Genomic DNA, 115,343 nt, shown 5'->3' on the forward strand with positions numbered 1-115,343 from the left:
ATATTGGCGCTTCAGGCGCCACTGGCTATGCAATCGAATTCGCAGGGCCGGCAATCACTGACCTTAGTGTCGAAGCTAGAATGACGATCTGCAACATGGCCGTCGAAGCGGGAGCCCGGGGCGCGTTTATGGCTCCGGATGACAAAGTGTTCGCTTATCTGCAGACCAAACCGCGTGCGCCTCAAGGCAAAATGTGGAACCAGGCAGTTGCCAAATGGAAAGAATTACACACTGACACAGGCGCCGTATTTGACCGCGAGGTCATACTCAACGTTGATGATCTGGAGCCGATGGTTACTTGGGGCACAAGCCCCGATCAAGCCTCACCGGTTGGCGGTTATGTGCCAGATCCAACGACTCAACCCGACCTCATTCTTCGCCAAGGCATGCAGCGCGCGTTGGATTACATGGGCCTGAAAGCGGGCATGCCACTGAGCGATGTAGTCATCAGTCATGCGTTTATCGGTTCCTGCACCAATGCACGAATTGAAGACTTGCGTGACGTTGCCCGTGTAGTGCGCGGCAAGCGCGTGGCAGCACATGTACGAGCAATGATCGTTCCCGGCTCAACACTGGTACGTAATCAAGCCGAACAGGAAGGCCTTGCGCAGATATTCCTGGATGCCGGCTTTGAATGGCGGCAGTCGGGATGCTCTATGTGCCTGGCCATGAATGACGATGTTCTCGCTCCAGGTGACCGCTGCGCATCAAGTACAAATCGCAATTTTGAAGGTCGCCAAGGTGCCGGCGCGCGCACCCATCTTATGAGTCCGGCGATGGTCGCAGCTGCAGCGATCACCGGACATTTGACCGACGTTCGCTCATTCGCTCTGGAGGCTTGAAGCATGCAACCTTTCAATACGGTCAGTGGCAGCGCCGCGCCACTTGTGGCTTCCAACATTGACACCGACGTGATCATGCCCAAGCAGTTTCTCAAGGGGATTGATCGCCAGGGACTGGATCGCGGTTTGTTCTTCGATTTGCGCTTTCTGGAAACAGGCGAACCCAACCCTGAGTTCATTCTCAATCAACCTGCCTGGAATGACGCAGCCTTCCTGGTGGTCGGCCCCAACTTCGGTTGTGGGTCTAGTCGAGAACATGCCGTTTGGGGTCTGAAGCAAGTAGGTATCAGAGCACTCATCGGTACCAGTTTTGCCGGTATTTTTTATGACAACTGCCAGCGCAATGGTGTGTTGGCCATACAGCTTTCTGAGGCTCAGCTAAAGCAGATTGCAAGCGTCATCAGTGACGCGTCGACAGCACGGATCGAAGTGAATTTGCCAGAGCAAACAATCGAATTGGCGGACGGCACCGTGATTCCTTTCGAGATCGACCAACTGCGCAAGCAATCCCTTTTGCTAGGGCTTGATGCGATCGGTACGACGTTGCAGCGGGCCGATCAGATTCGAAGCTTTGAATCTCAGCATCTGGCGGAAAATCCCTGGTTGGTTTGACGGGAACCATCCTGGCGGTTGATTAACCGCCAGGAGCTTCACTCAACTGACAGATCGCGAAAGTAATCTTGTAAGAACTCGACGCAAACTCGCAGCTTTGCCGATTCGCTGAGTCTCGTGGGATACACCGCCCAGACATTTGCACTCTGCGTGTAGTCGTGCAGCACTTGCACCAGTAGACCTTGCTCCAGCATAGGTTTGACGTCCCACATAGATCGCAACAGGATCCCGCCACCGCTCAAGGCCCACTTCAATACTATTTCGCCGCTATTTGAAGACAGCGGGCCACTGACACGCACCGACTCCTCATCCCCATCCTTGGTCAGGTTCCATACACCAAAGGCGTTATTGCGCTCTTTGAGAACCAGGCAATCATGGTTCTTCAAGTCATCCAGTGTAAGAGGTACACCTCGCCGCTCAAGATACTCGGGAGTCGCGCATAGCACGCGCCGATTGCTCACCAGCTTTCGACCTATATGCTGACCTGCCAAATCATCACCAACACGAATTTCCAGATCGAAGCCTTCGCCGACAATATCGACCACGCGATCAAACACATCCAAGCGAATATCGAGTTTTGGGTAGGTTTGCGACAGTTTGCAAATCGCTGGCGCGACATGGTTGCGACCAAAACCGAAGGTACTGCAAATGTGCAAAGACCCCATGGGTTGGTGCCGAGCCTCGGCTATCTCACCGACAAAATCGTCTAGATCGCCAAGCAACTTTTCGGCCCACACTCTTACTCTCTCGCCGTCATCGGTCAGGGCGATACGTCTAGTGGTGCGGTGTAAGAGGCGTGTCGAGAGAGTCGTTTCCAGCACGGAAATGCGCTTGCTGATGTAGGCCGGGGAATAACCTAGCTCCTCGGCGGCACTGGCAAAGCCATTTTTGCGAATGACAGTGAGAAAAACCTTCAGGTCATCAGGCAGCGGAAATTGATCACGATTCGTGTTCATAAGCCTCATGGTTACGTTATTTATCTCATGATTTTCAAAGCATACCATCGATCTACCGAGTGGTAGCCAATGCTTGGTTAACCGTTAATTCTTGAATCCTCGATAAAAACAAACATGAGGAAATAGCGACATGAATCAGTCCTATGAGCCGTCCCTGAAAGTCGAAGCACCTCGTGAAGGCGGATTTATGCAACGCCTACGCAACCTATGCGCCTACGAAATTGGCGTCATCCCTTTGCCAATATTCATTGGCATTGCCCTGATTGTTTACCTCTCAGCCCACCTGGGTTACCTCCCAAAAAACATGATCGGTGGCCTCGCCGTGATCATGACCATGGGTGTTTTTTTCGGCCAATTAGGCTCCCGACTGCCGATCCTGAAGGAAATCGGTGGAGGTGCCATTCTATGTCTCATGCTTCCGTCTGTGTTGGTGTTCTACGGCTTCTTCGGGCCGGCAACGATTGATGCGACCAAGATGCTGATGAAGGAGGCTAACTTTCTCTACTTCGTAATTGCTAGCCTGGTGGTTGGCAGCATTCTGGGGATGAGTCGCTTTATTCTGGTTCAGGGCATGATCCGGATGTTTATCCCCCTGCTCGTCGGCACCTTAGCCGCCGTTGGCAGCGGGCTGATTGTAGGTAAGCTAGTCGGCTACAGCTTCTACCACACCTTCTTCTTTATCATCGTGCCGATCATTGGTGGCGGGATTGGCGAAGGGATTTTGCCGTTGTCGCTAGCCTACTCGGCAATTCTTGGCGGTACGCCGGATATCTATGTTGCTCAATTGGCGCCTGCCGCAGTGGTGGGCAACATCGCTGCAATCATTTGCGCTGGTTACCTGGCACGTCTGGCACTGAAACGCCCCAATATCAATGGCGAAGGTTCTTTGATTCGCGCCAAGGATGAGAATGACAAATTCCAAGTAAAGGAAGACGCCAACACCAGCGTCGACTTCCGTGTGATGGGTGCTGGCGTGCTGATCATCTGCGCGTTCTTCGTCCTGGGCGGTCTGCTGGAAAAAGTTGCCGGCATTCCCGGCCCGGTCATGATGATCCTCGCCGCCGTACTGTTTAAGTACGTTCGCGTTCTGCCGGAAAAACTGGAAAAAGGTGCGCAATCATTCTACAAGCTGGTTTCTGCTGCCTTCATCTGGCCGGTGATGATCGGCCTGGGCATGCTCTATGTTCCGCTCGACAGCGTGGTCAAGGTGTTCTCGGTGGGCTATGTGCTGGTCTGCGTTTCGGTAGTGATATCGATGACAATCGCGGGCTTTTTCATCGGCAATCTAATGAAGATGTACCCTATCGAGTCAGCCATCGTTACGTGCTGCCACAGCGGCCTGGGTGGCACCGGCGACGTGGCAATCTTATCTGCCTCCAACCGGATGTCGCTGATGCCCTTCGCGCAAATCTCCACTCGCATCGGTGGTGCGTCAACAGTGATCTTGGCGACCATACTTTTGAAAGCTTTTGCTTGAAGCAGAACGCTTGATACATACCCATCGACGGTTCAATTAACATCTTGGTGCTCACTCTCAAGTGAGCACCTTTTTTTTGCTTAACGCGAGAGAATGCCCATCTCTGCAATGCTTTCGTTTTCTCGCCTCGTAATGCATCTGAAACCAGCGATCTTCAAGCGCCTCAATTTTTTGCATCGGCTACGCCCCGCAGATCACTCACGTTTATGAGCTGCTTTTCGCACAAAGCGTGTCTTTGCGGGATAACGCAAACACCCTGTTCTTCCAACACTGGCAATTTGTCAAAGCCTGACAATTCTGTCGGCAAACCCACGAAGGCAGGGTCGACGCTGCGATCCAGTACCGCACGTTCAAGCGCATCGTAGAGCCAGTCACCAACTCGATCACCAAATCTTCACGACCTTGCATGAATTCACCATGTCGCGAGGGAGTGATTGGTGAGTCATGCTGCTGGGAAATGCAACGCGAAATAGGGGGCGGCTTGAATGGCCAGACGCAAGTCGACAGCCATTCGATAAACCCGCTGAATGTTATCAACCAGCCCCGATACTTCCGGCAGAAATGCTTCGGCCTCTGGCGTCGGTGTCAGTCTGCCCTTCTGCCGCAGGAACCACGTAGAGCCCAGGGAGTCCTCGAGTTCCGATGAAGCGCTGCAGGAACTGGAAATCGATGTTGGCGACTCGGTGTATCAGTTAGAGGAGTTTGTCGGCAGTACGCGCTGCCTTGTCCTATCAACAAAGCCTCAAATCGCGGATGGATAGACGAACTCACTGAAGCCTGGGATAGCGGACAGCGTGGCAATGCCGAAGTGAAGAAAGCAGGCGTAATGCACTTCGCAGAAGCAGTTAAGTAAGGCCAAGAATGGCTCTTCAAGTGCACTTCACATGAAGACATGGTCTAGCCGGGCTTACGCCCGAAGGAGCGGCAGTCATCGACTCCTAATTTCCCTGCAGTAGGCCGCTTTCTACGGTGTGGAACAGTCCTGTTTTCGCCCTACACGCCAAAGTTGAGGGTGACGTACGCATAGATTCGGAGATGATCCCTGGCTGCACCTGCACGAGGCTCGCTCTCTGATCGTGGAAGACGAAAGGCAATCCTTCGCGCACTAGGTCATGAAGCCTGGTACCGCCTGGTGGCAGCCCTAAGGTCAGTTAAATGCTCTGCGGGATCTGTGGCCTTGTTTGAAATTCATTACCCATGACTCTGAATCGCCCCGGTGCACGACTGCACAACGCAGTCGATTAGGAAGGCCTTGAGCAAATTCTCAAACAGCGGTGGGCCCGACCACCTGCTCACAGCTGAGAGGTGGGGGGTGCCAACACTATTATTCTAGAAAGGATACTCTCGAGGGCTGGACTGGACAGTGATCCAATGATCCGTAGTGAACTCGTCTATAGCCCATTCACCATTGAACCTACCTAGCCCAGAATTTTTCTCAGCCCCGAAGGGGGCATTGGCATCATCGTTCACCGGAATATCGTTAATGTGCGTCATGCCTGCTTTTAGAGACCGAGCAAATCGCAGCCCTTTTTCGACATCCTTAGTGAAAACCGCACTGGACAACCCGAACTCGGAATCATTGGCTAACGCCAAAGCATGATCGTCATCTTTCGCGCGTAAAATACCTACAAGCGGCCCAAAGATTTCATCTTTTGCGATTTCCATTTCTGCAGTGACCTCAGCAAATACGTGCGGAGGCAAAACCTGCCCGACACGGTCTCCACCGACCACTAAACGCGCACCTTCTTCGATTGCTCTCGCGATTTTTCCTTCGAGTGAAACGAGCTGTTTTGCGTTGATAATTGGCCCAATGACGGTCTCAAATTTATTGGGATCACCAGCGGGAAGTGCCGCAGCCCGCGCCGAGAATTTCTGAACGAAATCGTCGTAAAGTCGCTCATGTACGATGATGCGATTTACCGCCATGCAGATCTGGCCTTGATGTAGGAATTTACCCATAACGGCAGCGGCTACCGCACGATCGAGATCTGCGTCCTCGAGTACTATAAATGGACTGTTCCCACCCAATTCCAACGCGACGTGTTTAAGATGAGCTCCACCTAATGCGAGCCGTCCGATATTACGCCCTACGGGTGTGGAGCCCGTGAAGGAGATGAGACCTGGAACAGGGTGCTCAACAAAGGCATCGCCGATATCTGCACCAGCTCCAACCAGAACACTTAAGACCCCTTTCGGTAAGCCGGCCTCTTCAAAAATCTTCGCGATCAGCAAGCCGCCAGTGACCGGAGTGTCGCTCGCAGGTTTTATAACTACAGCGTTTCCGAGTGCTAGCGCGGGCGCTACCGAGCGCTGAGTCAGATGCAACGGAAAATTCCATGGGCTAATGACCAACCACACCGATAGGCTCACGATAAACGCGACTCTCTTTGCCTTCGATATTCGAATTTAGAATCTTACCGTGCACGCGATTTGGAAAGGAGGCCGATTCAAGAGTGATCGCTCGTGCAGCTCCCCACTCGATTGTCGCTTTCAAACGTGTACTTCCAGATTCACGGATCAGCCAGTCGATAATCTCGTCCTGACGCTTATCAAAAATACTTACCGCACGCAGCAGGATCTCGGTTTTAACAGCAGGAGCAGTTTTTGCCCACGCCCTTTGGGCCGACTCTGCAGACTGCAACGCAGTATCTAGGTCAGCCTTATTCGCTTGAGAGATCTGAGCGATTTCCGAGCCATCGTAAGGATTGATCACGGACACGAGGCCCTGTGCAGCCCCGCGCTTCCACTCACCTTCAAAGTACAGCTGCTCAGAAAATTCGTACTGGGAATATTCACTCATAACCTAACCTCGACTGATATTATAAAAACAAAATAGCCATGATTTCTTATTACATCCGATCCCAACTTAGCCACGATCTTATACAAAATTCCCGTCGGAACACTTTAAAGCTGAGCGGATAAGATCAAACACAATTCTAGAGGGTTCTTGTAGAGGTAGACCTGATCGTACAAGCCCCCCTGGAACAGATTCGAGAAAACTTACGGTTGCTCCTGCCAAACGTGCTGCCTCACCCAAACTTTGCGCAACAAGTAATGGCCGCAAAACTATCTCAACTAGGTCTATGTATTCCTGCCGCTTGCCATGAACACCATCAGCCCATGCGCCATTGAGATTTTCCAGCTCCCTATTAAGTAGCTGAAAATTGCTTGGCATGGATAAGTACATTTGATATTGGAATTCGACCAGCGCACGAAGACGAACTAGGTCACTAACACGCCGACGCAACAATTTTTTCGTGTTAGCAATCAGTAGCTCAAACGGCTCTTCCAGGAAATCGACCAACAATTGATCCTTACTTTCAAAATGATGGTACATTGATCCTGGACTGATACCAATATGATGCGCCAAATCCCTCATGCTTACTTGACGAAATCCATGCTTGGCAAATAGATCCAGCGCCGCTCTTCGATAGCGCTCACTGGAACCATTAACATCAGCTGATTTTGCCTGCATATTACCTTCCGCATATTTCAGCGTTTTTGATATACTTTTTAAGCAATGACAGGAGCAGATATTTTTCATCTCCGGTCAAAGCATTGCACATTTCTGCTTCGTTGTTTATCGCCAACAACTTAAGCTCTTGCAATAAAACCTGTCCTTTTTCAGTCAAAAAAACTGACTTTGCACGGCGATCTATCGCTCCTGGCAAGCGCGTGATCCAAGCTCTCTGTTCCATCTGAAAAAGGATGTTGGTTATTTGTGACGACTTCAACAAAAGTTTCTCAGCCAAAACTACTTGTGGAGTACCAGGTAACCTTTCTATGATCTGAAAAATTGAAAAATGTGTATGTCGAACATTATGGTTCAGAAACAACTCCTCCAGCCGTCGAGACATTTCCAATTGAACCCGCCTCAACTCCAGGCTAATTATTTCATCTGCAAAGGCAAAGCTGCTTAGAGACGCTTTCAATTTTTCTGGCTTCATAATCCACTCATCAAACGTCAGCGAATTTCAACTCCTGTCACTACACAACTTACGCCAAGCCTTCAGTCAAGCTAAAAATGGTAAATTATCTGCCGAATCTGCAATCACGTTTAAATTGCGATCAAGCTCTGGCCACACATACGTGAAGTACACTTTTGCGCAATTCAGCTTTGAGACCCAAAAATCATCAGATCGTCCACGGCCAAGCTTTATTGTTTTAGCCCACGAATAACCAATGAGCAGTAATGCCAACGCGTTAAGAAACTCTTTTGCGATTCTATAAGCTCGTTCCGCATCTTTACTAGCTAACAGCAGCTCGGTAACCTTCAACAACCGCGACGCTGCCGAATTAACTAAATGGACATACCCATAAAAATCTTCGCCATTCAGTTCAGTCAATATTTCAGCTATCAGATCTTTCAGGCCTACCGCACCATCTCCATATACTTTTCTTACCAAAAGATCGTTTGCTTGAATCTCATTAGTGCCTTCATAAAGCATGACTACCCGACTGTCGCGCACGATCTGCTCAATGCCATACTCTTTTATATAACCGTAGCCACCGAACACTTGCAGCGCCTGGCTTGAAACTTTGAAACCTTGCTCACTGAAAAACGATTTAATGACTGGGGTCAGCAAACCAACACGGACTTCTAACCGTTGGCACTCGAGGGAATCAGTCGACATGCTTTTCATGTCGAGGCTATGTGCTGTCCAGTAGCCAATCGCTCTCATCCCTTCTATCAGAGCCTGCATCTCCAACAAGCTACGGCGAATAATAGGGTGGTGAACAATGACATCCGGCCCAATCCCTAATTCACCTTCCGGTTTCGTAACAGCGCGCATCTGCCTGCGTTCCATGGCGTAGGCTTTTGCCAGTTGCATCGCTCGTTGTGCATGGCCTAGCCCTTGCAGTCCGACATGGAGGCGTGCCGAGTTCATCATCACGAACATCGCAGACAAACCCGCGTGTTCTGCCCCTATCAGCCATCCTTTAGCACCTTCGAAAGAGAGACTGCAGGTTGGACTTCCATGGATACCCATTTTTTCCTCTATACCGGTGCAGACGACATTATTTTTCGTCCTGCCACTCTCGGTTTCGATAAACTTGGGTACAAGAAACAATGAAATTCCACGTGTTCCTTTCGGTGCGTCGGGTAGCCGAGCCAGCACCAAATGAACAATATTGTCAGAGAGATCGTGCTCTGCGCCAGAGATGAATATCTTGCTACCCGATAAACTATAGCTGCCATCAAGCTGAGGTTCAGCTTTTGCCCGAAGTAAGCCCACATCACTTCCAGCTTGAGGCTCGGTCAAACACATCGTCGGTAACGTAGTGCCGGAAACAATGCCAGGCAAATATATGTCTCGCAGTTCAGCACTCCCATGAGTGCGCAAACACTCATATGCGCCGTGAGCAATTCCCGTATACATTGCCCATGCATGGTTGCAACTGAAAAACATTTCGCTGACAGCCGCGCTTAACAAATGGGGAAGTCCTTGGCCCCCGTCATCGACCTCACAGGCCATCGTCGGCCAACCGCCTTCCACGTACTGACTGTAAGCTTCAGGAAAGCCTTTAGGAGCATGTACCTCACCTTCTTGAAAACTACAGCCTTCAGCATCACCAGATGCATTTAGCGGCGCTAAAACACCTGCAACGAATTTCTCGGCTTCTTCCAGAACCTGTGCCGTGATTGAAATGTCGATATCGGAGTATTCGGTAGATTTACTCCACGCAGCAGGAGCCTGCAGCCACTCTTCAATGATAAACTTCATATCTGTAAGCGGTGCGCGATAATCTTCCATCTAACTTACTCACTTTTCTTTCTGAAGAGCGCCACTCACATAATTAGCGCAAATATAATCTAGCCTGATCCGTTGATCGAAGCTTGACCCATCAAATAACGATACCGCGCTGCATTGCGTGGACACAGCGCGGCGCGTGCAAACTTATCGCTTATATGCCTCCAGACCAGGCTTGATGCTCTTCTCATCAAGGAACTGCTTCAGTCCCTGTTCACGGCCGTGTTCCGGATCACGCAACTGGGCTTGATCAAGTTTGGCGTACAGGTAGTCCTCGCTTTGTTCCCAGGTCAGTTCTCGGCAGCGTTTGAAGCCAATCTTGGCGGCGCGCAACACCACAGGGTTCTTGTCGAGCAGATTACTCGCCAAGGCAATTACTTCATCGCGAAGATTCGCCAGAGGAACACTTTTGTTAACCAAACCCATCTGAGCAGCCTTTTGACCGCTAAAGGTGTTACCCGTCATGATGTAGTAGAGAGACTCACGATGACCAACCGTGTCGGCCATGGCCTTACTTACCAAGTTTCCAGGCGGAATACCCCAGTTGATTTCCGACAGGCCGAAAGTGGCTTCGTCAGCACAGATGGCCAGATCGCAAGCTACCAGAGGACTGAAACCACCACCGAAGCACCAACCGTTGACCATGGCGATGGTCGGTTTGCTGTACATCCGCAGTAGTTTCCATTGCCACTCGGAGGCATCGCGGCGAATGCGCTCCTGAAGGATCTCAGGGCCTGCATCAATCTCACGGAAATACTCCTTGAGATCCATACCTGCCGTCCAAGCGCTGCCTTCGCCAGTAAGCACCAAAACGCGTGCATCAGCGTCCTGCTCCAATGTTTCCAATACATCTCGCATTTCACGATTGAGCGTAGGACTCATCGCATTGCGTTTTTCTGGACGATTGAGAGTTACCCAAGCAATACCACCATCAACGTCTACTTTTACGGTTTTCCAACGATCAGCATAATTGCTCATATCACACCTGCATGTTTATCAACGAGATAAACGGCCGCTCTACAACTTTAAACGGCCGATGGGAGGCCACATCCCCACGACAATTCGCAAGAACGTGAATAAAAACTTTGGTTACTACTTAGTTTATTGAAAGAGGTTTTACATCACGCCCCTTCAACCACTCAGACAGCCCTAACGAACTTAAAATTAGTTGGTCAAACACACGATCTGGCAGAAGTTTACCGGCCCACCAAAGTCCATCCAGCGGGTAACGCGATTTCGGTTGCTTCGCTGAAATAGCATGCAATACTGCCTTACATACAACATCAGGCGACTTAGCTCGCTTCTCCATACCGCGAAGGGTTTCGTTAAAAACTGCCCACGAATTTGAATATCCCGATTCTGTGTAAGACTCTGTATTGAGTGCCTTTTTCGACTTCTCGAACAACGGAGTTCGAATAAAACCAGGTTCAATTGCGGCGACGTGGATCCCCGAGGAAAGCAATTCTCGTCTGAGCCCCTGCGTCAGCGCTTCAACGGCGTGCTTGGAAGCGGCATAGGTCGCTAGGAACGGAACCGTGATCATGCCGGAAACAGAGCTGATGTTCACGATGCGTCCAGGCATCTCTGATCCTCGACCAAGCAACACGGCAAAGCTACGAGTCACTTTAAGTAAGCCGAAGACATTTACCTCGAAAGTGCTCTGAATTTCTTCCCATGGCTGCTCAAGCAAAGGCCCAGCTGCGCTTACGCCAGCATTGTTGATCAAGGCCGTAAGGTTGCTGCCAGCAAGAGCCTTCTGAACAGATGCCACAGCCGCTTCCACAGAGGCATGATCAGTGACATCCATCTCCACCGGTATAAATGAGTCTGCCCAACTGTCGATCAACCTCTGAGCATCAGCTAACTTGCGAATACTCCCAAAGACCCGATAGCCGCGTGTGAGTAGAAAATTCGCCATTGCCTCACCGATCCCTGATGACACGCCTGTTATCAATACAGCCGGTGCTAGAATGTTGATCGAAGTCATAATGGATCACTAACCTTGAGAATTAGTTTGCCAGGACGTTTACCAGTATAAAGCGTGGTAAGTAGCTCTGGGGCACGGTCAAAGCCGAAGTGAATGTCTTCTTCCACATGCACTTCTTTCTCTTTTAGAAGTCGAGTTAATCTTTCGACCCCTTCAATCATTCTGTCCCGGTAATGCATCAGATGAAGCCCTTTTACGGTAAGCATCTTGGTGCAAATTTCCATAAAATTTTCTGGGCCGCGAACCTTCAACGATCCATAACCGGAGCTGATAGCACCGGAAATCAAAACCCGGCCTTGTGGCGCCATCTTCAGAAATAGAGAATCGAGGGTTTCGCCTCCAACGTTGTCAAAATAGGCAGTCACACCTGCGGGGCAGTGAATATCCAAGGCATCAGCAACGGATTCTTTCCGATAGTCAATTGCCGCATCAAAGCCTGCTTTTTCGACTAGCCATCGGCATTTATCTGACCCACTAGCGATGCCGATAACTTTCTTTGCGCCGAGAGCTTTTGAAATTCCCCCGGCCATGGAGCCAGTTGCTCCGGACGCGGCAGAGACAACAACCACATCCGACCCGTTTATCTCGAGTAGGTCAGTCAGGCCAAAGTAAGCAGCAAGACCTGCCGTTCCTAGCGCACTCAGATTCCACGTTTCGGGATAATCGCCGAGCCTCAATGTGCGCAGAGGGATCGGTGTATCCGCACGGACAATCGAATAGTCTTCCCAAGCCATCAACCCTTCCACCCATGCCCCGATCGTGTAACGCGGATCACGGGAATCGATAACTTGGCCGATACCAATCGTCTTCATTGGCTCACCCAGGTGAATAGCAGTCATGTAACCGCCATCCTCCGTCATCCAAAGCCGCTGGCTGGCGTCGTATCCAAAGTAGAGGGTACGCACCAGAACATCACCTTCGTGCAACAAAGGAATACTAGCCTCGTGGTAGCGAAAATCCGTTTGCTCGACTGCGCCATCAGGCCTTCTAGCAAGCAACCACTGACGGTTAACAACTCCACTGTTCACCATGTAATCCCCCTACTTCAGATACGCCGATCGACACCTTGCCAATAGGCATCCCGCAGCTCTTTCTTCAGAACCTTTCCTACTGGGCTGCGTGGCAGTGTGGTCACGAAGTCAACGCTCTTTGGGGCTTTCACCGAACCCAATTTATGTTTGCAAAGGGCGATTAGCTCTTCAGACGAAACCTCTGTACCGTCTTTCAACTCGACCACCGCTTTAACGGCTTCTCCCCAGTTCTCGTCTGGTACGCCAATTACTGCGCAGTCCAACACCGATGCGTGCGTCCACAGAACTTGCTCAACTTCACTCGGATAAACGTTGAATCCACCGCTGATAATCATGTCTTTCTTGCGGTCTGTGATATGCAGGAAGCCATCACTATCCAGATGACCAATGTCACCTGTGTGCAGCCATCCATCGATGATGGCCTCGGCTGTTTTTTCGGGTTGCTTGTAATAACCCATCATCACGATGTCGCCGCGAACGCAGATTTCGCCGCTTTCTCCTTTCGAGAGAGCTCGTCCTTCTTGATCCTTGATTGCAAGGGCGTTGAGAACCGAAGGCTTGCCACAGGCAGAAAGCCGACTATCGGAAGCGACTTTGCCAGCCACAAAGTGGTCACCTGGACGCATCGCGGCGATGCCACCTGGAGCCTCAGACTGGCCATACCCCTGAAGCATGACCGGGCCGAACACCTTGATAGCCTGCTTTAGTTTCTCGACAGACATTGGTGCTGCGCCGTACATGAAGTATTTCAGAGAGGAAAAATCTCTCTCGGAAATACTTGGCATCTCAACCAGACGGTAAATGACGGTTGGAGGGAGAAAAAACTCGGTAACCCTTTGCCCTTCAATTGCGTTCAGCAGAGCTTCAGGATCAGGCTTGGCCAAAACAACAACTGAACCGCCGCGCGCACTCGCAGGTAACGACAGGAACCCGGCTGAGTGGGTCATTGGAGCAGCGGCCAAGTTAACAATCGATTCGCCGGGCTCGTAATGGTTGTTAATTATGGCGTTAGCAACGGAAGTGCCTAGGTTGCGATGCGAGAGCATGACCCCTTTTGGAAGACCTGTGGTGCCCCCCGTAGGCATAATCGCTGCCAAACTGTCCTGTGGGACTTTCAACGACGGCGCGATGCGTGGCTGGGTAGCCAGCAAACTAGAGAGCGAATCAGCAATCGATGAATTGCCATCGATGCAGATCAGTTGACGTAGATTCGGACACTGCTCTTTCAGCTGGCCGACGATATCGCTGAACCCCTGCTGAAAGAAGAGAACTTCAACATCGAATCCGTCTAGCAATTGTTGTTGCTCTTCCAGGCTGCTGCGGGGATTAACCGGAACCCAAGACAGTCCAGCCCGCCACAGCCCAAGCACGCACATCCAAGACACGGGATGATTCGCCGAAAGCACCGCTGCCTTGGTTTCAAGTGGAAATCCCAAAGCCAGGAGTGCGTTGGCAACCTGGCAGGTAATTCCATAGGATTCGTTGAATGACCAACGCTGCCCTTCCATGACGAATGCCGTTGCGTCACCATCGAGGCCGTAACCTCGGTCGAAAAAATCGAAAATAGCCATAAGATCGCTCGCGCAGACGTTACTTGTTAGCCTGGGACAGGTTTGAAATTGTTTCGGGCAGATTCAGTTCGTATTCTCGGGTCTGCCCGAGCGAACGCAGCCCCTCAACGCCTTGGGCGAATTCTTCAGTTGCCATCGCCGAGCGCAGCCCATCGTTTTCTTTGGCTAATCCCGCAAACAACGGATCGATCATCGGCGCGTACACTTCCTTAAAGACGTCCCGATGCATGCCAATAACGCCGAAGGAGCGTTGAGAGATTTGAGCCGCCAGTTCATCGACATACTGATCTAGGTCGGATGCGGGCAGTGCTCGGTTAACCAAGCCATAGCGCTCTGCTTCTAAACCTGAATAATCTCTACCGCTGAGGAGAAATTCCAAGGCGCGTGCAGGGCCTGCCGCCAAGGCAATTCTTGTGGTGCCACCACCGCAGGCCAGGAAACCGCCGCTGGCTTCGGGAGCACAAAATTTTGAGTCCTCGCTAGCAAAGCGCATGGATAGACCCATGGCAAACTCTAGCCCTGCACCACGGCACCGACCTTGAACTTTGGCAATAGTGACCTGCGGGAGTCCTTGCCAGGAGAGCGCCAGTGCCTGGAGGGCATTAATATCGGGATACTTGCTAGCCTTGGATGGATCTGCTGCAGACTTCACCAGATCGTCCAAGTCGAAATGGGCAATAAAGAATTCTGGATCCGCACTTTCCAGGATGACGACTTTCACGCTGGTATCAACGAAGAGTTGGCCGCTGAGTTGAAACAACTCCTCGGTCATTTTCAAATTCATTAAGTTGACTGGTGGATTCGACAGAGCAACGCGTAGTACCGCGCCTTCTTGCTTGAGACTAAAGGTTGTATAACTCACGACTATATCCTTTCGAAGTATGAACGACGATGCGAATTAGGAAACTTGCTCAACCTTAATGGAGGCATAACCGTAACTCTGCAGTGTTCCCATCAGTTCGCGGTGACCAAATACTTCGCTAGGCGATCGCAAGCCCGCGACCCGTGGTGTTTCAGAAACTAGGCGACTCGCCGCATAGGCTTGAAGCAGGCCAGTAGTCAAATATCCACCCGTGCTGAAGATTGTGCTTTTGACCGCAACGTTGTTGCCGGTAGCCAGACAGATATCGATCGAGCGGTGAATTTGGCGAGATTCACGAGGAGGCGTCGAAGGGGTGATTCCTGTTGCCATCTTGTCGAGAACCGTCCGCAATTGGTACTCCGGCAACCATTGCAGCTGAACCTTATACGCTCGCTCCAGCTCCAGCTCTTTCTTGTAGAGCTCTTGGTTCCAGATAGCGACGTCCATCTTGCAGTTACGTACACGGCCATCTTTACGAAACCAAATTGGATTGGATGAACCGCCCCAGTTGGAAGTCGTCAACACTTCGCCCGAAGGCGTGCAAATCTGTCCGTTCTCGATGCCCGGATAGCGAACCAATTCGCGATCTTTCAGGTAATAGCAAGGATGACGCACTGCATCGAGAATGGTTTGGGCCGAGGCAACGGTCGGCACTGCATTGCCGATGCCATGTAACCGAAGCGAATCAACGCCAGGGGTTTCAAGACAGTAACGTGCACCGATCTCACTCAACCCGTACATATAGGCGGTGGACGGCACCATGACGAGACCAGCTTTTTCGAATTCACGTCCGAAATGCTCATCAAGTTGCAAGATCGCGGACTGCTCGCCAGTGGTGTCTAGGTAGTGAACACCCGTGCGAAGGCAGGCCTCTGCAACCTCAAGGTTGTAGCGCATGAACGGGCCGACGGTGTTACACACCACCTTACGCCCCTTGAACAACTCCACCAGCGCTTCTACAGAGTGCTCTACCTCCACCACTTGGTATTGAGCACTTTCGATTCCAGGCACCAGACGTAGGGCCTCTTCAATACGCGCTCGAGTACGTCCAGCGGCGATAAATGGCAGGCCTAATTCACGCAGGTGCTCTGCTACTAGGCGACCGGTATAGCCGCTCGCGCCGTAGATAACAACGGGATAATCAGATCTCAAAGGTAAATCCTCTTTCCGAATTTGTTTTTATAGGGAAACGAATTAGAACCGACCCCAGCCTTCCTGCTGATGCAGTTGACTTAGCAGGTAGCCGTAGTGCATCTGCAAAATATTGTTCTCACCGTCTTCGATCTGCATTGCTCGCGCATCGCGGAACAATTTTTCAATCGGATATTCTTTGGTTAGCCCTGCCCCACCGAAGAGTTGCAGTGCTTCGTTGACGACATTCATCAACTCGCTGCAGCAAAAAGCTTTGCCAGCGGCAGTGAAATAAGGGTGGGGACGAGGGGAACACTTAGTGTAATGAGCCACATGCCTAGCCATGGCGCGTATGGCTTCAACCTTGGTTCCCATACCGCCTAATCTGAATTGGGTGAGCTGGTGCTTCGCCAGCAATGCGCCGCCTTGCTTGCGCTCATGGATATATCCCAACGCAAGTTCAAAGGCTGCTCTGGAGAGGCCAGTAGCAATATGACTCATTGCAGTGCCAGCTTGCGCCCATGCATACGCATGCTTGAGCTCATAATCGTCGCGCGTGGCAACCGCGAAACGACGAGGAATACGCACGTTGTCAAAGTAAATTTCACCTTGAGGCAATGAGCGTTTACCTAGTTTCTCAAGAGGCTTTCCGCGTGATACCCCTTTGATGTCGAGGGGAACAACGATATTGCAGCCATAGGTACTACCGTCTTCATCGAAGAAACCATCACCATAGTCAGCGACGATGTCCATCAAGGCGACTTCGGCTACCGCGCCGTTGGAAACCCAGGCAGAAGATTGGCCATTGATGATGATTTCATCACCCTTGAAAACAGCTTGAAGATTGCCTTTATTACCTTTTGATCCAGGGTGCCGTTCTTCGGAGTAAAGGGTAAGGCCATCAGATCCACGATCTGGTTGGGTGGCAACCCAACAGCCAAGCTTACCCTCGCAAAGATCGATCAGCTCTTGGCTCCCGCTCGCTTTCGCGAGAGTAATCGGCATGGCACCTGCACCACTGGACACAGTCAACCCAGCATCGCCCCAAGCCATTTCTTCCACTACCAAACCTTCAAGCTTCGCCGCCTGATCTGCTGGCAAGTCAGTCATCGCATCGGGAGAAAAACCGAGCTTTTGAAACTCCAAGTGGTAGTCCCAGAAAGGAGAACCAGGCAGGTACGCTTGCTCAGCAGGAAGGCGGTCAATTTCTTGACCCAGTGGTCGCATCACCTCCCGTGCAAAGCGATGCATGGCGTGTTGAATACTTTGCTCTTCCTCGGTCAGACCAACATCAAAACCAGTCATTCCAACCAACGGCAACGGAACCGCCTGATGCGTGCTCATAGAGACTCCTTATTATTATTAGTCTGTAATTTTTGGTGCTGGTCGAACCGCAGGTTGCGGGGAAGCTGGCTATTGCTCTAAGACCGCAAACTGAAGATAAATCCAAGTGACGTAACACTCCCCCCCAACTAAGGGTGGGAACGGGGGGAGCAGCTCAGAAAGCCGCCCCTCCCAAGTCCATGACACTAGCGCCTCCCTCCTTGGCAACCAGAGCAAGACCGGCGGCCTGAGGCAGAATGTGGGCTGCGTAAAACTGCGCACTATGGATTTTGCGTCGAGCAAATTCGGAATCACCAGGCTTCTCGGATACGATCAATGCCGCACGCGCCATCTGCCATCCGCCAGCAATGACACCGCACAAACGCAAGAACGAAACAGAGCCACCAAGCATTTCTGCGGGATTGTCTGGATAACGAGCGAGTATCCACTCCGAGGCCCCTTGCAGAGCCTCGACCGCCACACGCAGGTTTCGCTCGATAACCCGCAGGCGTTCGTCGTTCCGGCTGTTGAGTTGACTCAAAGTAAGATGGATTAAGGACAACCAGGAACGCAGTGCAGCCCCGCCATCACGAACCAATTTACGCTCGACAAGATCATGGGCCTGAATAGACGTCGTACCCTCGTAGATTGCCGATACCCTGACATCGCGTAGAGGTTGCGAAACACCGCTTTCCTCGATGTAGCCCAATCCACCGTGCACTTGGATGGACATGGAGGTCACCTCGATTCCGGTCTCGGATGCCCAACCTTTGAAAATTGGGATCATCAGATCTACAAAGGACTGACTTGCGCGACGAGTAGATGAATCGGGGTGTCTGGATGCGATGTCTCGCTCAGCTGCAAGAACATACGCAACGGCCCTCATCGCCTCAGTTTGGGATCGCATCGATAACAACATCCTTCTCACATCTGGATGCTGGATTATCGGAACCGATTCCTTGCCGCCATTGACTGCGCGACCTTGAACCCGCTCCTGGGCATAAATCAACGATTGCTGATAGGCGCGCTCGCTGAGCGCTACCCCTTCCAATCCAACGTTGTATCGAGCGGAGTTGACCATTACGAACATTGCCTGCAGGCCTTTATTTTCCTCGCCCACAAGCCAACCCTTAGCACCTTCTCCGCTTCCTCCATACACCAAAGTGCATGTCGGACTGGCATGGTTTCCAAGCTTGTGCTCAATACCACTGCAATAGACGTCGTTCCGGATCAGCGAATGCTCTTCCTCTTTTGCCGGAAGAAATTTCGGAACGAGAAATAGAGAGACACCTTTCGAGCCTTCTGGGGCGCCTGGAATTCTGGCCAAAACCAGGTGAACAATATTGTCCGTGAGATCGTGTTCGCCGTAGCTGATGAAAATCTTCTGCCCAAAGACACGGAATGCCCCGTCAGACTCGCGTATAGCCCGAGTTCTCAGAGCTCCGACGTCAGAACCCGCCTGTGGCTCGGTGAGATTCATGGTCGCCGTCCATTCACCGCTCACAAGCTTCGGGATGTATTCATTTTTCAACGACTCATTGGCAGCACTCGCAAGAGCCTTCACACCGAACGCCGTCAACTCCGGGCAAAAGCAGAAGGCCTTGTTCGCAGAAACGAACATTTCCTGAAGAGCAGCACTGATCAGGTTAGGCAGGCCTTGTCCGCCATACTCTGCCGAAATCGAAACATTATTCCAGCCAGACTCTATGAATTTGGCGTACGCCTCAGAAAAACCAGGGGCAGTCTCAACGCTTCCCTCACTCCATCGCGCACCTTCGCGGTCGCCCACGCTATCGATCGGAGCCAAGACCTCTCGGGCAAAGCGTGCGCCTTCACTGAGAATGGCGTCGACCAACTCTGAGTCGGCCATAGATTCAGCGTCGTCCAACTCCGCCACTCTTTCTAAGCCAGCAAGCTCATGCAAGACGAAGCGAATCTCATCCAAGGGTGCTGTGTACGGGTTCATTGTTGTTTTTCCTGCGCCTAATGACGTGTGTCAGTGTAAGTTCACGAGCGATCATTGGTGGCAGCGATAAGGGGGGTTACTACCACCCACAAAGAGGGGGAAAGCTTTTTTGGAGTAGTCATACAGAATTTCAATTCTTACACTCGGGTCAGCGACATCAATCCACCTACTACATCTATGTTTCGAAATTAATTCGAGGCAGTTACGTGCAGGTCAATTAATTGTTTTCACAACAATTAATTAAAAAATAATCCTATGCAACTCAACCGCCTGAGGTAACCATGGTTCGTTATCATATAAATGACGGGGTCGCAGTCATCGCGCTAGATAATCCACCTGTCAATGCGTTGGGGATTTCACTTCGCCTTCAGCTGTTTGAAGAGTTCGGCCACGCCCTGAACAATCCAGAAGTCGTAGCTATTGTGATTACTGGAGCAGGTCGCGGCTTCAGCGGCGGCGGGGACATTAACGAATTCGACACACCCGCCCTAGCTCAAGCTCCAACATTGATGACCGTCTTCAATCAGATCGAGAGAAGTCATAAGCCTGTTGTAGCGGCGGTGCATGGCAACGCTTTAGGTGGAGGTCTCGAATTGGCCCTCGCGTGTCATGCTCGCGTGTGCCATACAAAAACATTGGTAGGTCTTCCCGAAGTTCATCTTGGCCTGGTACCAGGTGCCGGGGGGACTCAGCGTCTGCCCCGCTTAGTCGGAGCAGAGCTAGCGCTCAATCTTGTTGTGCAAGGGAAGATTGTTCCGGCATCGAGTTTGGCCGAAAGCGGATTATTCGACCATCTGACTGAGGGGTCACCCGTCGAAGACGCTATCGCATTGGCGCATCAACTTTCAAAAGATGTTCGTGATGGGCAACCTCTCAAACGAACTGGTGAACGCTCAGTTTCATTGCCCAATGCGCAGGCTTTCTTTGCCTTTGCTCGTGCGACTGTCCAGGTTCAAACACGGGGAGCGACTGCCCCACAGGCCTGCGTGGACTGCCTTGAGTATTCCGTTACGCTCCCATTCCAGCAAGCGCTAGAGAAAGAGTTTTCAACCTTTTGGCGTCTTCAAGGTACGCATGAGTTCAACGCCTTGCGTCATGCATTTCTAGCCGAAAAGAAGTGCTTGGAGATTGAGAACATTGATTCCGCCGCGCTTCCAAAAGAGATCAACGATGTAGTCGTGGTTGGTGCGGGAACAATGGGCTCCGGCATTGCCATGAGCTTGGCTAACGCAGGACTTCAGGTGACTCTGGTAGAGCGCGAGCAATCTGCGTTGGATCGTGGATTGACATCGATTTCTAGTACCTATGAATCGTCGCTGAAAAAAGGACGACTCTCAGTCGATCAGATTGCGAAGAGGAAGTCTCTGATCAAAGGTTCGACCAACTTCGATGCAGTGGCATCTGCGGATGCGGTTATTGAAGCTGTTTTTGAAGACATAAATGTAAAACGCGAGGTTTTCAACGCGGTTGGGAAATTCGCCCGTCCGGGCACCCTACTCGCTACCAATACCTCAATGTTGGACGTTGATGAAATTGCTCAAAGCTGCTCCGAAATTGAAAACTTCTTAGGCCTGCACTTCTTCAGTCCAGCACACGTCATGAAGCTTCTTGAAATCGTCAAAGGTGAAAAGACCTCTTCCCAAAGCCTCGCCACTGCGATGAGTCTTGCTCGTCGACTGGGAAAAACAGCCGTCGTTTCAGGTGTGTGTGAAGGCTTCATTGGTAACCGGATGCTCCAACCGTATTTGATGCAAGCCGGACTTCTGCTTGATGAGGGCGCCCTGCCTCATCAAGTGGATGCTGCCATAGAGAAATGGGGATTCGCGATGGGGCCATTCCGGGTCAGCGACATGGCTGGGAATGATCTAGGCGCAAAAATTCGCCATGATCGCCTAGGGAAGAATCCCAATCTTGTCTATTCCCGCACATTCGATGCAATCGTCGAGATGGGACGCGTCGGCCAGAAATGTGGTCGCGGGTGGTATGACTACGTACCCGGCCAAAGGGCACCACAAGTCAGCCAAGAGGTTACTGATGCAGTTCTAGCCGAGTCGCAACGTCTAGGTCTGCAACGACGAAAAATTAGCGATGAAGAGATTGTTGATCGCTTGCTACTGGCCCTGGTTAACGAGGGCGCCAAGATTCTGGAGGAAGGAATTGCGCAGCGGGCGTCCGACATCGATGTGGTCTACCTAGCTGGATACGGTTTCCCCAGGTGGCGCGGAGGCCCGATGTTCAGTGCGGATCAACGAGGGCTAAAGGATGTAGTGGCCACAATGCAGCGATTTGCACGGGCTCCGATATATCAAAACGCTCAGGTGTTTTGGCGGCCAGCCAACCTCCTGGTTTCCCTGGCAGATAAAAACCTCACTTTCAGTGCCTTCCAAAAATCGGAGCTGTCATGACTGAAGCCGTCATTGTCTCCACCGCTCGGACAGCTCTCGCCAAGTCCTTCAAGGGTGGATTTAACCTTACTCATCCCGCGACCCTCGGTGGCCATGTTGTATCGCATGCCATACAACGTGCGGGGATAGACTCCGCCGAAGTCGACGATGTCGTATTTGGAAGTGCCTTTTTAGAAGGCGCTGGTGGAGTTAACCTAGCCCGCGTGGTTGCGCTACGTGCAGGCTGCCCTGTATCTACTAGCGGCCTTACCATTAACCGCTTTTGCGCTACAGGTCTGCAGTCCATTGCTCTATCAGCGCAAAGGGTCATAGCTGGGGAAGGCGATATATTTGTAGCCGGTGGTGTTGAGTCCATTACGCTTGTGCAATCACAGGCCAATAGCTTCAACGAAAAAGAAGCTTGGGTTCAAGAAAACTATCCAGCAGTGTATTGGGGAATGCTCCAAACCGCTGAAGTCGTTGCCAAGCGATACGGCATATCTCGGGAACAACAGGATTTATACGGGCTGAAGAGCCAAATTCTGGCAGCTCAGGCACAGTCTAAAGGTCTATTCGATGAGGAAATCGTTCCCCTCGCCACAACCATGGCGGTCGTAGGGGCCGATGGAAGTATTGGCACTGCATGCGTAACGGTCGACCGAGACGAAGGGGTCAGGGGCGATTCTTCAATCGAGGGCCTGTCGAAAATCCGTTCTGCGATTCCAGGAGGTGTTGTAAGTGCGGGCAACGCCAGTCAGTTGTCGGACGGTGCCTCAGCATGTGTTGTTATGAACGCCAGCTTGGCATCCCAAAAAGGCCTCTCTCCATTAGGTGTATTTAGGGGTTTCCAGGTTGCTGGATGTGAACCCGACGAAATGGGAATTGGCCCAGTCTTCGCAGTGCCTAAGCTACTAAAAAAGGCGGGGCTGAAGGTAGAAGACGTTGGACTATGGGAGCTCAACGAAGCCTTCGCCGTTCAAGTGCTCTATTGCAAAGAGAAATTGGGCATCCCGGACGATCGACTTAACGTTAATGGTGGAGCTATTGCGTTTGGGCATCCGTTCGGCATGACGGGGGCGCGACAGGTTGGGCATGCACTGATCGAAGGACGCCGGCGCGGCGTACGTTATGTGGTTGTAACGATGTGCATCGGCGGCGGTATGGGTGCTGCTGGTCTGTTTGAAGTCCTTCACTAGCTACTAACCCGGGCCGGTACTTCCGGCCCGGTGTTTGCTCTACCTCCTTAACTGCTCCTCCTTCCCCTCTGCCTCCGATGTCATAGCTAGCAAACGATCGCTTACGGCCAGCCTGGTTATGCCAATGTCACACTAATATGGACATATAGCGTCAAGTCCGAAGATGGCCGACCGAGGAGGTTAGCTCTTTACCAACCTGCTGCAACGCGCGTGTCGAATCGTGCAACAGATGGCTTTCGCCCGCCGTTACTTCGGCAATTGAACGCAACCGATCCATGCTTCCGCTGATAGCCTCGGCAGCGAAACTCTGCTGTTGCGCCGCTACAGATATCTGCTGATTCATCTGCTCAATCCTGGAAACAGCTCGGGTGATACTCGCCAACGCCTCTGAAGCTTGGCCGACCAACTGCACAGTTTCATCAGTCAAGCCATGACTACCCTGCAGACGCTCAGCAGTCCGCTCCGCCCCCTGTTGCAGGCGCGCAATCAGTGCTTCTATTTCCACCGTGGAGGATTGGGTACGGAGGGCCAGACCACGCACTTCGTCAGCCACGACGGCAAACCCACGACCATGCTCTCCCGCTCGCGCCGCTTCGATTGCTGCATTTAGCGCCAGCAGGTTGGTTTGCTTGGCCACGGCGTTGATCACATCCAGCACACTACCGATCGCCCGGCTTTCCAGTAATAACGACTGCATTGCTCCGGCACAATCGGTCATCTCCTCGGCCAGACGATCAACCCGAACGCCAGCCAGTCGGACTAATTCATCACCCTCGCGGGCTTGACCGTCAGCCTCAGACACCGCAGCACTGGCTTCGCAAACGTTGCGAGTGACCTCTTGAGAAGTCGCAGCCATCTGTTGCATTGCCGTAGCAGCCTGCTCCGTCTCCTGCCGCTGCTGTTCCACCCCGCGACTGTAGCGTTCTATCACTGCCACGAGACTGTCAGCAGTGCCATTTAGCTCGCTGATGCCAGAACCAATTCGGCTGACTAAGCCCCGCAGGCTCTCGAGCATGCCACTAACCGTTGCGAGGAGCTGCCCCAATTCGTCGCGCCGCTCCATAAGAACCGGTGGGGCACTGAGATCGCCAGCCGCCACCCGCTTTGCCAGTACCACAGTCTGTCTCAGCGGTTGAAGAATTAGCTGACGGATCAAGAGTCCGGCACCGATACCCAGTCCCAATGCCAGCAAAGTGATCAGACCGAGCTGTTTGTAGGCATGATGACTGTCAGCCAAAATGTTCTCAGCTTGAGCCAGCTCGGAATCTGCAAGAAGAGCCGTGAGCCGTTCACTTTCCACATTCATTTCTTGGCTTCCGCGTGCCGCCTGCTCACGACTTGCGGCAAACTGCTCGAACGCCTGCCGGTAGTCCGCCAGTGAAGTCTGGGCTGATTGCAGTGACGCTTCGCTTTGGTTTCCTAGGCGAAGGGACAGATTTCCTATGGCTGAAAGGACATCGCTCATGTTCGTTTCCCAGTCGCTGCGACGTTGCTCCTCATTTTCTATGCTGTAATACAGTTCGCTGTCGCGCACCCGCGCCAGTTTGTCACGCAAGGCCGCAGCTTGTTCTAGCAACTCCAGTTGCCCAGCCTCAAGTGTCTGTCCCTGATCAAGCGCCACGGCCAAGCTGTCTATCTGGTCGAGGATCACAGCCGAAAAACTGTCCCCTGCTGCAGCCGCCCGGCTTTGCATTCGCAATCGGGCGTCGCGAGACAAACGCAGGGCGTCAGCGTAGTGCAGAAATTGCTGCAGGTAGGCGGAGCTAGCCTGGCGCAAATTGGACGTCAAAGGAGCACCATTGGAATCCAGTTGAAGGCCCAATAGATCGATCGCTTGGCGCACCATATCGGCAGTTGCAGGTGCCAGGTCTTGTGCAAATGTTTTTTCAGCGATACGGGCTTTCAAGACGTGCGCTTGAGTGGCCGACTCTGACCGCAAAATCTCACTGCGCTTCTGCAGTAAATTGAGGGAGTTAAACGCTGTAGCTGCCACCCCCAAGGTCAAAAGAAGAACTATTCCAAAACCCAACGATAGCTTGCAGCCTACAGACAAATTGCCAAACATAGACATGCGTTTCTCCCAAGCACAGCCGCAACGCCTGCATGGATTGATCGGTACGTATCTGCTCATTAACCGTGTGCTTCAACAACCAACACTGCTCTAGGCGAATGGAGCCGTAGTCCGCAGTCTTATCCAATTTAGCGGCCAGGAACGTTGCTAAGCTACGAACTCTTTTTAGATAAGCGCACATAGACGGAAGCTCGAGAATCTCGAGCCACCGGTGTACACAAAAATTAAGTATCAGTTAGTATTGTAAGGCTGGCGGGGCAATTATTAACCGTGACTACTACCGGTAGTTACAGGCAAGGAAAAGAAGATTTTCTTAGGAAACTCAGTAACCCAGTTTCTTTTTCATTATCGTTCCATATTTAGTGGGGAACAATCTCGAGAGGCGATGCAACGCACGCGCCCCATTGCCAACAAGAAGACGTTTTTCACCAGCAACCAAACCGTTGATAATTTGACGAGCGCAGTCCTCAGGCGTCGTAATCATCTGTGAAATCATCGCTTCGTGCGCCCTACGCTCGAAATCACTCTTGTACTCAGCCACCAGTGAGTTCTTGCTGATGCTAGTGTTAATACCACCAGGATGCACAAGAATCGCATCGACTCCTGTCCCCTCAAGCTCTTGCCACAAGGTTTCCGTTAATGCACGCACAGCGAATTTGGACATGGCGTAGGCACCTTGACAAGGTGTTGCAACCAAACCGAAAACACTAGATATGTTGATTATCATGCCATTCTTTTTTTCAAGAAAAATTGGCAGAAACGCTTTAGTACCGTAGATAACTCCCCATAGATTAATTGCAAAAACCTTTTCAATCTCTTCGAAGGTCAGGTGTTCCACAGATGCTATAACAGACGTCCCAGCATTGTTCACTATTACATCGACAGTTCCGAAGTCACGATAAACCTCGTCAGCGAATCGACACACCGCATTTCGATCTGAAACATCGACCGCGTAACACTTTACCTCAACATTCTGATCTAGCATGGAGGCTGTTTCATTAACGGCGATTTTATTTACATCTGACAGTGCCAAGCGAGCGCCAAGGCGAGCGAATTCGTTTGCAAGCGCTCTGCCGATTCCAGAACCAGCCCCAGTCAGGGCGACAACACGACCTTTAAACATCAATTGCTCCTCAATTATTTACAAAGTCTTACGGAGAGTACATTCCCTACACCGTTAACCGACCATGTTCTTGGTAGCTGGTTTGAGGAGGAAATGCGCGAGCGCAGGAAGAAGTACTAAAGCACCCACCATATTGCCAACAAACATGAATGCGAGAAGAATCCCCATATCAGCCTGAAATTTGATAGGTGACCAGGCCCAGACGGCGACACCTAGAGCAAGTGTCAATGCGGTTAGCATTACTGTCCGCCCAGTGAGCAACAGTGAAATCTCGTATGACCTCGTTAACGAATCACCATTACGAAGACGCTGTAACAAAATACTCATAACGTAAAGTGCGTAATCCACCCCTATACCTACGCCCAGAGCAATGACGGGTAACGTGGCCACCTTTACACCCATACCCAGCATTACCATGAGCGCTTCACAAAGCAGCGAGGTGACTGCGAGAGGGATCAGCGTACAGACAACCGCCCGCCACGACCTGAACGTTATGAAACAAAGGATCATAACTGCGCCATAGACCCACAGAAGCATCTCTCGATTGGCCTGACGAACGACTATATTCGTGGCCGCTTCAATGCCCGAATTGCCAGCAGCGAGCAGGAACTGTACAGACTCACTGGTATTGTCTTCTGCAAACTTAGAAGCCCGATTAACTACCGCGTCCAAGGTCTCAGCACGGTGATCACGTAAATAAGCAGTGAGTGGGAGAACGGAGCACGTATCATTATAAAGGCCTCGCGGTGAATTCGAGGTTATAGTGTTCGACATATCTCTATTCAGTGGTAGATCACTCCACTTCGGATGCCCCTCGTTGTAGCCGCTAAACAACAGCCGCTGTTGGCTCGCAAGTGACCTAGTCGCCACTACGACATCAAGCGATCGCAGCTCCCATTCCAAGGCGTCGATTTTCATCAGCGTGTCATAGGCTGTACACTCGCCTTCAGGAGTTCGAACCATCACTGTAAATGTGTCAGCACTTGCACCGTATGAGGTTTCGATAAAAGCGTTGTCTTTATTGTATCTAGAGTCTGCCCTAAGCTCGGGAGCACCTGGATCAAGATCACCGATCTTAAGATTGCTACTTATCCAGAATGCGCCTAGCACGACAAAGACATGCGCAAAAATTACAGCTTTCGCAAACCTGCGTTCAGTCAACCGACCAAGGAAATGCCAGACTTTATGAGCACCACCGCGCTCCGCGCGCAGACTTCTCTCCGCAGCAACTGGGCTTACACCGATGTAACTCAACAATACCGGGAGCAATATCAGGTTCGTGAAAATAAGAATTGCAACACCTAAGCTGGCAATCAGTGCCAACTCTCGGATCACCTCAATCTGGATTACTAATAGAACGCCGAACCCAACTGCGTCACACAAAAGAGCGCTTAAACCCGCTAAAAATAAACGGCGGAAAGTAAATCTAGCAGCAACGAGCTTTGGCATGCCACGACCAATATCCTGCATGATGCCATTCATTTTTTGGGCACCATGGCTCATACCAATCGCAAAAATCAGAAATGGTACGAGTATTGAGTACGGATTCAGATCGAACCCCAAAGAAGGCAAGGCGCTTAGCTGCCATAAAACGGCAACTAATGAGCAAGCGACTACTAACAACGTACTACGAATGCATCGAGTCTGATAAAACAATACCGCTACAGCAAGGAGTACCGAGAGTAAAAAAAATCCAGCGATCTGAGCAATCCCTGATAATAGATCGCCTACTACCTTCGCGAAACCAGTAATGAAGACATTGAAGCCTTTGGCTTCATAACGCGTTCGTATCTCCTCAAGCTTATTATCAAGAGCCCGGTAATCGATAGATACATTAGTCGACTCAACGGTCAGCAATGGCACTAACACGAGCGCAGATTTCTCATCCAGCGCAACGATCTGACCTATCTCACCAGAACGTTGGACATTGGTACGCAGGTTAACCATGTCACCCGAACGCCCCTGATAGTCATCCGGAATCAAAGCTCCGCCATCGAACCCCTCCTCGGTCACGCCTTGCCACCTAGCGTTTGGAGTCCATAAGCTTTTCAAATTGGCTCGATCCACACCTGGTAACGCAATCAGTTCATTCGTTAAAGTCCGAAGGTTCTCGAGAAATTCAGGATCGTAAATACTCTCTCCCTTTGAGGACATTACAACACGTAACACGTTCGGCGTAGGAAGATCCGACTTCATTTCCAAATAGTTAGCGATGAAAGGATGCCCAACAGGGATCGTTTTTTCAAAGCTTGCATTGGTAGTTAGGCGCCCCAACTGAGTAACTGCAACGAAAGTTACAAGAGCACAAACAATTATCACCAACAAACGATTATTGAATAACAAACGTTCGACGATTGATCCAGTTGCAGGATGGAACGATTCCAGGGCTGATGCGACGTCAGCCTCTTTCATAGATGCGGTCATGGCCTACTTACTCGACGAATATGAAGATTCAACGACACTTACGCCAGCTTGTCCTGCGGCAACCAAAGTCCCGTTGGCAAGTTCAACCAAGGCGGATGTATCAGACCCTAGCATTTGGCGAGATGTTTCGAGACGATCTCCTACTACCTTGTAAACACCACCGGTTTGATCAACTAATATCGGAGTTCCACTGCGCGTTACAAGCCCCGCCGTGATGCTAATGGGCCGTAGCAGTGAAGCTGATTTGAAGGATGCACCATGGTCATCGGAGATATACGTATTACCCCGCAGCCCTGCCACAACAAGCTTTGTATCGGCTAGGCAAACGAAGAAGTAACTCCCCTCGTAAGGCCCTTCCACACGATTGAAGGTTTCGCCTCTGTCGGTGGAGCGAAGCAGCAATCCTTGCTCGCCCCCAATAACTACCTCGTCATTCAATGTAGCAATCGAATACAGATGCAAGCCCCTTGGATTGTCGATATGGGAAGACCATGGCTCCCAATTCGTACCATCCTTGCTACGCATTAGGAGTCCGTAAGCTCCGGTGAGCCAAAGCTCACCGTTAGCGTCAACGGTTAGATCAAGCCAAGGCTTATCCGGCCCGTCTGCTTCCAACTGGCGGGCTTGTTTCACTGCCCGAAGTGAAAGCTTGTCATCCGAACCTAACTGTTGTTCGATTTGATTGGCGAAATCGGTGTACAACTTGATGACATCGTTGCCATCGAGAATCTTTTCCCAATTGGCACCGGCGTCAGTTGTTCCCAAGAGCACACCGTTATGGCCTGCTGCGAAACCTCGATGATCATCGAGAAATCGGACAACTGTGAGCGTAACGCTGACCGGAACGGAGGCTTGATTCCAGGAGGTGCCGCCGTCATCGGAATAAATTGCCATACCACGCTCGCCAACTGCGACCACTCGACTTCCAGCATTCGCGACCCCCAGCAACCGACCGTCTTTGAATTTCGGCGTCATGTATGCGTGCCGTTTGATTGGATCAACTACTACGTTCTTGCTCGCAACATCGGCTGAGGCGGTTGAGGAAATAGCCCAAATCGCCAGAAATAAGGGGGTGAGGGAGGCTCGAAATGCTTGCATCATCTTATCTCAACGAAGTTGGTCGCCAACCATGGCATCAGGTGTAAACACCTCGTTCTTCAAATTGGCGACTGGTTGCAGACCAATTGCGCTCGCCGTTTTATTTACATAGGGGCCGGCGTACCAAGCGCCTGTGACAAGGTCGTAGAAGCCATAGGTGATGTGGTCGGTAAGCTCCATTTCGGGATACGTAACAGAGAGCCCAAACAGCGTTTTCCACAAATTACCATTCACGTCCCACCGGTCAGCCAACACAGCAAGCCAAGAATCCTCATCGATGTAGTAACGTCCTTTAGGAGACGTATGTCGCTTGCCAGGTTTAAGCTGTGCATCCACTACCCAAACCCGATGGAGTTCCCATCGAACTGAGTCTGGTTTCAGATAGGAACGCTCCATCAATGCTTCAGCTGAATCGGACTGCAATGCTTTGTATGAGTTGTACGGAATCAACATCTCTTTCTTACCAACAAGCTTCCAATCAAAAAGCCCAGGCCCGCCGCCAAATACGTTGACTTCATCAAAACTCATCAGCCCAGCAGATTGTGGCGTAGGAGTGTCACCGTTAGGATTAGGAAGTTTCCGAACACGACGCTGTCCAGTGAGATAGACCCAGGTGCGAGTTTTAGTATCATCAACGTTAACTTGACCTACGATCGCTTCACCGGCACGAATTGGAGGGCCATCGCTAACAACACGAGTCAGCCAGTAAGTTCCATCAAAATTTTCTGCGGAACCACTTTTGTCGTAATACGGCATTTTGATTTCTTGGCGCCCTTGAACAGCCATAACTTTCTTTCCATCTGCAGTAACCATCCAGGTCTGCCCATTTAACGTGCGAGTAGCCGTACCTTGATAGCGAAGAAGGTGGTTCCACATCACCTCCAAGCCCGTTTTTGGAATGGGAAAAGGTATTCCTCCGAACGCTCCCGATGGGATTTGATAATCGGTACCATCAACCAACTTTGCCTTAGTAGCGTTTGCGAGAGTATTGGCATATACATAGTCAGGAGCGACCGCTGTCCGATGTGTCGGATACACGTCCATATGATAGTCGGGATAGCGCTTAAACATCGCTTTTTGACCATCGCTCAGAACATTCGAATATTGCTCTATATTTTTTGCGGTAACGCTGTAAAGAGGCTTCTCGTTTGCAAAAGGGTCAGATCGCCGTTGGTTAGGCTGATAAGATGGCTGGGGCTTAAGAACTCCGCCTTGCCACGCCGGAATGGTGCCTTCCTTGTTGCCTGCTCGCTCACCTCCTAGGGGAGTCAACACCGACTTAAGTTGTTGAGCCTCATCAGCACTCACAGCTGCGAAAGAATAACCTGGCACTGAGATAACGAGACACGCAACCGCTGCGCACGATTTAAACGCGTTCAGTTTCATGACGCCTCCAACTAAAATTAGAATGTTCTGCTTAGATAAATGGAAACATAATCCCGATCGCGGAAATATTGATCGTAGTTCCACTGTTGCGTACCGCCTACACCAACTGTACTGAATAGCACCCCTTCACCGCCAAAGTAGTGGGTAGCATTTATCCCTGCGTGCCAAGTTTCCAAGTAGGTCGCGTTCACACCGATATTAATAGAGCCCGCATCCTCAGGTAACGGAGCAACCCCGACCATATTTCTTGATCCGTTGGGTTGATAGGAAATCCCAAGCGGAACTTTGATATCGACTCCGGGTAAGACCTGATAGTAAATAGGTTCGAATAGCGCTTGCATTTTCCAGCTATCGCGAGTGCCATTAGGCTCGCATGATGCACCCGGCATGAAGCTAGGTTGACATCCGCTCAAAGTGTCAGCGTTTTTGGTAACACTCAACACACGAGTAAAAGCTACTTCACCCAGCAAGTTAGCATCGTTCCATAAAGCAGTCCGGCCGAGATTGGAACCGAAGGCAGAAACGTTCACATGGAACGTTCGTCCAACCGCATACTCTGCACCATTTCCGATGTCGTAAGCATTGGGTGAGAGCAGATCCTGGTTGTTGCGAACCGATGTCTCTACAGCAAAGTTGAAAAGTCCAAAGTTTCGGTTGGCACTAGCGCCAAAAACGTTCACGCCACTATGATAATTCTCATAGAACGTCCCGCTAACGGGGTTTACGACAAATGCACTTGACTTACTATTGAACCTCGCCATGTAGATCCCATAGTCTGTATCACCGGCGCTAATGCGTAACGCGAAGCCGCCTTGCGCGGAGTTTTTTGCATCCTGCGTCGAAGCACGAGTAAATGGGCCCTGAGGCGTATAAATCAAATTACCACCACGCTGGAAATCGAGTGGAGAAAAATAACTACCCGACCCCTGCGATCTGTTCTCTAACCAAATAGGTTGATAAAAGGCGTAAGCAGTAACTGCGTCACTTAACTGGAACTGTCCTGACACTTGAGGTACCGGACGAAGTACCTCTTGGAATCTAAGATTAGGTACTGATACGGCTTTCGCCACATCGATGGGAGACATCGCCCCAGCAATGGCGTTGTCGCCAAAAAACAAGCTCTCGCCCCACACCACGCTGTGCTGTCCGATACGAACAGTACCGACACGATCGCCGACTGAGAATTTACTCGATACAAATGCGTCAAGTAATTCTTCATCACCGCCGTGGACGCGTTTTGTGTATGAAGTGAACTCTTGAGCAGAAGAGACGTGGCTAGAGTTAACGGCGCTAGTACCGGGGCCAAAAATTCCCGCTGTATCATTATCGTTGTGATTACGATAAATAGAGTCGTACCATGCTGCACCGCTCAAACGAAAGCCAAGCCCTTGGTAGCTGCCTTCAATTTCGCTTAACAGGTCAAACCGATTTGAGATTGGGCCCTTCTTCCTGAAGTTAGTGTCCCCGTCTCCCAAGTTGATATCGCTGGAAAGCTTATCGTCAGCATCGTGCACGCGATACCCAGCGCTATACTTAAGGGTGTTGTCCCAGCGTAACCGAAGGTCATCAATACCCATTTCGATCTCAGTTGCTGATGCACTGGCACTCACAATTAGTGCCATGAGTGTAAGTAGCTGAGTTTTGGGGCGGAGTAGCACTGAGGAAGAGCTAGGCTCTCTTCGCTTCACAGAAATCTCCTTGTGCCGGGTATCCCGGCCAATCTTGTTTTTATTTTGGCACCTACGCTTTGCGGCGCGGGCAACTTCAAGGTAGGGATTTACCCCTCATGCCACCCCCCCTAAAAGGAGTGGCCCAACCTCTAAATCCCCCCCCATTCAACAAAGTTGGGGGGGGAACAGGGTCAACTACGCAGTACTCGATCGATGAGAATCCTTATTCCTTAATTACAAAGAATTCTTTAGTGCTGGACTAACGGGCGGCAATAAGCGCCCGTTGACCGATGAATTCGTTTAGCGTGTAAACAAATTGACGGTTACGACTGCCTCTTCGTATCCAATCGATCCCCCACCATTTTCTTGAAGGGCAACTTTTGCTCCAGTTACCTGGCGGGCACCGGCCTCACCGCGTAGCTGCGTCACCAGTTCATGGATTTGTCCTAGTCCAGTAGCACCGATTGGGTGGCCTTTGGACTCCAATCCTCCAGAAGTGTTTACAGGGACTCTGCCACCAATTGATAACTCGCCAGCCTCGGCCGCTAAGCCCCCCTCACCCATTGGTACAAGCTGTAGATATTCAACAGCAATGATCTCGCCCATGGCACTTGCGTCATGAACTTCTACAACCGACACATCACTTGGCGAGATACCCGATTGCTCATACGCCGCATTCGCAGCGCGTCGACATACTGCTTGCTCGAAGGCAGAAGGCTCTCGGTTCGTTGCAGTGGCGATTGAGGAGGCGGCAACTCGGATTGCGCGACGCTTATCAGCTGATAGTCGTTTCAATCCGCTTTCTGTACAGACCAATACGGCGGCAGCTCCATCAGACAACGGAGAGCACATAGGTAATGTCAGTGGGTAAGTGATCGGAGGAGCAGCCAGCACCTCTTCAATGGTGAAAGCCTGCCTGTACTGAGAGAGGGGGTTGTGAACAGAATGGTTATGGTTCTTGGCGGACACTGCAGCAATCTGGCGCTGTGTCGTGCCGAATGTCTTCATCCAGTAGCGGCAGGTGGCGGCATAGATAGCCATGAACCTACTGTAAGGCCGTTCAGATTCCGACCCAGGTGGCACCTCTACACCATCACCCAGCTTTAGCAATCGCGAAGCATTCTTCTCAGCTTCTAATACATCCCATCCACCTTCAAATAAACCAAGGGCTCGACGCTTATCCTCGATGTTCATCTTCTCTGCGCCGATAGCCAAAGCGATATCGCATGCACCTGCGCGGAGCGACTGGACTGCCAATTGAAACGCACTGGTGCCCGAGGCACATGCGTTTTCAACGTTCCATACTGGCAAACCGACGAGGCCGATTTTGTTCAAAACGACCTGTCCAGGGATTGCAGTCTGACCTTGCAGGGCCCCTTGGGTGACCCCCGAATAGAAAACCTGTTCAATGTCTTTTCGCTCAGCACCGGCATCGCGTAACGCAGCATCCAGCGCTTCATCCGCCAGCGAATGTAGTGAGCGTTCAATATGGCGACCAAATTGGGTCATACCGACGCCGACAACGTAGATAGTGGAACTCATAGAGAGAAATGCTCCAAGGCAGGGAGATAAGGCGAGTGTTTCGTACCACCCACACAGCGGGGAGAAACTGCGAAGTGGAAAACAGCACCAGCGAATGCCGCTCACACTACGAGCACCCACCCAGCCGTCTCCCCCCCATAGAAGGGTGGGATGCCCCCAAGATTTATGTGGCACCCCCCCCAACTAGACAAGTTGCCTTCACTGCCCCCCACGCTCGTGATACGTTGAATTCACAACAAGCCCGCATCCACCTAGGGCCTTCTGCACACGTGAAAGCGTTTACCCTCCCTGCGCAAGGCTCTGCCTTCCACTGGATACGGTGATTCACTCTAATGAGGACGCGCAGGTAGGCCCAGGAACTGGGAGATAAGAAAATTCGTACTTCAAACCTTGATCCGTCTGTCCTGCTGAAATCGACGCCCCCACGAGTGTTTCGAGGATTTCTTGAGCGAGATCGCTTGCAGTTGAGCCGTGTTGAGTTAGGCGGCTCTCAGATCACTGCCCTCTTGGCACCTACCGGTTATGGAAAAACTGCTCAACTCAACCAATGGCGTAAGGAGATGCTTGCCCGAGGAGGCCTTGCATTTTGGTACACCCTCGACTCTCGAGATGACCCCATCAGACTGGTTCGTGGACTGACGAGCGTCGCACGTGCCAATTCAGGAAAACGCGGCTTTCTGGAATCCTTGACTGAGGCAATTGATGATTGCGTAGAGCCTCACGGGGCCATAATCACTTGGCTCGCGGAAGTGGCTGAGCTCTCTGTAGACGTATTGCTTCTTCTCGATGAGGTAGATTCACTGCCGATCAATTCTCGGACAGAAATTCTTCCCTATTTGCTGTCGCATGCCCCAGCCAACCTACACATCGCACTAGCCGCCCGACCAAGCGGAGCACTTATGGCATGCGGTGCATTTACCGGGGCTAAGGTTACTCGGTTACACGCCAGCGACCTTCGTTTTCGACTGGAAGAGACATTGGCGATTTTGAATTCCGCATTAGGTAGTCAAAGTCAGCTGGATACAGGCGTCACTCTTCATGAGGTTACTGAGGGGTGGCCAATGGGGGTGCAGCTAGCAGTCTCTAACCTCTACCGAAACGGGGATCTTCAAGGACTAATTAGTTCCGTGACAGGTGATGTTAGGCGGTACTTTGTTGACTCTGTTATCGCATCGCAGCCCGTGGATATCGTGCATCTGCTGGTACGAATAGCCGACCTGGAACTCATACATCCTGATTTATGTGTCACATTGCTCGGTCGGGAAGATATTAAACCGGCACTCAAAGAACTACAGAACAACACTCCGCTTTTTACACATTCGGAAGGAAGTGAGTGGATGCGACTGCATGCGCTTGCTAGAGACATCCTAAGTGAACGTTTAGCGATGCTACCCCGCTCAGAGCGCGTACTGCTTTCAAAACGCGCCTCTTCTTGGTACGCCTCACAAGGTTTATACGAGGATGCAGCTCAGCAGTCTTTCCTCGCAGGTGATGTCGAAGACGCAATTGCATTAATATCAAATAATACATATGAGATGACTATTCACGGTAAAAGCAATGCGGTTCTCTCATGGTACAATCGACTTCCTAACAAACAACTTGAGGAACATGCAGCATTCTGGGGGCCAGTAGGGTGGGCACTTGCAATGAGCGACCGGAACGCTCAAGCCGAACAGTTCGTATCAAAAATATTAGACCAGGAAGGCATTACAGAAACCGAACGTTTTGAGGCACATCTCATACAGCTCACGGCAGCGGCTTTCGCTGACCAAATTGATCGTGTAGAAAGTACTCTTGATGAATGGCCAACCCCTCCCGACACTGCGCGCCCAGGAAACTTACCAATTTACTTTATAAGTCGAGCATTCGTGGAGCTATATAAGGGTAACCCGGATAAAGCCCGTCAAGAGCTTGCGCTCATTGCTGATCTATCAGAATTGGATGTTTATTCGCCAGTGTCATTTGGTTTACGCGATTATGCCTTGGGTACCAGCTATCTTTGGGAGGGTCGCAACGCTATCGCAGCTCAAACGCTCCAGCCAGCCCTTATAAAAGCAGAGATGAAGCTCGGTCGCCACAATCCGGTTACTTGCATGTTAGCGACATCCTTGGCCACAGCATTGTGGGGGTCAGGACAAAATGACGAGCCATGCGCTCTCCTCGCAGGCCGCCTGCCAGTATTAGTGAAATATGGACTCCCTGATTCGATTCTTCAAGCATTTACAACACTCGCTTCAATAGCTGATGAAAGTGGTCGACAAGATAAAGCCTTGGATTTACTAGAAGAACTGAACACTCTAGGCGAAACGCGATCCAATCCAAGGATGCAAATCGCTGCCTTGGTGGAACTGACTCGCCTCCATGCCCGCCGAGACAGAAAAGAAACGGCTTTCAACTCCACGCAACGACTGAAGGCAGAAATTACAAAATCTATGGTACAGATACCAGCTGCCCATAAAAAATGGGCAGACCTGATGATGTTGGTAGCTGACTCCTATGCTGCTACTTTGCAGGAGAAAAACCATATCACTCAGGAAGGTGTCACCGTAACAGAGAAGCAGGAATCTTTTGCAACTGAGTTGAAACGAGGAATAGAACTCATTGAATCCCGCCTTTTACGCTCTGAAATTTTGAGAAAATCAGGGAACGATGAATCTCGTGCTATCTGGAGCGAAACCCTTAGCCTTGCGCAAGCGATGGGTATTCATCGAATGGAACAAATTGGCTTAAAACATAAAACTCAAAATACAACCCAGCCCAGCAATCAGCATCCTGTGGCACCACAAACGACGGCAGCATCATCATCCAAAGTTAGCCCTCTACTCACTAGCAAAGAACTAGAAGTCCTTAACTTTCTTTCTAAAAGCATGAGCAACAAAGAAATAGCAAGAGCAATGGATATTGGAGAGGAGACAATTAAGTGGCATATGAAAAACTTGGTTAGCAAGTTAAATGCTGCTGGACGTAAGCACGCCATTGTCCGTGCCAAGCAACTTGGAATCATACAAGATGGTTGACATCCCCCACAATTAATCGGGATTAATTTCCTATTTTCTTTACCGACGTTAGGTATCAACCTCGATTAACCAGTGAACGGATCAAACAAACAGCAACTTCGCTGGATCGAACACTGCATTGGTTATTAAACAAGCAGTGCTTTGATGGTTGAACAGGGTCGAGGAAAGCTTCAGGCGTTTCAGAAATGCTTAACGAAACAGTCTAGGTACCGATGGTCGACTCAAGAATAAAAGGGCCCTCTCGGGCCTTTTGTACTCAAACCGAACTCACTTGGTCAGCCAGGACTCGGCGGTGTCAGAGCCATGCCCAACTGATTCAGACCTTTGCTACGCTGTCCTCTTCCACAGAGGAATCACGATGCCAAATTCAGACCTGCTCCCTACCCTGCTGTTCAAGATCAACGAAAACCAACTGGCTCTCGAAGCTGCGATCATGGAGCTGACGCTGTGGGTCGAGCAACGCGGATCAGCAGAGGTTGCCGGCAACGTTCGCGGCGCTTTGGACACAATCAGCAAGAACGAGGAGTTCATCAACATGACGCTAGCGGTGCTGATGACGCCAGAGTGACAAACCTTCTGCCGCTCAAGAACTGTTGCTTAATATCTGAGCTAGCCAAGTTCATTCCGAATCAGAATCTCACCAATCATCTCTCTTGGTATGGGAAGCCCCATAATCTTGAGCACAGTTGGGGCGATGTCACACAGGCGACCGTCCTTCAGACTCGTATCTGACGCGATAGAGCTCACATAGATAAGCGGAACAGGATTGAGAGTGTGTGCAGTGTGCGCCTGCTGGGTTTCCGGGTCGAGCATCTGCTCCACATTGCCGTGGTCGGCTGTAATCAGGCAGTGGCCTCCCGAACTCAATGTTGCTTCGACAACTCTAGCGAGACATTCATCTACGGCTTCCACTGCCTTGACGGCTGCGTCGAAGGATCCGGTATGCCCTACCATGTCCCCGTTCGCGTAGTTACACACGATAAGATCATTCTTCCGGCTCAGGATTTCTGCTACCAAACTATCAGTCAGTTCGTAAGCACTCATTTCTGGCCGCAAATCGTAAGAGTCTACCAACGGCGATTGTACTAGCGTCCTTCGCTCTTTCTCGAAAGGCTCCTCGCGACCACCGTTGAAGAAAAACGTGACGTGCGCGTATTTTTCAGTTTCGGCGATACGTAGCTGAGATTTGCCCATACCTGCCAGGTGTTCACCAAGGCTATTGACGATATTGTCCGGGAGAAATGCGCATGGCCCGTCAAGCTCGTCGGAGTAACGCGTCAAGGTCAGCAGTCGATCTTTTGCAACCACATGCTGCCGAGGAAATACATTGAAGGCTGGGGAGATCAGAGCTTCGCAGAGCTGTCGTGCCCGATCAGGCCGGAAGTTCATAAATACGATCGAATCTTTATCGGTGATTGGTTTCGCCGCACCGATCCGTGTCGCCTGAACGAATTCGTCTGATTCGCCACGCTCGTAGGCAGCATTCAACGCGTCGTGCGCTGACTTTGCAGTGAACTCGCCCACACCCTGTGAGATCAGTTGATGGGCCAACTGAACACGATTCCATCGTTTGTCACGATCAAGGGCAAAGTAGCGACCGATAACTGTGGCTATGCGGCCACACCCTTGCCGCTCCAACTGGGCTTCGAGCTTGGAAATGGACTCAACAGCACACTTCGGCGCGGTGTCACGTCCGTCAAGAAATGCGTGCACATAGAGCTGTTTGATTCCGGAGTCTGCCAGTACTTGGCAAGCCGCAATAATCTGGTCAATGTGGCTGTGAACACCGCCTGGCGACAGCAGCCCCATGAGATGCACTGCGCCGCCTCTTCTTTGGGTTTGATCAACCAACGCTGATAACGCCGGGTTAGTCGCGAAGGTACCGTCCTCAATCGCCTTATTGATGCGGGTTAGGTTCTGATAAACGATACGGCCTGCTCCAAGATTCATATGGCCGACTTCAGAGTTCCCCATTTGCCCATCAGGCAAGCCGACGGTAAGTCCGGAGGTAGCGATAAGGCTATGCGGGTAGTTTTGGAAAAGTCCGTCCAAAGTCGGCGTGCGCGCAGCGGCATAGGCATTTGCTTCGGCTTCTGCGCGTACGCCAATTCCGTCAAGGATGATCAATGTACAGGTGGTCATCTCAATCACTCTGATAAGTTGGTCGATCTTAAGAGCAATCGACCGACAGTTTTAGCCGATGCCGGTGATCGCTTGAGTTGATTAGGTATTCATCAGCGCCCTGGATCTTCAGCGCTGGAGAGGTAAGCACATAGCAACGCTCCACCAAGGTACATCGCAGCAAAAATCCAGATAAGGAGCTCCATTTGTTCCGCCCCTCCTACAACCGCTACGAGTGCTGGGCCAAGGAACGCAGCAAGACCTGCCGCAAGCGTGTATAGCGCAAGCGCATTCGCCCGTTCAGCCGCCGGAACCATGGCAGGCACAAGGGCTGTGAGCGGCACAAATCCAGCGAGGCCAATGGCAAAGACTGCCCAACAGATCGCCGTAAGGAGAAAATTCGGCCCAATCCAAAGGGGGACATAGTAGAGCAGTAGAATGCCGATACCTGACATGACACATCCGAACCAGGTGACTGTACGCTTCCATCCGAATTGATCGCCCAATACACCAAACGCCAAGTTAGCGAAGATGTTGGCGGTATAAACGATCGTCACGATCTGAAGATACTCACTCTGGGTAAATCCCACCTTGTGCACGAAGAAAAACGGAGCAACGACAAACAGCGCAAAATTCGGCGTCGTGTTCACGAGCCTAACAATCGCACCTGCTGTCACACGAGGCCGATGCCAGACGATCGTCAAAGCATTTTTGAAACCCGCGCAGCCGCTGCCCTTCAGTGCTGCGGGGCCGGCATGCCTAAGATCTCGTATTCCAAATAATGCGACGCTTGCACCGATGATGATCAGCGTCGTACCGAGCCAAAAGGTGGGTATCTCACCGATCATGGGAATTGTGAAGCTGGCAAGCAGAGAACCAAGTGTTGGGAGTCCGGCACCGAAGGCGAACCAAAACCATCCTACCGAACTACCCTTTTGATGCGCCGGGGTCGCAAGACTGATCCACACCAAAAAAGCGTAGGCAAAAAATGGGTAACCAATGCCCCGTATTGCGTAACTCGCGACAGCAACCCAATGCACATCCGCATGCACACCGATGCCGAGGAAAATGGCCTCGAATACGACCCAATTAACTGCCCCGATCAGCATGACCTTTCTCGGCCCAAGTACAGCCGAGAGAGTACCTGCGAACCAAGAACCAATGGTTGCGAAAACTCCGTACAGGCTAATCGTCAGGGCGGCCGACCCTTCGCTGAATCCTTGATTGTCAACCAGGAAAGGCGATAGGTAGTTGGATTCAACACCGTCGCCAATCATGAATAGCAATAGGCCCAAGAAGCCTGGAAACAGATGGGCTGGAAGCCCAATTCGATCCAAAAATGAGGGAGAAGTTATCTTCACTTGCGAGATGTCATTCATTATTATTTTCCTCTCAAGACCGTCGCATTGACGCGGGAGAGCGGCAAACTGATAGCTTGCCGCCAGCCGGGCTGAAATGCCGATTACCAACTCAGAAACGGTTAGTTCTAGAAGATGTAATCCGTGGTGAGAAAGCTCGAATCGCGGTTTTGAATCACATCGCTGATGAGCTTCTTGTTGGACTCATTGAACTTCGTCGCCACCAAGGTACGTATGGAGAACACGCGGAGTGCATCGTTTACGGATAGCGTGCCTTCAGCCGAATTTTTCCGGCCATTGAACGGATATGAATCCGGCCCCCGCTGACACTGAGCGTTGATGTTGATCCGCCCGACCTGGTTGGCGAAGACATCGACCAGATGACCGACTTGTGCGGAGTCAGTACCAAAAATGCTCAACTGCTGACCGAAATCAGACTTGAGGACATAGTCGATCACAACCTGGATGTCTCGGAAAGGAACGACTGGTACGATCGGCCCGAACTGCTCTTCTTGGAAGACACGCATATCAGGTGTGACCGGATAGAGTACGGCAGGATAAAAGAATGATTGGCGCTGCTCTGCACCGCCGTCGTTAACGATCTCGGCTCCCTTGCGACGGGCGTCATCTACCATGCCCTGCAGATAGTCGGTTTTGCCGGGCTCAGGCAGTGGAGTAAGAGAAACACCTGGTTCCCAAGGCATGCCAGGCTTCAAAGCGGCAAGCTTTTCGTTGAATTTCCCGAGGAAGCTTTCAACCACATCCTCATGAACGAACAGGATTTTCAGCGCCGTACAACGCTGACCATTGAACGACAGCGCGCCAGTAACTGCCTCACTCACTGCGTTATCCAGATCCACATCTGGTAAGACGATGCCTGGATTTTTTGCATCAAGGCCGAGTACAGCACGCAGCCTGTGCGGACGAGGATGCAGTTTCTTCAGCGCACTAGCACCTTTATTGGTTCCAATGAACGCAAAGACATCAACTTTGCCGCTAGCCATCAATGCGCTAACGGTCTCACGACCGCTGCCGTAGATCACATTGATCACGCCGGCGGGGAAGCTGTCTCGAAATGCCTCCAGCAGCGGACGGATTAGCAATACGCCAAATTTGGCGGGTTTGAAAACAACGGTGTTCCCCATAATCAAAGCAGGGATCAGGGTGGTGAACGTCTCATTGAGCGGATAGTTGTAAGGCCCCATGCAGAGTGTCACACCCAATGGAACGCGCCGAATTTGACCGAGGGTATCTTGTTCCAGCTCAAATCTGCTGGAACGCCGATCCAACTGTTTCAGTGCGTTGATGGTGTCAACGATGTAGTCACAGGTGCGGTCGAACTCTTTTTCCGAGTCCTTCAAGTTTTTGCCAATTTCCCACATAAGCAGCTTAACTACATCAGTACGCTGCTCGCGCATACGAGACAGGAAAAGCTCTACGTGCTGGATGCGCTCGGCGACGCGCATCGTAGGCCACACACCTCGGCCGTTATCGTAAGCCGTCACCGCAGCATCCAAAGCCACCAGAGCTGATTCAGCATCCATCTGTGGAAAGCTGCCTAAACGCACCTGGGAATCGCCATCAGCCTCAGACAGAAACACTGGACTGTGAACCGAAATAAGCGGGCCGTTCCAAGCTTGTAGTTGACCGCCGACGAGATACTCTCGCTGTTCAATGGGAGCACCGAGGCGATAAGACTCAGGTACCTGATCGGCACGAGGGAAGAGGTTGGCAAGACGCTGACTGCTCATAAGCATACCTTTCATAAAGCTCGAACGATCCCGCACGAACATGTGAAGGATCAGTACAAATGGATATTGATAAACGTGGTCTACGCCTGTTGCGCAGCCACACAAATCGCCACGAATGAAGTTGCGTCCAAAGAGGCACCTCCGATCAGCCCACCATCAATATCCGGCTGACTGAACAGTTCGCCTGCGTTATCAGGCTTGACGCTGCCGCCATAGAGAATGTCTACGCGCTGGGCACGCGATGCGTCTTGATCTGCCAGATAGCTACGGATCTGCTGATGAACTTCCTGCGCCTGGCTTGAGGATGCCGTTTCGCCAGTCCCAATCGCCCATACGGGCTCATAAGCAATCACACCTTTGGCCATGGCACGAATTCCTACGCGATCAATAACTGCCTGAAGCTGAGCCTTCACAATGTCAAAGGTCACTCCTGCCTGGCGCTGTTCCAAGGTTTCCCCTACACACAACACAGGGATTAGGTTTGCTGCCAGAGACATTTCAAATTTCAAAGCAATCAACTCATCGCTCTCACCAAAGAGCGACCGGCGCTCCGAGTGCCCAACGAGCACATAGCGACAACCAACGTCATGCAGCATGGCTCCCGAAACTTCACCAGTGAAAGCGCCCGCTGAGTGATGGCTTAAATTCTGAGCACCTGCCTTGATGGCAGTGCCTTGGCAGCTGGAAGCGACTTGGCCGATATAAGGAAACGGTGGACAAATGCTGACCCGGACACTACTCAACGCCGATAAAGCAGGCACCAAGTCGGCTAGCAGCGTAGCGTTCATTCGGAACTGGCCGTTCATCTTCCAGTTGCCGATTACAAGTTTGGTTTGCATAGCGTCGGAACCTCAGGCCTGTTTAGAGAGAATTGATTGAGGGGTGTACGGTGCCGAATCCCTCAACGCTTCCTCGATGCGAAGCAGTCGGTTGTATTTGCCAACTCGATCGGAACGGCACAGCGAACCTGTTTTGATTTGGCCGGCGCAGGTTGCAACCGCTAGGTCGGCGATAGTGGTGTCTTCGGTTTCACCTGAGCGATGGGAAATCACTGCGGTGTAGCCCGCATCCTGAGCCATGCGAATAGCGTCGAAGGTCTCGCTAAGGCTACCGATTTGATTGAGTTTGATGAGAACAGAGTTCGCAATTCCTAGCTGAATACCTTTGCTCAGGATCCGCGTGTTGGTAACAAACAGATCATCACCGACAAGCTGGACTTTTTTGCCCAGCTTGCGAGTCAAAGTCGCCCAGCCTTCCCAGTCACTCTCATCCATCCCGTCTTCAATCGAAAGAATCGGATACTTATCAGCAAGGCTCGCGAGATAATCAGCGAACTCAGTCGAACTGAAGGAGCGCTTTTCGCCTGCCAGAACATACTGGCCGTCGCGATAGAACTCGGAGGCGGCACAATCCAGGGCGAGCGTGACATCCTTCCCGAGCTGATATCCGGCTCGTACTACAGCTTCCCGAATCACTACCAACGCCTCTTCATTGGAACTCAACGACGGTGCAAAACCTCCTTCGTCGCCAACTGCTGTGCTCAGTCCTCGTTCATTCAGCACTTGCTTCAGCGTCTGAAAAATTTCCGCACCAACACGCAGTGCTTCTCGGAAACTTTCAGCGCCAACTGGCTGAATCATGAATTCCTGAATGTCGATGTTGTTGTCCGCATGCTCTCCTCCATTGAGGATGTTCATCATGGGTACGGGCATCGTGAATTGGCCTTTATTGCCATAGAGAGCCGCAAGGTGCTCATAAAGGGGAAGACTCTGTGCAGCAGCGGCTGCCTTGGCGGTAGCCAGGGATACAGCAAGGATGGCGTTGGCGCCCAAGGCAGATTTCGAGTCGGTACCATCCAACTCGATCATTGCCTGATCGACTACCCGTTGATCGAGTGCATTCAGACCAACAATGCACCTCTGGATCGGGCCGTTAACATTTTCAACAGCACGCAAAACACCTTTGCCCTTGTAGCGGGCTGCACCATCGCGTAGCTCCAGGGCCTCTCGCGTGCCGGTGGACGCACCAGATGGCACACTGGCCTCACCAGTTGCCCCGCCAGCGAGCGTCACTACGGCTTCGATGGTTGGGTTACCTCGGGAGTCCAAGATCTCACGTGCGAAAACCTGATGAATCTGGGTTGGTTTGTTACTCATCGTTATTGATCCGCTGATGGTTTGGTTGAGTTCGGATGAAACTTGCTCGGTGGGCCGTACAATTTCCTGCTGTTCCGAATACTCAACCCTGAAATCGAAATCGCGAGGCCACTTCGGAGGATCAATGCAACTGTGCTTACGAAGCTCCTTCGCGGAGGAGTGAAGATCCGACATGACCACCTCCTTAAATCAAAGAATTTCGTCACCTACACGCACTACCCTGAGGGTGTTCGTCCCACCTTGCGCATTGACGTAATTACCTTTCGTAATCAGAACGTGGTCACCATCGGTTACGACGCCCCGCGCGACCAGCTCGCCAACAGCACTCCGATTCACCTCATCGTTAGGAATGGCCGACGTGTCGAACGGAACAGTGAATACACCTCGGAACAGCGCGACCCTGTTCTGAGTTCGAGCATTTCGGGAAAATGCAAAGATGGGGAGATGCGACCGGATGCGGGACATCAGACGCGGGGTATGACCGCTCTCTGTCAGGCAGATAATCGCTTTGACCCCCTTCAGATGGTTGGCGGCATACATGGCGGACATGGCTACGGACTCATCGATGCGAACAAACTCCTCGTTCATCCGATGCTTAGAACGATGTGCTAAAGGGTGTTTCTCTGCGCCGACGATGATGCGATGCATCGCCTCAATCGTCTCTACTGGATAGGCCCCGGTCGCAGTCTCAGCGGAGAGCATGACTGCGTCGGTACCATCCAGAACAGCGTTAGCCACGTCGAACACTTCAGCGCGCGTGGGCAGCGACTGCGTGATCATCGTTTCCATCATTTGGGTGGCAGTGATAACCACCCGATTGAGTGTTCTGGCTCGCTCAATGATGAGCTTTTGAACCGCGACCAACTCCGCATCACCGATCTCAACACCGAGATCCCCACGAGCGACCATGACGCCGTCAGATGCCTGAATGATGGCGTCCAGAATTGCAGTGTCTTCTACGGTCTCGGCTCGCTCGATCTTGGCAATCAAGTTGGCATCTCCACCAGCCTGATGCAGGAGTGTCCGAGCCAACACCATATCTGCAGCATCACGAGGGAAAGAAACCGCTAGGTAGTCCGCCTGCATCATCGCGGCAGTCTTGATGTCATCACGATCTTTATCGGTTAAGGCTGCAGCGGAAAGACCTCCGCCCTTACGGTTGATACCCTTGTTGTTGGAAAGCGGGCCGCCAACCAGCACCTTGCACACCAGCGACGTCGCACCTGCCTCCACTACCTCCAGCTCAATACGACCATCATCCAACAGCAAAATGTCGTAAGGCCGACTATCCGTGATCAAGGCTTTATAATCGACTCCGACCTTTGTTTCGTCACCGGCATCGCGCTCAAGTGTCGCGTCGAGAATGAAGGTCTGCCCTTTTTGGAGCGAAACTTTCCCCTGCGCGAATCGAGCGATTCGAATCTTGGGGCCTTGCAGATCTGCCAGGATAGCGACGAAACGACCATGCTTCGCCGACAGCGATCGAACGAGCGCTGCTCGCTCAACATGTTCTTCAGCAGAGCCGTGTGAGAAGTTCAAACGAACCACATCCACACCTGCTTTTATGAGTCCTTCAATCGCCTCTTGCGACTGGGTTGCAGGGCCTAGTGTTGCGACTATTTTTGTTCTTCGAGCCATCACCGTTGCTCCTATTTCGCGCAGCACAAAGCCGTGGAGATAACTTCTCCACTAACGAGTGCGGTTCACTTTCTGAAAACATTTGATTCGTTGGCCATCTAGCAGATGGCCAACGAACTCACGAGTTGAGGCGGTATTTACGGTCTACTTCAGATCACAGGTGTTTCAGTGCACCTGCGATCGCCTTCGTCCAAACGGTGACGGCATATGCGCCTGGGTCAACGTGCCCCAAGGCTCTCTGCCCGATATAAGATGATCGACCTTTCATAGGCAGCATGGAGCGAGTCAGCTCTGCCCCTTTTTCGGCGGCCTCGGTCACTCCCGCAGCCACCGCTGCTGCAGTACCCTTCGCAGTTGCTAGAAATTCACAAGCGGGCAGGAGCGCATCCAACATAGTGCGGTCGCCAGCAGTAGCACCACCCAACGCTTTCATACCGTTACAACCTGCCTGCAACGCCGCAGCCCAAGCAGAAACGGATGATACGTCATTGCGAGCCGCCAAAGCCGTCCCGGCCCGTAGCACGAACATGGCGTACAACGGCCCGGATGTACCGCCGAGAACGCGACGAAGAATGGCGGAGATCTCCTGGAGAGCAACTGCTGGTTTATCCAAAGTCAGATGTTCAAGAGATTCATCGATTGCGCGGGCACCACGGGCAAGGCTGATTCCAATATCGCCATCTCCCACAACTGAGTCGAGCTCAGTCAGGATCTGCTCACTTTGTTTGAGTGAGTGAGTAACGGCTTTAATAACTTCCTTGAATTCTTGAGCTGTGTCCGATGACCAAGCAGTGCCTTCGACCGCATGAACTTTCTCAGCACTTGCACCCACAACTCTTGTGACCTCCTGCGATGGACTTGTCATCCCTTTCCAGGCTGAGGTTTTCCCAGAGCTTTCTAGGCGTTCCAGAATGGCATCGTCAACGCGCAAGAAAGTCAGCGAGACGCCGGCCATTTCTAGGGCGGTCAAGAAAGTACCTACCATTGCCTTTTCGACCCTTAGGCCGTGAGTCGAACACTCAATCAGCGCTTGTCGCGCCACAATGTCGAGTTCTTGGACAGATGTACCGCCCAGGTTGTTTACCATCAGCGCTACACGCTGTCCGGATTGCAGATTTCCTTGTTCGACGATTCGGGTGACGAGCGAACGGATCATCACTTCTGCAGAATCGACCTTGCTGCGACTTACGCCACTTTCCCCATGAATGCCGAGGCCGAACTCAACCTGGTCATCTTCGAGAGAAAAGCCTGGTTTACCAGCTGCCGGTACTGTGCAAGCACTTAACCCCAAACCCATGCTGAACAGACCTTGAGCTGCACACTGAGCTTCTGCCTTAACGTCTTCCAATGAAAGACCGGCTTGCGCAGCTGCACCCGCAATTTTATGAATGAATACAGTGCCAGCGATACCACGACGCCCTACTCGACCGTCGCCGTCCAGAGCTACGTCATCCCCCACGATCACCATGTCTACCTTTACACCTGACGATCGAGCAATTTCTGCTGCCAGACCAAAATTTAGGCGGTCACCGGTGTAGCTTTTCACGATGAGCAAAACACCGGCCGGGCCTGCAACAGTGAGGATTGCATTGAGGATCGCATCGACACTGGGAGAAGTGAAAACAGGGCCGGCGACTGCTGCAGTCAGCATACCGAAACCAACGTACCCACCGTGTGCTGGCTCATGTCCCGCACCACCACCAGAGATGATGCAAACTTTGCCTGCGTTGGCATGTTCTAGAAAATCTTTGCGAGCGACAACATCTTCTCCGCTCAGCAAGACTAATCGATCGTCTGAAAGAACAACTCCTTCCAGCATGTCGGAAACAACTGCGTTCGGATCGTTGATTATTTTTTTCATGGCAATAGTCTCATTCACCTACACGCCTCGCTCGTCCAGACTCGACTCTGGAAGCGTGCATAGCTGGATTGCTTCGCGTACGTGTTAACTAGCGCGCCAGCGCCGTTGTAAATGGTGATCGGGCGCTGCGAATTAAGCTTTCATTACCTGAGAGCGCCGCACCAGCATCGACTTGGCAATCAATCGCTGCAGCAGCCAGTAATGCTGCTCCAACGGCAGTAACCTCAGGCTCAGCGATTACTCGGAGTTCTTTATCGCTCAGCAACTGCTTGAGGTTGATCCATCCAGGTGAGCGTGCCCATCCTCCAGCGCAGTAAATTGCCGCACCGGTTGGCATGTATTGGGCTACTCGGTTGACTGCGTTGTTGCCAGCGCGGGAAAGCGCCCCTGCAACAGCAGACGCTTTGGATACAGCACATAATGGTGAGTCGAGGCTGAAGAAAGGACTGGAGCCTCCTCGGCCTCCCGGAACAAAGCAATCCGAGTGGACGTAACTGTCGGGTTTCAGCTTTCCGGAAAAGATCATTCGCAGTGCACGGTCGACCTCTGCATCTTGCGAGGCCCAGTCAACATTTCTGTTGAGCTCCTGAACAGTGAGCAACGTCCGCACATTCCCGCGAATACCTTGAGCGATATCTATCTCGGCATTGCCGGAAACTGGGCTCGAGGCCTGGGCAACGACGACTTCGGCTGTCCCCATTGAGTCCAGCACAGCTCCACGATGCATCTGCGATACACCCCACCCACCTATTGGATGATCATGACCACCAGCAACAACTACTGCACCAGGCAAGACAACTCCTGCTTCGGCAAGACGCCGAGAACGAAGTTCGCCGATTATGTCGCCTGTTTTCCTAACGGGGGGAAGGAGTGTGGCTGAGCCCAGACATAGATCTACGCGACTGACATCCCAGGCGCCCGCGTTGACGTCCCAAGCACCTGTCCGAGCCGCCAAGGTGTCACTCATAAAGGGCGTTTGCGCCCATCGGCTAGCCGCAAAGTCAGTCAGCGCAAGCCATGATTGCGCTGACTCGGTATTAGGTTGCTCCTTTGCCCAGACCCAACCGGCCAGAGCCCGCGATGGATCAGTAGCGACGCCCATTTCGACGTTAGGAGCAAGAAAAGGCTTAATTTTTTCAAAAATGGCATTGCGCCGGGGATCGAACCAAGCCAACGCAGGAATCAGCGGCTTCAAATTCGCATCAACCAACACGCCATCTTCACCGATGCCTGCGATGGCAATGGATTTAATGCCATAGTGCGCACCACAGGCTTCGATTACCATTTCCTCCAAGATTTCTAGCAAACCTTCTGCTGAAACCGAGAGGTCGGACGTGCCTCGGGGGGTCGGGCGACTGCAGCGGGAGACCACCCCACCACGCATGTCCACCGCCACAACCTTGGAATTAGTGCTTCCAATGTCAACTCCCAAAACAGCAGGAGCACGTAGATTCGTTCCGCTCACGTTCGACACTCTTTTTTATTATTGGAAAGATATGGGTGTAACGTTTTGGTGATCAGTCGTTGAAAGTCACCTGACGCGTGAGGCTCGCCACTTCGCGCAGAACCTGCTCGCCCATGTTGCGCTCACGCTGCCAGATGTTACGGCCTACGATAACGCCGCGAGCACCTGCACGAATTGTCTGAGCGACAGCGTCAACAGTTTCCGATACGTCACCTGCCAGTGGGCCGCCAGCGATTACCAGTGGCACTTTCAGTTCTTCGACCAAACGCTTCGTGCGCTCCTCACCTGGGAAAGCGATCTTGATGATGTGAGCTCCCAAGTCGTAGGCAATTCGAGCGATCTTTTCCTCAGCCACAATGACTTCTTCAGTACGAGGGGCGCCAATTAGTACGGGTTCAAGCACCAGAGGAATTTCCCACTTTTCGCACTCCGCCACAACTTTACCGACACGCTCACACATTGCGACTCGCTCGGAGTTGGACATGTTCCAAGGGAACAACATCTTCACGGCATCGACCCCCATGCGGACAGCATCTTCGATGGTCGCGATCAAGCCATGAGAGCCCTTACCGTCCATTTCGCGGTAGTCGTAGTAGGTATCGATAGTCAACACACGGGTCAAATGTGGGTGTTCGGCAAAGAAACGAGCCGATTGTTTCACTTGGCCTGGAGTCATCATGAAGCCAGTTACATCATTATTGCCCCAAGCTGCAAAAGGCGCGGACGGCGTTTCCAAGGCTGGGATTCGGTCAAAGATCAGGCCATGATCGACCGGCATGATGATAGCCACGCGATTGCTTGGCAGTACGCGGCGCATCCGATATTCCATCGACATCTCAGTGTTTCCTTCTTGTTTTGAAAATGAATTGCCAGTCTCGGGTAATCCGATTCCGACACGTGTACGGACTGTACGTACAAAAATAGTAGGCCGAAGTTTTAAGGCTCGTCAAGGGTGAAAAGAAAATTTCGTACGTTCTGTACGTACAGACTAGACAGGGCAAAAAGTCAGGTATAGCGTGGCAACAGGCTCACGTTTGCAGACCCTGAAACGGCTAGCTCATATACTTAATAAGAATAAGGAGACGAAAATGCGCGCGATTGTTCTAGATGGTCGTGGCTCGGTTGAGCTCACGGAAATGCCCGAGCCCATTGCGGGGCCCTTCGATGTGATCATCGCACCGGAAGCGGTAGGTATCTGTGGTACCGACCTGCACCTCTGCCACGGCGATTATCCAACCGGCAAATTCCCTGTAGTGCCTGGTCATGAATTCGCCGGTACCGTTATCTCAATTGGATCAGGAGTGTCTCGATTCAAGATTGGTGACCGTGTTTGCGTTGATCCAAATGTAGCCTGTGGGCACTGCGAACAGTGCCGACTTGGCGCGGTCAATCTCTGCCACCATTTGGTTCCGATCGGCGTGACCTCTAGCGGGGCCTGTGCTGAGCTCGTAAGCGTGCCGGAGAAGGTTGTCTATTCGCTACCTGAAGGTCTTGATATGGGTAGTGGCGCCTTGATCGAACCCTTGGCGTGTGTGCTGCATGGCTTCCGACGCTCCCCTTCTATGCGGGATAAGCGAGTATTGGTGTACGGTGCTGGCTCCATCGGTTTGTTAGCCACTGCGGTAGCTCGCGCCGAGGGAGCTACCTCAATCGATATCATTGAACCAAGCAAAGTAAGAAGGGATGCAGCGATAGAGTTCGGTGCGACTAACGTATTCGCACCTGGTCAACGAACCACCGATCGAGACATCGACATTGTGATCGAGGCAAGCGGACACATCAGCGCAGTTTCGGATGCAATCAAGCGCCTGGCTTACCGAGGTACGCTGCTTCAAATGGGTGTTTGCAGCCCTGAAGAACATATTCACCTGCACCCCTATGATCTATTTGATAGAGAACTCACCCTATCCGGCTCACAATCTCTTGAATCGTCCTATCCAGACGCAATTCTGAAGATTGCCGACTTGCCAAACCTCGCCGACCGAATGGTAAGTCATACCTTCCCACTTGCGAATTTCGCAGAAGCTCTGGAAGCCGCGCGCTCCGAAGGAGCTCGAAAAGTGCAGATACTGCCCCAAGTTTAAAAACATCTGATTTGTAATACATAATCAGCGTGCTGCATTACTCAGCGCGCTGCACTCGATCACCCGGAGAATAACAAAATGACCGCTAATAAGGTTTCCGGATCCAGCGACGTTGCTCAAGCTTCAACAATCATCGAACGCAGCGGGCTGCCTCCATCGTTGATATGGGGGTTTATCGGCCTGCTCTTATTCATGATTGGCGATGGAGTGGAGTCGGGATTTATCGCTCCTTTTATGGCACAGAAGCTCGGGTCGATGCACGAGGCAGCTGTGGCGATTACCCTCTATGGACTGACGGTCACCCTGGGTTCGTGGTTGGCCGGGGCTCTGTCTGACGTATGGGGCCCGCGACGCGTCATGCTACTTGGCCTTACTATCTGGGTAGTCTTCGAAGTACTTTTCCTCGCTTGGGCTGTACCAGCGCAGGATTTCAAGCTAATGATGACGTTCTACGGTTTGAGAGGCTTCGGATATCCATTCTTCGCCTATGGCTTCCTTGTGTGGGTGCTTTCAGCTACCGAAGCGAAGCGTCTGGGCTCCGCAGTAGGCTGGTTCTACTTTGCTTTCACAGGCGGGCTTCCAACATTAGGCTCACTTTTCGCAAGTGCTTCCCAGCCATTAATCGGTGAGTATGCGACCCTCTGGATATCTCTTGGCCTGCTGATGCTGGGCGGGATTGCAGCCCTGGTTGGGCTACGCGGTAAAGCAGGGGGAGATCGGTTGGCTCCTAAAGGCGTAACAGCTGTTCAGAGTATTCTCGCCAGCATCACCATTGCTTACTCCAATCCCAAGATTGGGCTGGGTTGCCTGATTCGAGTAGTGAACACTGCGCCCCAGTTTGGTTTTCTCATATTCCTTCCTACCATATTCGCAGACGAACTTGGTTTCGGCACAGCGGGATGGCTAAAACTGGTATTCACCTTAGGCGCAGCCAACATATTCGCCAACTTATTGTTCGGAGTACTTAGCGATAAGCTGGGCTGGCACTTCACCCTGCGCTGGTTTGGATGCTTGGGATGCGCAGTTAGCACGCTGTGCCTTTACTATCTTCCGCACTACTTCCCTGGGCAATATTGGATCGCTGTATTGTGCGCTGCCTTCTACGGTGTTGCTCTTGCGGGCTTTACTCCGATATCGGTATTGATGTCGCTGATCGCACCCGAGCAAAAGGGTAATGCAATTGCGGTACTGAATCTTGGGGCTGGTGCAGCAACGTTCGTAGGCCCACTGATTGTCGCTGTATTTCTGCAGTCCCTAGGTGCTGGTGGCGTCACCATAATTTTTGCAGGACTCTACGTACTGGCCGGTGTATCGGTTCGGTGGCTTACGCTCCCCTCCGAGGCGATACACCCTAATAGTGCGATATTGACGGCGTCCGCTTCAAACTGATTGCTTGGAGTTAGATGCGCTTCAGTTGGGCGGCTTCAACGTCCGCCTAGCTGAACCGTACTTACGTTGATTTCCAGTGGAATCACATCACTTCGAACCCAGGTATCATAGATATCGAAGCGATTTCCATCGGTTGTCCAAGACACAGAACGAATATGCAACACGGATGCACCGTTCGGAATCTCCAGGTGCTCTGCAATCACCTCGTCAACAGACACAGCGCGTATCGTCCTGTTTGCGCCACCCAGGAAAACACCTGCTTTTTTCAAAAGCTCGCTAAAGGAGGCGCTGCCTGAGAGCACTTCACTGGCACTTTCTACTATAGGAACGATGAAAGGTGGGCTGTAGTTGACGCTGTACAAGGCCGGCACTCCGTCGAGATATCGCAAGCGCTCAAGGCGATAACCCTCACTCTCCGGAGAGATGTGTAGCGCGGAACAAGCAAACGATGGCAGTACGCATTTTTCATGGAAAAGAACGCGCGTGGACACGGCTCGATTTTGGTGCCCCATAGCGTTTTCGAGGAAGCCCTCGCCACCTTGGATCATCCAGCCATGACTGCTTTCAGGTTCTGTTGCGTACACGCCTCGACCATTGACCCTCGTGGCGTAGCCGCGCGTTTCAAGCAGCTGCAGCGCCTGTCGAACGGTTGCGCGAGAAAGACCAAATTCAATACAGATATCGTTTTCGCTCGGTAACCGAGCACCGGCTTGGATCTCACGATTAGCTATACGCTTTTCGAGAACGTCGGACAGCTGCTGGTAATACGGAGTGGCGGACAAACGATCAATCAGATTGGGGGAGCTTTCGATAGTCATGTGTTTGGCGGTGCAATGGTGAAGTTTATTAGCCGTACAGTACATACAGAAATGAATACGCGCTACCTAAAGCTTAGGTGCCTCAGCGATCGAGTATCGAGGTGACCTCATATTAGAAATGACATCACTCAAGCTCACGTTGAGCAAAGCAAAGCGCCCTCTTTTTGAGCTTTCTTAGAAAGCGTAAAGGATGAGATCTCAACCAGCCGAACCGCCTTACCATCCCAAAAACGACCATTAAGCCCTATTTACGTACCCACCGGACAATTTTTCTGTCCACCGAGTTGACAGTAAGCCCCAAGAGTGCGATGTTCGATTCATCGCTCTTCCAAGCATAGCGGGGATGGAAGCGATAAAAATGTCGCACCTTGGGAGTGCCCTACTCATGAGCGAAGTTATAGTTATTAGAAGCCTGTCAGCCACGCAGATTCGCACTAGCCACGGCGGCTACACATCGCTCCCAATCTTGATTCACAAGACCGTCATGCCTGCTTTCCAGCGCCACAAGCAACACTTCTCAAATGCTTGGAAATGTCCAATATCAGCCACTGGATAAAGCCTGGTTGATATGTCGCGGCACTGTTCTACCTACCGCGCACATGCGCTCAGTGATCATGTCTTTACTTTGACCAACCAGGAGACGAACATCATGTTCCGTCAGCTTACGTTTGCTTTCGCAGCACTAATCAGCGTTTCTGCTCAATCCGCTTTCGCATGTACACCTGCGCATCAATTCAAGACAATCACACCGGGCAAACTCACAGTCGCCACGATGATGATCCCTCCATTCCTCATCCCTGATAACAATGCAATTAAGGGCGTAGATGGGGATCTGATCACCAAAATTGCTGAGATGGAATGTCTTACCGTTACTCCTATCGTCGTCGATACGCGTGCCGTGATGCAGTACGTGGTTTCTGGCCAAGCTGACGTTGCCGTCGGGAACTGGTTCCGTACTGCCAGCCGACTGAAATCGATGGATATGACTAATCCTGTCTACCTAGACAGCCTCGCCATCTTCACCAAAGAAGGGACGACATCACTGAACTCGTTGCTCGAGTCGGGTAAAACTGTAGGTACCGTCCAAGGTTATAACTGGGTCAGTGATCTTCAAAAAGTATTTGGCTCAAAAATTAAGCTGTATCCGAGCCCTGTAGCACTTGTCCAAGACTTAGAGGCAGGTCGAATCGAAGCCGGTCTTGACAGCTACTCTGGGGGAGTCTATGCGCAGCAGCAGGGAGGCCTGAAGAACTTCAAAATCGTCCACGCGGAACCAGACAAACGAGTACAAGCTTCGATTGAAGCTGCACAAATCGCCTTCGCCTTGGCAAAAGGAAATGACCAACTCGAACAAGCTTTGAATGAGAATATTGCAAAACTAAAAAACAACAACACCATCGGTAGTACGCTTGAGACGTATGGTTTGAGTGCACAAGATAGCGAGGTAGGTGCACCTAGAGCTATCGAATAACCAATCAAACAATGAAAAAAGGCAATCATTTGATTGCCTTTTTTTATTTAAATCACCCGTACTTTTCAGTTTCATTAGCCCACTCAACTTACCCTCCTTCACACGAAGAATAAGCCTTCCTTGTAGCAATACAGCCCTCACAGACCGATTTAGGGTCTGCCACCTAACTCACTTCATTCACTTCTTTTGCGCGCCAAGGATGTTCAACAGAGTTCACGTAGAACGCTTACATTTCAGCTAGGACTAATAGTTTCAAGCATGCAATTTCAATATCGATGTTCTTTTTTCCACCACTATTTTTGAGGATTCGCATTTATGAGTCTTCATGAGTCGAAAAATTTTGCCGGCCTCGGTGGCGTGTTAATTACATCGACGGCTAAAAATTCGAAAATCAATGCCTAGCGCCCCCCCCGACAGATACCCGACTCACTCGACAGAGCACGTAATGATGAATTCGCGCATTACCTCAACCATTGATACTAAAGCGCTCCGCGGATTGAGTTTATTTAGCCGCAAAAAAAAGCCCGATGGAGTGCACCGGGCAAATTGAGAAAAAACCTAACTAAGGCGGTACAACTTAATTCAGCACAAATGATGCATCTTTAAAGGTTCGGTTTACGATTCGCAAACTGCTTACGGACACTTGAAAACTCTTCAGCGTTTCGATCCTTGAGGTTCTGGTAATACGCGCGGCGACTGATGGCATATGCGCCTTGTTGCTTGAGCTCAGCTAAGGATTGCGCGAGTTTCAACGCCATTGTATTCGGGTTGAGGATGGACACATCACGCGGAGCACCTTCCATAATCGACTTCTCGTACGACGCCGAGATAATGGTGCAGCCGAGAATGCAAACGTCGGCTTCAGCTTCTTGACGGATTTTGGTCGCTGCGGCCACAGCATCTCGCGCTACGCCGGCAGTATCCTGAATCATATCAGTCACCCACCAGTCGATGCAGTCGACTTTACGGCAGTGTGCATCTTCACCGTAAAGGCGAACCATATCTCGCAGATACGGAACGGCTTTGTGATGGTCGGTCACCAAAACGTATTCATGGCCATAATAGGGGGCCAGTTGCATCGTTGCCTCTAGCGGGCCAATGACAGGGATATCGACCAATTCCCGTGCAACGCGTACGCCTGGATCATAGCAACAGCCAACAATGACGGCGTCGAACCCAGCCTTTTCCGCGTCGATACAACTCTCGAAAATAGCCTCTTCAATCAAATGTTTGTTGTAATAGTAGTCGATATTTTCGGGGCAGTTTTTGGTATTACTAACGACGAGCTCAGCCCCCCCTGTCAGATAAGGAGCCATGGTCTCCATGATCAGCCCGTTGTAAGCATCCGTGCCGAAAGGGTTGATGAAATTAATTTTTACACCCATGACGGTCTCCGAATTTACAGTGCGTTGGTCAGTTCAGGAATAATCTCGAAGACATCGCCCACCAAACCAAAATCAGCAACCTGAAAGATCGGGGCTTCTTCGTCTTTGTTGATGGCAACAATGATTTTGGAACCCGTCATACCGGCGAGATGCTGAATAGCGCCCGAGATACCGCAAGCGAAATAAAGCTCAGGAGCAACAATTTTTCCGGTTTGACCAATCTGCCAATCGTTCGGTGCGAACCCCGAGTCTACCGCTGCGCGAGAGGCACCGATGGCCGCGCCAAGCTTGTCGGCAAGCGGGCTGAGTGTCGCGCTGAATTTCTCTGCTGAGCCTAAAGCGCGACCACCCGCTACAACTATCTTCGCCGAAGCCAATCCAGGACGTTCACTGGTAGCAAGAGCGTTGCTCACGAAAGTCGTAGGCGCAGCCTCAACCGTAACACTCAAGGCCTCTATCGTAGAGCTTCCCATCTTGCCGGCAGCCTCGAAGGCCGTAGCGCGAATGGTAAGGACTTTCTTGAAGTCTGAAGACTGCACGATTTGGAGTGCGTTGCCTGCATAGATCGGGCGCACGAAAGTATCAGGTGAAATGACCTCAATAACTTCGGAAACCTGCATCACGTCAAGCTTTGCCGCCACGCGTGGAAGCACGGATTTTCCGGCTGCCGAAGCAGCAGCAAGTATGACGGCATACTCAGGAGCGAGTTTGACGACGAGGCTAGCGATGGACTCCGATAGTCCGTGCTCTAGCGAGACATCATCAGCTAGCAGAACCTTCGTTACACCATCAAGCTTGGCAGCCTGGGATGCAACTGAGTCAACAGCATAGCCAGCGATAAGGACATGAATGTCCATTTGGAATTTCGCAGCAGCGCCCACGGCCTTAGCAACATCATCAGCCAAGACCCCAGCGGCGTGATCAGCAACAACGAGAACAGTCATGATAACTCCCGACTTCAAACGACTGATGCGGCTTTGAGCTTTTCAACCAGCTCAGCCACTGAAGAAACACGGATACCCGCCTTCCGAACAGGCGGCTCTTGTACCTTCACAACCTTCAAACGCGGTGTTACGTCTACGCCATAATCCGCTGGAGTCTTTTTTTCCAGCGGCTTTTTCTTCGCCTTCATGATGTTCGGTAGCGATGCATAACGCGGTTCGTTCAGACGCAGGTCAGTCGTGATCACTGCCGGAAGTGTGACGCGTACGGTCTGAGAGCCACCATCGACTTCTCGCGTGACCAGAACACAATCGACTTCAACTTCTACCTTGGAGGCGAAAGTCGCTTGCGAGGCGTCTAAGAGGGCCGCCAGCATTTGACCGGTCTGATTACAGTCATCGTCGATTGCCTGCTTACCTACAAAAATCAGGCCGGGTTGCTCGATGTCACAAATACCCTTGAGGATCTTGGCTACTGCCAAAGGCTCAACCACTTCCTCTGACTGAACGAGGATTGCGCGATCCGCCCCCATCGCCAACGCGGTGCGAAGAGTTTCCTCGCATTTGGCCGTACCGATCGAGACCACGATGATTTCGGCGTCGAGACCGGCTTCTTTCAATCGAACAGCCTCCTCCACCGAAATCTCGTCAAAGGGATTCATCGACATCTTGATGTTATCAAGGTCAACAGCCGAGCCATCTGATTTAACCCGGATCTTGACGTTGTAATCCACAACCCGTTTTACTGGAACGACAATCTTCATGCCTGCTGCTCCTATCCTACATTTTAAAGCGTAGTTATTAGGCGAAACATTCCACAACGCCTAATTCATCCCATGATGAAAATAGGCACTGACCATTTATAACAAATTAATTAATCAACCAGTTGCTTCACCAACCAAAACACTATGTATTATAGCTGCCTGGCTGCCACTTCCTAAGTTCCTTCCAGTCGGAAGGAAGGTTTTTGAAACGCTCTAACTTAAGTGCATCTATAGGCATAGACGTTTTACCTTCAAGCGCAAGATCTTTTACTGCCACACCGACACTAACTGCCATTCCGAATCCATGTCCGGAAGTGCAAGCGATGATCAACCCCTCAGGATCTGAGAGCCTATCAACGATGCAAACTTGGTCAGGTGTTACATCTACAATACCTGCCCAACACCGAAGTAATGGAATATGAGCAATTGATGGCATCAACTCAGCTAAGCGGCCTGCGATATTACGGATTATTGGTGTGTTGGGCTTAGCGGACTCCTCAGTGAGACTGACATCAATCCACTCGTGAGGGCCACCGTTGAAGTGGATGTTTCCACGACGGGTCTGCCGAAGAGACAAGCCATTGGCGACCATTGCTACGTCAAAGAGCGGTGGCAACGGTGCCGTAACCATCGACTCTAAACGTACTGTAGCAATAGGAATATCAACGCCTACCATGGCAGCGATCTTAGCGAGTTGCGGCCCAGCGCAATTCACCACAACTGGCGCGTATATAATCGCATCCGGAGTGCGCACCCCTTTGACGCGTCCACCCTCAACAAGAATATCCAATGCTGGACTGTTTTCTAGGATGACCCCTCCGCGATCCTGGAACGCCCAAGCGAATGCTTGGGACGTACGCTGCGGGTTACCATGCCCCGATCGATGAGTATAAATCCCACCCGCTACCCCCGGCATGAGGGACGGAGCGATTTTACGGCATTGATCTCCATCGATGAGTTCGAAAGGAATCGCAGTGGTGCAGAAGTGCTCGTAGGTAACCTGCATATCCGCCCATTCCTGGGCGTTAGTAGCAACCCAGAGACGACCTTGCTGCTTCCATTCGGTCGGGTAACCAAGCTCTTCATCTAAGGTGTCCCACAGTTTCTCAGCCTCAGCAGCCAGAGCTGACTCCATCGGCTGTTCGCCCCGCAAGCTCAGAAATCCTGTTGCACGTGAGGACGCTTCGGCAGCGGTACGTCCCTTGTCGAGAACAATAACCTTCGCCCCAGCCTTGGCGAGCCAGTAAGCGGATGCCAAGCCTGTAATCCCCGCCCCAATAATCACAACATCTGCGTTTTGCATACAAACCTCTTACCTGCAGAGCTACTCAATGAGCACCTGGGATGGTGTCTTCCACCGGGTGCAGCCACGTCGGCCAGGTGTCACGCATTTCTTTGGGTTCATCGTGCGCACGAATGATGTTCAATGGTAAAGCACGTACAGGAACTCGATAGCTACCTGGGGAAACCTTACTCAATTCGATTCCCGAGACCCCTGCTAGCAGCATCGCCGAATGCTCACGACAGCGACGACCTTGGCAGTGCCCCATACCAACTCGTGTCATCCTTTTGAGCATGTCCTGACTCGCGCGCCCCTCTGCAACGAAGGTCTTCACTGCCTCGCAGGGACTACTATTTGTTGAAGCCAGGTACTTGGGCGCTCTGACTTCGACGAGCTCCCGTCGTGTCACGTCCTCACACTGGCAAGCCATGACGTCCATTCCACCTGCACTGACAAGGGCATCCAACCAATACTGCGGAGGGTAGTTCGACCGAGAGTCAGAACTGACGTCCGGAGCTTCGATTGAGCACTCTGTTTCCTGCCCCTCGCGCATAGCGATGGCGGCCGCAATTCGCTGACCGTGGTAAATCGATACTTCTGGATTGATCAGCGCAGCCTCTGCAACACCGCCGGCATCACCCGCCACGAACACATTGCGAAGCGAAGTCTCAAAATCCGCAGACAGCTGTGGCGCCCAGCCACCCCGATTAGCGTCAAAATCGACCGCGCAACCTGCAGAGGCCACAAGCTCTATATTGGGGACAACACCGTAGGCCATGCAGATTGTGTCGCAGGTGATTTGCACTGGAGGAAGGCTTTTATCAGCTGCAACAAGACTCGCACCGCTCACCTCGTTTATGCCCGCCACCTTCTGGATGCAATAACCGGTGAAGAACTCCACCCCCTGATCTTTCAGAGATGCGGCGAGAACTGAATCTCCCTGTACTTCATTGGCTGCCTCGATGACTCCTACAACATTAATGCCTGTTTCAATCGCCTGGATTGCGAGCTGCAGCGCCAGGTTACCCGAACCGAGAATCAGCACTTGATTACCACCAAGCGCTTGGTATTTACCAATTAAGGTCGTGGCTCCTTTGGCACCAAGGACACCCGGTAGATGCCAACCGTCGAATGACAACACCAGATCCCGTGCACCGGCAGCTACGATCAGATAGTCAAAACCCAGCATCCAGGACTTTTCAGCGTCTGCAAGACCAACTTGGCTGCATTCCAAGTGCTCATTATTGGCACCTGGAACAAATAGACCCCATACACAAGTATTGGTCAGCACCTCGACGCCCGCTTCGAGACAATCCATCAGCAAGTCGTTCGAACCCAATACACGATCAGCGATGGTGCCCTCGTCCGACAGTACGGGAGCAAGGCGCGCACCATAGAAGTAAGGTGCATCCAAACTCATAGCTGCCGTGTTTTGGGGATGTTCATCAATAAGCGTCACAGCCAGTCCTCGGCGCGCGGCTTCAAGCGCAGCAGTACAACCTGCAACGCCTGCGCCGACGACGACAACCTGTTCTTTTGTAATAGTCATCGCAATCCACCTACTTGCTACGCAACTCTTGTACTCGCGCAACGAAAGCAGGCAGGACGGCTTTCGCATCGCCCACTACGCCGTAATTCGCAACGCTGAAAATGTTTGCTTCCCCATCGCTGTTAATCGCCACGACATTCTTGACTCGACCGATGCCCGCCAAGTGGTGAATTGCCCCGGAGATACCCGCAGCTACGTAGAGATCGGCTGCAACCTTTAGGCCGCTAAAACCAACTTGTTTGGTGGTGGGAACCCACCCCATCTCGACCGCTGCACGGGTCGCACCTACAGCAGCATTAAGGCTCTTGGCCGAATCCTCAATGATCTTCCAATTTTCCGCGTTGCCAATTCCGATACCACCAGAGACCACCACCTTTGCATTACGCAAGGAGGGGCCATCGCCGGCTACTTCGGAAATCGTTTCAAGCACCTCGACAGGGTTGTTAATGATGCCAAGCGAGACTTGTTCAACAGGAGCTGCTGCACCTTTCTCTGCAGGGACAAACGCACCTGCCGACAGAGTCACGACCTTGAGTTCACTACTGATTGCATACTGAGCTTGCACTGCCCCACCAGCGACCGGCTTCGTCGCAAGTAGCGCACCACTCTCACGCTCAAGCGAGGTGCAGTTTGTTACCAAGGCGGCGTTTAAACGCGCTGCGAGACGAGGCGCCCATTCCAAAGCATTCGAAGTGTGAGGAATGATGATCAGCTCAGCACCCGCTTTTTTCGCGATTTCCGCGGCGGCACTGACAAACGCTTCGCAGGTGTATTCCGTAACTTGAGCGTCATCCGCGATTAACAGCCGATCAATCCCTGCGGTACTGAATACACCTACAGGGATGCTGCTGCCGATCAAAGCACCGACGATTTCAGTGCCCGACTCGCGCACACTCAGCGCGGCTGTCACCGCCTCCGCGCTAGCTTGATTGAGAAGGCCATTCTGAACTTCACCAAAAACGACAATGCTATTCATCAGATCACCCCTTCTTGAACCAGACGATCAGCCAAGGCACGACCATTTGCTTCGTCCGACCCTTCGGAAATCATTACGGTATCTACCTTCACAGGGGGCTTGATATAGAGCCTCTTTAACTCCACAACCGGAGCCGATGAAAGCTCACCCAGATCCGCCTCTGTCCAGGTAGGGATAACGACCTTCTTGGCCATCATCACCCCTTTAAGCCCAGCTGTACGAGGCTTGTTGATTTCATTAGAAATACCAATCAGCAATGGCAGACGCGCCTTAAGACGCTGAGTAACGTCCTCCCCCATTCGATCAGCAACAAGAGCATCCGTCTCAACCTGAACGATTGCCTTGACCGGAGAAATAGAGGCGAAGCCTAGTTTTTCCGCCAGGATAAGATGAGTTTGACCAGCGTCAGTATCGGAAGACGCTTTCCCGGAGAGCACAAGATCGACATTTCCGATCTTTCGAATTGCTCTCGCAAGCTGGTCAGCGATAACGAAGCTATCGCAGCCCAAGCCAGTCGCTCCCGAAATATGAATTCCGCCGTCAGCCCCCATAGCGATTGCCCGTCGCAATTGAGCAATTGCCTGATCATCTCCGACAGTAACGACAGTTACGGTGCCTCCGACGGACTCTTTGATCTTCAACGCTTCCTCAACAGCATTTGCGTCATATCCGTTAAGGACTGGACTCATGCCCGAGCGCATCTCGATCGACTTTTCATCCGGTGCAACCTGCAACAGCACAGGTGGGGTGTTGGGATCAAATACTTGCTTGAGGGTTACAACGATGTGCATGCGATGCTCCTAGGGTGCCTAGCATTTCATACGATGAAGTAGTGATCGCCGACCAACTACCTGTGACTTTGCCTCTGTCCGCTCGCACGCTTTCTTGTGACCGGCATTTAAAGGCACAGCCTCTGGCAAGGGGCTGACGAAGGTGGCTTGAGATCGAATGTACAACCTTTTGACTTAGCAGTATACAAAAAAGACTCATGGGTCTAAGATATTTTCCAGGAAGGTCGCCAGCACCCATCGACCCCCGATTTACATAGAAGCGCTGCTATAAAGCGGCAACACCAGAGGTCTGTAACCTATGCGTACTGCAGTCACTGAAATGTTCGGGATCGACATCCCGCTCTTCGCTTTCTCCCATTGCCGTGATGTCGTGCTTGAAGCCTCTAAGGCTGGCGGTATGGGCATTCTAGGCGCCGCATGGATGACTCCAGAAGAACTTGAAGTGTCTTTGAAATGGATCGATGAGCGCATCGACGGCAAACCCTATGGAGTGGATATCGTCTTTCCAGGGACATTCGCTCCGCTCACAGACGATCGTGATCCAGCGAAGATATTGCCTGAGGGTCATCGCCAATTCGTCGACCGCATGATGAACGATGCTGGCATTCCTGAGCTGCCGGACGATGACGCTAAAGCGTTTGCTCAAGAACATGCCGACAAGATGAAAATGACGCCAAGCGACAGTGAGCGTTCATTGCAAATCTCACTGCGTCATCCAGGTGTGAAGTTCATCGTTAGCGCAATGGGCGCAGCCCCAAAACACGTTGTTGATTTGGTGCATGCGCACGGCCTTAAGGTTGGTGCGCTGGTAGGCAACGTAGATCACGCCGTAAAGCAGAAGGAGGCTGGGGTTGATGTGCTTATTGCCCAAGGTGCTGAAGCCGGTGGCCACGTTGGCCGTGTAGGCTCGATGGTGCTGTGGCCGCAACTTGTTGACGCGATGGCTCCGATCCCAGTTTTGGCAGCTGGTGGTATCGGTCGAGGTCGTCAGTTTGCTGCAGCGATGGCCTTGGGTGCAGCAGGAGCATGGTGCGGCTCAATTTGGCTGGGAACCAGGGAAAGCGACCTCACCCCAAACATGAAAGAGCGCATGTTCGAATCGAAGTCTGAAGACGCGGTAGTAAGTAAAGCGCTCACCGGCAAAAACTGCCGCATCCTACGCAGCAACTACACCGAAGCGTGGGATAAAGCGGAGGACGTAAAGCCTCTCACCTTCCCTCTGCAATCGATTCTGGGTGGTGTACCGCTGCGCCGGGCCGAGCGCGTTCGCCGCTTTGATTATTGGACTTATGCCGTCGGCCAGATCGTTGGAGATATGCAGCAGGAAACTACTGTTCGCCAGATCTTCGCAGAAATGCTTGGTGAGTACGTTGAAGTCATGGAAAACCTCAACAAGCTGTTGGAAGACTAACAACCGTCCGCTATTGGAACATCGCTGCGGGGGTGAGCTGCGCCTAAGCCCCTTCGCCCCCACAGCGATAGGTTCCTGCAAACCGCCTTACGCCATAAATATCAAACTGCGACAGCCCAGGCCTCGCGGCTATTCGACTCGACAGAAGACTATGCGCCAGGATTCGGAGTCCTGGAGTCAGCCTTGGGGATTGCACCGAAGATTACGCAGTACGATGACTACGTCGCTGTCGGCAGTGTGCTCCAGCGGGTGCGCCATCGCATCTCGCTGGTCTGATAGCCAGCAAACCCTCAGCAGTGAAAAAGCTGCTCGAAGACAATAATTTGGCCTACGAGCCCCCCCCTTCTGCGCTATCAATTAGCGGACAATCGCACCCTCCCGAGACTCATGATTTCTCTAAAAAATATCGAGCTACGGCTAGGCAAGAAGGTACTCCTGCAGGAGGCCCATTTATTGATCAACAGTGGCGAGAAAGCGTCTTTAATCGGACGTAACGGGGCCGGGAAGTCTAGTCTTTTTGGGTTACTGACGGGTCTACTGCACGAAGATGCCGGCGAGTTCGAGCTGCCGTCTCAGTGGCAAATATCTCAAGTTGAACAAAGTATGCCAGAGACGGATAGGAGCGCGACTGAGTTCGTTCTTGAGGGTGACATCCGGTTGATGAAAGCAAGGGGTGAGCTGGTTCAAGCAGCCGCACAGAATGACGGTATGGCTATGGCACAAGCCTATAGCGACCTAGCGGACGCTGGCGATCATGATGCTGCTGCGCGCGCCCAGGCACTGATTCTAGGGCTCGGTTTTACGCCTTATGAGTTGCACAACGCTGTGAACAGCTTTTCCGGAGGGTGGCGAATGCGGTTGCAATTGGCCCGCGCGCTGATGTGCCCCAGCGATCTGCTACTGCTAGACGAGCCAACTAATCATCTCGACCTGGATGCATTGATTTGGTTGGAAACCTGGCTTCGCAAGTTCGAGGGCACTCTGCTTGTGATCAGCCACGATCGGGAGTTCCTCGATGCAGTAACCAATGTCACCGTACATCTAGAGCACACCAAGCTTCATCGCTACAACGGCAATTACAGCGCGTTCGAAAAATTGCGCGCAGAGTCTCTTGAGCAACAACACGCAGCACACGCCAAGCAGAACGAAAAGATGGCGCATCTGCAGAAATATATTGATCGCTTCCGCTATAAGGCAACGAAAGCAAGACAAGCACAAAGCCGCATCAAAGCCTTGGAGCGTATTGAAAAGATCAGCGCCGTAATCGCCGACGCCGAGTTCACTTTTGCCTTCAAAGAGCCCCTGTATCTACCAAACCCGATGCTCACGATGGATGAGGTCGACTTTGGTTATACAGAAACCTTTGATACTGAAAGGCTCACCATCCTCAGTGACATTCGTAAATCCGTATTGGCAGGCCAGCGTATAGGCATTCTGGGGGCAAATGGCCAAGGTAAATCCACTTTCGTGAAAACTATCGCTTGCAATCTGAAACCGCTCGCAGGATCCATCATCGAAGGCAAAGGTTTATCCATAGGTTACTTTGCACAACAAGAACTGGACGTTCTAGATGTGACTGAGACTCCCCTGACTCATATGCTGAATTTGACAAGGTTGGCTGATAAGCCTGGGCTTTCTGCTCGAGAGCAAGAGCTACGTAATTTTCTCGGCACTTTCAACATCAATGGCGACATGGTTACACAGAAGGTAAGCACATTGAGCGGAGGGGAAAAGGCTCGTCTCGTCTTGTGCATGATCGTATGGCAACGGCCCAATCTGTTACTGCTCGACGAGCCAACCAACCACTTGGATCTGACTACCCGCGAAGCTCTTGCAATAGCTCTGAACCAATTCGATGGAAGCGTCATGCTTGTAAGTCATGATCGCGCACTACTTCGCTCAGTCTGCGATGAATTTTGGCTCGTGGGAAGCGGCGCGGTCGTGCCTTTCGAAGGAGACCTTGAAGACTACCAACGCTATCTGCTCGACCAAGGAAAACGCTCGGTCAACGATGCCAGCACTGGACATACCCTTCCATCGACTGAGTTAACATCGCATCGGAAGACGTCTGTGCTCAGACCTCGATCAGCTAATCGTCTTAAAATCATTGAGCGCGAGCTTCTAGAAAATGAGCTGCGCGTTTCAGAACTCAAGATCGAAAAAGCCCGACATGAAAATAGGTTGTCGATCAGGCCGGCGCATCCAGAACTGCTGGACATTGCACGTCAATTGAGTCAACTGGAAGTCGAAATTGAAGCATTGGAAGACTGCTGGCTACAGTTACAGGAGGAAGCGGAACAATTGAAGGCGTAGCGACAATTTGCTCACTCTGCCCACACTACTGATGCCCATATTGCAAACCGTAAGTATTGAGAGATGGCGGGAATCAATCGAGTAGGAGGCGGATTTACATCCGCCGTCCTCTCACACCACCGTACGTACGGTTCCGTATACGGCGGTTCAGGTTAAGCGGTTAAGCCGGGTTATCGTGTCCAGTATTGATACCAGCCCGAGTCGATCCCAGAGTTTCTTCGGCAGCGCCTGATTCATATGGGGTGCTCCCGAATTCCACCAAGGGCCTCGACCGTTGAATGCTGAGTGACAAGCACGGGCTTCGTTGAGCCCTAGACGCATCAAGTTGCGCGCCCTCGTCGAGGGCTGCTTCCATTGGCGCCAGATGATACAGCGAAGTTTGTGACGCACCCAGCCATCAAGATACTCAAGTGGCCGCTTGCTCTGACTCAGCTTGAAGTAGCCAGCCCAACCACGCAGTACGGGGTTTATCCGCTCGATGACGCTCGCCACTCTGTGGCTTCGCGTTGTGCGCAGCAAACTTCGAAGTCGGTCGCGTAAGCGATCCAGACTCATCGTTGCCACTCTTAGTCTCGGCTGTTGATGCCAGCTCATCCCATAGCCCAAGTAATCACACATCCACGACCCGGCTACTCGGCTCTTTTCCCGGTTCAGCGTCAGTTTCAGGCGCTCGCTCAGGAAACGCTCAACGCCGGCCATCACCCGTTCACCTGCGCGACGACTGCGCACATAAATGTTCGCGTCATCGGCATAGCGCACGAAGCGATGGCCCCGCCGTTCCAGCTCGCGGTCGAGTTCGTTGAGCAGGATGTTCGACAGCAACGGCGAGAGCGGGCCGCCTTGCGGCGTCCCTTCCTGCCGTCGGCTGACGAGACCGCCTGACATTGTTCCCGCTTCGAGGTAGCGACGGATCAGCGTGAGCACACGTTTGTCTTCGATTTGACGCGCAACATGGGCCATCAGAACATCATGATTAACCCGATCAAAGAATTTCTCCAGATCGAGTTCCACGCACCAGCGGTGACCCGCCGCCGCGTGGGCACGGGCCGTTTCGATAGCTTGATGAGCGCTTCTGCCCGGACGAAAGCCGTAGCTGTAGTCCGAGAACAGCGGATCAAAGATAGGTGTGAGCTGTTGCAGCAAAGCCTGTTGGATCAGGCGATCCACGACACAGGGAATGCCCAATTGCCGTGTTCCACCTTTGGGTTTGGGGATGTCGACGGCGCGTACACCTTGCGGTTGGTACTCGCCGGCCAGCAACCGAGTCTTGAGGATCGGCCAATACTGTTTCACGTAGCCTGCCAATTGGTCGACCGTCATACCATCGGCACCCGGTGCGCCCTTGTTGCTGACTACGCGTTGATACGCACGCTTGAGGTTAGCCGGTGCAAGCACCCGCGCCATCAGCGTGTCCGGCTCCGCGTTCGTCCACGTCACAGACGCCGTCGATGCTTGCGCCCTGTCAGCCATCATCCTCGGATACCGTCCGGGACTTGGGGTAACAGTTTTCTCTGGGAGAATATTCTGCGTTTCAACATTCGACGAGACTCTGACGCCTACTGGCGGCATAACCTGTTCGGCCCTTGGTGACGGGGTTATTCGCCACTTACTACGGCTTCGGCTGACTTCTGCACGCTCATCCCGTCGCCTCTCGACGCTCGGTAGCACAATGGCAAACGTGCAGATCTCCCAGGGTAATTCGCGCGACCTTCCTGCTTATGCCTGTCGGATCTACGTCACAGCGTTCTGTGCAAGTATCGGGCTTTGAAGATGCTTGCCTCCTTACCCCGCTGCGCCGCCTCTATCCGCTTCCTGTTCGTCAGGCCAGCATTTTGCCTCGGGCTTCCTTCAGATTCGCAGTCACTCACGACACCCTTGCCTCTGGCTAACACTTCCCCTTGCCGGGTGTGTAGAGGACTTTCACCTCCAAGTCACCAGCGTGGCCACCACAGCCAAGCTGGTTGCGCTTACGCGCAACGCGCCATGCCTGGCGCACAAGCAAAAAACCGGCTCCAATATGGAGCCGGTCGAATCACCAAAACAAGCCAGCGGAGTTCTCAGCTGAACGAATTGGCGAGCACGCAAGGAGAATCAGGCGACGAAGCCACCATCTACCACCAGCGAATGCCCAGTGATATAGCTCGCCTCGTCCGAGGCCAAGAACAGCACTGCAGCAGCGACCTCATCAGAAGTGCCTTTGCGACGAGCCGGAATCGACTTCTTGTAAGCCTCAGGATCTGCCGCACCTACACCACGATTCATAAGATGAGCTGCTTTCGGCAGAATCGAAGCAGAGTTGCCGCGAATGTCGGTGGCGATCACACCTGGGCATACCGTATTGAAGGTGATGCCGGTCTCAGAGTGGGATGTTGCCATTTGCCGGGTTAATCCGACGACAGCAAACTTCGAGGCGGTGTAAGAAGCGCCATCAGCACGGCCGACCAAGCCACCGATCGAAGAGGTATTGATTACTCGACCTGTTCCACGAGGGATCATATGCTTCAGTGCAGCTTGACAGCCAAAGAAGGTACCTTTCAGGTTAATACCCGTGATTTGATCCCACAGCTCTTCGGTCGTCTCCATAACATCAGCGAAACCGTCAAATACGCCGGCGTTGTTAACGATGATGTCCAGTTTCCCAAATTTATCGACAGCTGTTTGTACCAGAGCTTCCACTTGGGCCTGAGAACGAACATCTGTACGTACGAATACGACCTCACCGCCCAGAGCTTCGATTTCTGCAACCGCTTTAGCACCGGCCTCAGGCTGGATGCCACCGATAACTGTTTTTACGCCGGCTGTGGCGAGGTTTCGAGAAATGGCCAAGCCAATACCGGTCTCTCCACCGGTGACAACAGCTACTTTACCTTTCAGATCAAACATCACTCACCTCACGTAATTAAATTTTCATTAATCATCTGCGCCCGATCGAGGTAGCGCTCGCCCCACCAAGATCATGCGAAACGAGTACTACCGAAGCGCCTCCCCCCAAGAGGCGGATCACGCAGGTCTTAAGTTGATCTGCGCAAATCGATACATCAATGGGATTGGTCGCTACACTTCCGAGCATTCCATCCAGCAAACTCCAGATTGCTTTTATCGCAAACTCTAGGCTTGGAACTTTGAATACTCCGGCTTGCACACCTCGGCTTAATACATCGTGAATAAGCCGTTCATGCTTGAGCAATAACGATTTAAGCCTAGTAGCATCACCTTCATCCAAGCACCTCTTCTCTCGAACAGCGAGAAGATGGAGCTCTTTATTCAGCGAAGCATGGATGAAATATTGCTCAACGTAAGCTCCCAGTTGCGTGACTGGCTCAACAGCTTTTTCGACCGCAGCTCTCAAAGCGGACAGCAGGTTCTGCTCTGCTTCAAAAATTAGTTCAAACAACAACTGCTGCTTACCATCAATATGGTTATAGAGAGATCCCACCTGAATCCCGCTAATATCAGCGATTCTTCGCAAACTCACCGAACCGAATCCCTCAGCTACAAATAACTTCAAAGCAGTGGCCCGGATTACCTCGGCCCTTTCTGCTGATTTCTTATCTTTGCCGGAAACATACGACGTATTCATAGGGGCCGCAGCACGAGTCAGAGAGCGTTATTGAGAGGGTCGGACGATTGATTGGCTGAGTAGTCCACCCGACCAAGAGAGAGTGCAAACACATCCTCTGATCTATAGAGGGCCTCGGCAATCATCTCCCCTACCGCGATCGCCGCAGCTGGATTCGTATCGTGACCAATCGCCAAATAAAGCCCATCAAACCCTACCGGACGCCCAATATAAGGCGCACCAGTCGGCGTCAGAGGTACCTTTCCAGTGAATACTCCTGGAATGCCTTGACGTGCAGAGCTTGCACCTAATTGGTTCTCGGCGGCTTTGAGTTGTAACGACAGACCGATCGCTCCGATCAATCCCACACTTTGTAATCCGGCACAGATGACCACTTCGTCTGCAACAATGGAACCAGTTGCCGTCACTGCACCATGCACGACGTTATGCTTCATGAGCAACGAGCTAACGGGATTGGCTTCGATCACGCGCCCCCCCGCCTGCTGGCAATGTACGGCAAGATCCTTTGCGAAATCTGAAAGTAAAATGGCCCGTTTACCACCAGGACTCTTAGCGTCATAGATGTAGGGTTCACCCTCAATATCTTGAAGACTACCTACATAACCCAATTCGCCGGCCAACTCCTCCGCGAGCATTAAACCCCGTTCAGTAAGCTCCCCTGTCTGCGTTCCTTTGCAGTAAGCCAACACGCGCTTTAGCTCAAGATTCGGAATGCAATCTCCGACGAAGCCTCTCTCAAGCAGCATTACTTTTGCGCCCAGACGCTGCAGAAAATAAGCAGCTGAGAGGCCAATCATTCCCGCGCCGACAATCACGACCTCCAGACCCGACCGGTGATTCACGCCACTTACCTCTTTCATAATCTGGAACCTCTGACGGCTACGCCCTACCTGCAATCCGAAGGTCGCTCATGAACCATTGAAGCGGAAAACGAGCCTCATACCAATAATACTATTTTTTAGACCGCCCAGTCAGTATGCTGACAGCTCAAGACTTTTGTCAATCGAAACTAATCGCCGAAAGGATCAAAACAGATGAGCAGAAGTACATCGGATAGGTCGATGCCGGACTTCAAGATCGGGAGGAACCCACATTTGAGTCGAGCGCATGCACTGTCTCAGATCACCACACTGCGCTGGGATGCCACGGAGCAGTTCGCACGATGGAAGGGCAGTTCAATCAGGCGACTTCAGGTCTTACCAGTAAATGCATCTGACTGAATCATCACGCTTAATCCGAAGTCGCTTCGCTTAACTCCAGCAGACATCCTTTGCGGGTTATCCAGGAAACAACTTGATCCCTTCAGTGGTTTCAAACGACCGATTTATGGCCGCGATTGTTGTCCCGAGCACTGGGCGAGCGCCTTGAAATTAAATCCCAAGGGGGGACACATCTGAGCAAGGCTTGGTGGACACACAATAAAAAAGGAGCGCTCAGCGCTCCTTTTTTTCAATCGTGCCTGCCTAAGTGTCTTTCCAAGTAGTTCACTGCGAACGTCGCGGGTACGCATACAAGTGCGTACATTAAGCCCGTAAGGCTCAAAATAGACATGTATTGGAACGTTTCCGAGCCAATGTCATTGGCCGCACTGATCAACTCCGGAAGCGCAATAGTGAAGCACAGAGAAGTTGCCTGAAGGATCAAGAGTGCGAAACCTAACAGCGGTGGCAACGCAATCCGTAAGCCCTGTGGGATAATAATTATACGCAAGATGTCCGACCGGTTCAGACCAAGCGTCTGAGCTGCCTCGCGCTGCCCCGCCGCCACGGCATTGAGGCCCGCCCGGATTATCTCACTTGTATATGCCCCAGTACTCCAGGCCAAAGCAACGATCGATGCGCTAAGAGAGGAAAGTGTCAGCCCAGTATTAGGTAATCCAAAGTAGAGAAACTGAAGCAGGATGAGCACTGGCCCTCCTCTGCCCAGCTCGACAAGGACGACGCAAGCCCAACGGATTGCTTTTGTCTTCGCCTGACCACCGATTGCCCATAAGAGACCCAAGGGAATGCCGATGAGTAGACTCAGTGATGCAACCTCAAGACTCAGCAGATAGCCACTCCAGAGTCGAGGGAACCATTCGGCCCAGTCATTAAACGTGCTGATCATCGCTCGATCCTCATCCGAAGACGGAAGTCCACAACCCGAGACACATACGCCATAAAAAAGCTAAGGCCAAAGTAGGCCACAGCCGCCCAAGCGTAGATTTCTAAGCCTTGGTAGGTTTGTTGAGTGAGCTGGTTGGCGATCAGCGCCACATCTGCCACTCCGATTGCCGAGGCGATCGCGGTGTCTTTTAGCAGTCCAATTGCGTAAGAGCTGGCTGACGGCAGCGAAATACGCATGACCTGAGGTGCCAGGACATATCGATATCGTTGCCAAACCGAAAGCCCCATTACTTTGCTAGCTTCTGTCTGCCCCTTCGGAACTGCCTTGAGAGCCCCTCTGTAAATCTCGGCCAAGTTGGCTGCGGTGATAAGGGAGAGTCCTATCACTGCTGCAGCGAACGGACTCAAGCGAATCACATGCTGGCCGATTGCAAAGAACACGGCAAAAAGCCAAACAATGGGAGGTACGGAGCGAACGATCAGAATCAACGTCGCACCGAAATAAGAGATTGCAGTGTTGCGGGAGGATCGAAGCATACAAACCGGGATCGCCAGTGACGCACCGACAACGAAGGAGACCACGGTAAGCGCAATCGTCCAGGGCAATCCTGCACTCAACTTCTGGATTACTGTGAACATGTCCATTAGCGGTCTCGCACTGCCGAAAGAAACTGCTGGACTCGCGGATGCTGTGGAGACCTCATTACCTGGGCGCTCTCACCTTGCTCAATGATTTCACCATCGGCCATCACAATGACCCGATTCGAGACATTTTCGGCGAACCGCATTTCATGCGTTACAACCATCATTGTCATTCCATCATTGGCCAGCTCACGCATCACCGCAAGAACCTCTAGGCCAACCTCAGGATCAAGGGCGGACGTCGGTTCATCGAACAACATAATCTCTGGATCCAACGCCAGTGCCCGCGAGATAGCAATTCGCTGCTGCTGTCCGCCGGAGCAGCGGGACGGATACATACTCGCCTTGTTGGCCAGACCGACTCGCTGCAGGAGTTGCATCGAGCGCTCGTCTGCTTCCTCATGACTGCGCTTGAGTACACGTCGCTGAGCGAGTGATACGTTTTCCAGTACGGTCATGTGAGGGAAGAGATTGAACGACTGGAATACCATTCCCAGTTTGCGATTGATGCCCGCTAACTGAGCGCGCGTTGCACCGACCGAGGCATCAATGGACAACTCACCAATCGTAATTCGGCCTGCTGTAGGCGGCTCGAGCTGGTTGATACAGCGAAGAAGTGTGCTTTTTCCAGAACCACTCGGCCCAATTAGAGCTACTACCTCGCCACCCTTAAGTTCGAAATCGATGGATTTCAATACTGTGATATCACCAAATCGTTTACTCACACCTTCAAGGCGCAATACACAGCCTCGATCTACGGAAGATGAAGTTGATTTTGGTAATGCGATAGAAATTTCGGCGTTCATAAATAACACCCTTCAATTATAGGAGTTGTGGCAGGGCTACAAATAAAAAGAGGGCCGCTGGTACAGCCCTAAAAACGCTGTTCGATTCTTTAAAATTCTATTCCTCAACTTTCGAGTGTGGAATAAAAATCCGGCCGACGATCACGGAGATGGCGCACCTCTCCCTTTTCACGAGAGAGCCGAAGCTTGACCAAATCCAGCTCTATATTCAGCAATCCAGGCTCATTCAATTCCGATTCGGCGAATGTGCCGTCAGTAATGCTCATCCTGTTATCAATAGGGCAAGCTACAAATGCCTTGCCCATACAGCGCACGGGATAGTCTTGAGGGATGCCGAGATCGCCGACCAATGGTGATACGCAAACATAGACCTGATTTTCCAAGGCACGGGCATGTGCACTGAACCATTCCCGCCAAGCACCACGCTCTTCTGTGAGGGCTGGCACGAAGATGACTTCGGCACCACGAGACACAAAATGGCGAGTCAGCTCGGGGAACTGCACGTCATAGCAAACGAAAATTCCACACTTGACGCCATCTACCTCAAATACGTCATTCAACGTTTGTGAGGCCGACGTCTGAATAGCTTTCTCGCCGCGAGTGAGGTGCACCTTGTGCTGCCGTTCGAACGATCCATCCGGCTTAAAGACGAAGGCACTGTTATAACCCGCTCCATTTTCCTCATGCCAATAAGTCGCACCTACTATATAGATGTCGTACTCCTCAGCCAGGAAACTTAAGGTTTGGATGAACTCAGGATACAACGGTGTCAACACTTCCCGATAAAACGATGAAACTGTCTCATTGGTGACTTCGGCAGCCCTTGAATTTGTCCAGAGGAGGCCCATTGGGAGGAACTCTGGCAGAAGCAATACCCGACTCCCCGCCAACTTTGCATCAGAGACGAAAGTTCTTACGTGCGCGGAGAAGTCTTGGAATTTCTGATAGCGCCGAATTTCAAAAACGGCGACTGAGACTTTCAGTTTATCAAGCATTTTGGGTCTGCCTCCAAAGTTCCAGCAATGCTTTCTTGTCGATCTTCGAGGTTGATCCCAATGGCATTTCGGAAAGCTGCGTAAAGTTAACGGGCACCTTGAATTCCGCAAGCTTTGAACGGCAGTGGGAGAGTAGCTCTTGGTCGGTGACTTCCTTTCCAGGCGTTGTCACGAAATAGGCGAAAGGCAACTCACCGAATTTCGGATCCGGTATTCCAATGACGGATGCCAGCAATACAGAAGGATGCTCGCAGATGACATCTTCCACTTCAGCAGGCGCGATATTCGCCCCCCCCTTGATGATGATGTCCTTAATACGCCCGGTGAGGTAATAGAACCCTTCAGCGTCGCGGAAACCGAGATCACCTGTACGGAAGAAACCATCAACAAAAGACGTAGAGGTGAGCTCGGCGGCCTTGTAATACCCGCTAGTAGTGGCTGGGGCTTTAACCCACACCTCACCAACTTCTTCGACAGCGGCCAACTGACCGTCAGTTGTCATTAGCTTGACCTCGACCCCTGGTGCTGCTTGACCAATTGCACCTGGCGGAAGTTCTACAGCACGCGAAGCGTAGCGCCCAAAAACCGGACGAACTTCCGTCAACGCATAGTAGTCTTCTATTTTCTTGTTGAATCGGCGCTCAAAGCGCTCCTTCAACTCTCTCGACAAGGGAGCACCAGCAGAAATGAAAAGACGCATAAAGGAGAGGTCGAATTTCAAGTCGTTCTGTTCGGCATATTCCAACATCATAGAAAACATGGTTGGCACACCGTGGAACACTGTAACCTTATGCTCAACGATGGCATTGAGCACATCGGCTGGACGGAATTTCCTGAGCAAAATGACTTCAGCACCGGCCTGGAAAGCCATCGAAGCAGCAGTCGAAAGCCCATAGAGGAAACCTAGAGGCAGTGACACAAGTACCTTGTCCTCTGGAGTAATACTCCACAGCTCAATCAGTGAGCGGTTTCCAGCGTACTCAGCATCTTGCGTGTACCGAACCGCTTTGGGCACTCCTGTGGAACCAGAAGTGTACACAATCAGAAAATCCGCATTCCTACCTTCGAAAGTATTCGCTAGCTTGGCGCCTTTTGCGCCCCTTACGAAGGAGCCTGTGTCGAAAATCTGACAGCGCCGCTCGCCCACGGCCTCTCGTGCCACAGAGGCAAGCGCCTGATCAACAAATAGATACTTTATCTGTGCATGATCAATGATGTAACTGGCTTCTGCTGCCGTCAGGACAGCATTTAGAGGAACAAATGTCCCTCCAATCTTCGCTACTGCATAATACAGAATCATCGTGGCGCTGCCGTTTTCGCAGTAGACGCCCACCGGAGTATCAACGCTCACTCCTGCATTCACCAAGTGGGACGCCACTTGGTCAACCTCGTACACTAACGCCCCGTAGCTGAGAATTTCCCTTTCAAATCGGAGGGCAATCTTTTCCATACTGCTGCCAGCGAGGGCCTGGATACCACTGAATATCATGACAAAACCTCAGAGAGACGTTAGTGCTGGTTGAGCCTTTAATTTAAACAGGCTTGCAGTGCATCATCACTTTCCATTCACCTTCCTGCACTGATTCTCCACGCTGGTTGACCAGTGAAACCAGGAAATTGACGATACCCACTTCAGGCTTTTTGGTCTCACGTTTGGAGCCTACTTTTTGGTATACATGGATGGTATCCCCGATTTTGATCGGGCCACGTAAATCCCATGTCATACCCAAGAAGGCAATCGCTGTGCCTTCTTTGATCCCCAAACGGCTCTCAAGACCTGTTGCAATCGCGAAGCCTGCTGGGCCATGCAAGATACGACCACCAAAGACAGTGCTCTTAGCAAACTCTTCATCAGTGTGCACTGGGTTGTGGTCGCCAGTTAGAGCCGCGAACATCACGATGTCAGCCTCGGTAATTGTTCGGCGCGGGGAGTTCCACTCTTGGCCAATCTCCAACTGATCGAAGTAAAGAGCGTTTTGGCCGATTCCGGTCAGGCTATTGGCTTGGACTGCACTATTCATTCTTATTTCTCCAGATTAAACAGACTTGCTCTTGATATGTTTCGTGGCATCGCCCATGGTCATAAACTCAACACCAGGTTGTTGCATGTGCTTTATCAATTTTTCAAGCATTACAATTCGAGGGCCTCGCCCAATTATCTCCGGGTGACAAGTCAGGGTGAATACCCCGCTGACTTGGTGCGCATAGTCGAATTCCGCAGACCAAGACTTATAGACATCTTCTGCCAAGCGAAGACCTGTATTGAGCGGACGAGGTGAAAACTGAAAGTAGGGATAATCATCCAACTCCCAAGCGACAGGAAACTCTAAAACCTCGCTCTGCTCACCATGTTCGAAGATATCTTCAGACAGAACATCTTTCTTTCGGGCGAAGAAAGTTTCGAAATCATTCGACATTAGACTACTGTCATAAATAAGCCCGAACTCTTCTAAAAGGTCGATTGTATTATCGCTTAAGTCCCATGCTGGAGAGCGATACCCGACAGGCCTGACCCCCGTTACCTTTTCAAGAACCTCAATGCTCTGAGCCAACAATCGACGCTCTTCCTCCAGCGGCAATCCGACAGGAGATTCGTGAACGTAGCCGTGGCAAGACACTTCATGCCCAGCAGCAACGATACGTTTCACAATGTCAGGGTAAGTGGAGGCCGTGTGTGCTGGAACGAAAAACGTAGCAGGTACTTCGCAGCGCTCCAGCACATCCAAAAGCCTCGGCATACCAACATTTGCGCCGAACTCCCCACGAGACAGAGGCGTCGGGGAAACCTGCTTGAACGTGCTCAACCAAATAGCAACGCCGTCGAAATCGAAGGTAAGGCATGCGATGGTCATCAGTGTTCCTCAATCAAAGCCAGCTGCTCAGACGATACGAGCAGTCTTCTCCCGATCTAATCGCTGCCGGAGGGCGCATCGCATCTGCTTTGCATGCCTTCTGGAAGTATCAGCCCAAGAAACAGACCCGCCGTAATAAAAATTAGACCGCCCAGTCAGTATGATTGAATTGGAAGACATGTCAATAGCCTCAAACGGTCTCCTACCACTTGCATGGAACGCTTCCTTTGGCTCCTGCTCCAGCGCCACCTTGCGCGATAGCGTCCGGAAGGTTTAGAATTTATACCAGAAGGTCTTTTTTTTAGCCATGGCGTTCAGTCCATCAAATAGGAAGGTGTCTTATGATCAAGGCAATTAATGCAGGGCCCGGCTATCCAGGCGTCTCGATGTCCACGAAGGTTGTGGATGGGGAGCTACTTTTCCTCACCGGTCATGCCCCAGTCGACGGTGAAGGTGAAGTTGTTGAAGGCGATTTCGAAGCTCAAGCCACTGCCGTCTTCGAGAATCTGCGCATCACGCTTGAAGCTGCTGGAGTGGGGTTTGAGGCCTTAGCTCGAATGAATACCTACCTGATCGATGTCGCACCCGAGACCCTTGCTTCGTTCAAAAAGGTGCGCAACCGCTTTGTGAACATGGACTGCCCGCCTGCCAACACCTTGCTGAAGGTTGCCGGGCTCTACGACGAGCGAATTCGAATCGAAATCGACGGCGTGGCGGTTCTGCCTCGCGCCTAATATTTACGCCGCCCTCCCCCCTCCACAGTTTTGGAGTGACCGCCTCGCTCAATAAACCTAGTCGAAGGGAAATTTGACTTGGCGGTATAAAAAAAAGACAATTTCCTAGCCTAACCTGATCGGCAACCTATTCCAGGGCTGGGGATGAACCCGAAAGGAAGAACAACACAAATGATCACGTACCGAGGTGTCGTATACCCAGCACAGACCGATGCGATGGGTCATATGAACGTTCAGCACTATATAGCGTCATTCGACCAAGCCTTCTGGCATCTGGTTGATCACCTTGGCTACGACGCTGATTGGCGATTGAGCCGTAAACAAGGCTGGGCCGACGTTCACTATGAAATCGATTTCCGATCAGAGCTCCACGTAGGATCCGTTTTTCACGTTGAGAGTTCGCTCAAGAAAGTTGGGCGCACTTCAATGATTACTCATCACGCTTTGTTTGATAACAAGAAGCAGCTCTGCGCAGAAATTGCTATGACGTCTGTATATTTTGATCTTGAAGCCCGAAAGGCTATCGAGATACCTGAACTTATTCGTGCGTCTGCATCATCACTGATTGAGACGCTAACTGCTTAATACTATTTGGTGTATCCCAATGAATGTAGATATGCGAGACCAACTTAAACAAAAAAAGCAAGCATACGTGCAAGATGAAATCTTGTCGTCCGCTGCCACCCTGTTCGCTGAGAAAGGGTTCCGGGCGATTACTATTACTGATATTGCTGCACGGTTGGGCTACACCAAGTCAGTTGTGTATTACTACTTCAAAAATAAAAACGAGATTTTGTGGCAGATTTTCAATCGTATGTACGAAAAGTATCAGGCTACAATTGATGAAATTCAGTCTCAAGATCTGCCTGCTGATGAAGCGCTTCGTCGTATTCTTCATAGCCATGCGCTGCATGTGATGAAGCAAAAAGATTGGACGGCCATCTACTTCCGAGACGAAAGCGAACTTGAACCTGATCAACAAGTACTGATGCGCAAACGCAAGCGCGAATATGATGCGAAGATCGAGGTTGTGTATCAACGAGGCATTCTGGAGAAAACGTTCAAGGACGTGCCGCCCCATATCGCCATTTCGGGTTTCATGGGCATGTGCAACTGGCTGCATACCTGGTTCAATGAACAAGGCTCGCATACCCCCGAACAGATTGCTGATTACTACTGCGACCTCATGTCTGGTGGCTACCTGCAATAAACCCTTTGTGACCCGCAGCCACATGAATAAAGCGCGATAAGAATCGCGCTTTTTTTTCAGTTCGATTTCACTTGAGCGAAATCCTCAACGAAATTTCGACGTTCACGAGCATAGTCAACCTGCTCATCAGGAATAACACGGATGCGGACTTTGCTTTGCAGTTCTTCCGAAATATGAGCTACAACGCCCGGCATGGTAGATATCACCGCAAGCCCGGTCATCTCGGCTGGAGTAAAGCCCATTTGCGCCAGAATAGCCCCCATCATCCCAACCTCGTTGATTACGATTTCGGGTTTGCCCGCTTGGCTCGTAAACGCTCTATGAATGGCTTCATACCACTCACAAATATCACCCCAGACTTCTGTCTCGATGGCCAGTTGCTTCAACTGCTGAGCACGAGGGTCGGTGTACTTGAAAGCAGGATGGCCCAAGCCGGGAACCCGCTCCTTACGCGCTCTCATTCCCTCAACCAAGCTATTCGCAGCTACATCAAGCGAATCAGCTTGCTTCGCAGCGTTGATAGTTGCGTTTAGGAAGAGCCCAGTCTGATCAGGCGCTAGTGAATACTCCCCTGCCGACAATACTGCAGTTGCCAATCCCGCCACCATCGATGGATTGCTGGAAACACAGAAGCGTGCGGCAGCGGTTCCTGGCTTACGTAGCGAGTAATCAAGTACGGAACACAAAACGCCCTCAATCATTTTCGACTGACCTGCCGATGGAAGCATGCCACGGATCAAAAGATAGGTCGCATCGGCAAAACTCAGCTTGCCAATCATGTCTCCCAGGTCATAACCACGGATGTACACGGTGTTGTCCTGGACATCGCTTACCGCGCTGCTCCAGTACTTCGGGGTCTCGTTCATTATTCATTCCTGCCTATCGATCAACGCCAGGCGAAAGACCTGACATTGAAAGATGGTATCCGAGCGAAATCATACTGTCTAGCCAGTCAGTCTTTTTGACTGACCCTCTGGTATGTTTTCGCTAAATGTATGATCTGCTCGGTACGGCACTAGATAATCCAAGGGATCGATTGCGGCTCAGCAGAGACGTTTCGACTGGATGAAGAATGCTCATGCGTTGAGAGTTCATCGAACGAGGATACATACTCGGCTAGAGCCCTCGCAGCAGCGATACAGTGGGCAAGCTCACCGCTCTGACCGACGATGTAACCATTCTTGACTCCGGAGAGAGGATGGATACCTGCCCACGATGGGAGTTCGGGCGTTTGATTGGGAGCCTCTTTGCCAACCTTGAGCAGATGCTCGAAAAAAGAACGCTTAGGCTGAGCGGAGGGTCTCTCATCCATTTTCTGCTGTATTTGTGCTGCTCGCTCAAAAGACAGGTATCGACCAAAAATTCCCATGGAGGATTCAGGGCATTCACGTGGAGACTCACCCAACCGGTTTGATCCTGGGGAATAATTACCACCTACAACCACTGTGTCGTAGTAGTGAGCAACACCACCTAGCACCATCTCATACAGGTCATCTACGATACGGAGTTGGTCGAAATTTCTCTCTCGGTAAATCGCACCTCCACGCTCCAAGAACGACTCCATCAATCGATTGCTCAATGTTCTGGGATAGATCGAAACATCCTGCATAAACCTTACTGCGGCCAAGGTTCCGAACGGTAATCCCATGCCTCCTGCATTTCTGGAAACCTCAACAAGTAGGCCCTGCGCCCTGCATGCGCGGGCGAATTGCTCTAGAGATTCGACGAAGTCTGACCGATGTTCAAAAATGATTGTGCCGGAGTCTGAAGCAAGCACTTTCGCACCGAGGTCGATGGCAATTTCACGCAACTCGGCGATGCCTTGAACCGCTATTTTCTTGGCCATCGGCTCGCGCTGAAGGCAAAGCCAAGTCGACACCAGATGGTTGGACGCAATGTTAGGGGCACTTGAGTCAGAGAAGAAAACATCTGCGCTTACTCCAAAGCGTTGAAGGTAATAACCGTAAAGCAATGCATCGATACCATCGCTAAATACCGCTACCTTTTTCCCGCCCTGCCCATTTTTCATGACCCGCCCCTTTCGCATTCAAAGCCATCAATGCCTCAAGCAGGAACTCGAAGCGCAACATACCAACGGGTATGTTTTTCAGCACCGAAGGTATGTTAAGCCTACCAAACCGTCAAGCTCGGGCATTCGTCTGACGATTCCCGCTTGTCGATGCACGCATCACTTAAGGGCCACAGCTTCCTCTTGCAATCGTTGCGGTTTGTAAGGAATACTAAAACCCGCCGGTCTTTTTTTATGACTAGTAGGTACGCCCACTGCTTTTCTCCACCTTACACACCTCCACCCTATCGACAATTCTGTTATCAGCTTGAGGGCTCATGATGTTGGGTAATATGTCTATACGCACCAGAATCACCGCACTGAGCTTGGTCTGTATGGTTGCTCTGATTGGGGCAATTACCTACGTCAACATCCAACAGAACGAAGCAGCAGGAGAGCTAACGAGCGAAGCTAGCCGCGCGGCTATTGAAAGGGCTATCAAGGGACAACTACAGAGCACCGCGACCGCTCAAGCGATCCAAGTTGAGAAATTTTTTAGCGAAAAGTACGCCGCGCTAAACCAGTTAGCGATCCAGTTTTCTGGTATTCAGAGGGTAGCGGATACCTATGGCACATCTGGGATTGTCTCAAGGTACACAGCGGATGGAGCGGTCAAATCGACCTTTCTGCATGACAGTACGTTACTAGGCGTTTAGGCCATCATGGAGCCCAACCAGTTTGGTAATGACAAAGAATTCGTCAGCTCGATTCAATATAGTTCAAACGATGTGGGACGTTTTGCCAGCTATTGGAATCGAAATACAGGTATCGTGGCTAATGCTCCAACTGCTGAACGAAAGTTGCATGACGAGACCGTGGGAGAAAGCGGTCTCCCATTCAACTACTTCTATCGCTGCTCGTTGCAAAGTAACGCAGCCTGCCTCGCCCCTCCGTTCACCGCTACACTGGGCGGCCAAGAAGTACTATTGACCACGCTATCAACTTCCGTTAACCAAAATAATAAGCCTACCGGGGTAGTTGGAGTCGACGTCGCCATCACAGATCTTCAAGACTTCATGATGAAGGCGAAGCAGAGTTTATATAGCGGGGCAGGCGATATCGCCATTGTAACTAGCTCGGGGATTGTTGCTGCGTATACGCCCTCGTCCTCCAAGCTTGGTCAAACATATGAATCCTTAGGCCTACCCGATATACGCCAAATGGCTGCCCAAGCCGGGGAAAACCGATCGCTCTATTTAGACGATGAGAATTTTATAAAAGTGATTACACCGATCACAATGGGGAAAAACGTCTCCCCTTGGTGGATCATCCTTCAGCTTCCCAAGGCGATAGCTCAAGCCGAAATTGACAAGCTGGAAGGTATTCACCGGGCCCTGCTGCTTAAGTCTCTTGTTAAAAGCATACTCGTTGCAGCGCTTTCTGGTTTGGCTGGGGCCCTACTTATGTGGTTCACGGCATCCAGAATTACGACGCCAATCCGCAATGTGTCGACAATGCTTCGTGACATTGCATCGGGCGAAGGCGATCTAACCAAACGTCTGAACTACCCTAAAAAGGATGAGCTTGGGGAGGTTGCACTTTGGTTTAACCTCTTCCTCGATAAGCTTCAGCCGATGATCAACGCTGTCCGCAAGGGTATCGACGATACGCGCCTCACTGCGAACCAATCGTTCAGGATCGCCCAAGAAACGAGCCACGGAATGCAAGCACAATTCAAGGACATCGACCAAGTCGCTGCAGCGTCGACCGAAATGACTGCTACGGCCCACGAAGTAGCAAGCAGTGCCGCTATGGTTGCAGTCGATGCTAAGCACGCTGAACAGGCCGCCCAAACAGGGCACGGTCTGTTAGAAAAGACAAACCATGGCCTACTGGATCTCACAATTTGCCTGACAAAGTCTATGGAGGACGCCCGTGCCCTATTGGATAGCAGCGAGCAGATCGGTAATGTTCTTGATGTGATTCGTGCGATTGCCCAGCAAACCAATCTCCTAGCGCTCAATGCAGCGATAGAAGCTGCCCGTGCAGGAGAAAGTGGTCGAGGGTTTGCAGTCGTCGCGGATGAAGTTCGAACCTTGGCAATGAGAACTCAAGAATCGGTAGAGCAAATCCGAATTGTGATTGAACAGTTGCAGGCTGGGGCAATCATGGTAACCACAGCTATGCAAGACAGTCAGTTGAGGGCCAGCAGCAGCTCCAGGCAGATGGAAGAGACAGTTCAATCCTTTAGTGAGATCACGCTGGCCGTTTCAAAAATCCAGGATATGACCCACCAAATTGCGACGGCTGCCGAAGAACAAAGTGCAGTCGCTGACGATATCAACTGCAACATCACCAGTGTTCGAATGGTTACGCAGGAGCTCAATGACAAAGCATGTTCTTCTGCTAGCCTGAGCGAACACTTGAGCTTATTGGCAGATAAACAGCACGAGCTGGCAAATCAGTTCAAAACGTGATTGCCTTTCTCACCTATACAGCAGTTTTAGTGGTCAATAGAACACGGTGTTAGTACACAGAAAGAAGGGCCCTCTCGGGCCCTTTTGTACTCAAACCAATGTCACTTCGTCATGCGGGACTCGACGGTGTCGGAACCATATGTCGCTTTCCACTCTTTCAAGGTTCGGTGATTCTCGTCTATTGTCTCAACGACAACAACTCTCGCAACAGCAATGCCCGGCCAAATGATCAAAATTTGCCAGAAAGCGCCCATCTATGTGTTCCCCTGCGGCTCCCTGTCTAGGGACAACGGCAATGACGCTATTATCTCGGCGTGGCAAACCTCGAGTATTTCATCAGCCAGAGAAGAATCATCTGGGCAGGCGCGCGACAACATGACGGCACCGATTGCATGCGCCAGCATGTCGATCATTTTTGCCCGTACCCCATCCGGCGGCGCGTCTTGCCTCGTTTTGTACTTTTCTTCGAGCGTCGCCAGCGTGCGTTCTACCCCGCTGGCAAAGGTGGCTTTCAACTCATCTGATTGACGCGCAGCATCTCCACAAAGGGCCGCCATGGTGCAACCGCTGCCCCTGCCGTCTCGGTGATCCCTCGACACATACAGATCGATGAACTCAGCAACGTCGAGACCTTCGGAACTGGTCAGCGAACGCGAAAGACTGTTCGCTGCCGCTTCAGCCATCAAATCAGCCTTGGAGCCGAAGTGCTTGTAGAAACCGCCTTGGGTAAATCCGGCTGCTGCCATGAGTTCAGCCACCCCCACGCCATCGTAGCCACGCTCGCGAAACAGCTCTGAAGCCGTCTCAACGATGTGAGCTCTATTGGCAAGCGATTGAGCCTTGGTGATCTTCATTTCCTGCGCCTCTGCACCTCAAAGCAATGCCCTCATCATACTCTGATGTCGATCATAATCAAAAGCGTTGACAGTTTTGAGTATGATCGACATCATAAATACGCCAACGCGAATCCTCCCTGGCACGGCGCATGTCGTCCTCATTAATCAACGAGTATGGAAACGAAATGAACGATAAGACGTTGTTTGAGCCGTACACGCTCGGCTCGCTGACACTTTCCAACAGAATCGTGATGGCTCCGCTGACGCGTAACCGTGCGGGCGAAGGCTTCGTCCCGAGCGAGTTCGCTGCAACCTATTACAGCCAGAGAGCCTCTACAGGCCTGTTGATCTCCGAAGCCTCGCAGATCTCGCAGCAGGGACAGGGCTACCAGGATACGCCCGGTATCTACACGCTGGCGCAGATCGATGGCTGGCGCCAGGTCACCGATGCCGTCCACGCAAAAGGCGGACGAATTTTCCTGCAACTGTGGCATGTCGGACGCGTGTCGCACGTTGACCTGCAGGAGAACGGTGCCACTCCGGTAGCACCCTCCGCTCTCCGCCCCGCGACCAAGGTGTTCGTCAACAATAGCTTCGTGGACGTTTCAGAGCCGCGAGCGCTTGATATCAGCGAGCTTCCCGGGATCGTCAATGATTTTCGCCAAGCGGCGGCAAACGCGATCGCTGCGGGATTCGATGGCGTAGAGATCCATGGCGCAAACGGCTATTTGCTGGATCAGTTCGTAAAAGACGGTGCCAACATCCGCACCGATGCTTACGGTGGCTCGATTGAAAATCGCGCTCGCCTACTGCTGGAAGTGACGGCAGCGGTAGTAGCCGAGGTCGGTGCCGGACGCACAGGCATCCGTATTTCGCCAGTTTCGCCAGCCAATGGTGTCTCCAGCAGCGAACCGCAGGCCCAGTTTGACTACATTGTCGACCAACTCGATGCCTTGGGCATTGTGTACCTCCATGTGGTCGAAGGCGCGACTGGCGGGCCACGCGATATTGCGCCCTTCGACTTTGGTTCTCTGCGCCAACGCTTCAAAAACACGTACATCGCGAACAATGGCTACGACGTGAATCTGGCCACCTCTCAACTCATCGATGACAAAGCTGACTTGATCGCCTTTGGACGCCCCTTCATCGGTAACCCGGACTTGGTGGAGCGCCTTGAAAACGCTGCCGCTTTGTCGGCATTCGATCCTGCGACCCTGTATGGCGGTGGTGCAGAAGGCTACATCGACTACCCCACCCTTGCTGAATCCAGTACCCGGCACGGCTAAACATCACGGCTGCGCATGTCCTCCTGACACCGCGCATGACTCGCCTGTCGATATCCCAAACTGAGGATCAATTCATGAGCATCCCTGCCACCGTTCTCATTACCGGCGCCTCCACTGGCATCGGCGCCACCTATGCCGAGCGCTTTGCACAGCGCGGGCACGACCTCGTACTGGTTGCCCGCGACAGAGGGCGGCTGGATGCACTTGCAGCCCGGCTGCGTGAGAAACACAACGTCGCCATCGATGTTCTCCAGGCTGACCTGACCCAAATCAGCGACTTGACCACGGTCGAGGCTCGCCTGCGCGACGACGCCAGTATCGGCATCCTGGTGAACAATGCCGGCGCCGCACAATCGGGCAGCTTTATCGAACTATCCACCGACAGCGTTGCTCAGTTGGTCACGCTCAACACTACCGCACTGGTACGGCTTGCCAGCGCCATCGCCCCACGCCTGGCACAAGCCGGGGACGGAGCGATTATCAACATAGGCTCGGTCGTGGGCCTGGCACCAGAGTTCGGGATGACGGTCTACGGCGCGACCAAGGCGTTTGTGCTGTTTCTATCACAAGGTATGAGCCTGGAACTGTCGCCCAAAGGCGTCTACGTGCAAGCCGTTCTGCCGGCAGCCACTCGCACCGAAATCTGGGAGCGAGCGGGCATCGACATAAATACCCTCAGTGACATCATGGAAGTGGGTGATCTGGTCGATGCGGCCCTGGTGGGTTTCGATCGTCGCGAGCCCGTGACCATCCCCCCCTTGCAGGACGCCGCCCGTTGGGATGCCTTGCAGGCCGCACGCCAGGGCTTGCTGTCAGAGATCAGGCAATCCGATGTCGCCGAGCGCTATCAAGCCAAGGCTTAATCATCGTGCAGCAGGCGCTGGTGTGCAGCACTCGATTTAAAAGCGCCTGCAACACAGTCTCACTTGCAGCTTTTCGAACCGCATCACGGGGCCAACATGAATATTCAAGACACAACACCTCATCCCGGATCACGCACGCAGTTCGTCAATGCAGCGAACCAATGGATCAAGGTTGAAGGAACAGCGTTCGCTTACCGTGACATAGGCCCCAAGGGTAAGTTGCCGCTCGTTCTGCTTAACCATTGGGGCGCAGTGCTGGACAACTTCGACCCACGGATCATGGATGGGCTCGCAAGCACCCGGCGCATCATCGCCACTGACTATCGGGGTATCGGCGCCTCAGATGGCACCGCCCCTGCGACGGTCAGTGAAATGGCAAACGATGCCATCGCTGTGATTCGTGCGCTGGGTTTCGACAAGGTCGACCTGCTGGGTTTTTCACTTGGAGGGTTCGTGGCCCAGGAAATTGCCCTGAGCGCCCCTGACCTGGTGCGCAGACTGATTCTGACCGGCACCGGGCCTGCTGGCGGAACTGGCATCGACAAGGTCTGGTCAGTGTCATGGCCATTGATGCTTAAAGGTTTGCTGACGTTGCGCGATCCGAAGACCTACCTGTTCTTCACCTCGACGGTCAATGGCCGGCGAGCCGCCAAGGATTTTCTGAATCGCCTGAAGGAGCGCAGGAAAGATCGCGACAAAAATCCAACGCCAAGCGCTTTTTTGCGCCAGTTGAAAGCCATTCACGCATGGGGCAGACAACCCCCACAAAATCTCAGTCGCATACAGATACCGACGCTGATCGCCAACGGTGACCACGACATCATGGTGCCCACGGTGAACTCTGCTGACTTGGCGAACCGGATCCCGAATTCACACCTGATCATTTACGAAGACGCAGGGCATGGCGGAATTTTCCAACATCATGCCGACTTCGTGGCCAAGGCAACGGTATTCCTGGATGCCTGAGCGTGTTCAACCAGTCCCATTTGAAACTATGAGAGTTGAATCAACATGAAGGCATTTCTAATCGACCGTTATGGCAAGAATAATGGACGTGTAGGCGAGGTGCCCGCCCCTGAAGTGGGTGCACATGACGTCCTGGTTCAAGTGCATGCCACAAGTGTCAACGTGCTTGATTCAAAGATCAGTACAGGCGAATTCAAACTGATCTTGCCGTTCTCATTTCCGTTGATATTGGGCAATGATTTGGCTGGAGTGGTGGTTGGCGTGGGCTCAGCCGTGCGGCGCTTCAAGCCAGGTGACGAAGTCTACGCGCGCCCTCCTCAAGAGCGCATAGGCACGTTCGCCGAGCTGATTGCGGTGGAAGAAAATGCACTCGCGTTGAAACCCAAAAATATCAGCATGGAAGAAGCGGCTTCCCTCCCCCTGGTCGCTCTGACGGCCTGGCAGGTGTTGGTTGAAACAGCCAGGTTGAAAAAAGGCCAGAAGATCTTTATCCACGCCGGATCCGGCGGCGTTGGCAGCATCGCCATCCAGCTCGCCAAGCATCTGGGGGCCTTCGTTGCGACAACCACCAGCACAACCAATGTTGAATGGGTTAAAGCGCTGGGAGCCGACGTTGTCATCGACTACAAGAAGCAAAACTTCGAAAGCGTTTTGCAGGACTACGACGTCGTATGGAACAGCTTGGGCGCTGATGAACTCGAAAAGTCGCTCACCATTCTGAAGCCTGGGGGGCAGCTCATTTCCATCTCGGGGCCGCCAACGCCGCTGTTCGCTGAAGAGCAAAAGCTGTTTTGGGGATTAGGTTTGGTGATGCGTTTATTGAGCAGCAGTACCCGCAGAAAAGCTCGCAAGCGGAACGTCAGGTATGCTTTCGTTTTTATGCGTGCGAGTGGTGCTCAACTGGGTGAAATCACTGCTCTCATCGAGTCCGGCATTATCAAACCGGTGATCGACCGATCCTTCCCTTTCGAGTCGACAGCCGAGGCGTTGAGCTATGTCGAACAAGGTCGATCCAAAGGTAAGGTAATCATTAAGCTCAAGTGAAATTCGAGAGCGTTGCCGACGGCTTAACCGGGTTGAAAGCTGAGCAAGAAAAGTTTCCTTCTCTGGCCCTTTTGTACTCATACCAAAATCACTTGGTCAGCCAATACTCGATGACAGCGGGGCCACATCAACCATCGCTCATGAGAGCAGGTACGCGGTAAGTCGCCCCTCATAAAAATGTAATCTCAGATTTTGCGGCCAAAATCTGCCTTTTACGTGGGCAGACTCCTTTCTCTCCTCATCTGTGAAACCAAGGTAAATCTATCCTGAGGATGGGTGGTTTCCGACACCACCATCACAGCCCCCTCCTCGTCACGATACTGGCGAAGAATATTTAAACCTGGTGAACCGGCTTCAGCATTGAGGCTCTTCGAAATCTCCGGTGACAGTAGTACCGCACGTACCTGTTGATCCACTACATCGATGTGTCGACCAAAGTGCTTCTCAATCAACGCGGCTATCAGCTCGTCTGGATGCTGCTCGGCCAACTCGATGACTTCAGAGTAAATGTCTTGGGCATACACGTCAGTCCAGCAAAGCGGCGCACGCAGGTTCTCTTGGTCGACCCGAATGCTAGATACGCAAAAGTAATGTTCGCCGGGTTCCAGCCCCAACCGTTTCGCCAGCGCGATATCGGCCACGAAGTGCTGCACGCTCTGAATACTGCGCACTTGGGTTTCAGCCAAATGAACCAAGTCTGATACCGAAGCCAGCGACTGCGAATAGCCGCCCTTGGGTGTGACGGACTCAACCCGGGTACCCACCCGTTTGCGCCGTGACACCAGCCCTTGGTTTTGCAATTGGGTGATGGCGGCACGAACCGTATGTCGGCTCACGTCATACAGCTCGCACAGCTCGAACTCTGTGGGCAGCAACGTCCCGACCGGGAATTTCCCGCTGGAAATCCCTTCCATCAAGTCTTTTGCAACGACCGCATAGCGCGTCTGGTTCATACCTTTCATCAGTCCCGAGCGTTTACCGAGTTGACAGTGTATCAGTGAGCACGTAAGAATTATGTACGGACATATTAAATATGTCCGATCAATAACAAACATATCAGGATTACCTCATGTCCAGCACCGTCTTCGACTCCGCCCTCTTTCGCGACATGTTCGGCACCGCCGAGATGCGCGGTGTGTTTTCCGACAAAGCCCTGATCGAACGCTACATCGAAGTGGAAGTGGCGCTGGCTCGCGCCGAAGCACGCTGTGGCGTAATTCCGAATGAGGCCGCCGAGCAGATCGCTGAACTGGCCACCTACGCTTCCCTCGATATGACGCTGATGCAGCACGAAACCGAAATCGTCGGTTATCCGATCCTGCCGCTGGTTGAACAGCTCTCAAAAATCTGTGGCGAAGCAGGTCGCTACCTTCACTGGGGTGCTACCACCCAGGACATCATGGACACAGCCGTGGTGTTGCAAGTGCGTGCAGCGTTGGCATTGGTCGAGCGAGACATTCAGGCTGTTCGCGGCTTGCTGGCCGATCTTGCCAAACGCTACCGCGATACTCCGATGGCAGGTCGTACTCACCTCCAACACGCGCTGCCGATCACCTTCGGCTACAAATGTGCTGTGTGGCTGAGCATGTTCGACCGTCACGCTGAACGCCTGGTTGAACTGCGTCCACGGGTTGAAATCGGTCAATTCGCCGGCGCGGCCGGCACCCTGGCATCGCTGGGCGACAAGGGTCTGGAAGTCCAGGAAGCCCTGATGGCGGAACTGGGTCTGGGCGTTCCGCAAGCTACTTGGCATGTCGCGCGTGACGGCCTGGCCGAAACCCTGAACTTCCTCGGACTGGTCACCGGCTCTCTAGGCAAAGTCGCCCTGGACGTCATGATGATGATGACCAGTGAGTTGGGCGAAGTGTACGAACCCTTCGTCAAAGGTCGTGGTGCGAGCAGCACGATGCCGCAGAAACGCAACCCGATCTCCTGTGAATTGATGTATGCCGCAGCCAAAGGTGTGCGTCAGCACGCAGGCCTGATGCTTGATGCAATGATTCAGGACTTCGAACGCTCCACCGGCCCTTGGCAGGCCGAATGGATCGCCATTCCTGAAGCGTTCGCCTTGAGCGCGGCATCCCTCGGCCAGGCGAAGTTCATGCTCGCCGGCCTGGAAGTCCGCACTGAGCGTATGCGCAAAAACCTCGACATGACCCAAGGTCTGATTGTGGCTGAAGCCGTGATGATGGGCCTGGCCCCAGCGCTCGGACGCCAAGTAGCGCACGACGTGGTGTATGCCGCCTGCCGCATGGCGAACGATGAAGGCACCAGTTTGCTCGATGCGTTGCTCGCTCAGGGCGAAGCCACCGCACAACTGGATATCGAGGAACTCAAGCGCCTGACCGACCCGTCTAACTATCTGGGTCTTGCGCCGCAGATGGTCGATATCGCCCTCGCTCGTGAGGGTAGCGTCAAACGCTGATTGTTTCGGGGCTCGGCAGCATCGAGCCCCTCTGCCTACCGCTCGCAAATAACAACAACGAGACTGCAGACATGACCACTATCAACAAAAAACCGTTCTACAAAGACCTGACCTTTCAGGTCATTGCCGCCATGGTGCTGGGTATTGCCTTCGGCTTCATGGCTCCGGAACTGGCGGCCAAGTTCAAGATTCTCGGCGACATCTTCCTCAAGCTGATCAAAACTGCCGTAGCTCCTTTGGTGTTTTTCACCGTCGTCCATGGCATCGCCTCGGCGGGCGATATCAAGCGGGTTGGTAAGGTCGGCTTGCGCGCGCTGATCTATTTCGAAATCGTTTCCACCATTGCCTTGGCCATCGGTCTGCTGTGGGGCAATCTGCTGAACATCGGCTCGGGCATGCACGATGCTCATCCGAGCAGCGCCACCGCAGCGGCAGCCAGTGCGGCGGTTGCCAAAGGCCACGCGCCTGCATCGACGATGGATTTCATCTACGGGATTTTCCCGGACAACTTCGTCGGTGCCTTCGCTGGCGGACAGTTGCTGCAAGTGCTGGTGATCTCGGTACTGTTCGGTTTCGCCCTGTTGGCCCTAAAGCCAGAGCGTCGTAGCGTAATCGAGGACGGCTTGAGCCGAGTTTCCGAATGCTTCTTCGAGTTCATCAACCTGATCATGAAGTTTGCACCGCTCGGCGCCTTCGGCTCGGTGGCCTACGCCGTCGGCAGTAACGGCACCGCCGTGCTGATGTCACTGGCCAACCTGGTGCTGATGTTCTACGTCTGTGTCGCATTCTTCATCTTCGTGGTGCTGGGCGCGGTCTGCCGTATTTCAGGCTTCAGCCTGTGGCGATTCCTCAAGTACATCAAAGATGAGATTTTCATTGTGCTCGGTACTGCTTCCTCGGAAAGCGCCCTGCCACGCCTGCTGCAGAAACTGGAGAAATTCGGTTGCTCCAAGCAGAGCGTCGGCCTGGTGTTGCCTACCGGCTATGCCTTCAACCTCGATGGCACCTCGATCTACATGTCGCTGTGCGTGCTGTTCATCGCCAATGCCTACGGCGTACCGATGAGCTGGGAGCAACAACTAGGCACCATCGCCATCATGCTAGTGACCTCCAAAGGTGCGGCAGCGGTTTCCGGTGGCAGCTTCGTGGTGTTCGCCGCCACGGTGACAGCAATTGGCGTGCTGCCTGTGGAAGGCCTGGCGCTGCTGTTCGGGGTATACCGCTTCATGTCCATGGCCATCGCCACCTGCAACACCATCGGCAATAGCGTGGCAACGGTAGTGGTATAGAAATGGTCAGGAGAGTTTACCGAGCAGACTGCGAAGGCTGAATACAGCCGAGTATTCGGGCGGAATCCGGAAGCGGCGCTTTAACGGTTCTAAGGTGGTAACTGGAAATGCCAACTCCCTCAGACTGACTATAAATAGATAACAAAAAAGGCCCTGATGGGCCTTTTCTTGTACTCAAACCAAATCACTTGGTCAGCCAAGACTCAACAGTCGCGGAACCGTGCGCTGCTTTCCACTCCTTCAGAGTCTTGTGGTTGCCGCCTTTGGTTTCGACGACTTCGCCAGTGTGAGGGTTTTTATAGACCTTAACCTGGCGAGGCTTCCGAGTGCTGGCTTGAGGCTCAGCGACTGGTGCACGACGACCAGACTTCGGATCAAGCAGGTTGATCACGTCTTTCAGGCTGTAGCTGTAATCACCCAGCAGGGCGCGTAGCTTGGTCTCGAATTCGATTTCCTTCTTGAGGCCTACATCGCCTTTCAGCGCTTCGAGAGCCTGGAGCTGTTCGGCAAGGTGCTTTTCCAGTTGGCGAAATTCTGCGAGCTTGGACATGGTCGTTCTCTAGGTAGTTAGTCGCCTAACAATACACCAAAAACTGTAATTTGAATTGAACGTAAATGCCCCGCACGCCGCACCCTTTAATCATCAAATTGAATCAAAGAACTGCTGCAAGTTTTCCGTTGCTAAGAGGCGCAGATTCTCATAAATCGGCGCTCAAGTTGAATGAGTAGGTTGTCGGGTTGCTAGCCAGCAGACAAGTGAGCCCACGGTAACAAGCACTGCTCCCTGCCAAAACTGCGCATTCAAATGGGCTCCCAACCATACAGCAGCAAAAGCCGAAGAAAGCACTGGGGCGGAGTAAGAAGCGGTAGCCAATAATGTGAGATTCCCCCGCAAGATGCCAACGTTCCACAGCGCATAGCCGCCGGCCATTGCAACACCGGCAGCGACCAGTTGAAGGCTGCTGCCCAGGGTGAACGCGGGAATTACCTCGCTGCTGAAAGCGTGCTTCAACCAGAGCACGCATGCAGTCAGGATAAAGAACAAGACAACAAGACTCTGCCCACCCGCATACCGTCGAGTGACATTGCAGTACAACGCAAAGGTAATCGCACACGTCAGTGCGAGGCTGTAACTGAGAGGGTTGGACTTAACGTTAGCAATGATGCTCGGCAGAGATAACCCATCGCCGCTCACCACCCACACGATGCCGAAGAGAGCCAGCGCTGTACCTGGAACGATTATCCAGCGAGCCTTTTGGCCGTTCATGATTATGGCAAGTAGGACGGTCAGACAGGGCCATAGGTAATTCACCACGCCGAGCTCGATAGCTTGGTTACGGCTACTGGCATAGCCCAGGGCTAACGATAGGCAAACCTCGTAAGCAACGAAAAGAGCGCTTCCCAGGATCAGATAAAACTTTGGCGTCGAGCGCAGACGCGGTCGCCCAAGAAATCCCACCAGCATGATTGCGCCCAATGAGTAGATCATTGCAGCGCCACCCAAAGGGCCGAAGATTTCGCTGACGCTCCTGATAAGCCCGGCGGCGGTGCTCCACAAAACAATCGCCACTAAACCACAAGCCGTGGCGGCCCTCTCACCTCCGATCTGCATCTTCCCCTCTCGCCCAAAAAATGGGGAGTCTACTGGATTGAGCAACGCCCCAGCAGCGAGATGAGGGTCGAAGTACTCAAGCTGAAAATCTCGGCACGGGATAGTGGATAAAGATCAAGGATCCCCATAGAGGTGAGCCCGGGTTCGTTGCCCTGATTTATTCGCCCTCTGCTGAGAGCGGTGAATTGAGGTCAACTTCCACCTGACCGACTAGCGAAGTGATGCGAGAGACCAGACGCGTATCTACCGGCTGAATGCGCTCCGGGTGCGCATACATGTCAGCCGCCAACTGTTCGAGAGCTCTGGATACGGAGGGGTGAGCTTTCATCGATTCACCAAGCGCCGGCGAGATGTTGCTCTGAACGCGGTTTGCAGAGGTGATGATAGGGATAAGAGGATCATTCATGCCCCAACCTTATCTACTGTTCGACGTCGCAGCAATAGCTGGAATTTCTGCCTATTTGGATGACGGGGGTTGCTCCGATTACAGGGGCTTTTTGAGGTGAGAAATTATGGCTCAGCAATAATTATTGCTGAGCCATAATTTAGAATAATCCGGTTTTTCCACTTCCCCACCGTTGGTGAAACTCCAATCTCCAGCAGTACATCGTCCAAAATCGATCGGCCTACGTCGTGATTACGATTCTATGGTGACAAAACAAGCCTGGAGGCCAAGACCTTGAAAAGTTCTGCAAGCATTCGCGCGTCCAGCAACGCATGGTGGGGCTGATCAGACAGGTCTACCTGTTCAAGAGCTTCCGCACTCAGCTGATTGAAGAGGCTTATAAGGTTGGTTGGTTTACTCACAACCTGGACTGGCCAGGGTTGATGCTCCGCGCTAGCGAGATCACAGAAAAAATCCCAGTCCCAATGTGGCGCATCTGAGCACACCTCAAGCTCCTCAGCGGAGCCGCTTAGAAAGCTTCGAAGAGAGGCTCGGGCCTCGACAAGCGACTGACCATATCGCAGACGATCGAGCTGCGGGAGGACGTTCTGGATGACGAAATCACTGCAGTCTTCGACCGAATAGGTATCCGTCAACTCAACGTAGAACTCATCGCCTGACTCCGAAACCAGCGCTAGGGATATCAGCTTCGAATCCTTGTTTAGCTGAGTGAATTCGCAATCTAGGAATATCTTCAACGACCTAATCCTTTTCAACGATTTTTAGCGTGGCCTGTCTTCGGAGCCGTGTTCATCCCACTATTTACAGTACACCGTCCATAGCTGATCTACTCGAGTCGTGAAGCTCTGGCTCATCATCTCCCGGCGCATCCCCCAATCGGGATCGGTTGGCACACTCGCAAGATGCATCGTTCCCCTACCCCAGCGGCCATTAATGGCATCCAGCACGCCCATGACTTTCTCGGTGGCAGCCGGCTGGGAGATCGAAAAGAGATCTTCGGTGTACTCGCCCTTTTGGCAAAGGTTGACCAGGAGCACCTCGGCTTTGCTGTACCTGAAACCTGGCCGGAAGACTCGACCCACCGCTTCCACGGCGGCCTTTGTCATCAATCGCACGTCGTCAGTGGGGTATGGCAACTCCACCAGAACGCCGTTGGCGTACTTGGCTTCCTCCGGATTGAACATGCCAGTGCGTATGCTGACCCTAATCTTCTTGCACAGAGACTGTTGGGCCCGAAGCTTTTCAGTGGCCCGCATCATGTAGGTAGCAACGGCCTCTTTGATCGGCGCAATCTCGGTAAGACGCTTACCGAACATCCGACTGCAACAAATCTCTTGCTTGGGCGGATCAGGTTCATCGAGCTCAAGACACGGCGTACCCGCAAGCTCGCGCGCCGTCTTCTCTATTACTACGCTGAATTTCTTTCGCAGCATCCATGGATCGGTTTTGGAGAGATCCCAAGCAGTCTTGATGCCCATGCCTTCGAGGTGAAGCTTCATCTTGCGACCTACACCCCAGACGTCTGAGACCGAACACTTCTTAAGCACCCAGTCGCGCTTAACCTGGTCACGTAGATCAACTACACCGCCACTCTGAGCCTGCCATTTTTTGGCCGCGTGATTGGCGAGCTTGCTCAGGGTTTTCGTACCGGCAATGCCTACGCCGACCGGGATACCAGTGCTTCGATAAACCTGCGCACGAATGCGTCGACCGAGAGCCTCGAGATCGCCCGGAACACCTGCCAAATCCGCAAACGCCTCATCGATGCTGTAGACCTCAACCGCCGGCACTAACGACTCGATGACGCTCATCACCCGCTCGCTCATGTCACCGTACAACGCGTAGTTTGAAGAGAAGGCGACGATGCCGTGCTGCTTGAGCTTGTGCTTGATTTGAAAGTACGGCTCACCCATTTTCACAAACGGTTTGCTGTCCGCACTTCGAGCGATTACGCAGCCATCGTTGTTCGACAACACCACGATGGGAATCTTGGCCAAGTCAGGACGGAACACGCGCTCACAGCTCGCGTAGAAGCTGTTGCAGTCGATCAGCGCGAAGACAGGATCAGGCTTTTGGATCATGTGCACGCACGCTGAATGTCACCACCCCCCAAATAATCAGCTCATCGCCTTCGAGGATGTATCGCGGCGGATAACCCACGTTTTCGGACATCAAGATGATGTCGGCCCCACGCTTGCACAGGCGCTTACACACCGGCTCGCAGTTCACAGCCGCAATCACGATATGTCCATGCTCGGCGGTGATCGAGCGATCAACCACAGCCATATCACCATCGAATATTCCGGCTCCCTCCATGCTATGACCTTCAATGCGAACGAGGTAGATATGCGGTGCTCGGATGTCCAGGAGTTCGTCGATTGAGATGTGTTGTTCAAGGTGATCCGCAGCCGGGGATGGGAAGCCTGCCGGGACTTTGAACGAGTAAAAAGGAAGCTGAACTCCCCCTGCTGCCAACGGGCCGAGGATGGTGACGCTCATGAGACATGCCTTAATCGAAACTGTATATACATACAGTTAACGTCGAAGCGTGCTTGCGGTCAATCTCAAGCAAGGAAAATTACGACCGAAGGATTCACCGGGAGCATAATCCGCAGGTTGGCCAGAATGTCATGCGGTTTGAAACTCGACCGCTTTTCGCTGTGCAGCCGGTATTGCTGCAAGTCGCTTCTTCGCGCAAGCGGCTAGCCCTGCGGGCTGGAACTCCAATCTGGAAAGATTTTTTGCAATTCACCTACTAGTAACAGGCGATTTAGTAAGCGCGTGATAGCCTCGGTCAGTCCCGGATAGTCGTTGTAGAATTCATCAGGCAAGAAAGTGACGCAGGATAAATCCAATCTGCCGTGATGTTTAGCATGCATAAAGCTCCAGAAGACGCAGGTGGAAATTGATGAATGAATTAGAAGCCCGCGAACGCAAACGGCGTTACACGCTGTGGGATTTGGCAAGGCTGCATCCTGGATCTGATCAAGCTAAACCGCATCTGGCGATTCTTGATGACATTGAGCGCCGAGATCGAGAGGAACCGATTGGAGAGGCGTGGGCAATGTCGATTGACGAGTTGCGAGTACATGTCCCAGAAACCGAGATATTGGGGCGTGACGGACACCATTTTGTTATCGTGCTTGACGAGCACATACCAGAACCCTGGAAGAATCGATTCGAAGAAGCAAGTACCGGGTCTACCCGTTTGCGGCAGGGCTGCTATGCGAGTGACTGGCACCACTTTTTGCGGCAGTGGGCACGTGAGATGAAGCACGTCGAAGCGCACAGAACGACTACCTTGGATATTTCATGAGTACCGTCATCAAGCTCGACAGTGCCCTGGTTGAAAGTGCTCGTATTTACGCTTCAGCCGCACATCGCACAACCACCAAACAGATTGAATACTGGGCCACCATAGGCCGCATTGCAGAGCAAAACCCTGAGCTGTCATATGACTTTATCGTGGGGCTTTTGCAGGCCAGAGCCCAATTGAAGGCGGGCGACGCGAGCGAGTACACATTCCGATGAAGGTCATGCAAAACAACAATTCTGGCTCACCCATCCTTGAAAATATTTGGGCCGACTTGGGATTGCTGGCACCCGGAACCAAGCTCTATGAACTCGTCCGCGACGGACTGCCTTTTGTGTTTCTCGACCGGATAGGAAGTTATGAGAATTGAACCCTGACCGCTTTCCGTTGTGCCGCTGGCATTGCTGCAGTCGCTTGTTCGCGTAAGCGGCTAACCTTTACTGTGTAATACGCTAAATCGTGAAATGGGTAGCGGTATATTCACCAACAACAAACGATTAAGTGTGCGCATGATAGCCTCGGCTCAGACATCATTGTTCTGAGTACCCACCTTGAGCACTGCCACCGCATCCAACGATTTCAACACATTGATCAATGCACCAAAATTTTCGGACGACCCAGTTGGTCGGCGTCAAATGAAGCGCTGGCAGCTCATCGCTGATGACATCTTCAAAAGCACATCCAAAGAGGCGTTGCTTGAAGCCAGGGGCAAAGCCGAAGGCTATATCCACGGTCTTGTGGACGCTGGGCATTTGTCGACGAGAGACACTGATCGCGACTATCTCGTTTTGAGTATCGTCCAACGGCGGCGTGAGTTTTTGCAAAAGCTACTGAACGAGTACGGTTACTGAGCCAAGGCGAGATGTGAATCCGTCCGACGTAAAAAGAACTTCGTACGATAGAGTCAGTTTGGAGCGCTCCGCAGAGGTAACTCGGAGCGCCGCTGATTAAAACTTTAAAATGGATAGCAGGCGATTTCAAAGGTCTGACGGGGCGCGAGCGATGAGCCTGTCTCGAATCGACTCCCATTCCTCCATGGAAATGAGCACCGCAGTCCTGCGAGCTCCATCAACGAAAACTGGTTTGCGGGTCGTGATCACCTGGTCGAGCAATTCGTCAAAGTGAGCTATTGCCCGAGTGACTGACCATCGTTCACCTGCCATTTGCCGGCCCCTATCCCGAGTTAGTAAAGACTGGCTCTCCCACCATCATTTAGAGACGGTCGGCAGACTGAAGGAGCTTTAGAAAGCTAGCTCTCCCGAGGTCACGCCTGAAGCTAGCGATGACGTAATTACCAGCTTGAGTCTCGAGCAACCAAAACCGGCCTTCTTTTCTCGCTGACTGAATTTTACCTGTGAGGAGAATGGAACCATCCGCTCTGTGGTAAGCATCGTCATGCTTCGAATGGTCAAAGGACACCCCGAAGCATGTGTCATCTGCGATCATCGCGTCGCTGATAAAAGCTGTGATGGGTACGCTGTATTTTCGAAGACTGGCTCGCACCAAGCGCCTCATTTGAAAGTCGCTTACATCCTTACTATGAAACTCCAGCTCGATTACTTCAGCCATCCGGCCAATGCTCCAAGAAAATGACTCAATATGTATGCGCAGCGGTCATTGCTTAACCGGCCCTCATTGAAAAAGCAGCGCCAATGCTAGCTTCTTTTCTCAGTCCTGGCCCAAGGAGGAGGTAGACCGTATTGTTGGTTTCAAACACACAGCCTTCAGTGAAAGAGACACCGAAATTGCTACGAACCCACATTCGAGGCTGGAAGCGTCCTTTGCTGTCTAGGACGATTTCGTGAGCGAAAAGCGTCGCGGGAAGTAGACCAAGCCCGCTTAGCTTTTCTTTCTCATCAGGGTTAACCGTAAGGTCGATCAGGATCCACTGCCTCACCACGCAGAATGCTTTGCCTGGAAATGTCTTGGCTGCCAATGCAATCAGCTCATCTTGGGTGCCCTGCCAGCCAGGCATCTCCTCGCCTGCGCCGTAAAGGAGCTGAGAAATTTCATTTAGAGTCACCATGTGCACCTCATGTCGTTGAGTGATCGCGAATACTCGTGTAGGTCTGCCCCCCTTCAGTGACGAATTCATAGACCGGTGGTTCTTTGTCAGAACTTTTCAATCTGATGTCGGAAAGCGGTTCCATCAGACGTTCATGCTGCCGGTTCATCCAAGGCGGCGAGATGAGGTATACCCTGGTGACAGCAAGAAACTCTGAATCGCCCGAAGTGAAAATGTTTTGAACCCATTCTGCGTCACAGACGAGGCGCGCGCTTGGCCCAGGTACCCCATCGAAGAATCCAACTCCTTCCACAAAAAAGGAATATTGATTAGGGGTAAGATCAACGGACTTCCATAAAAGAAGATTTTCATCAGGCATTTTGAATGTGCCTTGTAGCTGACTCTCGTTTGTTCTGAACACTACATACTCCTGGTTTACAGACTCTATTGGGTCGCTGTTGACTTTTAAATCGTGAGCACTAGATCAGATACGAACCCCGTATCTTCAAACGGATAGCCACGCGGGTTGGAAGCGTGCGGAACGCCATCAATGGATTTTTGATAACTGACATGCGTGTGACCGTGAACCCATAGGTCTATATTGAACTTGGCAAATTCTTTCCAATCATTGACATAGGCTGCGGCCAAGTGCCCCATCTCATACTTAATTCCAGGGGCACATTCAGGTGATGGCGCATGGTGCGTTACGACAACCGTCCTGCCTTGATACTTTCTGGACAGTTCAGCGAGTAACCACTGTTTCGCAAATTCCGACCTTTCCAAGATCTCGATTGGCTTCACTCGCCGATACTGAGTTCCAGTTCTGATCTGCCTATAGTCATTCATAAATCCTTGGGCGCTATGAAGCGCAGCATTCACGTCTCCAGTTGAACCGAAATCAGTCCATCCGGTTGTACCAAGAAATCTCACTCCCTCAATGACTACATGATCGTTCTCTAGCACGTGAACGTGCGGAAGCGCCTTCTCACGCATTTTTTGGAGTGTGCGATCAAGGTGACCTTTGTAGTACTCGTGGTTTCCGGCGACGTAGATCACCGGGCAGCAAAAGTTTTTGTTTGCCCATTCCACTCCCCTGGCCAGTAGATCGATGTCCCCTGCCAACACCACAACATCTGCATCATGCGTAGCAGGCGAGAAATCCCGGAACTCGAGGTGGAGGTCTGACAGCAAGTGAATTTTCATACCCTCACCTCCTTGGTTTCGGTGTCAATTTATGGCTAATGTTTTATCGGAGTCGAAAAATAGACGAGCGTGAGCCATGCAAAATCGAAAATTCGCCTCCCTAATCGCCATAAATTTCATAAGACCAATATATACGGTCGATGAAATCGAAGCAACATGGCTTTATCCCTTCCTTTTGGGGATACAAGATGTCAATGAGGCGCGCCTTCGCTGTCACGCTGCGAGCTCTGCGTAAAGCAAAAGGCATGAGCCAGGATGAATTTTCAGAGGCTATGGGCCGTCATTACACGAGCTGGCTTGAGAACGGAAACTCGAGCGTTACGCTGGATAAGCTCGTTGCCATTGCTGCTGTTCTGAAAGTTGAACCACTCGTGATGATCGCTTTGTGTGAATCCGTTCGGGCTGGACAGCCCGTTCAGGAGACGATGAAAGGCGTGCTGACCGCGACTACCCTTCTCAGCCAGAACGGGTTGCTGGAAGCGTTCCAGAAGGAAGTCGATCGAGCTCAGAGTACAGAAGGCCTCTCCAATGAATCGCGTCAAAAACTGACTGAAGAAAAGATCGAAGCCCTTCTACAGGCGGGCTTGGATCAGAAGAATATTGCTAAAAATCTTGAGCTCAGCGCGGCCACGGTCTCCAGATATTGCAAAAGAATAAGAGAAAAGCGGTAATCCTCTGTACCCCAGACGTCCGACCGCATCCTTTTGGGAGCGATTGTGCGGTTGTGCCTTGTCCGTTGGTCGGAGAAAAATAACCCTATCGCAGCGACTGAAATGACAAAGGCAACGATACTGAAAGTAGAAACTATAAAATTGTCAATGTTGACAAAGGAATCAGTCCTGAAACGTATAGCTCGAGCCTTCCTAACCTACTGATTTTCCAGTCTGTCGGTCTGAAACACTCTTGGAGTCAACAAACGACACCATTCGATAACGTTGTGAATGGCGATCGCAGCAATTTCAGTTTCGGCTGGCTGCCGGTGCAAACCGGTCAATACGGTTCGTGCCTGACCCAGGTCGACTTCAAGGCGAAGAAGGTCATGCCCCGTCCTTCCATTCGCGGCATGATCGCCCGGACGTACTTCTACATGAGCAAGCAATACGGTTTGCGCCTGTCGAAACAGGATCGACAGCTGTACGAAGCCTGGAACAAAACCTATCCGGTGGAGGCCTGGGAACGTCAGCGCAACCAGAGCGTGGGGTGCGTGATGGGACGCGGCAACGAGTTTGTTGGCCCGGTCGACTTGAAAGCCTGCGGTTAAGCGTTCGCTGAAGTCTTTTTTGTAGCGCTGTGTAGGAGCAAGCTTGCTCGCGATGGTGGTCAACGATAACGCGTATCTTCTGAATGAACGCGTTGCCCTTGAGACCATCGCTAGCAAGCTAGCTCCTACAAGGCCACAGGGTGTTCGACGATCAGCAATTCGATGTTCTGCTTTTTCGCCCGGGTGAGTGCCGCGGCCACTTCGGCCTGTTTGGCCTCGGCCTCGGCCTTGGAGTTGAATGGCCCGAGCAGAATCCGCGTCTTGCCGTTTTCCTTGACAACGGTGGACACAAAACTGTGCTCGATCAGCCAGCCGCTGAGGTCGCTGACGGCCTGGGTTATTTCACCGCGCACCTCGAGGTCCCATTTTGGTGCAGAGGCCACCACCGGTGCGGTCGCCGCTGTTGTCTGCGGCTTTGGCACGTCAGGGCGCTTGCCCTCACCGCATCCCGCCAGTGCCAGTACCGCGAATACCAAGACCATTTTGCGCACAACGCTGCCCTCTGAATGCCTAAAGCGCAGATTTTAGCATCCATGAATACTTCCCGAGTGCCGTAAAATCGAATCAAAACAACGAGAATGATAGTTGCAGCCTCTGTATAGTTACGCCTTGGGAATTAATGCAGCATCTGCGCGTCAGAAAGAGGCACCCAAACCATGAGACTTCGCACTAATCTATATAGAACACCGACCTCTGCACTGTCCGAATCAGGTGCCCCATAAAGCAATCAAGGAGAAGACCATGCTGATACTCACCCGCAAAGTCGGTGAAAGCATAAATATTGGTGATGACATTACGATCACCATCCTGGGCGTTAGCGGCCAGCAAGTCAGGATCGGCATCAACGCTCCGAAAGACGTTGCCGTGCACCGCGAAGAGATTTATCAGCGTATCCAGGCTGGCCTGACCGCCCCGGAAAAGCCGCAGCCCTGAATCCTGCTGCAGTCGGTAGCCAGCCCCCGCTCGTCTGGAATCACGGCTGGCTCGATTCGAGCACCGCATCGCCCTTTGTTTCTTGCTCGCCATTCCCGATGGTCATGACACTTCTCAGCGTTCAGTCGAGAACGTGAAGCCGATAGCACCGACAAGCTTCACATCATGACTGTCAGGCGTTCGGGGTTGCCCCGATGAATGAGCCGATGCCGCCCGGCTAGCCAAAGGTCACAGCCCGCGCCATGCCCGTGGCCGCCACGACCATCAGCAACAGCAGCAACGCTTCGACATGACTGATCCGTGCAAACAGCTTTGCACGGCCAGCATCGATAGCCATGCCCCGCCCCAGTGCAATCCGCCATTTGATCAGCGTCACCATGGGCGCAATTTCAAGCAACAGGATGATGACGAACAGCGTCATCTTGAGGTGGAACAGCGGCTGGTGAAGGTAGTAATCCGTGCCCTTCTCGTACCCGCCAAAAGCCCGCATCCCGCCGCTGACCAGGAGAATGACGGCCGAGAGGCCCCACAGATTATCCGCGAGTAAAACGCTGCGCGCCTCCCCGACCCCGGCCACCAGTCGCCGAAGCGCCGTGCCGCGAGTGAGCACCGCCCAGAAGCCCAGGGCAAACGCCAAGAGATGAACCGCCGCCAGAACCCAATGAGCCAGCATCGAAATACTCCTGTCAGGACGAAATGAATCAGCCTTTCAGTAGTAGCGCATGAAATGAGGGCGTGCGTCGCGCAGCAAAATCACCAAACACTCAAAGCGTCAATCCTCAGGCGGATCGCGGCTAGACTCCACCACACAAGCGCTGACAGCTCGTCGCGGCACCAGCCCTTGATGCGAAGTCGTTCCCACCCCAATTGACCCGAGTACACAAGATCATGTGTGAATCATGTGATTCAAACGCTATGCCAAACGCGAGTGGTCGTCGTAGGTTTCTTCGGCTTGCCGGACTGGGCGCAGGCGCCCTGCTACTTGCCGGTGCACTGCCCGACCAGATCGCCCGGGCTGCCGAGAAAACCGCCCCTCCCCCCAAACCGCAAAACGCGATCAGTCCCGACAATGCCCTGCAAAGACTGATGGAGGGAAATGAACGCTATGTCGCCGGCGACTCCAAGACCCATGATTTCAAGGATGAGCGAGAAGCCCTGGTCTCCGGCCAGAACCCGTTCGTGGCGGTATTGGGCTGCTCGGACTCTCGCATCGCTCCCGAGTACGCGTTCGACACCGCCCGAGGCGATCTTTTCGCCATACGTGTCGCTGGCAACTTCGTCACGGACGAGGGTTTGGCCAGCCTCGAATACGCCGTCGCGGTGCTCGGCGCACCCTTGATCCTCGTGCTCGGGCACGAAAGCTGCGGTGCCATCGATGCAGGCATCAAAGCCGTCAAGAATCGCACCGTTTTTCCTGGCCATATCCCGAAATTGACTGACGCACTCAAGCCTTCTATCAAGAAAGTGCTCGCTCAACCCGGGAGCCTTATCGAAAACGCCACCGTGCAAAACGTCAAAGACTCGGTCGAGCGCCTCAAACATGCTTCGCCATTACTGACCGATGCGCTGAGCAAGGGCACGTTGAAGGTAGTGGGCGGCGTCTATCGTCTGGCGACTGGCAAAGTAGACTTGATCACCTGAGCCGGACACGCCGGACACGCCGGACGCAAAGAGCCCAGCGCAATGGCTGGGCTCCGGTTATTTTCTGTTTTCCATCATTTTGTCGGCGAGGGTTTTGGCCCTTTCAATCAACAGGTTCTGCCTGTCCTCGTGCGTAGCCCCTCCGACAACGGGTGCCGTCAGGTTGCTTTCTGCAATCAACGCAGCGCAGAAGTACTGATCCCAGACAGTTCTGGTATCAGCGGCCTGTTTGTTGGTTTGATCGGCGATCATATGCGGCTCCTTTTGATGAGGTAGCTCGGGTAGTTTACGCCCGAATTGCCGACAACCCGTGTTCCCGTACAAGAATCCGACCGATAAAAAGAACGGCTTCGATAGCTTGATGAGCGTCGATTACGCAAGGCTTATGCATGTCCGGTTTACCGCTCACTCTCCGGGAAATTTCTTACGCACCATTCAGAACCGCCTGATTGCGATACCTCGTCATCATCGCCACTGTCTGTCTCCTTGTTTTTGCTGAAAAGGAAACTGGCTATGTCCGGCAAACCGGCGGCCCGCCAAGGTGATGCAGTCAATTGCCCCAGATGCGGTAAAACTACGAAAAGAAGATTGAGCATCTCGAGCCTCCTGCCCAGGGTTTTGCGGCCTGCACTAATCCCCAGTAACGCCCAAGTTGCGCAATGCACCTATTTTGGTACACTCCAATCATGATTGTTATCGTACCGGTGCTCAACGTACGTTTTTTTTGCACGGACGCCGGGAATGAGCCGGTACGGGAATGGCTGTCAGACCTGTCTCGCGACCATAGACGAATGATCGGGACGGAGATCAAAACCGTTCAGCTTGGCTGGCCGATAGGCATGCCGGTAGTTCGCAAGCTGGATACCGGGCTATGGGAGGTCAGGATTGATCTCGGAAATACTATCGCCCGCGTTCTCTTCACCGTAGTGGGCTCCGACATGGTTCTGCTCCACGGTTTCATCAAGAAGAGCCAAAAAACACCAGCGGCTGACATGACCACTGCCAAGCAGCGCAAAGCAAGACTATGAGGCACAGCGTATGAACAAGCATATCGGATCTGACTTTGACGACTTCCTCGCCGAGCAAGGCCTCGCCGAGGAAGTCTCTGCAGCCGCACTCAAGCGCGTCATCTCCTGGCAGATAGCCGAGGCCATGAAGCTGCAACGCGTCAGCAAGAAAACCCTCGCTGAGCGGATGCATACCAGCCGCACCGCGGTGGATAGAGCACTTGACCAGAACGACGCAGGCATGACATTGGCCACTCTGGCCAGCGCCGCCCGCGCACTGGGTCAGCGCGTAGAGGTTCGCCTCGTCCCTGAGCATGAAGATCATCGCGCATAACCCCCGGTCCTTTGCCTGCAAGCTCAAGGACTGGAATTGCGTCAATTCGGCGCGGATTGAAAACCTGGGAGGTCAATGTTGCAATCGATGCACTCAAAGACGCCAACTTGAGGCGATCATTAATTTGATCCCCAAGGCAACGGACAAGAGCTTTCCGAGTCCACGGGGGACCATTAAGCGCGGCACCTCTCGCAGAGATCTACCGACGAACGGTCTTGTAAGTCGCCCCTCCAAGCCTAAGCTCACGTCATGTCGCATAGACTTTGGGGCCTTGGGAAATCCCCGTCCGGTTCGAAGGAGCCGATCTAATAATAACAACTTCATAATTCATGAGTTATTGCTTTTTGTGGGCTGCGAGAAAGAGGACTTTTCCAGAGCTTCCTTGGGGTGATAGAAATGAAAAAAATTATTTTAGCTGCACTTGTCTCTTGTGCGGCACCGATCGCACACGCTGATATAGGCGCTTTTGCTGGCCTGACTTATGCCTTTGGCGCCAATACCGGCATAGGTTTTACACTTCATGCAACTTCTAGCAGAGATGAAAATAGCGCCATCGCGTCGGCAGGTATTAGTTACTATCCCTTTGCCCTTACCCCAATGTTCGGGCTCCCCGTGGGTGTAGGCTATCAAGGCAAAAATGCAGCGGCTATCGTTAGTTATGACCTCCTGCTTAAACAATTCGCTATTGCCGGCGGTTACGCCAGCACCCGTGATGACGATGATTCCGATGGGGACGCGGCCAGCACATCGTCCGGCTCCACATCAGGAGCATCCCAGCCAGGAATGGGAGCAGGAACGGGAACCGGTGCCGGATCTGGAGGTGGAGGCGGATCTGGAGGTGGAGGTGGAGGTGGAGGTGGAGGATCAATAGCAATTATTCAATAGCGGGAGAAGACAGCCGGTGACGAGGATCGATATATAGAGGAGGAATCGGGGGTGTCAGAAATTTTGTGTTCGGGCATAACATGAGTAAGAGGAGCATGTATGCCAACCAAAAAGAAACGGCCGACAGACACCAGTACAGCAACCTCTGCTGAAATAGAGAGATCCATCCAAGCCATGAATAAAATGGCTGAACGTCTTTGGGGGGATGGTCGAGAGACCGAGGCGAAAGCCCTCCTTGATGCCTTGGATTCTCTAAACCGGGCACTGGACCGGATCAGGATCGGCGAAAGTCGCAGGGTCAAGACGCTTCATTGAAGAGGTACCGCGGACTATCTCGCACACGGGAGTCCTGACCGATTCGGAACGAGGGCTTATGGCATGGCGCACTCACTTCAATACCAGATAACCGAATCCGTTCGCGTAGTCGAGATCGAGGTGGGGAAGCTGCTCGATCTGGCAGCCATGTTGAAAGACGCCGGAAATGATCCCTTGGCAACGGCTGTCTCGAGCCAGGCGAACAAGCTTCTTGAAGCCGCGGTAGCACTAAGAATCGCGATGGCCAGCTGAAGTGATGGACCCGGCTCCTTTACTGGGGCGTTACGAGGTATTGAGACTTCACTTCACCGCTATCGGGATCGATGAACCAGACGTCCTTGTTGTCAGCTTTCACCCGCTGACATTCCGTAGGGAAGCCTTTTGCAGCGGATCGCTATCAGCGTACTACTCAACTTCTTCAAGTTCATGCAGCACCTCTTCTTGTGGTTTTGTGAGTAATTTGAGCCTGGGCGTATTGATTGAACATCGTCAGGAACCACGCATCACGATATCCGGCAACCTGTCACGACCTTGTCACACCCGCCAAGCACAATGCGGTCAGCCAAACGGATTTGGTCACGTGTATGGAGAGCCCGCCTGGTGCGGGCTTTCTTGTTCCTGCCTTGACCTATTCATTCAAACGGATAGCATTCGGGCGTTCATTTCACGCCCCCCATTTGAAGCCCGCCCACAAGCAGGTTTTTTTGCCTGCTACGCTTTCCTCACTCAAAGGAGGAATCAGCCATGCCTACCCACGACCTCATCCCTTCGCTGATATTCAAGCTCAACGAAAACCAGCTCGTAATTGCGGAGTCCGTCGAGGCGCTCTCCATTTGGATCGAGCAACTGCACGGCCCCGCCGAGGATGCCGTCAGGATCCGCAGCTCTCTGACCAAGCTCGATGAGAACCTGGAATTCATCACGCGTGGGGTCGCCGAACTGCTGAATGATCGGTGACTTCCCGGCCCTCGATCACTCAGAACGCCGGGCCTATCAAGCAGGGACCGTCCAGGTAAAGCCTTAAGGCGTAAGGCGCGTACTGACACCGCGCCCTACCCTGAAACATTCGCTCTCTTCCGTCCGGCACTGGCACGCTCAGGTACGGGTTAAGCACAAGTCACCACAATCCAGGACCTTCAGCACCAAAGCTGAAGCTATCTTCGTCAGCTGTTTCACCGCTGCTGGACAATCTCAGAACGTCTGTAACGTTGCCATGAACGAAGTTGTAGGTGCCCTATATCTATCCGAGTTCAAAGTGGAAACATTAGTGGCCCAAGGTACTTTGCTTCGTAAAGCTCAACGTATTATCAAAGCCGCTCGACATGCACCTCACGGAATTCATTACTATCTAGCACCCAGACATAGGCTTCTAGAATCGTATGAGGATGCTGCAAAGCTGGAAGCCATCCTGGGTGTATTCATTCCGGTCTATCCCTGAAGACATCCTTTGTACTGGTGGGTGGGAGTTCTTCATCCAATCCATACCACTGGAATATCCCATACACCATAAGCAGCCAGATGATCGCTATGATGAGTAGTAAAGTGATGAATTTAGGGATGTTCAAGGGCACGGCCCCTAGTGTGGGTTAGTTAGCCATTACACGGCCTGGCCTATTCAATTCACTCACAACAACTCCTGTGGTAGTATGTACCGGTGAAAGCAGTAACGCCGCCCCACACACCAGAGTAAACCACGTTGTTGTCAGTATGAGCAGGAACACCAACAGTTGGTTTGCTTTCATGTTTATTACCGTTGGACCTTGTTCTCGGAAGTGTGAATCAGTGGATAATGCACAGAGGTTAGTTCAAGGTGGTGATTATGAAAACCCCCTGAAAGGGGTGTAGTAACCCACCATTAACTGGGTGATACACTATCGTTTCATTGGTGGTACAGATTGCACCAAGCCGCTAGCCAGCACTTCATAATGGCACTGGTGAAAGATTGCCAAGCCTCGCTTTCTGATAGCACTCAAACTTAGTTTTCTGCACAGAAATGGCAGATTACGTCCATCATCCTGGAATTCATGCTAACTGTGGCCGACCCACGACTCCGGCCGGATGTTAACTATCGACTTCCAGCAAATTGTCGAAGTCCGATGAATGGTAAACACCCAAGATGGCAAGCACCATTGCAGACAGCCTGGAGTGGTGCTGCGATGGTCCTTCGATAGGTGAGTCGTTCTTATTTAGATTTTACGCGGCTTTTCATTTAGGTTCTGTGCACAGCACTCAATGAAGGGATAGAACCGAGTGTTTCCATGGAAAAACACACCCCACCCCGGCCCCGCCTTCTCTAAATCGAGGCCCAAAAATTTGGCGGGAGATGGTTGGGGGAGTATCCATCCGGTATCCTGGTAGGTAGCCCACACCTTCGTGACAAGGTAGCAGACGAGTCCAAGTGCCAAGAGAATGTTCCGCCACCAGTAATATCGATTGGTGGCCCTACTGAAATCAGCAACCCATTGATAATACTTGCGCTTTGTTTCGTCGTCCCCTGAGAGTGCCTTTGCATTTGCATGCAGTATCCAGTTGTTGACGTCCAATCGCTTGAAGGCACAGAAGGCGCATGTCGCGAACAACCCCAGGCTGGCCAGCAGGAACGTTTCCTCGTTTAAGCCAAGCGGTGCGTAGTGATTCGTCTGGGCCAGATAAGCACAGATCGCCATTGTCGCACCGAGGACGAAGTAATCCAGCTTGTTGACCGCCTCAAGTTGCATCTTGACCATCTCATCTGCACGCTCTGAGTCAGTAGCCATCTCCAGCCCTCTGCTGTCGTTGCATGTCTCCTGATCGTAGTCTCTGCCTTGGCCTGTCGCCATTACGCGAGCCATTGTCCTGGGGATGTATCCTCAGTCAGCGCAATGGGAGAAGGGCTGTGGAAAGCGGTTTTTTTGCGTCCCAAGATGACAGGTCATTCGCCGAAGAGTGAGGGTTCTTCTATCAGTGTGGTGCTGTACTCACCGTGAGTGAGCGTTTGATCCACATCGATTTTCACAGTGCCATTAACGAAATGGGTTGAGACACAATTGAGCCTGTCATTCTTCAGCCCAGCTATTTCCTGGCTGTGGAACTGGACACTGAGCATTGGTAATTTGTTAGGTCAGGAGGTTGCTGTCAGACCCGCACCTAGTCTCCCATCCAATGGGTGGTGGAAGGCGGATTGTAGAAGAAGAATCCCACCAGAGAAACGGTCGGTTTCGGCGCTCACATTGCCCAGTGTGAACGAACCCGATATTTTGTGAACGTTCCGCATGAAATCCAAGACGAAAAAAAGGGCCAACCCGTGGGTTGACCCTTTTCACACCGCCCAGCAGAGCGGATTTTGTTTGGTAGGCGCGATTGGACTCGAACCAACGACCCCCACCATGTCAAGGTGGTGCTCTAACCAACTGAGCTACGTGCCTGCTGTGTGGCGGCATTCTACGGAATTCCGGAGGGGTGTCAACACCTTTTTTCGAGCTAACCCTATGAATATGCAAAATATTTAATTTTGCTGCTGCAAAGCAGATTTTCCGGCAGCTGGCAGTCGATTTTTAACTGGCGTAGGATCAATGCACTCGTAAAATATATTAAACAGAGGCTGCAGGATGGCGAACACTCCCTACCCCGAGTCTTATTACGCCGCTTCGGCCAATGCGGTGCCGCCGCGCCCGGCCCTGCAGGACGACGTAGAGACGGATGTCTGTGTGATCGGTGCCGGTTATACCGGTCTGTCCGCTGCCCTGTTCCTGCTGGAGAACGGTTTTCGGGTGACGGTCCTGGAAGCGGCGAAGGTGGGTTTTGGCGCGTCGGGGCGTAATGGCGGGCAGATCGTCAACAGCTATAGCCGTGACATCGATGTGATCGAGCGCAGTGTCGGCCCCAAGCAGGCTCAGTTGCTGGGGCAGATGGCGTTCGAGGGCGGGCGGATCATTCGCGAGCGGGTTGCCAAATATAATATCCAGTGCGACCTGAAGGATGGCGGCGTGTTCGCGGCCATCACCGCCAAGCAGATGGGGCACCTGCAATCCCAGAAGCGGCTGTGGGAGCGTTTCGGCCACACGCAGCTGGAGTTGATGGATCAACGCCGGATCCGTGAAGTGGTGGCGTGCGATCAATACATCGGCGGCATGCTCGACATGAGCGGCGGGCACATTCATCCGCTGAACCTGGCGCTGGGGGAAGCTGCGGCCGTCGAGTCGTTGGGCGGCACTATTCATGAGCAGTCGCCGGCGGTGCGCATCGAGCGCGGGGCGAATCCGGTGGTGCATACACCACAGGGCAAGGTCAGGGCCAAGTTCATCATCGTTGCCGGCAACGCTTACCTGGGCAATCTGGTGCCGGAGCTGGCGGCCAAGTCGATGCCCTGCGGGACACAGGTCATTACCACCGAGCCGCTGGGCGAGGAACTGGCCAGGGCCATGCTGCCTCAGGATTATTGCGTCGAAGACTGCAATTACCTGCTCGACTACTACCGCCTCAGTGGCGACAAGCGTCTGATTTTCGGCGGTGGCGTGGTGTATGGCGCGCGGGATCCGGCCAATATTGAAGCGATCATTCGACCGAAGCTGCTCAAGGCTTTCCCGCAGCTCAAGGACGTGAAGATCGATTACGCCTGGACCGGCAATTTCCTGCTGACCCTGTCGCGCCTGCCTCAGGTCGGTCGCCTGGGCGACAACATCTACTACTCCCAGGGCTGCAGCGGCCATGGCGTGACTTATACGCACCTGGCGGGCAAGGTCCTGGCTGAAGCGTTGCGTGGCCAGGCGGAGCGGTTCGACGCGTTTGCCGACCTGCCGCATTATCCGTTCCCCGGTGGGCAGATGCTGCGGACACCGTTCGCGGCGTTGGGTGCCTGGTATTACGGATTGCGCGACAAGTTCGGGTTTTGATGCCTTTCCTGTAGGAGCGAGGCTTGCCCGCGAAGGCGATATGTCAGTCAACGTGGATGTTGAATGTTAAACCGCCTTCGCGAGCAAGCTTCGCTCCTACAGGGGTGCATGACAGGGGGTGAATCAGAAGTCGACGGTTGCCGAAAGGAGGTAGGTGCGCGGGGTCGACAGCGTCAAGCCAGGCTCGCTGTCATCCGAGGCGCCAGCCGAACTCCAGTAGCGCTTGTCCGCCACGTTCTCGATGTTGGCCCGCAGGGTGACGTCCTTTTGCTCGACCTTGAACACGTAGCGTGCGCCCACGTCGAAACGCTCCCAGGCGTCGATTTCCTTATTGTTGGACTGGTCCAGGTACTGCGAGCTGGAATAGATGCCGCGGCTGGTCAGGGTCAGGCCCTGGACGTTCGGCACGTCCCACTCGGCACCCAGGTTGACGTTGTATTTCGGCGTGGCCGGCGCCCGGTTGCCGTCGAAGGTGCCATTGGTGGTGTCGTTCAACTCGCTGTCGATGTACATGACACCGCCGAGCAGGCGGAAACCGTCGAGCGGTTCGCCGAACACGCTCAGCTCCACACCCGTGTTCTCACGCTTGCCGTTGGGGCCGAAGACCCGCGTCGTGGCGTTGGTCTCGTAGGCCGGCTGCTTGATCCGGAACACCGCGGCGGTGACGGCGAATGCACCGGCGTCATACTTGGCACCGACCTCGACCTGGCGGCTGATGAACGGCGGGAAGATTTCGTCCTCGTTCACCGAGGTCGACGGCGCGATCTTGCCCTGGCTCAGGCCTTCCATGTAGTTGGCATACAGCGACAGCTTGTCGGTCGCCTTGTACAGAATGCCGCCCGACGGCGAAACCTTTTCCTCATCGTAGGCGGTGTCGCCTTTGACGTTATCCGCCCAGTCGTCCACCTTGACCCGCTGCCAGCGGGCGCCGAGGGTCAGCAGCAGCCGGTCATCGAAGAAGCCCAGAGTGTCGGACAATGCCACACCGCTGAAGCGGTTCTCGGTATAGACCTTCGAATCCTGTCGCGTGGGCCTGACAGGCGTTGGGGTTTCCACGGGATTGTAGATGTTGCTGGGGGCCGCGCCATAACGGGCACCGCCGTTCTCAAAGTCCATATAGAAATAGCTGGCGGCCAGGTTGATCTCATGGCTCACCGGGCCGGTATGGAACCAGTTGCGCACCCCTGCCGTGGCCGTGCGGACATTTTCGTCACGGGTGAAATCACGGGGTTGCACGCTGAAATCGCCGGCGTCGTTGGTGACCGCAACGGCATGGCGCAGGAAGTCATGGTTACTTTTGCGCGCGCCCGCGGCGCCGTACAGCATGACGGAATCGCTGACATCGTATTCAGCGTTCACCGTGCCGAAGGTGTCGTTGGTGCTCGCCTGGCTCCAGGGCTGCGCATAGTTGCGGCGCACATCGCTGGCATGGGGGACCTGCGCGCTGGGGCCGACCTGCACCCGCTCCTGCGGGGCGTCGGTGTCACGTTCGGTGCGCCCGATGTCCGTCGCGAGCCGCAGGCGCTCACCGCGAAAATCCAGGCCCAGCACGGCCATCTCGCGGTCGACGTTCTGGTGGTCCCATTCGGTGTCGCCGGACTGCTTCACGCCGTTGAAACGCAGACCGAATTTGTTGTCTTCGCCAAAACGCCGACCGACATCCACCGCACCACCGACCTGACTGTCGGAAGCGTACATGCCGGTAAACGAAGTGACAGGCGTGTCGGTCGCGCGCTTGGGCACCACGTTGATCCCGCCACCCACGCTGCCCCGCGGCGAGATGCCGTTGATCAGCTGGCTCGGGCCTTTGATGACGTCGACCCGGTCAGCCATCTCCATGTCGATCGTATAGGTCGGCAGGATGCCGTACAGACCGTTGTAGGCGACATCACTGTTGAACAGGCTCAACCCGCGAATGGTGAACTGCTCATACCGCCCGCCCGCCGGGTTGGTGGCGCGAACCGAAGGATCGCTGGCGATCAGGTCGCCCAAGGTGCGAGCCTGCTGGTTCTTGACCGCTTCGCTGGTGTAGCTGATCACGCTGAAGGGCGTTTCCATGAAGTCTTTGGAGCCGAGCAAGCCTTGGGAACTGCGGCGTGCAACCTGACCGCCCGCATAGACATCGCCGCCCTCTGCGCCCGTGTTCCCGAGAATCGAGGTGGGGGCCAGTTGCAGGCTGCCGCCTTCCGGTGCCGGGGTCAGGATGTAAGCCTGTTCGCCCACCGGCTGCAGTTGCAGACCGGAACCCTGCAGCAACCGGGCAAAGCCCTCCTCGACCGCGTAGTTCCCCGACAACCCGGGACTGTTGCGCCCGCTGACCAGCGCCGGGTCCACCGACAGGTTGACCCCGGCCAGTCCGGCAAAGCGGGTCAACGCAGCACTGAGGCTGCCGGCGGGCACCTGGTAACTGCGCCGAGGACTGTCTTCGGCATGGCTGACCGCGACAAATAAAGGACTGGCACCCAGACTCAACAGCAGACTCAGGTGCAACAA

102 protein-coding genes, 1 tRNA gene and 7 pseudogenes (1 of these 110 running past the window's edge) are annotated in these 115,343 nt (G+C 52.6%); 39 read left to right on the forward strand and 71 right to left on the reverse strand.

Features of this window, described 5'->3' with window-relative positions; genetic code table 11:
• Both F8N80_RS05715 and leuD read left to right on the forward strand, forming a co-directional pair.
• On the forward strand, positions 1-842 hold an 842-nt coding region (locus F8N80_RS05715; RefSeq protein ID WP_263596937.1), incomplete at its 5' end, for an aconitase family protein.
• Positions 843-845: 3 nt separating this feature from the next.
• The gene (leuD, locus tag F8N80_RS05720) at positions 846-1,454 is read left to right on the forward strand and encodes a 3-isopropylmalate dehydratase small subunit (protein ID WP_150782880.1); all 609 of its coding nucleotides are present in this window, start codon (positions 846-848) and stop codon (positions 1,452-1,454) included.
• Positions 1,455-1,492: 38 nt separating this feature from the next.
• Here leuD and F8N80_RS05725 read toward each other — a convergent pair whose 3' ends face one another.
• A complete protein-coding gene (locus tag F8N80_RS05725) occupies positions 1,493-2,410 on the reverse strand; it encodes a LysR substrate-binding domain-containing protein (protein ID WP_150783396.1) in 918 nt (305 codons plus the stop codon).
• A gap of 130 nt (positions 2,411-2,540) precedes the next feature.
• On the opposite strand from F8N80_RS05725, the gene F8N80_RS05730 reads away from it, so the two are divergent.
• Complete coding sequence (locus tag F8N80_RS05730; protein WP_150783397.1) at positions 2,541-3,887, forward strand: 2-hydroxycarboxylate transporter family protein; 1,347 nt, start codon at positions 2,541-2,543, stop codon at positions 3,885-3,887.
• 163 nt (positions 3,888-4,050) lie between these two features.
• On the opposite strand, the pseudogene F8N80_RS32025 reads toward F8N80_RS05730, so the two are convergent.
• Positions 4,051-4,233, reverse strand: a pseudogene (locus tag F8N80_RS32025) (LysR substrate-binding domain-containing protein); the annotation flags it as partial.
• Between the two features lie 244 nt (positions 4,234-4,477).
• On the opposite strand from F8N80_RS32025, the pseudogene F8N80_RS31410 reads away from it, so the two are divergent.
• A pseudogene (locus F8N80_RS31410) lies at positions 4,478-4,740 on the forward strand (hypothetical protein).
• Positions 4,741-5,216: 476 nt separating this feature from the next.
• On the opposite strand, the pseudogene F8N80_RS05745 reads toward F8N80_RS31410, so the two are convergent.
• The 12 genes and pseudogenes from F8N80_RS05745 to F8N80_RS05800 form a co-directional block, all read right to left on the reverse strand.
• A pseudogene (locus tag F8N80_RS05745) lies at positions 5,217-6,687 on the reverse strand (aldehyde dehydrogenase family protein).
• 78 nt (positions 6,688-6,765) lie between these two features.
• The gene (locus F8N80_RS05750) at positions 6,766-7,362 is read right to left on the reverse strand and encodes a TetR/AcrR family transcriptional regulator (RefSeq protein ID WP_150783398.1); all 597 of its coding nucleotides are present in this window, start codon (positions 7,360-7,362) and stop codon (positions 6,766-6,768) included.
• A 1-nt stretch (position 7,363) separates the two neighbouring features.
• The gene (locus F8N80_RS05755; RefSeq protein ID WP_150783399.1) at positions 7,364-7,834 is read right to left on the reverse strand and encodes a MarR family winged helix-turn-helix transcriptional regulator; all 471 of its coding nucleotides are present in this window, start codon (positions 7,832-7,834) and stop codon (positions 7,364-7,366) included.
• A gap of 66 nt (positions 7,835-7,900) precedes the next feature.
• Positions 7,901-9,643, reverse strand: coding sequence for an acyl-CoA dehydrogenase (locus F8N80_RS05760; protein WP_150783400.1), 1,743 nt, complete (start codon positions 9,641-9,643; stop codon positions 7,901-7,903).
• Positions 9,644-9,787: 144 nt separating this feature from the next.
• A complete protein-coding gene (locus F8N80_RS05765) occupies positions 9,788-10,618 on the reverse strand; it encodes a p-hydroxycinnamoyl CoA hydratase/lyase (RefSeq protein ID WP_150783401.1) in 831 nt (276 codons plus the stop codon).
• Between the two features lie 118 nt (positions 10,619-10,736).
• Positions 10,737-11,627: an SDR family oxidoreductase gene (locus tag F8N80_RS05770; protein ID WP_150783402.1), complete on the reverse strand. Its 891-nt coding sequence runs from the start codon at positions 11,625-11,627 to the stop codon at positions 10,737-10,739.
• Complete coding sequence (locus F8N80_RS05775; protein ID WP_150783403.1) at positions 11,624-12,658, reverse strand: MDR family NADP-dependent oxidoreductase; 1,035 nt, start codon at positions 12,656-12,658, stop codon at positions 11,624-11,626. The genes F8N80_RS05770 and F8N80_RS05775 overlap by 4 nt, the downstream gene beginning before the upstream one ends.
• 14 nt (positions 12,659-12,672) lie before the next feature.
• Positions 12,673-14,229, reverse strand: a complete 1,557-nt coding sequence (locus F8N80_RS05780; RefSeq protein ID WP_150783404.1) for an AMP-binding protein — start codon at positions 14,227-14,229, stop codon at positions 12,673-12,675.
• Between the two features lie 19 nt (positions 14,230-14,248).
• A complete protein-coding gene (locus F8N80_RS05785; RefSeq protein WP_224790639.1) occupies positions 14,249-15,091 on the reverse strand; it encodes an enoyl-CoA hydratase/isomerase family protein in 843 nt (280 codons plus the stop codon).
• A 36-nt stretch (positions 15,092-15,127) separates the two neighbouring features.
• Entirely contained in the window at positions 15,128-16,243 is a 1,116-nt protein-coding gene (locus F8N80_RS05790) for a saccharopine dehydrogenase family protein (protein WP_224790640.1), read from the reverse strand.
• A gap of 42 nt (positions 16,244-16,285) precedes the next feature.
• Positions 16,286-17,566: an acyl-CoA dehydrogenase family protein gene (locus tag F8N80_RS05795; RefSeq protein ID WP_150783406.1), complete on the reverse strand. Its 1,281-nt coding sequence runs from the start codon at positions 17,564-17,566 to the stop codon at positions 16,286-16,288.
• A 154-nt stretch (positions 17,567-17,720) separates the two neighbouring features.
• On the reverse strand, positions 17,721-19,511 hold the full coding sequence (locus F8N80_RS05800; protein WP_150783407.1) for an acyl-CoA dehydrogenase: 1,791 nt from the start codon (positions 19,509-19,511) through the stop codon (positions 17,721-17,723).
• Positions 19,512-19,792: 281 nt separating this feature from the next.
• Between F8N80_RS05800 and F8N80_RS05805 the strand changes: the two genes are divergently transcribed.
• Positions 19,793-21,916 carry an FAD-dependent oxidoreductase gene (locus tag F8N80_RS05805; RefSeq protein ID WP_150783408.1) on the forward strand — a complete coding sequence of 708 codons (2,124 nt, stop codon included), beginning with the start codon at positions 19,793-19,795 and terminating at the stop codon, positions 21,914-21,916.
• Positions 21,913-23,091 carry an acetyl-CoA C-acyltransferase gene (locus tag F8N80_RS05810; RefSeq protein ID WP_150783409.1) on the forward strand — a complete coding sequence of 393 codons (1,179 nt, stop codon included), beginning with the start codon at positions 21,913-21,915 and terminating at the stop codon, positions 23,089-23,091. The genes F8N80_RS05805 and F8N80_RS05810 overlap by 4 nt, the downstream gene beginning before the upstream one ends.
• A gap of 151 nt (positions 23,092-23,242) precedes the next feature.
• On the opposite strand, the gene F8N80_RS32110 is transcribed toward F8N80_RS05810, so the two are convergent.
• The 8 genes and pseudogenes from F8N80_RS32110 to F8N80_RS05845 all read right to left on the reverse strand — a co-directional run bounded on the left by F8N80_RS32110 (position 23,243) and on the right by F8N80_RS05845 (position 34,405).
• On the reverse strand, positions 23,243-24,106 hold the full coding sequence (locus F8N80_RS32110) for a methyl-accepting chemotaxis protein (RefSeq protein WP_440131181.1): 864 nt from the start codon (positions 24,104-24,106) through the stop codon (positions 23,243-23,245).
• Positions 24,101-25,222: pseudogene (locus F8N80_RS32115) on the reverse strand (HAMP domain-containing protein); the annotation flags it as partial. The pseudogene F8N80_RS32115 and the gene F8N80_RS32110, both read right to left, overlap by 6 nt.
• 262 nt (positions 25,223-25,484) lie before the next feature.
• Positions 25,485-26,285 (reverse strand): SDR family NAD(P)-dependent oxidoreductase, encoded by an 801-nt coding sequence (locus F8N80_RS05820; protein ID WP_150783411.1) that lies wholly within the window; start codon positions 26,283-26,285, stop codon positions 25,485-25,487.
• 54 nt (positions 26,286-26,339) lie between these two features.
• Positions 26,340-28,709 carry an efflux RND transporter permease subunit gene (locus tag F8N80_RS05825; RefSeq protein ID WP_150783412.1) on the reverse strand — a complete coding sequence of 790 codons (2,370 nt, stop codon included), beginning with the start codon at positions 28,707-28,709 and terminating at the stop codon, positions 26,340-26,342.
• A 3-nt stretch (positions 28,710-28,712) separates the two neighbouring features.
• Positions 28,713-29,810: a WD40/YVTN/BNR-like repeat-containing protein gene (locus F8N80_RS05830; RefSeq protein ID WP_150783413.1), complete on the reverse strand. Its 1,098-nt coding sequence runs from the start codon at positions 29,808-29,810 to the stop codon at positions 28,713-28,715.
• 6 nt (positions 29,811-29,816) lie between these two features.
• Entirely contained in the window at positions 29,817-31,193 is a 1,377-nt protein-coding gene (locus F8N80_RS05835) for a DUF1329 domain-containing protein (protein WP_150783414.1), read from the reverse strand.
• Positions 31,194-31,210: 17 nt separating this feature from the next.
• Complete coding sequence (locus F8N80_RS05840) at positions 31,211-32,881, reverse strand: DUF1302 domain-containing protein (protein WP_318185847.1); 1,671 nt, start codon at positions 32,879-32,881, stop codon at positions 31,211-31,213.
• A gap of 282 nt (positions 32,882-33,163) precedes the next feature.
• The gene (locus F8N80_RS05845) at positions 33,164-34,405 is read right to left on the reverse strand and encodes a thiolase family protein (protein ID WP_150783416.1); all 1,242 of its coding nucleotides are present in this window, start codon (positions 34,403-34,405) and stop codon (positions 33,164-33,166) included.
• Positions 34,406-34,863: 458 nt separating this feature from the next.
• Here F8N80_RS05845 and F8N80_RS05850 point away from each other — a divergent pair, with 458 nt between their 5' ends.
• Positions 34,864-37,422 (forward strand): helix-turn-helix transcriptional regulator, encoded by a 2,559-nt coding sequence (locus tag F8N80_RS05850; protein WP_224790642.1) that lies wholly within the window; start codon positions 34,864-34,866, stop codon positions 37,420-37,422.
• 358 nt (positions 37,423-37,780) lie between these two features.
• Positions 37,781-37,990 carry a hypothetical protein gene (locus F8N80_RS05855; protein ID WP_150783418.1) on the forward strand — a complete coding sequence of 70 codons (210 nt, stop codon included), beginning with the start codon at positions 37,781-37,783 and terminating at the stop codon, positions 37,988-37,990.
• A gap of 41 nt (positions 37,991-38,031) precedes the next feature.
• On the opposite strand, the gene gpmI is transcribed toward F8N80_RS05855, so the two are convergent.
• The 9 genes from gpmI to F8N80_RS05900 form a co-directional block, all read right to left on the reverse strand.
• On the reverse strand, positions 38,032-39,564 hold the full coding sequence (gene gpmI, locus F8N80_RS05860; RefSeq protein WP_150783419.1) for a 2,3-bisphosphoglycerate-independent phosphoglycerate mutase: 1,533 nt from the start codon (positions 39,562-39,564) through the stop codon (positions 38,032-38,034).
• 92 nt (positions 39,565-39,656) lie between these two features.
• Positions 39,657-40,922: an MFS transporter gene (locus F8N80_RS05865; protein ID WP_150783420.1), complete on the reverse strand. Its 1,266-nt coding sequence runs from the start codon at positions 40,920-40,922 to the stop codon at positions 39,657-39,659.
• A 107-nt stretch (positions 40,923-41,029) separates the two neighbouring features.
• On the reverse strand, positions 41,030-42,652 hold the full coding sequence (locus F8N80_RS05870; protein ID WP_150783421.1) for an NADP-dependent glyceraldehyde-3-phosphate dehydrogenase: 1,623 nt from the start codon (positions 42,650-42,652) through the stop codon (positions 41,030-41,032).
• A gap of 80 nt (positions 42,653-42,732) precedes the next feature.
• Positions 42,733-43,491, reverse strand: coding sequence for a triose-phosphate isomerase (gene tpiA, locus F8N80_RS05875; protein ID WP_150783422.1), 759 nt, complete (start codon positions 43,489-43,491; stop codon positions 42,733-42,735).
• A gap of 12 nt (positions 43,492-43,503) precedes the next feature.
• Positions 43,504-44,808 carry a phosphopyruvate hydratase gene (eno, locus tag F8N80_RS05880; protein ID WP_150783569.1) on the reverse strand — a complete coding sequence of 435 codons (1,305 nt, stop codon included), beginning with the start codon at positions 44,806-44,808 and terminating at the stop codon, positions 43,504-43,506.
• 189 nt (positions 44,809-44,997) lie between these two features.
• Positions 44,998-46,446 (reverse strand): pyruvate kinase, encoded by a 1,449-nt coding sequence (gene pyk, locus F8N80_RS05885; protein WP_150783423.1) that lies wholly within the window; start codon positions 46,444-46,446, stop codon positions 44,998-45,000.
• Between the two features lie 154 nt (positions 46,447-46,600).
• Positions 46,601-48,307: a dihydroxyacetone kinase subunit DhaL gene (gene dhaL / locus F8N80_RS05890; RefSeq protein ID WP_150783424.1), complete on the reverse strand. Its 1,707-nt coding sequence runs from the start codon at positions 48,305-48,307 to the stop codon at positions 46,601-46,603.
• A gap of 88 nt (positions 48,308-48,395) precedes the next feature.
• On the reverse strand, positions 48,396-49,781 hold the full coding sequence (locus F8N80_RS05895) for an FGGY-family carbohydrate kinase (protein WP_150783425.1): 1,386 nt from the start codon (positions 49,779-49,781) through the stop codon (positions 48,396-48,398).
• A 43-nt stretch (positions 49,782-49,824) separates the two neighbouring features.
• Positions 49,825-50,607 (reverse strand): class I fructose-bisphosphate aldolase, encoded by a 783-nt coding sequence (locus F8N80_RS05900; RefSeq protein WP_150783426.1) that lies wholly within the window; start codon positions 50,605-50,607, stop codon positions 49,825-49,827.
• A gap of 253 nt (positions 50,608-50,860) precedes the next feature.
• Between F8N80_RS05900 and F8N80_RS05905 the strand changes: the two genes are divergently transcribed.
• Positions 50,861-51,856 (forward strand): alcohol dehydrogenase catalytic domain-containing protein, encoded by a 996-nt coding sequence (locus F8N80_RS05905; RefSeq protein WP_150783427.1) that lies wholly within the window; start codon positions 50,861-50,863, stop codon positions 51,854-51,856.
• Positions 51,857-51,934: 78 nt separating this feature from the next.
• Positions 51,935-53,245: an MFS transporter gene (locus tag F8N80_RS05910; RefSeq protein ID WP_150783428.1), complete on the forward strand. Its 1,311-nt coding sequence runs from the start codon at positions 51,935-51,937 to the stop codon at positions 53,243-53,245.
• 35 nt (positions 53,246-53,280) lie between these two features.
• Here the strand turns inward: F8N80_RS05910 and F8N80_RS05915 are convergent, their stop codons facing one another.
• Complete coding sequence (locus F8N80_RS05915; protein WP_191632864.1) at positions 53,281-54,063, reverse strand: GntR family transcriptional regulator; 783 nt, start codon at positions 54,061-54,063, stop codon at positions 53,281-53,283.
• Between the two features lie 649 nt (positions 54,064-54,712).
• Between F8N80_RS05915 and F8N80_RS05920 the strand changes: the two genes are divergently transcribed.
• Positions 54,713-55,534: a substrate-binding periplasmic protein gene (locus tag F8N80_RS05920; RefSeq protein ID WP_150783430.1), complete on the forward strand. Its 822-nt coding sequence runs from the start codon at positions 54,713-54,715 to the stop codon at positions 55,532-55,534.
• Between the two features lie 602 nt (positions 55,535-56,136).
• Here the strand turns inward: F8N80_RS05920 and F8N80_RS05925 are convergent.
• From F8N80_RS05925 to F8N80_RS05955, 7 genes are all read right to left on the reverse strand, one after another.
• The gene (locus F8N80_RS05925) at positions 56,137-56,919 is read right to left on the reverse strand and encodes an aspartate/glutamate racemase family protein (RefSeq protein WP_150783431.1); all 783 of its coding nucleotides are present in this window, start codon (positions 56,917-56,919) and stop codon (positions 56,137-56,139) included.
• A 14-nt stretch (positions 56,920-56,933) separates the two neighbouring features.
• On the reverse strand, positions 56,934-57,863 hold the full coding sequence (locus F8N80_RS05930; RefSeq protein ID WP_150783432.1) for an electron transfer flavoprotein subunit alpha/FixB family protein: 930 nt from the start codon (positions 57,861-57,863) through the stop codon (positions 56,934-56,936).
• A 14-nt stretch (positions 57,864-57,877) separates the two neighbouring features.
• Positions 57,878-58,624: an electron transfer flavoprotein subunit beta/FixA family protein gene (locus F8N80_RS05935; protein ID WP_150783433.1), complete on the reverse strand. Its 747-nt coding sequence runs from the start codon at positions 58,622-58,624 to the stop codon at positions 57,878-57,880.
• A gap of 142 nt (positions 58,625-58,766) precedes the next feature.
• The gene (locus F8N80_RS05940; protein ID WP_150783434.1) at positions 58,767-59,927 is read right to left on the reverse strand and encodes an NAD(P)/FAD-dependent oxidoreductase; all 1,161 of its coding nucleotides are present in this window, start codon (positions 59,925-59,927) and stop codon (positions 58,767-58,769) included.
• 25 nt (positions 59,928-59,952) lie between these two features.
• Positions 59,953-61,455 carry an FAD-dependent oxidoreductase gene (locus F8N80_RS05945; RefSeq protein WP_150783435.1) on the reverse strand — a complete coding sequence of 501 codons (1,503 nt, stop codon included), beginning with the start codon at positions 61,453-61,455 and terminating at the stop codon, positions 59,953-59,955.
• A 10-nt stretch (positions 61,456-61,465) separates the two neighbouring features.
• Positions 61,466-62,431 (reverse strand): electron transfer flavoprotein subunit alpha/FixB family protein, encoded by a 966-nt coding sequence (locus F8N80_RS05950; RefSeq protein ID WP_150783436.1) that lies wholly within the window; start codon positions 62,429-62,431, stop codon positions 61,466-61,468.
• Positions 62,431-63,222, reverse strand: a complete 792-nt coding sequence (locus F8N80_RS05955) for an electron transfer flavoprotein subunit beta/FixA family protein (RefSeq protein ID WP_150783437.1) — start codon at positions 63,220-63,222, stop codon at positions 62,431-62,433. Before F8N80_RS05955 ends, F8N80_RS05950 begins: the two co-directional genes overlap by 1 nt.
• Before the next feature lie 298 nt (positions 63,223-63,520).
• On the opposite strand from F8N80_RS05955, the gene F8N80_RS05960 reads away from it, so the two are divergent.
• A complete protein-coding gene (locus tag F8N80_RS05960; protein ID WP_150783438.1) occupies positions 63,521-64,633 on the forward strand; it encodes an NAD(P)H-dependent flavin oxidoreductase in 1,113 nt (370 codons plus the stop codon).
• Between the two features lie 387 nt (positions 64,634-65,020).
• Positions 65,021-66,946: an ABC-F family ATP-binding cassette domain-containing protein gene (locus tag F8N80_RS05965; RefSeq protein ID WP_150783439.1), complete on the forward strand. Its 1,926-nt coding sequence runs from the start codon at positions 65,021-65,023 to the stop codon at positions 66,944-66,946.
• A 147-nt stretch (positions 66,947-67,093) separates the two neighbouring features.
• Here F8N80_RS05965 and ltrA read toward each other — a convergent pair whose 3' ends face one another.
• From ltrA to F8N80_RS06025, 11 genes are all read right to left on the reverse strand, one after another.
• Positions 67,094-68,515, reverse strand: a complete 1,422-nt coding sequence (gene ltrA / locus F8N80_RS05970) for a group II intron reverse transcriptase/maturase (RefSeq protein ID WP_150783440.1) — start codon at positions 68,513-68,515, stop codon at positions 67,094-67,096.
• A 522-nt stretch (positions 68,516-69,037) separates the two neighbouring features.
• Complete coding sequence (locus F8N80_RS05980) at positions 69,038-69,829, reverse strand: SDR family NAD(P)-dependent oxidoreductase (protein ID WP_150783442.1); 792 nt, start codon at positions 69,827-69,829, stop codon at positions 69,038-69,040.
• Between the two features lie 31 nt (positions 69,830-69,860).
• Positions 69,861-70,526, reverse strand: a complete 666-nt coding sequence (locus F8N80_RS05985) for a TetR/AcrR family transcriptional regulator (protein ID WP_150783443.1) — start codon at positions 70,524-70,526, stop codon at positions 69,861-69,863.
• 17 nt (positions 70,527-70,543) lie between these two features.
• Positions 70,544-71,386 (reverse strand): NAD(P)/FAD-dependent oxidoreductase, encoded by an 843-nt coding sequence (locus F8N80_RS05990; protein ID WP_150783444.1) that lies wholly within the window; start codon positions 71,384-71,386, stop codon positions 70,544-70,546.
• A 589-nt stretch (positions 71,387-71,975) separates the two neighbouring features.
• Positions 71,976-72,632, reverse strand: coding sequence for an amino acid ABC transporter permease (locus F8N80_RS05995; RefSeq protein ID WP_150783445.1), 657 nt, complete (start codon positions 72,630-72,632; stop codon positions 71,976-71,978).
• Positions 72,629-73,270, reverse strand: coding sequence for an amino acid ABC transporter permease (locus F8N80_RS06000; RefSeq protein WP_150783570.1), 642 nt, complete (start codon positions 73,268-73,270; stop codon positions 72,629-72,631). The genes F8N80_RS05995 and F8N80_RS06000 overlap by 4 nt, the downstream gene beginning before the upstream one ends.
• Positions 73,271-73,275: 5 nt before the next feature.
• The gene (locus tag F8N80_RS06005) at positions 73,276-74,079 is read right to left on the reverse strand and encodes an amino acid ABC transporter ATP-binding protein (protein ID WP_150783446.1); all 804 of its coding nucleotides are present in this window, start codon (positions 74,077-74,079) and stop codon (positions 73,276-73,278) included.
• A 104-nt stretch (positions 74,080-74,183) separates the two neighbouring features.
• Positions 74,184-75,074: a nitrilase-related carbon-nitrogen hydrolase gene (locus tag F8N80_RS06010; protein ID WP_150783447.1), complete on the reverse strand. Its 891-nt coding sequence runs from the start codon at positions 75,072-75,074 to the stop codon at positions 74,184-74,186.
• The gene (locus F8N80_RS06015; protein ID WP_263596945.1) at positions 75,067-76,524 is read right to left on the reverse strand and encodes a class I adenylate-forming enzyme family protein; all 1,458 of its coding nucleotides are present in this window, start codon (positions 76,522-76,524) and stop codon (positions 75,067-75,069) included. Before F8N80_RS06015 ends, F8N80_RS06010 begins: the two co-directional genes overlap by 8 nt.
• Before the next feature lie 82 nt (positions 76,525-76,606).
• Complete coding sequence (locus F8N80_RS06020; RefSeq protein ID WP_150783449.1) at positions 76,607-77,095, reverse strand: MaoC/PaaZ C-terminal domain-containing protein; 489 nt, start codon at positions 77,093-77,095, stop codon at positions 76,607-76,609.
• A 15-nt stretch (positions 77,096-77,110) separates the two neighbouring features.
• A complete protein-coding gene (locus F8N80_RS06025) occupies positions 77,111-77,926 on the reverse strand; it encodes a polysaccharide deacetylase family protein (protein WP_150783450.1) in 816 nt (271 codons plus the stop codon).
• 341 nt (positions 77,927-78,267) lie between these two features.
• Between F8N80_RS06025 and F8N80_RS06030 the strand changes: the two genes are divergently transcribed.
• From F8N80_RS06030 to F8N80_RS06040, 3 genes are all read left to right on the forward strand, one after another.
• Positions 78,268-78,660 carry a RidA family protein gene (locus tag F8N80_RS06030; RefSeq protein ID WP_150783451.1) on the forward strand — a complete coding sequence of 131 codons (393 nt, stop codon included), beginning with the start codon at positions 78,268-78,270 and terminating at the stop codon, positions 78,658-78,660.
• A 144-nt stretch (positions 78,661-78,804) separates the two neighbouring features.
• On the forward strand, positions 78,805-79,245 hold the full coding sequence (locus tag F8N80_RS06035; protein WP_224790643.1) for an acyl-CoA thioesterase: 441 nt from the start codon (positions 78,805-78,807) through the stop codon (positions 79,243-79,245).
• A 19-nt stretch (positions 79,246-79,264) separates the two neighbouring features.
• Entirely contained in the window at positions 79,265-79,870 is a 606-nt protein-coding gene (locus F8N80_RS06040) for a TetR/AcrR family transcriptional regulator (RefSeq protein ID WP_150783452.1), read from the forward strand.
• Between the two features lie 56 nt (positions 79,871-79,926).
• Here the strand turns inward: F8N80_RS06040 and F8N80_RS06045 are convergent, their stop codons facing one another.
• Together F8N80_RS06045 and F8N80_RS06050 are read right to left on the reverse strand one after the other, a co-directional pair.
• On the reverse strand, positions 79,927-80,736 hold the full coding sequence (locus F8N80_RS06045; protein WP_150783453.1) for a citryl-CoA lyase: 810 nt from the start codon (positions 80,734-80,736) through the stop codon (positions 79,927-79,929).
• A gap of 149 nt (positions 80,737-80,885) precedes the next feature.
• Positions 80,886-81,899: an FAD-dependent oxidoreductase gene (locus F8N80_RS06050; RefSeq protein WP_150783454.1), complete on the reverse strand. Its 1,014-nt coding sequence runs from the start codon at positions 81,897-81,899 to the stop codon at positions 80,886-80,888.
• Positions 81,900-82,273: 374 nt separating this feature from the next.
• Here F8N80_RS06050 and F8N80_RS06055 point away from each other — a divergent pair, with 374 nt between their 5' ends.
• The 3 genes and pseudogenes from F8N80_RS06055 to F8N80_RS31420 all read left to right on the forward strand — a co-directional run.
• A complete protein-coding gene (locus F8N80_RS06055; RefSeq protein ID WP_150783455.1) occupies positions 82,274-82,594 on the forward strand; it encodes a hypothetical protein in 321 nt (106 codons plus the stop codon).
• Between the two features lie 798 nt (positions 82,595-83,392).
• Positions 83,393-83,449, forward strand: a pseudogene (locus F8N80_RS32120) (hypothetical protein); the annotation flags it as partial.
• Between the two features lie 390 nt (positions 83,450-83,839).
• Positions 83,840-84,355: pseudogene (locus tag F8N80_RS31420) on the forward strand (methyl-accepting chemotaxis protein); the annotation flags it as partial.
• 101 nt (positions 84,356-84,456) lie between these two features.
• On the opposite strand, the gene F8N80_RS32125 reads toward F8N80_RS31420, so the two are convergent.
• Both F8N80_RS32125 and F8N80_RS06070 read right to left on the reverse strand, forming a co-directional pair.
• Positions 84,457-84,609, reverse strand: a complete 153-nt coding sequence (locus tag F8N80_RS32125) for a hypothetical protein (RefSeq protein WP_440131179.1) — start codon at positions 84,607-84,609, stop codon at positions 84,457-84,459.
• Entirely contained in the window at positions 84,610-85,209 is a 600-nt protein-coding gene (locus tag F8N80_RS06070) for a TetR/AcrR family transcriptional regulator (RefSeq protein ID WP_150783457.1), read from the reverse strand.
• Positions 85,210-85,376: 167 nt separating this feature from the next.
• Between F8N80_RS06070 and F8N80_RS06075 the strand changes: the two genes are divergently transcribed.
• From F8N80_RS06075 to F8N80_RS06090, 4 genes are all read left to right on the forward strand, one after another.
• The gene (locus tag F8N80_RS06075; RefSeq protein WP_150783458.1) at positions 85,377-86,477 is read left to right on the forward strand and encodes an alkene reductase; all 1,101 of its coding nucleotides are present in this window, start codon (positions 85,377-85,379) and stop codon (positions 86,475-86,477) included.
• 74 nt (positions 86,478-86,551) lie between these two features.
• Entirely contained in the window at positions 86,552-87,340 is a 789-nt protein-coding gene (locus tag F8N80_RS06080; RefSeq protein WP_150783459.1) for an SDR family NAD(P)-dependent oxidoreductase, read from the forward strand.
• A 96-nt stretch (positions 87,341-87,436) separates the two neighbouring features.
• Positions 87,437-88,306, forward strand: coding sequence for an alpha/beta fold hydrolase (locus F8N80_RS06085; RefSeq protein ID WP_150783460.1), 870 nt, complete (start codon positions 87,437-87,439; stop codon positions 88,304-88,306).
• 45 nt (positions 88,307-88,351) lie between these two features.
• A complete protein-coding gene (locus tag F8N80_RS06090; RefSeq protein WP_150783461.1) occupies positions 88,352-89,350 on the forward strand; it encodes an NADP-dependent oxidoreductase in 999 nt (332 codons plus the stop codon).
• A 212-nt stretch (positions 89,351-89,562) separates the two neighbouring features.
• Here the strand turns inward: F8N80_RS06090 and F8N80_RS06095 are convergent, their stop codons facing one another.
• The gene (locus tag F8N80_RS06095) at positions 89,563-90,303 is read right to left on the reverse strand and encodes a GntR family transcriptional regulator (RefSeq protein ID WP_150783462.1); all 741 of its coding nucleotides are present in this window, start codon (positions 90,301-90,303) and stop codon (positions 89,563-89,565) included.
• Positions 90,304-90,419: 116 nt separating this feature from the next.
• Between F8N80_RS06095 and F8N80_RS06100 the strand changes: the two genes are divergently transcribed.
• The gene (locus tag F8N80_RS06100; RefSeq protein WP_150783463.1) at positions 90,420-91,775 is read left to right on the forward strand and encodes a class-II fumarase/aspartase family protein; all 1,356 of its coding nucleotides are present in this window, start codon (positions 90,420-90,422) and stop codon (positions 91,773-91,775) included.
• Positions 91,776-91,846: 71 nt separating this feature from the next.
• Positions 91,847-93,148: pseudogene (gene dctA, locus F8N80_RS06105) on the forward strand (C4-dicarboxylate transporter DctA).
• Positions 93,149-93,248: 100 nt separating this feature from the next.
• Here dctA and F8N80_RS06110 read toward each other — a convergent pair.
• The 6 genes from F8N80_RS06110 to F8N80_RS06135 form a co-directional block, all read right to left on the reverse strand.
• Entirely contained in the window at positions 93,249-93,614 is a 366-nt protein-coding gene (locus F8N80_RS06110; protein WP_150783464.1) for a histone-like nucleoid-structuring protein, MvaT/MvaU family, read from the reverse strand.
• 162 nt (positions 93,615-93,776) lie between these two features.
• Complete coding sequence (gene yddG / locus F8N80_RS06115; protein ID WP_150783465.1) at positions 93,777-94,676, reverse strand: aromatic amino acid DMT transporter YddG; 900 nt, start codon at positions 94,674-94,676, stop codon at positions 93,777-93,779.
• A 157-nt stretch (positions 94,677-94,833) separates the two neighbouring features.
• Positions 94,834-95,082 carry a type II toxin-antitoxin system PrlF family antitoxin gene (locus F8N80_RS06120; protein WP_150783466.1) on the reverse strand — a complete coding sequence of 83 codons (249 nt, stop codon included), beginning with the start codon at positions 95,080-95,082 and terminating at the stop codon, positions 94,834-94,836.
• A gap of 239 nt (positions 95,083-95,321) precedes the next feature.
• Positions 95,322-95,819, reverse strand: coding sequence for a 3'-5' exoribonuclease domain-containing protein (locus tag F8N80_RS06125; RefSeq protein WP_150783467.1), 498 nt, complete (start codon positions 95,817-95,819; stop codon positions 95,322-95,324).
• Positions 95,820-95,879: 60 nt separating this feature from the next.
• On the reverse strand, positions 95,880-97,160 hold the full coding sequence (umuC, locus tag F8N80_RS06130; protein WP_150783572.1) for a translesion error-prone DNA polymerase V subunit UmuC: 1,281 nt from the start codon (positions 97,158-97,160) through the stop codon (positions 95,880-95,882).
• A complete protein-coding gene (locus F8N80_RS06135) occupies positions 97,147-97,581 on the reverse strand; it encodes a LexA family protein (RefSeq protein WP_150783468.1) in 435 nt (144 codons plus the stop codon). Before F8N80_RS06135 ends, umuC begins: the two co-directional genes overlap by 14 nt.
• Before the next feature lie 409 nt (positions 97,582-97,990).
• Between F8N80_RS06135 and F8N80_RS06140 the strand changes: the two genes are divergently transcribed.
• The 3 genes from F8N80_RS06140 (at position 97,991) to F8N80_RS06150 (ending at position 99,246) form a co-directional block, all read left to right on the forward strand.
• Positions 97,991-98,398 carry a hypothetical protein gene (locus F8N80_RS06140; RefSeq protein WP_150779205.1) on the forward strand — a complete coding sequence of 136 codons (408 nt, stop codon included), beginning with the start codon at positions 97,991-97,993 and terminating at the stop codon, positions 98,396-98,398.
• Complete coding sequence (locus tag F8N80_RS06145) at positions 98,395-98,613, forward strand: TA system antitoxin ParD family protein (RefSeq protein WP_150779206.1); 219 nt, start codon at positions 98,395-98,397, stop codon at positions 98,611-98,613. The genes F8N80_RS06140 and F8N80_RS06145 overlap by 4 nt, the downstream gene beginning before the upstream one ends.
• 333 nt (positions 98,614-98,946) lie before the next feature.
• Complete coding sequence (locus F8N80_RS06150) at positions 98,947-99,246, forward strand: hypothetical protein (protein ID WP_053154059.1); 300 nt, start codon at positions 98,947-98,949, stop codon at positions 99,244-99,246.
• Positions 99,247-100,016: 770 nt separating this feature from the next.
• Here F8N80_RS06150 and F8N80_RS06165 read toward each other — a convergent pair.
• From F8N80_RS06165 to F8N80_RS06175, 3 genes are read right to left on the reverse strand one after another with little or no spacing between them, the layout of a single operon-like run.
• Positions 100,017-100,421: a DUF6957 family protein gene (locus F8N80_RS06165; protein ID WP_150783470.1), complete on the reverse strand. Its 405-nt coding sequence runs from the start codon at positions 100,419-100,421 to the stop codon at positions 100,017-100,019.
• 7 nt (positions 100,422-100,428) lie between these two features.
• Entirely contained in the window at positions 100,429-100,821 is a 393-nt protein-coding gene (locus F8N80_RS06170) for a hypothetical protein (RefSeq protein WP_150783471.1), read from the reverse strand.
• Between the two features lie 44 nt (positions 100,822-100,865).
• On the reverse strand, positions 100,866-101,603 hold the full coding sequence (locus F8N80_RS06175) for a metallophosphoesterase (protein ID WP_150783472.1): 738 nt from the start codon (positions 101,601-101,603) through the stop codon (positions 100,866-100,868).
• Between the two features lie 194 nt (positions 101,604-101,797).
• Between F8N80_RS06175 and F8N80_RS06180 the strand changes: the two genes are divergently transcribed.
• Together F8N80_RS06180 and F8N80_RS06185 are read left to right on the forward strand one after the other, a co-directional pair.
• On the forward strand, positions 101,798-102,274 hold the full coding sequence (locus F8N80_RS06180; RefSeq protein WP_224790654.1) for a helix-turn-helix domain-containing protein: 477 nt from the start codon (positions 101,798-101,800) through the stop codon (positions 102,272-102,274).
• A gap of 221 nt (positions 102,275-102,495) precedes the next feature.
• Positions 102,496-102,864: an endonuclease gene (locus F8N80_RS06185; RefSeq protein ID WP_263596948.1), complete on the forward strand. Its 369-nt coding sequence runs from the start codon at positions 102,496-102,498 to the stop codon at positions 102,862-102,864.
• Between the two features lie 125 nt (positions 102,865-102,989).
• Here the strand turns inward: F8N80_RS06185 and F8N80_RS06190 are convergent, their stop codons facing one another.
• Complete coding sequence (locus F8N80_RS06190; RefSeq protein ID WP_150743644.1) at positions 102,990-103,355, reverse strand: SPOR domain-containing protein; 366 nt, start codon at positions 103,353-103,355, stop codon at positions 102,990-102,992.
• Between the two features lie 250 nt (positions 103,356-103,605).
• Between F8N80_RS06190 and csrA the strand changes: the two genes are divergently transcribed.
• Entirely contained in the window at positions 103,606-103,797 is a 192-nt protein-coding gene (csrA, locus tag F8N80_RS06195; RefSeq protein ID WP_053161267.1) for a carbon storage regulator CsrA, read from the forward strand.
• Between the two features lie 217 nt (positions 103,798-104,014).
• Here csrA and F8N80_RS06200 read toward each other — a convergent pair whose 3' ends face one another.
• A complete protein-coding gene (locus F8N80_RS06200) occupies positions 104,015-104,470 on the reverse strand; it encodes a DUF2214 family protein (protein ID WP_150783474.1) in 456 nt (151 codons plus the stop codon).
• Between the two features lie 215 nt (positions 104,471-104,685).
• On the opposite strand from F8N80_RS06200, the gene F8N80_RS06205 reads away from it, so the two are divergent.
• Positions 104,686-105,438, forward strand: a complete 753-nt coding sequence (locus tag F8N80_RS06205) for a carbonic anhydrase (protein ID WP_150743849.1) — start codon at positions 104,686-104,688, stop codon at positions 105,436-105,438.
• 57 nt (positions 105,439-105,495) lie between these two features.
• On the opposite strand, the gene F8N80_RS06210 is transcribed toward F8N80_RS06205, so the two are convergent.
• Positions 105,496-105,690, reverse strand: coding sequence for a hypothetical protein (locus tag F8N80_RS06210; RefSeq protein WP_064676864.1), 195 nt, complete (start codon positions 105,688-105,690; stop codon positions 105,496-105,498).
• 146 nt (positions 105,691-105,836) lie between these two features.
• A complete protein-coding gene (locus F8N80_RS06215) occupies positions 105,837-106,034 on the reverse strand; it encodes a hypothetical protein (RefSeq protein ID WP_150743642.1) in 198 nt (65 codons plus the stop codon).
• A gap of 90 nt (positions 106,035-106,124) precedes the next feature.
• Here F8N80_RS06215 and F8N80_RS06220 point away from each other — a divergent pair, with 90 nt between their 5' ends.
• The 6 genes from F8N80_RS06220 (at position 106,125) to F8N80_RS06245 (ending at position 108,936) form a co-directional block, all read left to right on the forward strand.
• On the forward strand, positions 106,125-106,466 hold the full coding sequence (locus F8N80_RS06220) for a type II toxin-antitoxin system RelE/ParE family toxin (RefSeq protein WP_224790644.1): 342 nt from the start codon (positions 106,125-106,127) through the stop codon (positions 106,464-106,466).
• Between the two features lie 10 nt (positions 106,467-106,476).
• Positions 106,477-106,779: an XRE family transcriptional regulator gene (locus tag F8N80_RS06225; RefSeq protein WP_150743640.1), complete on the forward strand. Its 303-nt coding sequence runs from the start codon at positions 106,477-106,479 to the stop codon at positions 106,777-106,779.
• A 396-nt stretch (positions 106,780-107,175) separates the two neighbouring features.
• Entirely contained in the window at positions 107,176-107,664 is a 489-nt protein-coding gene (locus F8N80_RS06230) for a hypothetical protein (protein WP_150783476.1), read from the forward strand.
• A gap of 99 nt (positions 107,665-107,763) precedes the next feature.
• The gene (locus F8N80_RS06235) at positions 107,764-107,979 is read left to right on the forward strand and encodes a hypothetical protein (RefSeq protein ID WP_150743638.1); all 216 of its coding nucleotides are present in this window, start codon (positions 107,764-107,766) and stop codon (positions 107,977-107,979) included.
• A gap of 63 nt (positions 107,980-108,042) precedes the next feature.
• Positions 108,043-108,231 (forward strand): hypothetical protein, encoded by a 189-nt coding sequence (locus F8N80_RS06240; protein WP_150743637.1) that lies wholly within the window; start codon positions 108,043-108,045, stop codon positions 108,229-108,231.
• 492 nt (positions 108,232-108,723) lie between these two features.
• On the forward strand, positions 108,724-108,936 hold the full coding sequence (locus F8N80_RS06245; RefSeq protein WP_150743636.1) for a hypothetical protein: 213 nt from the start codon (positions 108,724-108,726) through the stop codon (positions 108,934-108,936).
• Positions 108,937-110,165: 1,229 nt separating this feature from the next.
• Here F8N80_RS06245 and F8N80_RS06255 read toward each other — a convergent pair.
• Both F8N80_RS06255 and F8N80_RS06260 read right to left on the reverse strand, forming a co-directional pair.
• A complete protein-coding gene (locus F8N80_RS06255) occupies positions 110,166-110,735 on the reverse strand; it encodes a hypothetical protein (RefSeq protein WP_191632866.1) in 570 nt (189 codons plus the stop codon).
• Between the two features lie 571 nt (positions 110,736-111,306).
• Positions 111,307-111,383 (reverse strand) — tRNA-Val (locus F8N80_RS06260).
• A 183-nt stretch (positions 111,384-111,566) separates the two neighbouring features.
• Between F8N80_RS06260 and F8N80_RS06265 the strand changes: the two genes are divergently transcribed.
• Positions 111,567-112,850, forward strand: a complete 1,284-nt coding sequence (locus F8N80_RS06265; RefSeq protein WP_150783477.1) for an NAD(P)/FAD-dependent oxidoreductase — start codon at positions 111,567-111,569, stop codon at positions 112,848-112,850.
• A 123-nt stretch (positions 112,851-112,973) separates the two neighbouring features.
• On the opposite strand, the gene F8N80_RS06270 is transcribed toward F8N80_RS06265, so the two are convergent.
• Positions 112,974-115,343, reverse strand: partial view of a TonB-dependent receptor gene (locus tag F8N80_RS06270; protein WP_150783478.1) — the 3' portion only. The gene runs 54 nt beyond the window's last position; only the last 2,370 of its 2,424 coding nucleotides appear in the window; the start codon falls outside the window, past its right edge; it ends in the stop codon at positions 112,974-112,976.

It is taken from the genome of Pseudomonas fluorescens (genome assembly GCF_902497995.1).
Lineage (GTDB): Bacteria > Pseudomonadota > Gammaproteobacteria > Pseudomonadales > Pseudomonadaceae > Aquipseudomonas > Aquipseudomonas fluorescens_BK.

What these genes read in the sequence shown, in the direction of transcription:
- leuD (WP_150782880.1), top strand. Translation starts at nt 846, where the DNA reads ATGCAACCTTTCAATACGGTCAGTGGCAGCGCCGCGCCACTTGTGGCT.
- F8N80_RS05725 (WP_150783396.1), bottom strand. Translation starts at nt 2,410, where the DNA reads ATGAACACGAATCGTGATCAATTTCCGCTGCCTGATGACCTGAAGGTT.
- F8N80_RS05730 (WP_150783397.1), top strand. Translation starts at nt 2,541, where the DNA reads ATGAATCAGTCCTATGAGCCGTCCCTGAAAGTCGAAGCACCTCGTGAA.
- F8N80_RS05750 (WP_150783398.1), bottom strand. Translation starts at nt 7,362, where the DNA reads ATGCAGGCAAAATCAGCTGATGTTAATGGTTCCAGTGAGCGCTATCGA.
- F8N80_RS05755 (WP_150783399.1), bottom strand. Translation starts at nt 7,834, where the DNA reads ATGAAGCCAGAAAAATTGAAAGCGTCTCTAAGCAGCTTTGCCTTTGCA.
- F8N80_RS05760 (WP_150783400.1), bottom strand. Translation starts at nt 9,643, where the DNA reads ATGGAAGATTATCGCGCACCGCTTACAGATATGAAGTTTATCATTGAA.
- F8N80_RS05765 (WP_150783401.1), bottom strand. Translation starts at nt 10,618, where the DNA reads ATGAGCAATTATGCTGATCGTTGGAAAACCGTAAAAGTAGACGTTGAT.
- F8N80_RS05770 (WP_150783402.1), bottom strand. Translation starts at nt 11,627, where the DNA reads ATGACTTCGATCAACATTCTAGCACCGGCTGTATTGATAACAGGCGTG.
- F8N80_RS05775 (WP_150783403.1), bottom strand. Translation starts at nt 12,658, where the DNA reads ATGGTGAACAGTGGAGTTGTTAACCGTCAGTGGTTGCTTGCTAGAAGG.
- F8N80_RS05780 (WP_150783404.1), bottom strand. Translation starts at nt 14,229, where the DNA reads ATGGCTATTTTCGATTTTTTCGACCGAGGTTACGGCCTCGATGGTGAC.
- F8N80_RS05795 (WP_150783406.1), bottom strand. Translation starts at nt 17,566, where the DNA reads ATGAGCACGCATCAGGCGGTTCCGTTGCCGTTGGTTGGAATGACTGGT.
- F8N80_RS05800 (WP_150783407.1), bottom strand. Translation starts at nt 19,511, where the DNA reads ATGAACCCGTACACAGCACCCTTGGATGAGATTCGCTTCGTCTTGCAT.
- F8N80_RS05805 (WP_150783408.1), top strand. Translation starts at nt 19,793, where the DNA reads ATGGTTCGTTATCATATAAATGACGGGGTCGCAGTCATCGCGCTAGAT.
- F8N80_RS05810 (WP_150783409.1), top strand. Translation starts at nt 21,913, where the DNA reads ATGACTGAAGCCGTCATTGTCTCCACCGCTCGGACAGCTCTCGCCAAG.
- F8N80_RS32110 (WP_440131181.1), bottom strand. Translation starts at nt 24,106, where the DNA reads ATGCTCGAGAGCCTGCGGGGCTTAGTCAGCCGAATTGGTTCTGGCATC.
- F8N80_RS05820 (WP_150783411.1), bottom strand. Translation starts at nt 26,285, where the DNA reads ATGTTTAAAGGTCGTGTTGTCGCCCTGACTGGGGCTGGTTCTGGAATC.
- F8N80_RS05825 (WP_150783412.1), bottom strand. Translation starts at nt 28,709, where the DNA reads ATGACCGCATCTATGAAAGAGGCTGACGTCGCATCAGCCCTGGAATCG.
- F8N80_RS05830 (WP_150783413.1), bottom strand. Translation starts at nt 29,810, where the DNA reads ATGATGCAAGCATTTCGAGCCTCCCTCACCCCCTTATTTCTGGCGATT.
- F8N80_RS05835 (WP_150783414.1), bottom strand. Translation starts at nt 31,193, where the DNA reads ATGAAACTGAACGCGTTTAAATCGTGCGCAGCGGTTGCGTGTCTCGTT.
- F8N80_RS05845 (WP_150783416.1), bottom strand. Translation starts at nt 34,405, where the DNA reads ATGAGTTCCACTATCTACGTTGTCGGCGTCGGTATGACCCAATTTGGT.
- F8N80_RS05855 (WP_150783418.1), top strand. Translation starts at nt 37,781, where the DNA reads ATGCCAAATTCAGACCTGCTCCCTACCCTGCTGTTCAAGATCAACGAA.
- gpmI (WP_150783419.1), bottom strand. Translation starts at nt 39,564, where the DNA reads ATGACCACCTGTACATTGATCATCCTTGACGGAATTGGCGTACGCGCA.
- F8N80_RS05865 (WP_150783420.1), bottom strand. Translation starts at nt 40,922, where the DNA reads ATGAATGACATCTCGCAAGTGAAGATAACTTCTCCCTCATTTTTGGAT.
- F8N80_RS05870 (WP_150783421.1), bottom strand. Translation starts at nt 42,652, where the DNA reads ATGAGCAGTCAGCGTCTTGCCAACCTCTTCCCTCGTGCCGATCAGGTA.
- tpiA (WP_150783422.1), bottom strand. Translation starts at nt 43,491, where the DNA reads ATGCAAACCAAACTTGTAATCGGCAACTGGAAGATGAACGGCCAGTTC.
- eno (WP_150783569.1), bottom strand. Translation starts at nt 44,808, where the DNA reads ATGAGTAACAAACCAACCCAGATTCATCAGGTTTTCGCACGTGAGATC.
- pyk (WP_150783423.1), bottom strand. Translation starts at nt 46,446, where the DNA reads ATGGCTCGAAGAACAAAAATAGTCGCAACACTAGGCCCTGCAACCCAG.
- dhaL (WP_150783424.1), bottom strand. Translation starts at nt 48,307, where the DNA reads ATGAAAAAAATAATCAACGATCCGAACGCAGTTGTTTCCGACATGCTG.
- F8N80_RS05900 (WP_150783426.1), bottom strand. Translation starts at nt 50,607, where the DNA reads ATGTCGATGGAATATCGGATGCGCCGCGTACTGCCAAGCAATCGCGTG.
- F8N80_RS05905 (WP_150783427.1), top strand. Translation starts at nt 50,861, where the DNA reads ATGCGCGCGATTGTTCTAGATGGTCGTGGCTCGGTTGAGCTCACGGAA.
- F8N80_RS05910 (WP_150783428.1), top strand. Translation starts at nt 51,935, where the DNA reads ATGACCGCTAATAAGGTTTCCGGATCCAGCGACGTTGCTCAAGCTTCA.
- F8N80_RS05915 (WP_191632864.1), bottom strand. Translation starts at nt 54,063, where the DNA reads ATGACTATCGAAAGCTCCCCCAATCTGATTGATCGTTTGTCCGCCACT.
- F8N80_RS05920 (WP_150783430.1), top strand. Translation starts at nt 54,713, where the DNA reads ATGTTCCGTCAGCTTACGTTTGCTTTCGCAGCACTAATCAGCGTTTCT.
- F8N80_RS05925 (WP_150783431.1), bottom strand. Translation starts at nt 56,919, where the DNA reads ATGGGTGTAAAAATTAATTTCATCAACCCTTTCGGCACGGATGCTTAC.
- F8N80_RS05930 (WP_150783432.1), bottom strand. Translation starts at nt 57,863, where the DNA reads ATGACTGTTCTCGTTGTTGCTGATCACGCCGCTGGGGTCTTGGCTGAT.
- F8N80_RS05935 (WP_150783433.1), bottom strand. Translation starts at nt 58,624, where the DNA reads ATGAAGATTGTCGTTCCAGTAAAACGGGTTGTGGATTACAACGTCAAG.
- F8N80_RS05940 (WP_150783434.1), bottom strand. Translation starts at nt 59,927, where the DNA reads ATGCAAAACGCAGATGTTGTGATTATTGGGGCGGGGATTACAGGCTTG.
- F8N80_RS05945 (WP_150783435.1), bottom strand. Translation starts at nt 61,455, where the DNA reads ATGACTATTACAAAAGAACAGGTTGTCGTCGTCGGCGCAGGCGTTGCA.
- F8N80_RS05950 (WP_150783436.1), bottom strand. Translation starts at nt 62,431, where the DNA reads ATGAATAGCATTGTCGTTTTTGGTGAAGTTCAGAATGGCCTTCTCAAT.
- F8N80_RS05955 (WP_150783437.1), bottom strand. Translation starts at nt 63,222, where the DNA reads ATGCACATCGTTGTAACCCTCAAGCAAGTATTTGATCCCAACACCCCA.
- F8N80_RS05960 (WP_150783438.1), top strand. Translation starts at nt 63,521, where the DNA reads ATGCGTACTGCAGTCACTGAAATGTTCGGGATCGACATCCCGCTCTTC.
- F8N80_RS05965 (WP_150783439.1), top strand. Translation starts at nt 65,021, where the DNA reads ATGATTTCTCTAAAAAATATCGAGCTACGGCTAGGCAAGAAGGTACTC.
- ltrA (WP_150783440.1), bottom strand. Translation starts at nt 68,515, where the DNA reads ATGCCGCCAGTAGGCGTCAGAGTCTCGTCGAATGTTGAAACGCAGAAT.
- F8N80_RS05980 (WP_150783442.1), bottom strand. Translation starts at nt 69,829, where the DNA reads ATGTTTGATCTGAAAGGTAAAGTAGCTGTTGTCACCGGTGGAGAGACC.
- F8N80_RS05985 (WP_150783443.1), bottom strand. Translation starts at nt 70,526, where the DNA reads ATGAATACGTCGTATGTTTCCGGCAAAGATAAGAAATCAGCAGAAAGG.
- F8N80_RS05990 (WP_150783444.1), bottom strand. Translation starts at nt 71,386, where the DNA reads ATGAAAGAGGTAAGTGGCGTGAATCACCGGTCGGGTCTGGAGGTCGTG.
- F8N80_RS05995 (WP_150783445.1), bottom strand. Translation starts at nt 72,632, where the DNA reads ATGATCAGCACGTTTAATGACTGGGCCGAATGGTTCCCTCGACTCTGG.
- F8N80_RS06000 (WP_150783570.1), bottom strand. Translation starts at nt 73,270, where the DNA reads ATGTTCACAGTAATCCAGAAGTTGAGTGCAGGATTGCCCTGGACGATT.
- F8N80_RS06005 (WP_150783446.1), bottom strand. Translation starts at nt 74,079, where the DNA reads ATGAACGCCGAAATTTCTATCGCATTACCAAAATCAACTTCATCTTCC.
- F8N80_RS06010 (WP_150783447.1), bottom strand. Translation starts at nt 75,074, where the DNA reads ATGCTTGATAAACTGAAAGTCTCAGTCGCCGTTTTTGAAATTCGGCGC.
- F8N80_RS06015 (WP_263596945.1), bottom strand. Translation starts at nt 76,524, where the DNA reads ATGGAAAAGATTGCCCTCCGATTTGAAAGGGAAATTCTCAGCTACGGG.
- F8N80_RS06020 (WP_150783449.1), bottom strand. Translation starts at nt 77,095, where the DNA reads ATGAATAGTGCAGTCCAAGCCAATAGCCTGACCGGAATCGGCCAAAAC.
- F8N80_RS06025 (WP_150783450.1), bottom strand. Translation starts at nt 77,926, where the DNA reads ATGACCATCGCATGCCTTACCTTCGATTTCGACGGCGTTGCTATTTGG.
- F8N80_RS06030 (WP_150783451.1), top strand. Translation starts at nt 78,268, where the DNA reads ATGATCAAGGCAATTAATGCAGGGCCCGGCTATCCAGGCGTCTCGATG.
- F8N80_RS06035 (WP_224790643.1), top strand. Translation starts at nt 78,805, where the DNA reads ATGAACCCGAAAGGAAGAACAACACAAATGATCACGTACCGAGGTGTC.
- F8N80_RS06040 (WP_150783452.1), top strand. Translation starts at nt 79,265, where the DNA reads ATGAATGTAGATATGCGAGACCAACTTAAACAAAAAAAGCAAGCATAC.
- F8N80_RS06045 (WP_150783453.1), bottom strand. Translation starts at nt 80,736, where the DNA reads ATGAACGAGACCCCGAAGTACTGGAGCAGCGCGGTAAGCGATGTCCAG.
- F8N80_RS06050 (WP_150783454.1), bottom strand. Translation starts at nt 81,899, where the DNA reads ATGAAAAATGGGCAGGGCGGGAAAAAGGTAGCGGTATTTAGCGATGGT.
- F8N80_RS06055 (WP_150783455.1), top strand. Translation starts at nt 82,274, where the DNA reads ATGGTTGCTCTGATTGGGGCAATTACCTACGTCAACATCCAACAGAAC.
- F8N80_RS32125 (WP_440131179.1), bottom strand. Translation starts at nt 84,609, where the DNA reads ATGGGCGCTTTCTGGCAAATTTTGATCATTTGGCCGGGCATTGCTGTT.
- F8N80_RS06070 (WP_150783457.1), bottom strand. Translation starts at nt 85,209, where the DNA reads ATGAAGATCACCAAGGCTCAATCGCTTGCCAATAGAGCTCACATCGTT.
- F8N80_RS06075 (WP_150783458.1), top strand. Translation starts at nt 85,377, where the DNA reads ATGAACGATAAGACGTTGTTTGAGCCGTACACGCTCGGCTCGCTGACA.
- F8N80_RS06080 (WP_150783459.1), top strand. Translation starts at nt 86,552, where the DNA reads ATGAGCATCCCTGCCACCGTTCTCATTACCGGCGCCTCCACTGGCATC.
- F8N80_RS06085 (WP_150783460.1), top strand. Translation starts at nt 87,437, where the DNA reads ATGAATATTCAAGACACAACACCTCATCCCGGATCACGCACGCAGTTC.
- F8N80_RS06090 (WP_150783461.1), top strand. Translation starts at nt 88,352, where the DNA reads ATGAAGGCATTTCTAATCGACCGTTATGGCAAGAATAATGGACGTGTA.
- F8N80_RS06095 (WP_150783462.1), bottom strand. Translation starts at nt 90,303, where the DNA reads ATGAACCAGACGCGCTATGCGGTCGTTGCAAAAGACTTGATGGAAGGG.
- F8N80_RS06100 (WP_150783463.1), top strand. Translation starts at nt 90,420, where the DNA reads ATGTCCAGCACCGTCTTCGACTCCGCCCTCTTTCGCGACATGTTCGGC.
- F8N80_RS06110 (WP_150783464.1), bottom strand. Translation starts at nt 93,614, where the DNA reads ATGTCCAAGCTCGCAGAATTTCGCCAACTGGAAAAGCACCTTGCCGAA.
- yddG (WP_150783465.1), bottom strand. Translation starts at nt 94,676, where the DNA reads ATGCAGATCGGAGGTGAGAGGGCCGCCACGGCTTGTGGTTTAGTGGCG.
- F8N80_RS06120 (WP_150783466.1), bottom strand. Translation starts at nt 95,082, where the DNA reads ATGAATGATCCTCTTATCCCTATCATCACCTCTGCAAACCGCGTTCAG.
- F8N80_RS06135 (WP_150783468.1), bottom strand. Translation starts at nt 97,581, where the DNA reads ATGAGCGTCACCATCCTCGGCCCGTTGGCAGCAGGGGGAGTTCAGCTT.
- F8N80_RS06140 (WP_150779205.1), top strand. Translation starts at nt 97,991, where the DNA reads ATGAATGAATTAGAAGCCCGCGAACGCAAACGGCGTTACACGCTGTGG.
- F8N80_RS06145 (WP_150779206.1), top strand. Translation starts at nt 98,395, where the DNA reads ATGAGTACCGTCATCAAGCTCGACAGTGCCCTGGTTGAAAGTGCTCGT.
- F8N80_RS06165 (WP_150783470.1), bottom strand. Translation starts at nt 100,421, where the DNA reads ATGGTGACTCTAAATGAAATTTCTCAGCTCCTTTACGGCGCAGGCGAG.
- F8N80_RS06175 (WP_150783472.1), bottom strand. Translation starts at nt 101,603, where the DNA reads ATGAAAATTCACTTGCTGTCAGACCTCCACCTCGAGTTCCGGGATTTC.
- F8N80_RS06180 (WP_224790654.1), top strand. Translation starts at nt 101,798, where the DNA reads ATGAGGCGCGCCTTCGCTGTCACGCTGCGAGCTCTGCGTAAAGCAAAA.
- csrA (WP_053161267.1), top strand. Translation starts at nt 103,606, where the DNA reads ATGCTGATACTCACCCGCAAAGTCGGTGAAAGCATAAATATTGGTGAT.
- F8N80_RS06200 (WP_150783474.1), bottom strand. Translation starts at nt 104,470, where the DNA reads ATGCTGGCTCATTGGGTTCTGGCGGCGGTTCATCTCTTGGCGTTTGCC.
- F8N80_RS06205 (WP_150743849.1), top strand. Translation starts at nt 104,686, where the DNA reads ATGTGTGAATCATGTGATTCAAACGCTATGCCAAACGCGAGTGGTCGT.
- F8N80_RS06210 (WP_064676864.1), bottom strand. Translation starts at nt 105,690, where the DNA reads ATGATCGCCGATCAAACCAACAAACAGGCCGCTGATACCAGAACTGTC.
- F8N80_RS06215 (WP_150743642.1), bottom strand. Translation starts at nt 106,034, where the DNA reads ATGCTCAATCTTCTTTTCGTAGTTTTACCGCATCTGGGGCAATTGACT.
- F8N80_RS06220 (WP_224790644.1), top strand. Translation starts at nt 106,125, where the DNA reads ATGATTGTTATCGTACCGGTGCTCAACGTACGTTTTTTTTGCACGGAC.
- F8N80_RS06225 (WP_150743640.1), top strand. Translation starts at nt 106,477, where the DNA reads ATGAACAAGCATATCGGATCTGACTTTGACGACTTCCTCGCCGAGCAA.
- F8N80_RS06230 (WP_150783476.1), top strand. Translation starts at nt 107,176, where the DNA reads ATGAAAAAAATTATTTTAGCTGCACTTGTCTCTTGTGCGGCACCGATC.
- F8N80_RS06235 (WP_150743638.1), top strand. Translation starts at nt 107,764, where the DNA reads ATGCCAACCAAAAAGAAACGGCCGACAGACACCAGTACAGCAACCTCT.
- F8N80_RS06240 (WP_150743637.1), top strand. Translation starts at nt 108,043, where the DNA reads ATGGCGCACTCACTTCAATACCAGATAACCGAATCCGTTCGCGTAGTC.
- F8N80_RS06245 (WP_150743636.1), top strand. Translation starts at nt 108,724, where the DNA reads ATGCCTACCCACGACCTCATCCCTTCGCTGATATTCAAGCTCAACGAA.
- F8N80_RS06255 (WP_191632866.1), bottom strand. Translation starts at nt 110,735, where the DNA reads ATGGCTACTGACTCAGAGCGTGCAGATGAGATGGTCAAGATGCAACTT.
- F8N80_RS06265 (WP_150783477.1), top strand. Translation starts at nt 111,567, where the DNA reads ATGGCGAACACTCCCTACCCCGAGTCTTATTACGCCGCTTCGGCCAAT.